115 protein-coding genes and 3 tRNA genes (1 of these 118 only partly in view) are annotated in these 115343 nt (G+C 52.9%); 99 read left to right on the plus strand and 19 right to left on the minus strand.

The window, feature by feature from the left end; genetic code table 11:
• The 6 genes from B5F80_RS00225 to B5F80_RS00250 form a co-directional block, all read left to right on the plus strand.
• On the plus strand, positions 1–1391 hold the 3' portion of the coding sequence (locus B5F80_RS00225) for a glucosyltransferase domain-containing protein (protein WP_087476801.1). 130 nt of this gene lie to the left of the window's left edge; only the last 1391 of its 1521 coding nucleotides appear in the window; its start codon lies off the left edge, out of view; it ends in the stop codon at positions 1389–1391.
• Between the two features lie 142 nt (positions 1392–1533).
• Positions 1534–2022, plus strand: coding sequence for a transcription elongation factor GreA (gene greA / locus B5F80_RS00230; RefSeq protein WP_087476802.1), 489 nt, complete (start codon positions 1534–1536; stop codon positions 2020–2022).
• A 23-nt stretch (positions 2023–2045) separates the two neighbouring features.
• The gene (gene lysS / locus B5F80_RS00235) at positions 2046–3554 is read left to right on the plus strand and encodes a lysine--tRNA ligase (RefSeq protein WP_087476803.1); all 1509 of its coding nucleotides are present in this window, start codon (positions 2046–2048) and stop codon (positions 3552–3554) included.
• Positions 3555–3623: 69 nt separating this feature from the next.
• Positions 3624–4829: a hypothetical protein gene (locus tag B5F80_RS00240; RefSeq protein WP_087476804.1), complete on the plus strand. Its 1206-nt coding sequence runs from the start codon at positions 3624–3626 to the stop codon at positions 4827–4829.
• 118 nt (positions 4830–4947) lie between these two features.
• Complete coding sequence (brxF, locus tag B5F80_RS00245; RefSeq protein WP_087476805.1) at positions 4948–5412, plus strand: BREX-3 system P-loop-containing protein BrxF; 465 nt, start codon at positions 4948–4950, stop codon at positions 5410–5412.
• A 134-nt stretch (positions 5413–5546) separates the two neighbouring features.
• Positions 5547–6377: an undecaprenyl-diphosphate phosphatase gene (locus B5F80_RS00250; protein WP_087476806.1), complete on the plus strand. Its 831-nt coding sequence runs from the start codon at positions 5547–5549 to the stop codon at positions 6375–6377.
• A 30-nt stretch (positions 6378–6407) separates the two neighbouring features.
• On the opposite strand, the gene B5F80_RS00255 is transcribed toward B5F80_RS00250, so the two are convergent.
• Together B5F80_RS00255 and B5F80_RS00260 are read right to left on the minus strand one after the other, a co-directional pair.
• Positions 6408–6875, minus strand: coding sequence for a hypothetical protein (locus tag B5F80_RS00255; RefSeq protein WP_087476807.1), 468 nt, complete (start codon positions 6873–6875; stop codon positions 6408–6410).
• Positions 6876–6899: 24 nt separating this feature from the next.
• Positions 6900–7409, minus strand: coding sequence for a hypothetical protein (locus B5F80_RS00260; protein WP_087476808.1), 510 nt, complete (start codon positions 7407–7409; stop codon positions 6900–6902).
• A gap of 139 nt (positions 7410–7548) precedes the next feature.
• Here B5F80_RS00260 and B5F80_RS00265 point away from each other — a divergent pair, with 139 nt between their 5' ends.
• The 8 genes from B5F80_RS00265 to B5F80_RS00300 all read left to right on the plus strand — a co-directional run bounded on the left by B5F80_RS00265 (position 7549) and on the right by B5F80_RS00300 (position 14877).
• Complete coding sequence (locus B5F80_RS00265) at positions 7549–8103, plus strand: DUF805 domain-containing protein (RefSeq protein ID WP_087476809.1); 555 nt, start codon at positions 7549–7551, stop codon at positions 8101–8103.
• Between the two features lie 12 nt (positions 8104–8115).
• Positions 8116–8334, plus strand: coding sequence for a FeoA family protein (locus tag B5F80_RS00270; protein WP_087476810.1), 219 nt, complete (start codon positions 8116–8118; stop codon positions 8332–8334).
• A gap of 5 nt (positions 8335–8339) precedes the next feature.
• On the plus strand, positions 8340–10442 hold the full coding sequence (gene feoB, locus B5F80_RS00275; RefSeq protein ID WP_087476811.1) for a ferrous iron transport protein B: 2103 nt from the start codon (positions 8340–8342) through the stop codon (positions 10440–10442).
• An 89-nt stretch (positions 10443–10531) separates the two neighbouring features.
• Positions 10532–11371 carry an energy-coupling factor transporter ATPase gene (locus tag B5F80_RS00280; protein WP_087476812.1) on the plus strand — a complete coding sequence of 280 codons (840 nt, stop codon included), beginning with the start codon at positions 10532–10534 and terminating at the stop codon, positions 11369–11371.
• The gene (locus tag B5F80_RS00285) at positions 11356–12225 is read left to right on the plus strand and encodes an energy-coupling factor transporter ATPase (protein WP_087476813.1); all 870 of its coding nucleotides are present in this window, start codon (positions 11356–11358) and stop codon (positions 12223–12225) included. The genes B5F80_RS00280 and B5F80_RS00285 overlap by 16 nt, the downstream gene beginning before the upstream one ends.
• The gene (locus B5F80_RS00290; protein WP_087476814.1) at positions 12215–13015 is read left to right on the plus strand and encodes an energy-coupling factor transporter transmembrane component T; all 801 of its coding nucleotides are present in this window, start codon (positions 12215–12217) and stop codon (positions 13013–13015) included. Before B5F80_RS00285 ends, B5F80_RS00290 begins: the two co-directional genes overlap by 11 nt.
• Positions 13012–13800 carry a tRNA pseudouridine(38-40) synthase TruA gene (truA, locus tag B5F80_RS00295; RefSeq protein ID WP_087476815.1) on the plus strand — a complete coding sequence of 263 codons (789 nt, stop codon included), beginning with the start codon at positions 13012–13014 and terminating at the stop codon, positions 13798–13800. The genes B5F80_RS00290 and truA overlap by 4 nt, the downstream gene beginning before the upstream one ends.
• A gap of 69 nt (positions 13801–13869) precedes the next feature.
• Positions 13870–14877: a C4-dicarboxylate ABC transporter gene (locus B5F80_RS00300; RefSeq protein WP_087476816.1), complete on the plus strand. Its 1008-nt coding sequence runs from the start codon at positions 13870–13872 to the stop codon at positions 14875–14877.
• Positions 14878–15313: 436 nt separating this feature from the next.
• Here B5F80_RS00300 and B5F80_RS00305 read toward each other — a convergent pair whose 3' ends face one another.
• Positions 15314–16126, minus strand: a complete 813-nt coding sequence (locus B5F80_RS00305; RefSeq protein WP_087476817.1) for an AraC family ligand binding domain-containing protein — start codon at positions 16124–16126, stop codon at positions 15314–15316.
• 199 nt (positions 16127–16325) lie between these two features.
• Here B5F80_RS00305 and dpaL point away from each other — a divergent pair, with 199 nt between their 5' ends.
• From dpaL to B5F80_RS00335, 6 genes are all read left to right on the plus strand, one after another.
• A complete protein-coding gene (dpaL, locus tag B5F80_RS00310; protein WP_087476818.1) occupies positions 16326–17513 on the plus strand; it encodes a diaminopropionate ammonia-lyase in 1188 nt (395 codons plus the stop codon).
• A gap of 15 nt (positions 17514–17528) precedes the next feature.
• Positions 17529–18800 carry an alanine/glycine:cation symporter family protein gene (locus tag B5F80_RS00315; RefSeq protein ID WP_204246299.1) on the plus strand — a complete coding sequence of 424 codons (1272 nt, stop codon included), beginning with the start codon at positions 17529–17531 and terminating at the stop codon, positions 18798–18800.
• Between the two features lie 138 nt (positions 18801–18938).
• Positions 18939–20093, plus strand: a complete 1155-nt coding sequence (locus tag B5F80_RS00320; protein WP_204246300.1) for a M20 aminoacylase family protein — start codon at positions 18939–18941, stop codon at positions 20091–20093.
• A 318-nt stretch (positions 20094–20411) separates the two neighbouring features.
• Positions 20412–21497, plus strand: coding sequence for an anthranilate phosphoribosyltransferase (trpD, locus tag B5F80_RS00325; RefSeq protein WP_087476820.1), 1086 nt, complete (start codon positions 20412–20414; stop codon positions 21495–21497).
• Positions 21498–21522: 25 nt separating this feature from the next.
• On the plus strand, positions 21523–22203 hold the full coding sequence (locus B5F80_RS00330; RefSeq protein WP_087476821.1) for a VTT domain-containing protein: 681 nt from the start codon (positions 21523–21525) through the stop codon (positions 22201–22203).
• A 203-nt stretch (positions 22204–22406) separates the two neighbouring features.
• On the plus strand, positions 22407–24119 hold the full coding sequence (locus B5F80_RS00335) for a cation:proton antiporter (RefSeq protein WP_158099937.1): 1713 nt from the start codon (positions 22407–22409) through the stop codon (positions 24117–24119).
• 82 nt (positions 24120–24201) lie between these two features.
• On the opposite strand, the gene B5F80_RS00340 is transcribed toward B5F80_RS00335, so the two are convergent.
• Positions 24202–25050: a hypothetical protein gene (locus B5F80_RS00340; protein ID WP_087476823.1), complete on the minus strand. Its 849-nt coding sequence runs from the start codon at positions 25048–25050 to the stop codon at positions 24202–24204.
• A gap of 107 nt (positions 25051–25157) precedes the next feature.
• Positions 25158–25706, minus strand: a complete 549-nt coding sequence (locus B5F80_RS00345) for an NADH peroxidase (protein WP_087476824.1) — start codon at positions 25704–25706, stop codon at positions 25158–25160.
• A gap of 318 nt (positions 25707–26024) precedes the next feature.
• Here B5F80_RS00345 and B5F80_RS00350 point away from each other — a divergent pair, with 318 nt between their 5' ends.
• The 13 genes from B5F80_RS00350 to B5F80_RS00410 all read left to right on the plus strand — a co-directional run bounded on the left by B5F80_RS00350 (position 26025) and on the right by B5F80_RS00410 (position 39344).
• Positions 26025–27170, plus strand: a complete 1146-nt coding sequence (locus B5F80_RS00350) for a hypothetical protein (RefSeq protein ID WP_232818803.1) — start codon at positions 26025–26027, stop codon at positions 27168–27170.
• The gene (locus B5F80_RS00355; RefSeq protein ID WP_087476825.1) at positions 27163–28686 is read left to right on the plus strand and encodes a hypothetical protein; all 1524 of its coding nucleotides are present in this window, start codon (positions 27163–27165) and stop codon (positions 28684–28686) included. The genes B5F80_RS00350 and B5F80_RS00355 overlap by 8 nt, the downstream gene beginning before the upstream one ends.
• Positions 28687–28831: 145 nt before the next feature.
• Entirely contained in the window at positions 28832–29515 is a 684-nt protein-coding gene (locus B5F80_RS00360) for a response regulator transcription factor (RefSeq protein WP_087476826.1), read from the plus strand.
• Positions 29512–31233 carry an ATP-binding protein gene (locus B5F80_RS00365; RefSeq protein ID WP_087476827.1) on the plus strand — a complete coding sequence of 574 codons (1722 nt, stop codon included), beginning with the start codon at positions 29512–29514 and terminating at the stop codon, positions 31231–31233. The genes B5F80_RS00360 and B5F80_RS00365 overlap by 4 nt, the downstream gene beginning before the upstream one ends.
• 10 nt (positions 31234–31243) lie before the next feature.
• Positions 31244–32572 carry a nickel-dependent lactate racemase gene (larA, locus tag B5F80_RS00370; RefSeq protein ID WP_087476828.1) on the plus strand — a complete coding sequence of 443 codons (1329 nt, stop codon included), beginning with the start codon at positions 31244–31246 and terminating at the stop codon, positions 32570–32572.
• 200 nt (positions 32573–32772) lie between these two features.
• Complete coding sequence (locus B5F80_RS00375; RefSeq protein ID WP_087476829.1) at positions 32773–33654, plus strand: phosphate ABC transporter substrate-binding protein; 882 nt, start codon at positions 32773–32775, stop codon at positions 33652–33654.
• Positions 33655–33672: 18 nt separating this feature from the next.
• On the plus strand, positions 33673–34593 hold the full coding sequence (pstC, locus tag B5F80_RS00380) for a phosphate ABC transporter permease subunit PstC (RefSeq protein ID WP_087476830.1): 921 nt from the start codon (positions 33673–33675) through the stop codon (positions 34591–34593).
• Between the two features lie 3 nt (positions 34594–34596).
• Complete coding sequence (gene pstA / locus B5F80_RS00385; RefSeq protein WP_087476831.1) at positions 34597–35475, plus strand: phosphate ABC transporter permease PstA; 879 nt, start codon at positions 34597–34599, stop codon at positions 35473–35475.
• Complete coding sequence (pstB, locus tag B5F80_RS00390) at positions 35475–36335, plus strand: phosphate ABC transporter ATP-binding protein PstB (RefSeq protein ID WP_087476832.1); 861 nt, start codon at positions 35475–35477, stop codon at positions 36333–36335. Before pstA ends, pstB begins: the two co-directional genes overlap by 1 nt.
• A 13-nt stretch (positions 36336–36348) precedes the next feature.
• The gene (gene phoU / locus B5F80_RS00395) at positions 36349–36996 is read left to right on the plus strand and encodes a phosphate signaling complex protein PhoU (protein ID WP_087476833.1); all 648 of its coding nucleotides are present in this window, start codon (positions 36349–36351) and stop codon (positions 36994–36996) included.
• Between the two features lie 130 nt (positions 36997–37126).
• Positions 37127–37729, plus strand: a complete 603-nt coding sequence (locus B5F80_RS00400) for a hypothetical protein (protein ID WP_087476834.1) — start codon at positions 37127–37129, stop codon at positions 37727–37729.
• Positions 37730–37773: 44 nt separating this feature from the next.
• Positions 37774–39018, plus strand: coding sequence for an HD domain-containing protein (locus B5F80_RS00405; RefSeq protein WP_087476835.1), 1245 nt, complete (start codon positions 37774–37776; stop codon positions 39016–39018).
• Between the two features lie 95 nt (positions 39019–39113).
• Positions 39114–39344, plus strand: a complete 231-nt coding sequence (locus B5F80_RS00410) for a DUF1653 domain-containing protein (RefSeq protein WP_087476836.1) — start codon at positions 39114–39116, stop codon at positions 39342–39344.
• Positions 39345–39444: 100 nt separating this feature from the next.
• On the opposite strand, the gene B5F80_RS00415 is transcribed toward B5F80_RS00410, so the two are convergent.
• Positions 39445–39651 carry a DUF1858 domain-containing protein gene (locus tag B5F80_RS00415; RefSeq protein WP_087476837.1) on the minus strand — a complete coding sequence of 69 codons (207 nt, stop codon included), beginning with the start codon at positions 39649–39651 and terminating at the stop codon, positions 39445–39447.
• Between the two features lie 553 nt (positions 39652–40204).
• Between B5F80_RS00415 and B5F80_RS00420 the strand changes: the two genes are divergently transcribed.
• Entirely contained in the window at positions 40205–41812 is a 1608-nt protein-coding gene (locus B5F80_RS00420; protein WP_087476838.1) for an L-lactate permease, read from the plus strand.
• 424 nt (positions 41813–42236) lie between these two features.
• Here the strand turns inward: B5F80_RS00420 and B5F80_RS00425 are convergent, their stop codons facing one another.
• The gene (locus B5F80_RS00425; protein ID WP_087476839.1) at positions 42237–43172 is read right to left on the minus strand and encodes a YitT family protein; all 936 of its coding nucleotides are present in this window, start codon (positions 43170–43172) and stop codon (positions 42237–42239) included.
• 201 nt (positions 43173–43373) lie between these two features.
• Between B5F80_RS00425 and ispE the strand changes: the two genes are divergently transcribed.
• From ispE to B5F80_RS00470, 10 genes are all read left to right on the plus strand, one after another.
• On the plus strand, positions 43374–44264 hold the full coding sequence (ispE, locus tag B5F80_RS00430) for a 4-(cytidine 5'-diphospho)-2-C-methyl-D-erythritol kinase (RefSeq protein WP_204246301.1): 891 nt from the start codon (positions 43374–43376) through the stop codon (positions 44262–44264).
• The gene (locus B5F80_RS00435) at positions 44242–44970 is read left to right on the plus strand and encodes a GntR family transcriptional regulator (protein ID WP_087476841.1); all 729 of its coding nucleotides are present in this window, start codon (positions 44242–44244) and stop codon (positions 44968–44970) included. Before ispE ends, B5F80_RS00435 begins: the two co-directional genes overlap by 23 nt.
• A gap of 29 nt (positions 44971–44999) precedes the next feature.
• The gene (locus B5F80_RS11320; RefSeq protein WP_204246302.1) at positions 45000–45170 is read left to right on the plus strand and encodes a hypothetical protein; all 171 of its coding nucleotides are present in this window, start codon (positions 45000–45002) and stop codon (positions 45168–45170) included.
• 41 nt (positions 45171–45211) lie between these two features.
• The gene (gene larA, locus B5F80_RS00440; protein ID WP_087476842.1) at positions 45212–46513 is read left to right on the plus strand and encodes a nickel-dependent lactate racemase; all 1302 of its coding nucleotides are present in this window, start codon (positions 45212–45214) and stop codon (positions 46511–46513) included.
• A 221-nt stretch (positions 46514–46734) separates the two neighbouring features.
• Positions 46735–48135 carry an FAD-binding oxidoreductase gene (locus B5F80_RS00445; RefSeq protein ID WP_087476843.1) on the plus strand — a complete coding sequence of 467 codons (1401 nt, stop codon included), beginning with the start codon at positions 46735–46737 and terminating at the stop codon, positions 48133–48135.
• A gap of 284 nt (positions 48136–48419) precedes the next feature.
• On the plus strand, positions 48420–50399 hold the full coding sequence (locus B5F80_RS00450; protein WP_087476844.1) for a sigma 54-interacting transcriptional regulator: 1980 nt from the start codon (positions 48420–48422) through the stop codon (positions 50397–50399).
• A 206-nt stretch (positions 50400–50605) separates the two neighbouring features.
• Positions 50606–51541, plus strand: a complete 936-nt coding sequence (locus B5F80_RS00455) for a 3-hydroxyacyl-CoA dehydrogenase family protein (RefSeq protein ID WP_087476845.1) — start codon at positions 50606–50608, stop codon at positions 51539–51541.
• Between the two features lie 27 nt (positions 51542–51568).
• Positions 51569–52417: a 3-keto-5-aminohexanoate cleavage protein gene (locus tag B5F80_RS00460; RefSeq protein WP_204246303.1), complete on the plus strand. Its 849-nt coding sequence runs from the start codon at positions 51569–51571 to the stop codon at positions 52415–52417.
• 16 nt (positions 52418–52433) lie between these two features.
• Entirely contained in the window at positions 52434–52622 is a 189-nt protein-coding gene (locus B5F80_RS00465) for an excinuclease ATPase subunit (protein WP_087476846.1), read from the plus strand.
• A 38-nt stretch (positions 52623–52660) separates the two neighbouring features.
• Positions 52661–54040, plus strand: a complete 1380-nt coding sequence (locus tag B5F80_RS00470; protein ID WP_087476847.1) for a TIGR00366 family protein — start codon at positions 52661–52663, stop codon at positions 54038–54040.
• A 260-nt stretch (positions 54041–54300) separates the two neighbouring features.
• On the opposite strand, the gene rpsD is transcribed toward B5F80_RS00470, so the two are convergent.
• The gene (rpsD, locus tag B5F80_RS00475; RefSeq protein ID WP_087476848.1) at positions 54301–54888 is read right to left on the minus strand and encodes a 30S ribosomal protein S4; all 588 of its coding nucleotides are present in this window, start codon (positions 54886–54888) and stop codon (positions 54301–54303) included.
• 402 nt (positions 54889–55290) lie between these two features.
• On the opposite strand from rpsD, the gene B5F80_RS00480 reads away from it, so the two are divergent.
• The 4 genes from B5F80_RS00480 to araA are packed head-to-tail and all read left to right on the plus strand — an operon-like array spanning position 55291 to position 60512.
• Entirely contained in the window at positions 55291–56682 is a 1392-nt protein-coding gene (locus B5F80_RS00480; protein ID WP_087476849.1) for a sugar porter family MFS transporter, read from the plus strand.
• Positions 56683–56718: 36 nt separating this feature from the next.
• Complete coding sequence (locus B5F80_RS00485; protein ID WP_087476850.1) at positions 56719–58323, plus strand: FGGY-family carbohydrate kinase; 1605 nt, start codon at positions 56719–56721, stop codon at positions 58321–58323.
• A gap of 21 nt (positions 58324–58344) precedes the next feature.
• A complete protein-coding gene (locus B5F80_RS00490; RefSeq protein WP_087476851.1) occupies positions 58345–59043 on the plus strand; it encodes an L-ribulose-5-phosphate 4-epimerase in 699 nt (232 codons plus the stop codon).
• 44 nt (positions 59044–59087) lie between these two features.
• Entirely contained in the window at positions 59088–60512 is a 1425-nt protein-coding gene (araA, locus tag B5F80_RS00495) for an L-arabinose isomerase (RefSeq protein ID WP_087476852.1), read from the plus strand.
• A gap of 66 nt (positions 60513–60578) precedes the next feature.
• On the opposite strand, the gene B5F80_RS00500 is transcribed toward araA, so the two are convergent.
• A complete protein-coding gene (locus B5F80_RS00500; RefSeq protein WP_087476853.1) occupies positions 60579–61598 on the minus strand; it encodes a LacI family DNA-binding transcriptional regulator in 1020 nt (339 codons plus the stop codon).
• Between the two features lie 125 nt (positions 61599–61723).
• Here B5F80_RS00500 and B5F80_RS00505 point away from each other — a divergent pair, with 125 nt between their 5' ends.
• A complete protein-coding gene (locus tag B5F80_RS00505; protein WP_087476854.1) occupies positions 61724–62800 on the plus strand; it encodes an aldose epimerase family protein in 1077 nt (358 codons plus the stop codon).
• A 79-nt stretch (positions 62801–62879) separates the two neighbouring features.
• On the opposite strand, the gene B5F80_RS00510 is transcribed toward B5F80_RS00505, so the two are convergent.
• The gene (locus B5F80_RS00510; RefSeq protein ID WP_087476855.1) at positions 62880–63842 is read right to left on the minus strand and encodes an exonuclease domain-containing protein; all 963 of its coding nucleotides are present in this window, start codon (positions 63840–63842) and stop codon (positions 62880–62882) included.
• Between the two features lie 2 nt (positions 63843–63844).
• Positions 63845–64324 carry a hypothetical protein gene (locus tag B5F80_RS00515; protein WP_239386273.1) on the minus strand — a complete coding sequence of 160 codons (480 nt, stop codon included), beginning with the start codon at positions 64322–64324 and terminating at the stop codon, positions 63845–63847.
• A gap of 226 nt (positions 64325–64550) precedes the next feature.
• On the opposite strand from B5F80_RS00515, the gene B5F80_RS00520 reads away from it, so the two are divergent.
• From B5F80_RS00520 to B5F80_RS00665, 30 genes are all read left to right on the plus strand, one after another.
• A complete protein-coding gene (locus B5F80_RS00520) occupies positions 64551–65039 on the plus strand; it encodes a MogA/MoaB family molybdenum cofactor biosynthesis protein (RefSeq protein WP_087476856.1) in 489 nt (162 codons plus the stop codon).
• A 60-nt stretch (positions 65040–65099) separates the two neighbouring features.
• Positions 65100–65678, plus strand: coding sequence for a bifunctional adenosylcobinamide kinase/adenosylcobinamide-phosphate guanylyltransferase (gene cobU, locus B5F80_RS00525; protein WP_087476857.1), 579 nt, complete (start codon positions 65100–65102; stop codon positions 65676–65678).
• Positions 65675–66436 (plus strand): adenosylcobinamide-GDP ribazoletransferase, encoded by a 762-nt coding sequence (gene cobS, locus B5F80_RS00530; protein ID WP_087476858.1) that lies wholly within the window; start codon positions 65675–65677, stop codon positions 66434–66436. Before cobU ends, cobS begins: the two co-directional genes overlap by 4 nt.
• Before the next feature lie 56 nt (positions 66437–66492).
• The gene (locus B5F80_RS00535; RefSeq protein WP_087476859.1) at positions 66493–67146 is read left to right on the plus strand and encodes a histidine phosphatase family protein; all 654 of its coding nucleotides are present in this window, start codon (positions 66493–66495) and stop codon (positions 67144–67146) included.
• A gap of 16 nt (positions 67147–67162) precedes the next feature.
• Positions 67163–67879: a pseudouridine synthase gene (locus tag B5F80_RS00540; protein WP_087476860.1), complete on the plus strand. Its 717-nt coding sequence runs from the start codon at positions 67163–67165 to the stop codon at positions 67877–67879.
• Positions 67880–67942: 63 nt separating this feature from the next.
• Positions 67943–69013 carry a Xaa-Pro peptidase family protein gene (locus B5F80_RS00545; RefSeq protein ID WP_087476861.1) on the plus strand — a complete coding sequence of 357 codons (1071 nt, stop codon included), beginning with the start codon at positions 67943–67945 and terminating at the stop codon, positions 69011–69013.
• Between the two features lie 12 nt (positions 69014–69025).
• Positions 69026–69583: an elongation factor P gene (gene efp, locus B5F80_RS00550; protein ID WP_087476862.1), complete on the plus strand. Its 558-nt coding sequence runs from the start codon at positions 69026–69028 to the stop codon at positions 69581–69583.
• A 68-nt stretch (positions 69584–69651) separates the two neighbouring features.
• Positions 69652–70050: an Asp23/Gls24 family envelope stress response protein gene (locus tag B5F80_RS00555; protein WP_087476986.1), complete on the plus strand. Its 399-nt coding sequence runs from the start codon at positions 69652–69654 to the stop codon at positions 70048–70050.
• The gene (locus B5F80_RS00560; protein ID WP_158099938.1) at positions 70037–70363 is read left to right on the plus strand and encodes an Asp23/Gls24 family envelope stress response protein; all 327 of its coding nucleotides are present in this window, start codon (positions 70037–70039) and stop codon (positions 70361–70363) included. The genes B5F80_RS00555 and B5F80_RS00560 overlap by 14 nt, the downstream gene beginning before the upstream one ends.
• A 1-nt stretch (position 70364) precedes the next feature.
• Positions 70365–70814: a transcription antitermination factor NusB gene (gene nusB, locus B5F80_RS00565; protein ID WP_087476864.1), complete on the plus strand. Its 450-nt coding sequence runs from the start codon at positions 70365–70367 to the stop codon at positions 70812–70814.
• The gene (locus B5F80_RS00570) at positions 70814–71761 is read left to right on the plus strand and encodes a peptidase (RefSeq protein WP_087476865.1); all 948 of its coding nucleotides are present in this window, start codon (positions 70814–70816) and stop codon (positions 71759–71761) included. The genes nusB and B5F80_RS00570 overlap by 1 nt, the downstream gene beginning before the upstream one ends.
• The gene (gene xseA / locus B5F80_RS00575; protein WP_087476866.1) at positions 71758–72969 is read left to right on the plus strand and encodes an exodeoxyribonuclease VII large subunit; all 1212 of its coding nucleotides are present in this window, start codon (positions 71758–71760) and stop codon (positions 72967–72969) included. Before B5F80_RS00570 ends, xseA begins: the two co-directional genes overlap by 4 nt.
• On the plus strand, positions 72950–73213 hold the full coding sequence (gene xseB, locus B5F80_RS00580) for an exodeoxyribonuclease VII small subunit (protein ID WP_087476867.1): 264 nt from the start codon (positions 72950–72952) through the stop codon (positions 73211–73213). The genes xseA and xseB overlap by 20 nt, the downstream gene beginning before the upstream one ends.
• Positions 73210–74094 (plus strand): polyprenyl synthetase family protein, encoded by an 885-nt coding sequence (locus B5F80_RS00585; protein ID WP_087476868.1) that lies wholly within the window; start codon positions 73210–73212, stop codon positions 74092–74094. Before xseB ends, B5F80_RS00585 begins: the two co-directional genes overlap by 4 nt.
• Before the next feature lie 12 nt (positions 74095–74106).
• Positions 74107–74910, plus strand: coding sequence for a TlyA family RNA methyltransferase (locus B5F80_RS00590; RefSeq protein ID WP_087476869.1), 804 nt, complete (start codon positions 74107–74109; stop codon positions 74908–74910).
• Between the two features lie 10 nt (positions 74911–74920).
• Positions 74921–75793, plus strand: a complete 873-nt coding sequence (locus tag B5F80_RS00595; protein ID WP_087476870.1) for an NAD(+)/NADH kinase — start codon at positions 74921–74923, stop codon at positions 75791–75793.
• The gene (locus B5F80_RS00600; protein ID WP_087476871.1) at positions 75794–76369 is read left to right on the plus strand and encodes a class I SAM-dependent methyltransferase; all 576 of its coding nucleotides are present in this window, start codon (positions 75794–75796) and stop codon (positions 76367–76369) included.
• Positions 76370–76375: 6 nt separating this feature from the next.
• A complete protein-coding gene (gene argR, locus B5F80_RS00605; protein ID WP_087476872.1) occupies positions 76376–76831 on the plus strand; it encodes an arginine repressor in 456 nt (151 codons plus the stop codon).
• A gap of 7 nt (positions 76832–76838) precedes the next feature.
• A complete protein-coding gene (recN, locus tag B5F80_RS00610; RefSeq protein WP_087476873.1) occupies positions 76839–78524 on the plus strand; it encodes a DNA repair protein RecN in 1686 nt (561 codons plus the stop codon).
• 82 nt (positions 78525–78606) lie between these two features.
• Positions 78607–79404: a 4-hydroxy-tetrahydrodipicolinate reductase gene (gene dapB / locus B5F80_RS00615; RefSeq protein ID WP_087476874.1), complete on the plus strand. Its 798-nt coding sequence runs from the start codon at positions 78607–78609 to the stop codon at positions 79402–79404.
• Positions 79405–79432: 28 nt separating this feature from the next.
• On the plus strand, positions 79433–80470 hold the full coding sequence (locus tag B5F80_RS00620) for an aspartate-semialdehyde dehydrogenase (RefSeq protein ID WP_087476875.1): 1038 nt from the start codon (positions 79433–79435) through the stop codon (positions 80468–80470).
• Positions 80471–80486: 16 nt separating this feature from the next.
• Complete coding sequence (dapA, locus tag B5F80_RS00625; protein ID WP_087476876.1) at positions 80487–81371, plus strand: 4-hydroxy-tetrahydrodipicolinate synthase; 885 nt, start codon at positions 80487–80489, stop codon at positions 81369–81371.
• Between the two features lie 119 nt (positions 81372–81490).
• Positions 81491–81567 (plus strand) — tRNA-Arg (locus tag B5F80_RS00630).
• A 187-nt stretch (positions 81568–81754) separates the two neighbouring features.
• Complete coding sequence (locus B5F80_RS00635; protein ID WP_087476877.1) at positions 81755–82468, plus strand: class I SAM-dependent methyltransferase; 714 nt, start codon at positions 81755–81757, stop codon at positions 82466–82468.
• Between the two features lie 12 nt (positions 82469–82480).
• Positions 82481–83263 carry a class I SAM-dependent methyltransferase gene (locus B5F80_RS00640; RefSeq protein WP_087476878.1) on the plus strand — a complete coding sequence of 261 codons (783 nt, stop codon included), beginning with the start codon at positions 82481–82483 and terminating at the stop codon, positions 83261–83263.
• A gap of 2 nt (positions 83264–83265) precedes the next feature.
• Positions 83266–84204: an ABC transporter permease gene (locus tag B5F80_RS00645; protein ID WP_204246304.1), complete on the plus strand. Its 939-nt coding sequence runs from the start codon at positions 83266–83268 to the stop codon at positions 84202–84204.
• Positions 84204–85043: a nickel transporter permease gene (gene nikC / locus B5F80_RS00650; RefSeq protein WP_087476880.1), complete on the plus strand. Its 840-nt coding sequence runs from the start codon at positions 84204–84206 to the stop codon at positions 85041–85043. The genes B5F80_RS00645 and nikC overlap by 1 nt, the downstream gene beginning before the upstream one ends.
• 17 nt (positions 85044–85060) lie before the next feature.
• Positions 85061–86614 carry an ABC transporter substrate-binding protein gene (locus B5F80_RS00655; protein WP_087476881.1) on the plus strand — a complete coding sequence of 518 codons (1554 nt, stop codon included), beginning with the start codon at positions 85061–85063 and terminating at the stop codon, positions 86612–86614.
• A 5-nt stretch (positions 86615–86619) separates the two neighbouring features.
• Positions 86620–87417, plus strand: coding sequence for an ABC transporter ATP-binding protein (locus tag B5F80_RS00660; protein ID WP_204246305.1), 798 nt, complete (start codon positions 86620–86622; stop codon positions 87415–87417).
• Complete coding sequence (locus B5F80_RS00665; RefSeq protein WP_087476883.1) at positions 87414–88172, plus strand: dipeptide/oligopeptide/nickel ABC transporter ATP-binding protein; 759 nt, start codon at positions 87414–87416, stop codon at positions 88170–88172. Before B5F80_RS00660 ends, B5F80_RS00665 begins: the two co-directional genes overlap by 4 nt.
• A gap of 63 nt (positions 88173–88235) precedes the next feature.
• Here the strand turns inward: B5F80_RS00665 and B5F80_RS00670 are convergent, their stop codons facing one another.
• Both B5F80_RS00670 and B5F80_RS00675 read right to left on the minus strand, forming a co-directional pair.
• Positions 88236–88766 carry a hypothetical protein gene (locus tag B5F80_RS00670; protein WP_087476884.1) on the minus strand — a complete coding sequence of 177 codons (531 nt, stop codon included), beginning with the start codon at positions 88764–88766 and terminating at the stop codon, positions 88236–88238.
• A gap of 23 nt (positions 88767–88789) precedes the next feature.
• Positions 88790–90049, minus strand: coding sequence for a DEAD/DEAH box helicase (locus tag B5F80_RS00675; protein WP_087476885.1), 1260 nt, complete (start codon positions 90047–90049; stop codon positions 88790–88792).
• A gap of 182 nt (positions 90050–90231) precedes the next feature.
• On the opposite strand from B5F80_RS00675, the gene B5F80_RS00680 reads away from it, so the two are divergent.
• Both B5F80_RS00680 and B5F80_RS00685 read left to right on the plus strand, forming a co-directional pair.
• Positions 90232–90663, plus strand: a complete 432-nt coding sequence (locus B5F80_RS00680; protein ID WP_087476886.1) for a hypothetical protein — start codon at positions 90232–90234, stop codon at positions 90661–90663.
• The gene (locus B5F80_RS00685; protein WP_087476887.1) at positions 90660–91520 is read left to right on the plus strand and encodes a hypothetical protein; all 861 of its coding nucleotides are present in this window, start codon (positions 90660–90662) and stop codon (positions 91518–91520) included. Before B5F80_RS00680 ends, B5F80_RS00685 begins: the two co-directional genes overlap by 4 nt.
• A 54-nt stretch (positions 91521–91574) precedes the next feature.
• Here the strand turns inward: B5F80_RS00685 and potE are convergent, their stop codons facing one another.
• Both potE and B5F80_RS00695 read right to left on the minus strand, forming a co-directional pair.
• Complete coding sequence (gene potE, locus B5F80_RS00690; RefSeq protein WP_087476888.1) at positions 91575–92903, minus strand: putrescine-ornithine antiporter; 1329 nt, start codon at positions 92901–92903, stop codon at positions 91575–91577.
• Positions 92904–93153: 250 nt separating this feature from the next.
• A complete protein-coding gene (locus tag B5F80_RS00695; RefSeq protein WP_087476889.1) occupies positions 93154–94335 on the minus strand; it encodes an acetyl-CoA C-acetyltransferase in 1182 nt (393 codons plus the stop codon).
• A 631-nt stretch (positions 94336–94966) separates the two neighbouring features.
• On the opposite strand from B5F80_RS00695, the gene B5F80_RS00700 reads away from it, so the two are divergent.
• The 8 genes from B5F80_RS00700 to B5F80_RS00735 all read left to right on the plus strand — a co-directional run bounded on the left by B5F80_RS00700 (position 94967) and on the right by B5F80_RS00735 (position 102950).
• Positions 94967–95551, plus strand: a complete 585-nt coding sequence (locus B5F80_RS00700; RefSeq protein ID WP_087476890.1) for a MaoC family dehydratase — start codon at positions 94967–94969, stop codon at positions 95549–95551.
• Positions 95529–96077, plus strand: a complete 549-nt coding sequence (locus B5F80_RS00705) for a biotin transporter BioY (protein ID WP_239386274.1) — start codon at positions 95529–95531, stop codon at positions 96075–96077. Before B5F80_RS00700 ends, B5F80_RS00705 begins: the two co-directional genes overlap by 23 nt.
• A complete protein-coding gene (locus B5F80_RS00710) occupies positions 96074–97210 on the plus strand; it encodes a thiolase family protein (RefSeq protein ID WP_087476892.1) in 1137 nt (378 codons plus the stop codon). The genes B5F80_RS00705 and B5F80_RS00710 overlap by 4 nt, the downstream gene beginning before the upstream one ends.
• Before the next feature lie 3 nt (positions 97211–97213).
• Positions 97214–98461: an AMP-binding protein gene (locus B5F80_RS00715; RefSeq protein ID WP_087476893.1), complete on the plus strand. Its 1248-nt coding sequence runs from the start codon at positions 97214–97216 to the stop codon at positions 98459–98461.
• A gap of 71 nt (positions 98462–98532) precedes the next feature.
• Complete coding sequence (deoD, locus tag B5F80_RS00720; RefSeq protein ID WP_087476894.1) at positions 98533–99240, plus strand: purine-nucleoside phosphorylase; 708 nt, start codon at positions 98533–98535, stop codon at positions 99238–99240.
• 12 nt (positions 99241–99252) lie between these two features.
• On the plus strand, positions 99253–100083 hold the full coding sequence (locus tag B5F80_RS00725) for an amidohydrolase family protein (RefSeq protein WP_087476895.1): 831 nt from the start codon (positions 99253–99255) through the stop codon (positions 100081–100083).
• Between the two features lie 148 nt (positions 100084–100231).
• On the plus strand, positions 100232–101548 hold the full coding sequence (locus B5F80_RS00730) for an MATE family efflux transporter (protein ID WP_239386278.1): 1317 nt from the start codon (positions 100232–100234) through the stop codon (positions 101546–101548).
• Positions 101549–101600: 52 nt separating this feature from the next.
• Positions 101601–102950 (plus strand): MATE family efflux transporter, encoded by a 1350-nt coding sequence (locus B5F80_RS00735; protein WP_087476897.1) that lies wholly within the window; start codon positions 101601–101603, stop codon positions 102948–102950.
• A gap of 83 nt (positions 102951–103033) precedes the next feature.
• Here the strand turns inward: B5F80_RS00735 and B5F80_RS00740 are convergent, their stop codons facing one another.
• Entirely contained in the window at positions 103034–104215 is a 1182-nt protein-coding gene (locus B5F80_RS00740) for an MFS transporter (protein WP_087476898.1), read from the minus strand.
• Positions 104216–104423: 208 nt separating this feature from the next.
• On the opposite strand from B5F80_RS00740, the gene B5F80_RS00745 reads away from it, so the two are divergent.
• The 10 genes from B5F80_RS00745 (at position 104424) to B5F80_RS00790 (ending at position 112632) form a co-directional block, all read left to right on the plus strand.
• A complete protein-coding gene (locus B5F80_RS00745; RefSeq protein WP_087476899.1) occupies positions 104424–105611 on the plus strand; it encodes a pyridoxal phosphate-dependent aminotransferase in 1188 nt (395 codons plus the stop codon).
• A gap of 147 nt (positions 105612–105758) precedes the next feature.
• Positions 105759–105835 (plus strand) — tRNA-Ile (locus B5F80_RS00750).
• A 44-nt stretch (positions 105836–105879) separates the two neighbouring features.
• Positions 105880–105956: transfer RNA gene (locus B5F80_RS00755), tRNA-Ile, on the plus strand.
• 99 nt (positions 105957–106055) lie between these two features.
• A complete protein-coding gene (locus B5F80_RS00760; RefSeq protein WP_087476900.1) occupies positions 106056–106985 on the plus strand; it encodes an MBL fold metallo-hydrolase in 930 nt (309 codons plus the stop codon).
• Positions 106982–108094 (plus strand): trypsin-like peptidase domain-containing protein, encoded by a 1113-nt coding sequence (locus B5F80_RS00765; RefSeq protein ID WP_087476901.1) that lies wholly within the window; start codon positions 106982–106984, stop codon positions 108092–108094. The genes B5F80_RS00760 and B5F80_RS00765 overlap by 4 nt, the downstream gene beginning before the upstream one ends.
• Complete coding sequence (rlmH, locus tag B5F80_RS00770) at positions 108094–108573, plus strand: 23S rRNA (pseudouridine(1915)-N(3))-methyltransferase RlmH (protein WP_087476902.1); 480 nt, start codon at positions 108094–108096, stop codon at positions 108571–108573. Before B5F80_RS00765 ends, rlmH begins: the two co-directional genes overlap by 1 nt.
• 149 nt (positions 108574–108722) lie before the next feature.
• Positions 108723–109205, plus strand: coding sequence for a CBS domain-containing protein (locus B5F80_RS00775; protein WP_087476903.1), 483 nt, complete (start codon positions 108723–108725; stop codon positions 109203–109205).
• A 180-nt stretch (positions 109206–109385) separates the two neighbouring features.
• On the plus strand, positions 109386–110921 hold the full coding sequence (guaA, locus tag B5F80_RS00780; protein WP_087476904.1) for a glutamine-hydrolyzing GMP synthase: 1536 nt from the start codon (positions 109386–109388) through the stop codon (positions 110919–110921).
• Between the two features lie 420 nt (positions 110922–111341).
• The gene (locus B5F80_RS00785; RefSeq protein ID WP_204246307.1) at positions 111342–112016 is read left to right on the plus strand and encodes a Fic family protein; all 675 of its coding nucleotides are present in this window, start codon (positions 111342–111344) and stop codon (positions 112014–112016) included.
• Positions 112017–112080: 64 nt separating this feature from the next.
• A complete protein-coding gene (locus tag B5F80_RS00790) occupies positions 112081–112632 on the plus strand; it encodes an RNA 2'-phosphotransferase (protein WP_087476906.1) in 552 nt (183 codons plus the stop codon).
• Between the two features lie 71 nt (positions 112633–112703).
• On the opposite strand, the gene B5F80_RS00795 is transcribed toward B5F80_RS00790, so the two are convergent.
• The 3 genes from B5F80_RS00795 to B5F80_RS00805 form a co-directional block, all read right to left on the minus strand.
• On the minus strand, positions 112704–113273 hold the full coding sequence (locus tag B5F80_RS00795) for an NAD(P)H-dependent oxidoreductase (protein ID WP_087476907.1): 570 nt from the start codon (positions 113271–113273) through the stop codon (positions 112704–112706).
• Between the two features lie 97 nt (positions 113274–113370).
• Positions 113371–113913 carry a hypothetical protein gene (locus B5F80_RS00800; protein WP_087476908.1) on the minus strand — a complete coding sequence of 181 codons (543 nt, stop codon included), beginning with the start codon at positions 113911–113913 and terminating at the stop codon, positions 113371–113373.
• 162 nt (positions 113914–114075) lie between these two features.
• A complete protein-coding gene (locus B5F80_RS00805) occupies positions 114076–114855 on the minus strand; it encodes a basic amino acid ABC transporter substrate-binding protein (RefSeq protein WP_087476987.1) in 780 nt (259 codons plus the stop codon).
• Positions 114856–115343 lie beyond the last annotated feature (488 nt).

Raw genomic sequence — 115343 nt, forward strand, 5'->3', positions numbered from 1 at the left:
TATATTATATTGACGATTTAGGGAGAGCGCTTAGCGGATTTGCATGGACAAGTAATGGGCGGCCATTTGCTGGATTTATTATGTCTTTAATAGAATTTGGTAAACCTCTTGCAGATGTTTCTCCGCTGACACAATTTTTATCAGTTCTTGTGTTGGCATATGTATTGGTTTTATGGTCTAGAAAATATATACCAAAAGAAAATTTATATGTAACTGTATGTTGTTTATTTTTGTGCATTGCAAATCCCTTTTTTCTAGAGAACTTATCTTATAAATTTGATTCATTGCCTATGACATTGGCGGTAAGTCTTTGTTTGTTTGCCTTTTCTTTACCAGCTTCTTTAAGCAGAAAAAAAGAAGCTGTATGTGTTGGTATTGCTGTTATTCTTACATTATCGCTTTATCAGGCAGCATTAGGAATGTATTTATGTTTTATTGCTATAGAAAGTATGGCAGGACTAGTAGCCAAAAAAGATTTAAAATATTTAACCCAAAAAGTATTATTTCGCGGAGCTGTAATTGGATGTGCTAGCGTTTTATATAAAATAACTATTGCGCAGAGATTTGTTGGTAAGGATGGGTATAACGCTGTTCACTCACAAATGATTTTGCCCGTAAATTATGAAAGCATACAGACTATCATTCATAATTGTTTATCTTTCTTTGATTTAATTAAAGAATATGTTTATTCTATACCAGTTGGGGGCAAAGTAATAATTTTGCTAGCTTGTATTTGGGCATTAGTTCTTATATTGGCTTCATATGTGAAATGCTATAGGAGTCATAAAATTGGGAGTACTTTTTTTTGGCTTTCATCAATTTGTATTATTATTATTTTTGGTAGCTTTTTACCTTTGTTATTGTTGAAGGTTCCGGTTATAGCTCCGAGAACATTGATATCGGCTTGTAGTATTACACTGTGGATCGGCTTATTAATAACATACCTTTCTCATAAGAAAAAGATTGTTACGTTATTGTTTGTTCCCATGATTTTGTTTGCATTTTCTTATTCTTATGTATATGGGAACGTTTTGAACAAACAGAGTGAAGGCAATATTTTTATTGCCAAATTAATTAATGTGGATTTAAATCAATTAAATTATAGTGGAAATATAAAAACAGTAACAATTATAGGCAATGCTCCTGAAACTAAAGAATACCAATTTGAAAGTAAGAAGTATCCTTTGATGAAGCGATTAGTTCCTATATATATGCGAGGGGGGTGGTTCTGGGGATATAAACTTCTGGATAATTACTCTTTTAATAAATATAATTGGGAGGAAGAAAAAAAGATTGATAAGTCTTTCATAGAAAAACAAAAAGCAGTGAGAGAAAATAGCATTTATGAAATTTATATTGATGGAGAGCGAGCGATTATATCGTTTCGATAACACTAGACAAAAGTTCTTTTTCATTGACATACATAACAGATACGCATATAATTAAAGTTATCGTAAAATAGAAAGGTGGAAATAGTGCCAAGGTGTCTTGACACTATTTCTATTTGCCGTCATAGGGAAAAGGAGTACTAATATGACAAATGAAACGCTGATTACGCAAGAAGGTCTGGAACAATTAAAGGAAGAATTAAACGAGCTGAAATCAGTTCGCCGCATTAAAGTTTCCAAACGTATTCAGGAAGCAATCGCTTTGGGCGACTTGAGCGAAAACTCTGAATATGATGACGCTAAAAATGAACAGGCTTTTGTCGAAGGCCGCATTTCCGAACTGGAAAATAAAATCCGTACGGCAAAAATCATTCAGGAATCTGACGACAGCAGCGCGAAGGTGCGCCTGGGCTCTAAAGTGATTCTGGAAGACGTAGAAACGGGCGACCGTTTTGAATATACCGTCGTCGGCACGGCGGAAGCCGATCCGTTCAACAATAGAATTTCCAATGAATCTCCCGTAGGCAAGGCGATTTTGGGACAGCCGATCAACGAAGCGAATCCCGTCGTCGTCACGGTCAAAGCGCCGGCAGGCGAATTGAAATACCGGATTTTGCCGTTTACGGCGGAATAAAAAAGCCTATAGGAGGAATTGTCATGTCCGATGAAATGCAGAAAGAAAATCTTGTCATAGAAGAAGAAAAATTAAACGACCAAATGAAGGTGCGCCGCGAAAAGATGCAGAGCTTTATCGACGCCGGCGTCTATCCCTTCGGTCAAAAATTTGACTGGGATCACCATGCCCAGGAATTGAAGGACCAGGCAGAAGCCCTGGAAAAAGATGAAACGGTCGTCCGCATTGCCGGCCGCCTCATGGCGATCCGCCGTCACGGCAAGACGGCGTTCTGCGTCCTTCGCGATATCAGCGGCGAAATCCAGCTGTATTTCCGCAAGGATATTTTGGGTGAAGAATCGTATACCTTGTTCAAGCTGCTGGATATCGGCGATATCGTCGGCGTCGAAGGGGTTGTTTTCACGACTCACACGGGCGAAACGACGGTCCGCGTTGAAAAATGGACGCTGCTGTCCAAGTCTCTCCGTCCGCTGCCGGAAAAATTCCACGGCCTGACGGATAAGGAAACGCGCTATCGCCAGCGGTATTTGGATCTCATCGTCAATCCGGAAGTAAAAGACACGTTCATTAAACGATCCCAGATTATCAAGGGCATTCGCCAGTATTTGGACGAACGGGGATTCCTGGAAGTAGAAACGCCGATGCTGCACACGATTGCCGGCGGCGCGGCTGCCCGTCCCTTCAAGACCCACCACAACGCCCTCGACATGGATATTTACCTGCGCATTGCGCCGGAACTGCACTTGAAGCGCCTGCTCGTCGGCGGTTTGGAACGGGTATATGAAATGAACCGCTGCTTCCGCAACGAAGGCATCGACACGCGCCACAACCCGGAATTTACGACGGTAGAATTGTACCAGGCTTACGGCGATTTGGAAGACGTCATCAAGATTACGGAAGAAATGGTATCACAGCTGGCTATGAAGCTGTACGGTACGATGAAGATTACCTATATCGACAAGGAAATCGACTTGACGCCGCCCTGGGACAGAATGACCATGATCGAAGCCGTTAAAAAATACACCGGCGAAGACTTCACGGACGTCAAGACTGTAGAAGAAGCGCGGGCTATTGCCGACAAGCTGCACGTCGAATACGGCGAATACGACGGCATCGGCAAGATTATCAACGGCTGCTTTGAAGATTACGTAGAAGAAAACCTGATTCAGCCGACGATCATTACGAACCATCCGCTGGAAATTTCGCCGCTAAGCAAGCAGGATCCGGATAACCCCTTGCTGACCTATCGCTTCGAAGGCTTTATTTACGGCCGCGAACTGGCCAACGGCTTCGGCGAATTGAACGATCCTATCGATCAGCGCAACCGCTTTGTCGAACAGATGAAGGAACGCGAACGGGGCGATGACGAAGCTCATCAGATGGATGAAGACTACTGCCGCGCTCTGGAATACGGCCTGCCGCCGACAGGCGGCCTGGGTATCGGCATCGACCGCTTGGTCATGTTCCTTACCAACAGCGCGTCCATTCGCGACGTATTGTTGTTCCCGCTTAGCCGTCCGGAACAGAAATAATTAGGAAACACCCTTTGAACCATCGTGTCGAAGGGTGTTTTTTGCAAACGCCCCATGAGGAGGAAGACGATGAACGGAAAAAAGAAGGTTATACTCGCTGTTTTTTGCCTGCTGTGCGCTTCCTGTCTGCCTGTCGGGGCCGCCTCTGCCGACGGCAGTCCCGCCCAGTCTGAACCTGCCCTTACGGCAGTCCAGAGTCGTGCCGGCGCTGCAGAGCAGACTACGGCGGCAGGGGAAGGCGAAGAGGCTGATAAAAAAGACAAAAAGAAACCGATTTCCAACGGCAAGATATTGACCAAGGACGAAATCGGGGCGATGGATATTGCCGTTCCCAGCGTCCTGCACGCCGGCGATTTTCACGTCGGCGGCATACACTGCGGCGACAGCCTGCGCAAGGTCCGGAGCCTGTACGGCAGCCCGACGAAGTATGCCCGCAGCGCCCATTATACGACGATGCAGTATGACGGCAAGGATATTGCCATGCGGGTTCGCAGCCGCAACGACACGGCCGATATCCTGAAGGAAACGGGAGAAGAACGGGAAGGCGTCCGCATCGGCGTCGAGTCGGTGTTCCTGACCAGCGGGAAAGACGCCGTCTTCGGACGGGGCCTGCGCCTGAAAATGCCTGCCGAGGTACTGGTTCGCCAGATGGGGATTCCTTCCAATGTCTTGCGCGACGCCGACGCCAATATTTATTACTTTGTGTATGAAAATCCCGCCAGGGACGGAGCCATGATTTTTGCCGTCGCCAATCGGAAAATCGAGCGGGTGGCCCTCATGCCGCCGCGTCCGCCCTACAGCCGCGGCGAAGCCCTGCCGGCCCAGAATAAATGGTCGGAACGGGATTTTACGCTCATGGGATTCAGCCTGAACCAGCCCTTCCAGGCCAATAAGTACAACATGTGGAATAACCTGGTCAAACGGGACAGCAACAATTTCTGGCTCTACGGCGATTACGGCGTCGAAGTAGACCGCCGGAACATGGTGCAGAAGGTCTTTCTGCTGACTAACAACGCCTATACGAGCCGCGGCGCGACGCTGGGCTATCATATTTCGACGGTATTGTCCCTGTACGGACGGCCCGACCGGGTCGAAGTTGGGCCGGAAGCGGAGAAATCCGTCGACGCCTATTACTACGACAGCCCTTTCCAGAAGGGCGTTTCCCTGGTCTTCGTCGTCAACCACGCCAGCCGCTATGTGGAAGATGTGCTGCTGATCAGCGCGCCTATTCAGAATCTGCAGGATCCCATGGCCCGTTACGGCCTGCAGTCCTGACGGCGGCGCGGGACGATTCTTCAAGTATATACAAATAAAATAGCAAAAATGCTTTACTTATATGACTGACATCCAGTATAATAAATATAACTAATACTAGCAGATGAAGGTGATTTTCATGGTTACAGATGCAGATGTTTTAAAACGGTGGAAGTACATTGCTCAGGAAGATGAAAAGCTGCTTATCCTTATCGGCGGTCCCGGCTCTGGCAAGAGCAAGCTCATCCGTGAACTGACGTTCCAGGATGGCTGGAAGATTTGCGAAGCCCGCGAGCTCTTCGACGACGAATTCTTGGAAATTCCTCGGGCCGACCGTCCGGAAAAAGCTATTTCCCTCATTTCGACGGCGATTCACCGCCTCAACGCCCGCGTTGTCATGATCGATAACGTCGAATTCCTGTTCGCCCCGATTTTGAACCTCAATCCAGTTCAGATGCTGAAGGATTTGAGCAAGGAATGCCCGATTATCGTCAGCTGGCGCGGCAGCTTGGAAGGCAATACGTTGTATTTCGAACACAACGGCGATCCCAAGTATGCTAAATTTACAATCGAAGATCCGAAACATGTAATGTCCCTCGACTGATTTCCCCGTACGTGCGTAAAACGCCGCAGAGCCTGTTGATTCTGCGGCGTTTTATTTTGCTCTTTTTTTCTCCTGTACGTCATGGTATAATGACAAAAGCGTTTGTTTGATTTCAATAAAAGGAGCAGATAACGATGGGTGACTATATGATTGCCGTCATCTTGGGGATCGTCGAAGGGGTAACGGAATACCTGCCTATTTCTTCGACGGGCCACATGATTCTCGTCGGCGACTGGCTGGGATTTACGGGGCCGAGGGCCAGCGTATTTGAAGTATTTATTCAGCTCGGCGCTATTTTGTCGGTTCTGGTGATTTATAAAGAAAAATTTATCCGCATGCTGCGGCAGTACCGCTGCTGGGATATGCTGCGCCCGCAGAATTGGCGGCGCAACGATACGGGGCTGACGCTGGCTCACGTGGGAGCGGGCATCGTGCCGGTCATGATCATCGGCTACTTTGCCCATGGAGTGATCAAAACGTATCTCTTTTCCGTCGGCACCGTCATTATCGGCCTGGTTATCGGCGGCGTGTTCATGCTGCTGGCCGAACGGGCGAAGATACGCGTGTTGTGCGACGATGTGGAAAAGATGACCATCTTGCAGGCATTTTTAGTCGGCGCCTTTCAGATGTTCGCCTTGTGGCCCGGCTTTTCCCGCTCCGGCTCGACCATTGCCGGCGGCTTATTTCTGGGGCTGAGCCGGAAGGCAGCAGCAGATTTTTCCTTTATCATTGCCGTGCCGGTCATGATCATCGCCTGCTTTTACGATTTGCTGAAGAGCTGGTCCGTATTGGACAGCGGCGATTTGGTCATGATTGCCATCGGCTTTGTGACGGCCTTTATCGTAGCGTATATTTCCGTATTGTGGTTCCTGAAATTTCTCAATAAATCGACCCTTACGTCCTTTGCCTGCTACCGGTTTTTAGTCGCCGTCGTATCGTTTGTGTATTTCTTCATCTTGAAATAGAAAAAGCGCCGCAAGGCGCTTTTTTTGCAGTTATGCCTGCGGCGATGAAAGGACGGCGAAGCTGCGGGAAATATCGGCGATAAAGGGCTGCGGATCCGTTCCTTCCGGCAGGTCGCGGAGGATGCTTTCCAATATGTTTGGGAAAAAGAGGTTGACGCCCTGCATGTATACGTAATAATAATACTGCAGTCCGTCGTCGCCTTTTAAAATCATCGGCGCCAGCTCGTCGTTTACGGTGAAGGCTAGGTCGTAAAAATCGAGCAGCTCTTGCTTGAAGCGGTCTAAATGGAGCTCGTTTTTCCCGTAGTCCTCCAGAAGATGGGAGCCCATATCGGCCAGAGCCTTCGGAAGGCCCGCCGCTTTTTCCGGCATTTCCGCGCCGTTGTCTTCCAGGACGTGATGGAGCGTATGAAGGGCGCCGACAAGGGATTCACAGAAAAAATTAAAGGTCAGCAAACCGTCCGAACCGGTCAAGCCGGTAAAGGTATATGTTGTCATGATAGATGTTTCCTCCTGGGCAGGTTAATTTAAACGGCTTCCGTGGATGTCCAAAGGAGCGAGTCCGGAGAAGTCTCGTTGTATTTGCTCTATAAATTGCTGTAGTTTTTGACTTTCCGGCAGGTCCATGAGCAGGCTTTGCAGCATGACCGGCAGGAAGTGCTTGAGGCCTTGGACGAATACTTGGCTGTAATAGACGGCTTCGAGGGGCGCGTCGGACAGATCGTCTTCCAGGTCGCTGCAAAGAGAAAAGGCCAGGTCGTAGAAGGCCAGTATGTTTTCTCTGAACCGGCCTAATTGCAGGCAGTCTGCATGATAGTCGTCCCGCAGGTCGGCGCTGATATCTTCCAGCATGTCGAACAGCTCGTCTGCGTCGTCGGCGGGAATGCAGAGATGGTTTTCCTCCATGACGTCCAGGTAATCAGACAGGGTATCGGCCAACGATTTGCTGAAGAATTCGAAGGTCCACAAGGCTTCGTCGCTCAGCATTCCGCTGAATGTATATTTGTCTTTATGGTATACTCCTTTTTTCATGAAGCTCCTCCTTTTTCATTGTATCGGTGCAAGTGTATTATACCATAATTTGCAGAAAATGAATTGAGTCGAGGCCAAGAATATGATACCATTGGTACGTAGTAAAAAATGGAAAAAGGTCTTATCGGAGGGAATACCTATGGCAAAGCATAAAAAGATACAATTAAAGAAGCGCTCCGGCCCGGCAGCCCGCATCCACCGCGGCTTGTCCATGCCCGTCGGCCCGGGCAGCGACAGCAGTACGCTGAGCTTCCGCAGCTTGGCGGAGCTGAAGGCGAAGTATTTCGTCTTCACAGGCCGCCTGCCGCGCCGTTCCTTTATCATGAGGACGCTGGTCCTCATGTTTGCCCAGCTCATGTTTTCGGCTATTTTATACAGCCGCTTCGCCGAAGCCGTGCTGATCAACCGCATGGATTACGCTGCGGTGTTCGGCATCATCTTCGTGCTGCTTTCTATACCGGTCATCTGGTCGCAGCTGTCCTTAGGTGTTCGCCGCTGTCACGATATGAACAAGCAGGGAGCCTTGTTTATCATTCCCTTTGCCTGTTATCTGGCCAGCTATGTCCTGCCGATTGCCGGTATGGATACGGCGGCGACGGCGGCCCAGTCGATCATGGCCGTATCCTATTTGGGCTTTTTTACCGTGAAGGGGACGTCCGGCGACAACGCCTACGGACCGGAACGGGCTCGTTAGGGGGATGAGACAATGACTTTGGATCATGGAATCGCAGGCGATACGTATATCGTGGAAGCCCTGCATCTGCCGCAGAACATGGAACGGCGCCTTCAGGCGCTGGGAATGATCAAGGGAACGAAGGTGTCGGTTCTCAACAATAAAAACGCCGGCACGATGATCATCCAGATGCGCAGTACGCGCCTGGCCCTCGGCAAGGGGATTTCATCACATATTGAAGTAAGGAGTTGAATCGTATGAAAGCGGAAGTGCAAGGACAAACGGATCCGCTTCGTACCGTGAGCAGTATGGAACAGAAACCGTCAGAAATGACCGTCGCCTTTATCGGCAATCCGAATTGCGGAAAGACGACGTTGTTTAACGCCTATACGGGAGCTAATTTGAAAGTGGCGAACTGGCCTGGCGTTACTGTAGAAAAAGTAGAGGGGGCCATCGATTCCCACGGCGTCCATATCCATCTGGTCGACTTGCCGGGGACGTACAGCCTGACGTCTTATACGATGGAAGAGCAGGTTTCCCGTAATTTTATTTTAAGCGACCAGGTCGACGTCATCGTCGACGTCGTAGACGCGTCGGCGCTGGAGCGGAATCTGTATCTGACGCTGCAGCTTCTGGAGTTAGGCAAGCCCGTCGTCGTCGCCCTGAACATGATGGATATCGTAGAAAAGCGGGGAATGGAAATCGACCTGCACCGCCTGCCGGAAATGCTGGGCGTACCGGTCATCCCCGTGTCGGCCCTGAAGCGGCGAGGCCTGAGCGTGCTGCTGCACGCAGCGGTCCACCATCGCGGCCATGTGCGGCCGGACAGGCTGATCCACAACCATTCCGATGAGACGAAGCACCGCCACAACCATCACGACGAATTTGCCATGGTGTACAGCGACGCCCTGGAGGACAAAATCGACGCGGTGCGAAGCATGCTGCACGAACGGTATCCTGATATTTATAACCATCGCTGGCATGCCTTGAAGCTGCTGGAAATGGACCCGGAAGTGACGAAGAATTTTCCCGTCGATGATCCGGCCCATGTCATAGACCGCAGCTATGAAACGGACATCATCAACGAAAAATATAATTTTATAGAGGAAATCATACAGGAAGTCGTCGTCAACCGGGCGGCCCGGGCGGCGGCGACGGACTATGCCGACAAGATACTGACGAGCAACTGGCTCAGTATCCCCGTGTTCCTCTGCATCATGGCCGTCGTCTTCTTCCTGACCTTCTTCATTGGCGATATGCTGAAGGAGTATTTTGAAGAAGCGATAGACTTCTTGTCGCAGGGCGCAGGGGCTATTCTGGCCGCGGCCGGAGCGGGCGACATGGTCGTCTCCCTGGTGTGCGACGGCATCATTGCCGGCGTCGGCGGCATCTTGACGTTTTTGCCGAATATTTGTATTTTGTTCTTTGCCCTGGCCCTGTTGGAAGACAGCGGCTACATGTCCCGCGTAGCCTATATTATGAACGATATTATGAATAAGATGGGATTGTCGGGGCGGGCCTTTATTCCGATGATACTGGGCTTTGGCTGCAGCGTGCCGGCTATTATGGCTTCAAGGGCTCTGGAAAATAAGGAGGACCGGTATCGGACGATGCTGGTTACGCCGTTCATGTCATGCAGTGCCAGACTGCCTATCTACATTTTATTTTCCGGCATGTTTTTTCCGAACCATGCCATGCTGGCGGCCTACTCCATGTACATCATCGGCATCGTCGTCGCCCTGGTATCGCTGCTGGCGATCAATGTGATGCGCAAAGACACGTCGGACAACGCGCTGCTCATCGAGCTGCCCGAATACAAGCGGCCCAGCAGCCGGACTGTGGCAATTTACGTATGGGAGAAGGTAAAGGATTACCTCAGCCGCGCCGGCACGATTATCTTCGCCGCGTCTATTATCATGTGGTTTATTTTGAACTTTGGCCCAAGCGGATACGGCGATATGGCCAACAGCTTCGGCGCTTTGATCGGCCGGGGCCTGACGCCCTTTTTCGCTCCGATCGGGCTGGGATATTGGCAGATTACGGTGGCTCTCATCGCCGGAATTTCGGCGAAGGAAGTCGTCGTATCGAGCTTCGCCGTATTATTTGACGGCCTGAATATCAACTCGACGGCCGCCCTGGCCGCCTTGGCGGCGACGCTGGGACAGAGCGGGTTTACAGCCCTCAACGGCTACTGCATGATGCTGTTTTCCCTGCTGTACGTTCCCTGCGCGGCTACGATTGCCACGATACATGCGGAATCGAAGAGCTGGAAATGGACGGCTTTTTCCGTGGCCTTTCAGATTTTTGTCGCCTGGATTATTACCTTCGCCGTATATCAGGTTGGCAGCCTGGTCGGTTAGGTTTACCTTTTGCCGTGTGTTGCAGTTTTACAATTCTGGCGAAACACTGTATAATATTCGGGAATATATTTTTATTGAGGAGATAGGTCATGAGCATACCTATGATAAAGCTGGACCATATGAGCCATGCGTATCAAGATGAAGAAGGCAAGACGGTCTACGCCGTAAAAGATATATCCTTGACGATCGAACCGGGAGAATTTGTCGCCGTCATCGGCACGAACGGCTCAGGCAAGTCGACGCTGGCGAAGCACTTCAACGTGCTGCTGACGCCGACGGACGGCGCGTGCGAAGTATGCGGGCTGCGGACGGACGACCCCGACAATGTGTGGGATATACGGCAGGAGGTAGGCATGGTTTTCCAAAATCCGGACAACCAGATCGTTGCCGCCGTCGTAGAAGAGGACGTAGCCTTTGGACCGGAAAATCTGGGCGTGCCGTCAGAGGAAATCAAGCAGCGCGTCAGCGATGCCCTGAAACGGGTCAATATGACGATTTACGCTAAACACGGCCCCCATCTTTTGAGCGGCGGGCAGAAGCAGCGCATAGCCATTGCCGGTATTTTGGCGATGCAGTCCCACTGCATCGTGCTGGACGAACCGACGGCGATGCTGGACCCCGTCGGCCGGCGCGAAGTCATGGAGACGATCCGCCAGCTCAACGCCGAAGGCATTACGGTCATTATTATTACGCACTTCATGGAAGAGGCGGTGCAGGCCGACCGGGTCGTCATCGTCAATCAGGGCGAGGTCAAAATGGACGGCGCGCCGCGCAGCGTTTTCAGCCACGTCGACGAGCTGAAAGCCATGGGTCTCGACGTTCCCGTAGCGGCCGAAATCGCCGCGCGTCTGCGGGAAAAAGGAATTGACCTGCCCGGTGATATTATTACCAAAGAAGAACTAGGAGAAGCGTTATGTCGATTAAGTTAGATCAGGTGACCTATACCTACGGCGTAGGCTCGCCTTTTGAACGGACGGCGCTACATGAAACGTCCGTAGAAATTCACGAAGGCGAATTCGTCGGCATCATCGGCCATACGGGGTCGGGCAAGTCGACCTTCGTCCAGCTGCTGAACGGGCTGATTCATCCGACGAGGGGCGTCGTGACTGTAGACGGTACGGATATTTCGAAAAAGACGAAGGAAGTCATGGCTATCCGCCATAAAGTAGGCATGGTGTTTCAGTATCCGGAATATCAGTTGTTTGAAGAAACGATTGCCAAGGACATCGCCTTCGGGCCGCGGAATTTTGGCCTGAGCGAAGACGAAATCGAAGAGCGGGTACGGGAAGCGATGGAATTCGTCGGCCTCGATTACGACACCTATGCCGACCGCTCTCCCTTCCGGCTGAGCGGGGGACAAATGCGGCGCGTCGCCATTGCCGGCGTTATCGCCATCCATCCGAAGTACCTCATTCTCGACGAACCGTCCGCCGGGCTGGACCCTGTCGGCCGCCGGGAAATCTTTTCTGAAATACAGCGCTGGCACAAGAAAAAAAATATTACTGTCATTTTAGTATCTCATAATATGGAAGATATTTCCCAGATGGCAACGCGGCTGCTCGTCTTGTCGCACGGCAATATCGTCCTCGACGGCGAACCTCTCGATATCTTTTCCCATCGGCAGCAGACCCTTCATGATGCCGGCGTGTCCGTGCCGCCCGTTACGGAAGTACTGCAGTATTTGCAGTCCAAAGGCTTCGATATCAGCGACAGGGTTCACAGCGTCGACGAAGGAGTCGCCGCCGTATACGACTGCATAAGGAGGATGAACCATGCTCACTGATATTACGCTGGGTCAGTATTTTCCCGGCACGTCCTTCCTGCATAAGCTGGACCCGCGGGCTAAAATCCTGGGGACCCTCATTTTTATCGTCGCCATCTTTTTTGCCGACTCCCTGGCGTCGTACGGCGTCGTGACGGCCTTTGTCGTATTGAACTTCGCCATATCCCGCCTGCCGATTAAATTGATCGCCAAGTCGCTGAAGCCGCTGTGGATTATCATCCTCTTTACCATGAGCATCCACGTCTTTTCCACTCCGGGGGAAGTGCTCTGGCAGTACGGCATTCTTCATATTACGCGGGAAGGCGTGTATCAGGGCTGCCTGATGACGGCCCGCCTCGTCTACTTAATCGTCTTTTCTTCCCTTCTTACGTATACGACGTCGCCTATCGTCCTGACTGACGGCATCGAGCATTTGCTGAACCCTTTCAAGCGCGTCGGCGTGCCGGCCCATGAGCTGGCCATGATGATGACCATTGCCCTGCGCTTCATTCCGACGCTGCTGGAAGAAACGGACCGCATCATGAAAGCCCAGACGGCCCGCGGCGCCAATTTTACCAGCGGCAGCCTGTGGCAGCGGGGGAAGAACATGATACCCCTGCTGGTGCCGCTGTTCGTCAGCGCCTTTCGCCGCGCCGAAGATCTGGCGACAGCGATGGAAGCGCGCTGCTATCGCGGCGGCGAAGGGCGGACGCGGATGAACGAGCTGGCCTATACGTACCGCGACGCCGTGGCGATGGCGGCCGTCCTCGTCGTCACCTTCGTATTGGCTGCGATGCGGTGGCTCCTATGAAAAAAAATATTCGCCTGATTATCGCATACGACGGCACGGATTTTCATGGATTTCAGCGACAAACCAACGCCGCGTCCATACAATTATGCGTCGAGCAGGCCTTGTCGGCAATTTTCCAGTCGCCCATTACGATTTACGGCGCAGCCCGTACCGATGCCGGCGTCCATGCCCGCGGGCAGGTCGTCAACTTTTACGGCGAAGGGACGATTCCGACCGAGAAGATTCCCTATGCCATGAAAGGGTATTTGCCCCGGGAAATCGCCGTGCTGTCGGCAGAGGAAATGCCCGATGCCTTCAGCGTACGTCACGACAATAAGGGAAAGCATTACTGCTATTCTATCGTGAACCGCCTCATGCACGACCCCTTTCAGCTGCGGTACTCCTGGTTTATCCGCAAACCCCTGGATCGGCAGGCGATGAAGGCCGGCGCAGAGATCTTGTTGGGAACCCATGATTTTTCTGCCTTTGAAGGGCAGAATACGACGCCGATGAATCCCGTTAAAACGATGTACGCCATCGACCTGGAAGAGCAGGGGCATTTGCTGCGCATCCACGTCGTAGGCGACGGATTTTTGTATCATATGGTGCGAAACATCGCCGGCGGCCTCGTCGATTTAGGCCTCCACCGGCTGACGCCTGACGAGTTCCGGCGCATCCTGGAAGGAAAGGACCGGACGAAGCTGGGCGCGACGGCTCCGGCTCAAGGCCTTTGCCTAGAAGAGGTGTTTTACAGCGAGGAACGGCTGCAGTCCGTGCTGACACAGTTAAAAGCGCAGCGTATATAACCTATGTCCGCAATTAACAGTCGGACATAGGTTTTCAACATATAACAGAGAGGAGAGAGGCTGGCGGATATGGCACAGCATATTGAAATCATTGAACCCGACGCGCGGGGACGGATTCGCAAGATAGGCTTTGTTCACTTCATGTCTATTTCTACCTTTGCCGCGTCAATGGGGTACTGCGGCATGTGCTTCGGTTGGCGCATGGCTCATCAGCTGTGGGGCGCGCCGGCCTGGATCGGAGAATTTTTCGGCGCCTGCGCCTTGGTGCTCTACGTGCTGATTTTCATCCGATATTTTCATAAGCTGCGCGTCGATGCGGCGGCAGTCCGGGCGGAATGGAACAGCCCGACGAGGGTAAATTTTTTTGGCACGTTCAACGTTTCAACTGTATTGCTGGCGGCTGTGCTGGCACCGTATCATCATGGACTTGCCAGCTTTTTTTGGTATGCCGGATTGTTCATCATCATGGTGTTCAGCTGGATTTTGCTGAAACACTGGCTGTATGACCGTCAGAGTGTCGATTCGGTTACGCCGGCGTGGCTTTTGGCCGTGCTGGGGCCGATTACGATTCCCATTGCCGGCAACATCCTGCAGAATCCGGGCTATCATGATATTTCTGTATTCTGCGTGGCTATAGGCTTAGTGACAGGAATTCCCGTTATCGCTCTTTTATTTGCCCACAGCGTGTTTGGCAAGACATTGTCTGATGCGGCCCAGCCGAGCCTTATGATACTCATGGCACCCTTTGGCATGGGGTATATTACCTATTCCCAGACTTTTAGCCCTGATAATTTTACTGCTTTGTTCATTAATGCGGGCATTTTCATTTTTTTCCCTGTAGCGGCTAAGGTGCTGCACGTCATGCGGACATCACCCTTTCGCATGGGATGGTGGGCCAGCAGCTTCCCTACGATGGCCTTCGCTAACGGCCTTCTTCACTACAGCGTAGACCATCCGGCTTTATGGACGCAAGCATTGGCAATCTTTCTACTGCTGTTTGGTACAACGTTGATATTATATTTGTCTTTTAAAACGCTGTGGGCGGCAATTCATAAGACCTTGTGGAAATTATATTAACAAATAGATATAGCGTATAAACTCGGCAGGAGCAGCGGTTTCCTGCCGAGTTTTTTGTAGGCTCTTCCGGTTAAATTTGCAACTTCGACTTACTAGGGGGGAATCTGCATATAAAAAATAGCCAACTATGGATAGATATCCAGTGTTGACTATTATTTGCACATATGTGAAAGACAACGAATGGCTATATATCAAACAATAGGTGCAGCAGTGTGAAAGGCTGGTCGATCAGAGCTTCAGAAAGAAATTGAAGTCTTCCTATTTAAGGGATAAAATTAAAATACCCACTCAAAATTTAACTTAAAATAAATTTTATCATATTTTTAAAATTTTTCTTCCCTATCTGGTTTTAAGGCATATTTATTCCTATATTTTAAAGGAGAAAATCCATAGCTTTCCCGAAATTTTTGAATAAAATAGCTGAGCTGATTATAGCCTACAGTTTCGCTGTTTCGCTGATTTCGGAAATCGGTTTATCCGTATGGAGAATCATGTCTTTTGCGATATAAAGGCGATATTTGTTTAAAAATTTAACTGGAGACATATGAGTGTATTTTTTGAATAACAGGGAAATCCGGCTATTATTTGTCATAATTTGCGCCGCTATCTGCTGTAATGTCAACGGCTCCGCGTAATGTTCATATATATAATTTAATGCGTTATGAAACATTTCTATTTCTTCGTAGTTTGGCGGAGAGTCTTTGGGATTATGATCTCTGAGAACATTTTCGAAGATTTGCGAAAGAAAATTCATAATCAAAAAATAGCTGGAAGGCGATTTTGTCCAGTCCAAGAAACGCTTTAAGGTATCTGACTGGTAAGGTTTTAACGGCAGCAGAATATAGGAAAATCCCTTACTCTCTAGAAAGGGCACAATGTAATGTTTTAAAATCATTGGATGAAAGACCTCCAGGCTAAAATTGATGCAGAGGGTTTTCGCATCCTGCCGTATGGTTTTTGAGCTGTGCATAAGCTGGCTATTGACTAATAAAAGTTTGTCGTCAGAAAGATGGAAGCTGTCTCCATTCACGCAGTATTCCAATGTTCCTTCATATACCCATGTTATTTGAAGCTGGTCGTGCCAATGAAAAGGAATATGGTCGCCTTTGGTGTGAATATAAGTTTGCGTATACATGGAAATATGAAATTCATCAGAAAAGAACTGCAGTTGTTCTTTTAGGTCTTTCTTGTTCATCAAAATTACGCCGTCGATATTTCCGCTGCTGGATTTTGGTAAAGATTCATTCATTATTTTTCACCTGCATTCTGGGTTAAAAAATGATCCATGTTACTGAAAGTATAGCATAATTTTAGTAATAGCAAGGTGAAAAACATAAAAATGTGATAAAAACAAATTAAAATCTGATAGAATTATTTGGAATGTATATGATACACTTATGTCATAACAAAAGGGAAAAATATTACAGAATAACAGGAGGTATATTACTATGAGTGTACGAATGATCCCTTTTTCTTCCGATAAAAAGGCAGGAATATGCGACGCCTTATTTTCGGTACAAGAAGCAGAAAAAGCAGTTGCCTTTCACAGGAGTTTACACGGGTATGAAGCTACTCCTTTGAGGCATTTGAAAAATCTATCCAAAGTATTGAATATATCAGGACTATATGTCAAGGATGAAAGCAGGCGCTTTGGTCTCAATGCTTTCAAAGGCCTGGGAGGGAGTTATGCCTTGGCTAAAGTAATGGCAGAAAAGACGGGAATGGGGCTAGAAGATGTTTCAAAGGTGCCGGCAGGTACGTTTACGTTTGTAACTGCGACGGATGGAAATCATGGAAGAGGCGTTGCTTGGGCTGCAAAAAATCTGTCTCAGAAAGCAGTTGTATATATGCCGAAAGGTTCTGCTAGAGAACGATTGGAGAACATACGCAGGCAAGGAGCGGAAGCGGAGATTACAGATTTAAATTATGATAACACAGTACGTTTTGCAAGCGAGCAGGCACAAAAGAATGGGTGGATACTTGTGCAGGATACCGCGTGGGAAGGCTATGAAAAAATTCCTACTTGGATTATGCAGGGATACATGACGATGGCTTGGGAAGCTGTTCAGCAGATGGGCGACAACATACCGACGCATATTTTTCTCCAAGCTGGCGTAGGTGCGATGGCGGGCGCAGTAACTGGATTTTTTAGCAATTATTATGGAGAAAAGGCCCCAAAAATTATCATTGTAGAACCGGATAAAGCAAATTGTTTATTCAAAACTGCCAATGCGAACGACGGAACACTCCATAAAGTGGATGGAGATCTGGATTCTATTATGGCTGGCCTCTGTTGTGGCGAAGTTTGTACGGTGGGTTGGGAAATACTGAAGCATCGTGTAGATTATTTCTTCTCTTGCCCTGACTACGTAGCCGCTGACGGCATGAGAGTTTTGGGGAATCCTTTAGCAGGAGATGAAAGAATTATTTCAGGAGAAAGCGGAGCGGTTACATCCGGACTTGTATATAATCTGATGAATGATCCAAAACTCGAAAGCTTCCGGAAAGAATTGGGGCTGGGACAGGATTCCGTCGTGCTGTGCCTCTGCACGGAAGGAGATACCGATAAGGAAAACTATCGGCATATTGTATGGGACGGATGGTATCGTAACGAAAATACAGAACGTAATGTGTAGAAAGGAGGACGCGCCATGTCGTTTATAATTGCATTTAACAATTTTATGTGGGGCGGAGTGCTGGCAGTGATTCTGCTCGGTACAGGTTTGTTGTATACGATCACGTTAAAGGTACCGCAGATTCGGTGCGCAAAGCATATTGCAGCTTCGCTGAAAAGTACGTTGCGGTCTGACGACGGATCTGTTTCTGGTTTTGCCGCCCTCTGCGGCGCAGTCGGCGGCCAGGTAGGAACAGGGAGCCTTGTCGGCGTAGCCAGCGCTTTGGTAGCCGGCGGCCCGGGAGCATTATTCTGGATGTGGATTACGGCAGTCTTTGGCATGGTTTTAAGCTTTAGTGAAGCAACCTTAGGGCAACTGTTCCATGAAAAAGATAAGAACGGCAACTTCTACGGCGGTGCGCCCTACTACATGACCAAAGGCTTAGGGTGCAGGCCACTCGCAATAGCTTACGCGCTTACAACGGTGTTTGCAATCGGTATCTGCATTGCTATGCTCCAAAATAATTCCATCGCAGCTTCCGTGATAGGGGTAGCAGATATTCCTGCGTGGCTTCCCGGCATTATCGTGACGGCTGTGGCGGCTGTCATTATATTAGGCGGGGTAAAGAGAATTACGGATGCCGCTTCGCTAATCGTTCCCTTTATGGCGGTAGGGTATCTGGCAATTACAGTGATTATTGTCGTTACACATATTACCGAAGTACCGGCGATGTTTGAAACTATTTTGCAATCGGCGTTTTCAATGGAAGCAGCAGGCGGCGGGGCCGTTGGATATACTATTAAGGAAGCTGTGAGAAACGGCGTTGCCAGAGGGCTGTTCTCTAACGACGCAGGTAACGGCGCCGCCGCGTTTATGCATGCCTCCGCCAAGGTACTGCATCCGGCGAACCAAGGATTTTCCGCCATGTTTGGTACCTTCTTGACGACGATTGTAATCTGTACATGTACTGGGTTTGCCATTCTTCTGACAGGGGGACTGGGCACAGGGCAGGACGGCGTGAATCTGGTACAGCTCGCATTTGCTGATATACTTGGAGCCTTTGGAAGCTATTTCGTCGTATTAGTTACATTCTTGTTCTGTTTTACTACGTTGCTTGCAGATTTGTTTTACGGGGAAGTGGGCATCCGTTATCTGTTTAAAGGAAAAGGGGATTCCGTTAACGGTGTGGTAAGAGGATACCAGGTGCTTGCCCTAATTTTGGTAATGGTAGGAGCTGTTCTTCCGTTAACGACTCTTTGGAACCTCGTTGATTTCAGCGTAGCGTTTTTGGTATTTTTCAACGTATAACACGTTATTAAGAATGAGAAAATATGTCCAGTACGTATTAAAAGACTATACGATGCAGGTTGCAAAGGGAAAACAGCCCGTATGGGACTATGCAGTTGATATTAAAGAACGATGCAGATAAGAAGGGAGCGTTTTAAGGTGAATGAATTAAAAGTACAGTTAATTGAATGGAGACATTATCTTCATGCGCATCCTGAATGTGCCTTTGAAGAAGCTGGTACAGCGGCGTTTGTTGCTGAAACGTTGCGGAGTATGGGAATTGAAGTCGAAACCGGGATAGGAAAAACTGGGGTAGTAGGGACGCTGAAAGTAGGAAACGGGGAACGTGTTGTTGGGCTGCGGGCCGATATGGACTGCATCTGCCTGCAAGAGACATCGAATCTTCCATATGCATCGCAGACGCCGAATCGAATGCATGCTTGCGGCCATGACGGCCATACGGCTACCCTTCTTGGGGCGGCTAAGATTCTTTCCGAGCGCAAAGATTTTTCCGGAACCGTGCGCTTTGTATTCCAACCGGCGGAAGAACCTGGCCGGGGATCAAGAGCGATGATTGAAGACGGCCTTTTTGAAAGATTTCCTATGGACGAAATGTATGGCCTCCACAACATGCCTCAATATCCGGCTGGGACAATAGCCGTGCGAGAAGGCGGCATCCAGGCTAGCGAGGATAATTTTATCATTACGCTCAAAGGAAAAGGCGGTCACGCATCTGCTCCGGAAATCGTAAAGGATCCATTGGTAACTGCCGCAGAAATTATCTGCGCTTTACAGACGATTGTATCTAGAAATGTAACACCTACAGAGACGTCTGTTATATCTTGTACGGAAATAGAGTCGGACGGAGCGCATAACGCTATACCATCTAATGTTATTATCCGCGGAGATACAAGAAGTTTTACACCGGAGATGTCGCAGCTTATTGAAAAACGCATGGAAGCTATTTGTAAACATATCTGTGAAATGAATGGTTTAGAGTGTGAATTTACCTATACCCATGAGTTTGCACCCACATTCAACTGGAAAGATAATGTTCAATATGTAGTAAAGGCGGCTAAAGCTGTAGTCGGAGAAGAACATGTAATAGAAAATTGTCCCCCGACAATGGGCTCCGAGGATTTTGGGCACTTTATACAGAATGTGCCGGGCTGCTTTGTATTTTTGGGAAGCAAAAGAGATGGAGAAGAGGCGATTCCACTTCACAATTCTTGTTTTGATTATAATGATGATATTTTGGTAACAGGGGCAGAGTTTTTTGCAGAACTTGTGAGAGAAAGGCTGGTAAAAGTATAAATAAAAGGGGATAAAACCGTAAAATTTAATATAAATTACTTACCAGAATGCGTTTAAATATACGCTCCTGTTATTTGCTCAATTATATTGCAAGGGCTGCCGTGCGAAGAAAAAAAGTTTTCATGCGGCAGCTCTATTTGTGTTCGCAGGAAAGATAATAATGATTCGACGTTAGATTGGTACAAGATGTATAAAAGTCAGAAATATTTAAAGTATATCGGCCTTTTATCTTATTTTATATGTATTATAGATATAATATGGTATAATATATAATATGAAGAGGAACTCCTTTAGGTTTGTATACAGGGGGTGTCGGATATGTTGACGAACGTATTGAAGAAGATTACGAAACGGCAGCCTTTGACAGCGCGGGAATGCATGTACGTCATGGACAGCATGATGAACGGGACGATTTCTGACGTACAGGTCGGCGCTGTCCTGGCTGCGCTGGCGACAAAGGGCGCGTCGGAGGCGGAATTGACGGCTTTTGCCGAGGCGATGCGGGCTCACAGCCTGCGGGTGGAATGCCGGCCCGATTTATTTGATATCGTCGGCACCGGCGGCGATCGGGCCAAAACGTTCAACATATCGACGACTTCCGCTATCGTCGTCGCTGCCGGCGGCGTCTGGGTGGCAAAGCACGGCAACCGGGCGAAGAAGTCCCGGAGCGGCTCGGCCGATATGCTGGAAGCCTTGGGAGTCAATATTTTTCTCAGCCCGGCCAGCTGTCTGGAAATGCTGAAGCAGATTGGGATTTGTTATTTTTATACGCGGTATTATTACTATATGATGAAGCGCATCGACAAGGTACGGGAGCAGCTCGGCGTCCCGACTATTTTTGACGTGCTGCGGCCCCTCATTAATCCGGCCCGGGCCAGCCGCGAGATTTTGGGTGTCAATACGCCGGACCTGGTAGAGCCGATGGCCCGCGTATTGTCGCGATTGGGCGTGGAACACGGCATGGTCGTCTACGGGCGGGACGGGTCTGATGAGATTTCCGCTGCCGGCCGCACGCTGATTTGCGAATTTTCCGGCCAGGACTTCCGCACCTATGAAATTTGGCCGGAACAATTTGCCTTGCCGTCGTGCGAACGGTACGAGCTGCGCGGCGGGACGCCAAAGGAAAACGCGGCGATTGCCCGGCGTGTCCTGCGGGGCGAAAAGGGCGCCTGCCGGACGGCGGTTCTCCTCAATGCCGGCGCGGGGCTGTACGTAGGCGGCAGCGCCTTGACCTTGGAAGCCGGCGTGAAGCGGGCGGCTCAGCTCATCGACAGCGGACTGGCGATGGAAAAATTGGAAGATTTTATCATGATGAGTCAAAATATGGGAAAAGTGGAAAAAGTCAAGATTACATCGTGCCAAGATGACGAAGATTATGATATAATAAAAGGTACGCTGATTTAAATTTTTATATGAGGATAATATTTGTATGACAGATAAAGCATTAGGATGGACTCTCCGCATCGGCGGGGTGGCAGGAGTCATCCTCATTTTATGGCTTATCCAGGTGATGCTGCCGGACTTTTATTCCACGATGTGGTGGCTGATGATACGCGGCGATCTGGATGGCCTGACGGATTATATCGCGTCGTTTGGCTACGCGGCTATCGGCGTAAGCGTGTTTATGATTGCTTTCGTCAACGCCATCGGTATTCCCTCTATCCCCTTTTTGACGGTCAACGGCATCATATTTGGTCTGGTTCCGGGGATTTTGATTTCCTGGGTCGGAGAAGTCATCGGCATCGAAATCAGCTTTCGCCTGACGAGGACGCTGCTGCGCAATCAGGCTAAAAAGGTCATTTGCCGGAGCAATATGCTGGAAAAGCTCGATTCCTACAGCTGTATCCGGACGATTATGGTCGGCCGGGCGATTCCCTATTCGCCTAATGTGGTCGTCACGGCCTTCAGCGCCTTGAGCCATATTTCGTACAGGGATCACTTTATCGCCAATGCCCTCGGCAAAATTCCTGCCGTCGTCGTAGAGGTATGGCTGGGCCATGATTTGCTGCGCATACAGGAGCATTGGGGTCGTCTGCTGATTCTTCTCGTAGCCGTAGCGGCCGTATATGGGTTTATCTGGTGGCAGAAAAAGCATCGCCGCAGCAGGTGAGTCCGGAACGTAAGTGAAAAATGAATATGTGATGAAATCGAAAACGGTATGCAGTACGTCGGTGCATACCGTTTTCTGCATATCTGGCTAAATCAGCATATTGTCTTATCAATAGCGCATAGCAAAGGCGTGTACACGGAGCCTTCTTTTTAGTATAATGAGAACAAAGAATCATTATTTATAATTAAAAAGAGGTGATGTCAGTGCATGCATATCATTTGCTGGAAATTTTAGCCATCGGATTTGGATTGGCTTTGCTTTTTGGATATATAGCACGAAGAATCGGGTTGTCGCCTATCGTAGGCTATTTAGCGGCGGGCTTTTTGATCGGCCCGAACATGCCGGGATTTGTCGCCGACCAGGATCTTACCAATAATTTAGCCGAAGTCGGTATTATTTTGCTTATGTTCGGCGTGGGACTGCATTTCCATATGGACGATTTGCTGAAGGTGAAAGGAGTGGCCATTCCCGGCGCGATTCTGCAAAGTCTGTCGGCTACCCTGTGCGGCATCGCGGCGGCCATGGCCTTAGGCTACTCCTTTGTGGAAGGATTGTTTCTCGGCCTCGGGTTATCCGTAGCCAGTACGGTCGTCTTGCTGCGCGTTCTGACTGACAGCGGCAAGCTGCCGACGATACACGGTACCGTTGCCGTCGGATGGCTGGTCGTAGAAGATATTTTTACCGTGCTCATGCTGGTGCTGCTGCCGGCAGTCGGCCCGTCGCTGGCGTCGGGCGCAGGCATTTCCCTGACGATGCTGATATGGGCAGTCGCCCTGGCCGTTATCAAACTGGCAATGCTGTGGGGCTTGGTCATCGTCATCGGCGGACGCTGTATGCCGTGGATGCTGAAACAGGTGGTGCAGACTCGTTCGCAGGAGTTGTTTACCCTGACGGTACTGGCCGTAGCCTTTCTCACGGCCGTAGGCGCAGCCTATATTTTTAACGCTTCCTTTGCCTTGGGGGCCTTTTTGGGAGGCATGGTCGTCGGAAAGAGCCATGTGAGCCATCAGGCCGGCGCGGAGCTGATTCCCTTGCGCGACGCTTTTGCCATTTTGTTTTTCCTTTCTGTCGGCATGTTGTTCGATCCGCAGTTTCTTATCGAACGGCCTGTCGTCGTTATCGTTTCCTTGCTCATCGTCGTCCTGATCAAGCCGTTGGTGACCGTCATAGTCGTTGCCGTCTTGGGCTACTCTCCGACGACTGCCTTTACCGTCGCGGCCAGCCTGGCTCAGGTCGGTGAATTTTCTTTCATCTTGGCTCAGACGGGGTATTCGCTGCAGCTGATTTCCCGGGATATTTTCAGCGTCCTCATCGTCTGCGCCATGATTTCTATCGCCGCCAATCCATTTTTTATGGGCCGCATGACCGAGGCCGAGGCATGGGCCAGGAAGCAGCCGAAGCTTTGGCGCTGGCTTACGTTCCGCATGGAATCCAAAGCGGCTTCGCTGGGCAGCGTATATGCAGAACGAGTTCGCAGCGAAAAGACGGAACGGCCCAGGGCGATTATCGCCGGATATGGTCCTACGGGGCGGCGGGCGGCGGCTTTGTTGGAGCGGCGCGGCATGGAGCCCGTCGTCGTCGATATGAATCTTAAAACCGTTTCCCTGCTGAATGAACAGGGCAAGCTGGCTATGTACGGCGACGTGTCGCGGGAAGAGGTCTTGAAGGCCGCCGGCGCGGAGCAGGCCGACTGCTTTATCATCACGATTCCCGACGTAGCAGGGGCTGCGGCAGCGGCTATGGCGGCGCGAAACTGCAGCGCGACCATAAAAATCTTTGCCCGTTCGCGCTTTTTAAACGACGAGGCCTTGCTGAAGCAGGCCGGTGCCGACAGCATTTTATTTGAGGAAGATGCCGTGGCTCATGAATTGTCCCATACGATTGAATTGTATTTGAATAATAGAAAAGCGAAATAAAGACCGTTGCACTGGCAGCAAAACAGCGCGCAGGAGAAGGGGAATCCTGCGCGCTGTTTCATACGGTATGTGCGGTTATGGCCTATTCTTTTAAATCTTTTTTCAAATTTTTGTAGAATCTGTCGACGATGCGCTTATACACGCCGTATAGATCCTGCGATGAGCCGCGTGTGCGGTTATCTTCGCTCATCGACACGGCTTTTCCCGTTTTTACGTCGTATACGATAAATTGAACGCCTACCGTTGCCAGGGGGACGTAGGTGTTCGGCACGTATACGGGATAACTGATGCGGCGGGAAAACCAGTGGGGCCGTCCTCGCCTGTCGTAGGCCACGTCGCGGATCATATACGATTCCCATTCCATATGGGCGGGTATCAATCCTGTTCCGACATAATAGGTCGTGACGGTTGCCTTGACGTAGAGGTCGGAATCGGCAGCTTCCAGCGGGATGGCGTCTGTTGGAGCCTGGGGCGGCTCTGCAGGCTCGGCTGCAATTGGCGCGGGAGCTGGCGGCGTCGGTTCGGTTTCAGATACTGCGGCAGGAGGCGAATCGGGAAGACCAGCTGCCGAATCGCTGGAGGAAACATGGTGCAGCTCGGCAGAACTGGCTTCTGTCTGCTTCGGCAGTTCTGCTGGTTCCGGCGGCGCTGCCAGGGGAGACGGCGGCACGGGCGGCGGAAGGGTCGGCATGACCACGGTCCAATCGTCCAGCTCTTTTGCTTGTTCGAAGAAATACTCCTTGAGCCGGCGGGCTTTCATCGTGCTGGAAATGGCGTCCGGCGGCGTTTGCAGTTCGTCGATGTAGATGCGGCGCACGTTGTGAAATTCATAGGCTGCATCGCTCCAATGTTCGTAATCTTCGGCCTGAACGGGGACGCACAGCAGGGCTAAGGCAATGGGGATGCATAGCGATGAGAGTAGTCGTTTCATGAAAACCGCCTCCTTCAGATAGATTTCGTTACAAATATTATACTATGAACCTATATAAAAAACGACCTGCATCAATTGATGCAGGTCGTCCAATTGCAAGGGAAATCTTATTTTGCAAAGTAACGGGCAAGCAAGCCGTCGAATACGCGGCCATGGCGAGCTTCGTCTTTTGCCATTTCATGAACCGTGTCATGGATAGCGTCGAGGTTGAGCTGTTTTGCCAACGTAGCCAATTCTTTTTTGCCAGCGCAAGCGCCCTGTTCTGCGGCAGCGCGGAGTTCGAGGTTGGTCTTCGTATCGTCTGTTACGACTTCGCCAAGGAGTTCGGCAAATTTAGCTGCGTGTTCAGCTTCTTCAAATGCAATGCGTTTGTAAGCTTCGGCAACTTCCGGATAGCCCTGACGGTCAGCAACGCGGCTCATAGCGAGGTACATACCGACTTCGGAGCATTCGCCCGTGAAGTTGAGCTGCAAGCCTTCGATGATTCTTTCGTCTACGCCTTTAGCGACGCCGACTCTATGTTCGTCAGCGTATTCTTTTACGCCGGCAACCATTTCCGTGAATTTTTCTTTCGGAGCGCCGCACTGAGGACATTTTTCCGGAGCTTCCATACCTTCATATACATAACCGCAGATACCGCAAACAAATTTTTTCATGTTCATAACCTCCTGAAAATAGAATGAATTTAATATTAAATTGAAATTGAATATTAAATGCTATTAACAAATAAGGGTTATTTGTTATGCTGTTATTATAACAGACGGCAGAAGTAAAAGCAAGGTCTATTTTGTATATTTTTTGTTAATTTTTTATGAGAGAGGGAGAATGAGCTTGCGCAGATAAGGGCAAATTGTTGCTTTTTAAGCCTTATTTTTATATAATGATATATAAGTATTCTTATGTATCATATGCCGGGAAGGCTTTTCTACGAACAGTCATTATATGCGGCTGGGTACGACAAGGAGGAATGAAGCATGTGGAAGAAAAAAGTTTCCTGCCTGCTGGCGGTCATGGCTTTATGCGGCGCTATGACGGCCGGCGCAGCTGATTATACAATTTTGGAAAAAGCGGATAAAGTGGAAACGACTGTGTACGGCACGACGCAGACGGGCTCGCTCAACGAACGCGTGGCGGCTCTGGATAAGCTGCTGAACGGACAGTCCACCGTGTCGGGCAGCCTGCAGGAGAAAACCAATGCTTTGTATAAAGACGTATATGGAAATTCCGGATCGGACCTGTCGTTAGTAGCGGCAGTCAATCTCATGCAGTGGCAGTATTCCGGTCAGGTAACGGAGGAACCGATTTTGGTCCGTGTTGACGCCTTGGAAGAAGGCATCGACGGCAAGGTGATTACGGGCGCGTTGAAAGGCCGCGTACTGTCCCTGCGCCAGGCCCTGCTGGGAGATACGAAATACGTATCGCAGTCGGTTACGATTCCTGCCGGAACGATTGTCAAAATGAAAAATTTAGAAGCCTTGAACTCCAAAACGGCTCAGGAAGGCGATACGGTGCATTTCGCCGTTAGTGAAGACGTCGTCGTAGGCGATGTCGTCGCCATTCCCCGCGGCATGGAAGCCGAAGGGACGATTACCAATGCCAGAAAATCGGGCATGTTTGGCAAAGACGGAAAGATCGAAATTACGTATCATACCGTGCGGGCCGCTGACAACACGCCGGTTCCGCTGATTATCGGCGAAAAGACAAAAGAAGAATATAAACGGACGGCCGGAGCCGTCGGCGCGTCGGCTGCTGGAGCCATTATCCTGGGACCGGTCGGCCTGGTAGGCGGCTTATTCGTTCATGGCAATGACGTAGATATTCCCGTCGGTACGGAAATGCTTGCAGAAGCGAAGGATAATACCGAAGTGATGGGATTTAGAGCAGTAGGTACTCCCGATGACATGCGGACTGCCGATATGGCTGCCAGCGGCGTCGTCGTGCCGGCATATCCTGACGCAGAAACGACGGAGCCGACCCATGAAACGGGATATTACGGCGACGTGACGCCGGTAGAATTAGGCGGCGACAGCGAAGCAGAGGATCAAAACGACGAATCTGAAGAAGTCGTAGTAACGATTACTCCTTCAGACGAACAGGTGACAGGTGACGTACATGAATAAAACGTGGACAGCCTCTATTTTGGCTGCGCTTCTTCCGTTTTCCATATGGGCGGCAGACGGGAGCGGCGATGTTTCTAAGACCGGGCAGGAAACGATGGCAGAAGTGGCCCGCATTGACGGACAGGACGGCGCAGGGGAGATCGTTCCCATTGATCTCGACGCGGCGTCGGAAGCGTATGATATCGTATTGCCGCAGCAGCCTGTCCATATGACGGCTGATTCCCTGGTTGTACGCAGTGCAGATGGGTATATTCAGGGCCGCGGCAACGTCGACTTGCAGCAGGGAATGGACGAGCTGCATACCAGCTATATTGAAGGCAGTACGAATAATCAGTTGTACCATACGCCGGGACCAGCCGTATACCTTACCAGTGAGAATGCCCTTTCCGGGACAGGCATCATTTATAACAGCAAAGACGGCGATGCCAGCATGGATACGATTGAAGGCTTTATCGGGCCGGGCACGTATATCCGCGGTACGGGGGCGGAAATGGTCGACGGCGTCGGCTACGTCAAGCACGGCTTGATTACGACGCCTCACGCCGTGGCTAAGACGCCGGACTACTATATTACCGGCGATGATATCCGCATTTATCCCGGAGAAAAATTTACGGCTGAAAATACAAAGCTATGGTTTAAGCACGTCTGCTTGCTGACATACGGACACTATGAAGGACGGTTAGACGAAGAAGATAACCGAAATTCGTGGTTGTTTACGCTATTGCCGCGGCCGACATATAATAGCGACGATGGATTCGGCGTGCGGGGTCATGCGAATATCCCCTTGAACCAAAGCGGCGATTTAGCTTTTAATATGCGCTATGCTTTGACTTCTAAGAATGGGTTTAAACCTACGGCTAAAGTTGAAAAATATACGAAGTTTGGTACCTTTGCCTTTGGCTACGGTTCGGAAGAAAGCAGCGATAACGACGATAATATCTGGGCGACGAAGTGGCCTGAATTGGAATACTTTATGCCCCGCCTTTACTTAGGCGATACAGGTATTTATATCGATGGATCTGCCAGCTGGGGCCGCTGGTCGGAAGACGGGCAGGAAACAGGCTCCCACCGGGGCTTCCGCGCGGAGATTACCCATCGTCCCCTTCCGTTGTGGAAACGGGCCAATATTCGGTTCTTTTCGGGATACCGCAGGGACTGGTATTCTGTAAAGGATGCGGAACGCCGCGATCCGTACTGGGGCGTCGTGCTCAGCCAGAGCATCAACGACCGCTTGTGGACCAGCTTTTGGTATAAAAAGCACAACGTCAGCGGATTTACGCCGTATCGGTTTGATACGATAGACGATCCGCGGCAGAAAGGGTTTTCTGTCGGATATATTTTGACGCCTCGCGATACGATTATTTTCTCCTTAGCGAAGAATTTAGACAGCGGAGATATTTCGGACCGCAACTATACCTGGGTGCGGGATCTCCATTCTTTTACAGCGATTATTACGTATAAAGAAGTTGAGGATGAATGGGATCTTGAAGTTATACCCAAGGATTTCAGATTCTAGCAGATGTATAAACTGCGGCGGACAGAGCGTGACGCCGCAGTTCTTTTTTACCTATATTTTACAGAAAAACTATGAGGAAAACGATGCTTTGCATGTATAATATAAAGAATAGAATACCATTATATGCAGATTAGGATGTGAGAACATGGCGTTGATTTATTGTGTCGAAGATGATGAAAATATACGTGAACTCGTAGGGTACGCCTTGCGCAGCCAGGATTTTGAAGTAGAAACCTTTGCCGACGGCAAGGAATTCTGGAAGGCTGTGCAGCAGCGCGTACCGGCTCTGGTGCTGCTGGACATCATGCTTCCCGGAGAAAGCGGCACGGAAATATTGGATAAAATTCGAAAAGACACGCAGCTCCGATCTCTTCCGGTCATCATGCTGACGGCAAAGACCAGCGAATACGACATCGTCCGCGGGCTGGACGGCGGCGCCGACGATTACGTCTGCAAGCCCTTCGGCATCGTCGAGCTGATATCCCGCATACGGTCCGTCCTGCGCCGCAGCAAGCCGCAGCGACGGGAAAGCAACATGTATTCTTTCGGTCCCGTATCCCTCGACGGCGAAAAACACGTCGTCACTGTCAACGGCGAGCCATGCCATTTGACGGTCAAGGAATTCGAACTGCTGCGGTATCTTTTGGTCAATATAGACATCGTGCTGAAACGCGAACAAATTATGGAAGCCGTATGGGGATTTACGTATGAAGGCGAAAGCCGCACTATCGACATGCATATCAAGAGCTTGCGGCAAAAACTGGGCGACGGAGGGCACATTATCCGCACTGTACGCGGCGTCGGGTATGTGATTGGCGGAAACGTATGAGAAAGAAAATATACGTCAGCCTTCTTGCCATGGGGTTCGCCTGCATGGCCATTACCGTCCTGATTTCAGGATGGTTCTTTTGGCAGGCTGTGCAGCGCCAGGCTGCGGAAGAAATGCACGTCGTCATGAACGTCATTTCGAATACGATTCAAAAGAACGACGACATGGAAGCTTACCTGCAGGGAATTGCCGATGGATGCGAAGGCAGCCTGCGCATTACGTGGATCAATCCGGACGGAACTATTCGCTTTGAATCGAAGTATGACAAGTGGCAGATGGAAAATCATCTCGACCGGCCGGAAGTACAGGAGGCGCTGAACGAGGCCTACGGTACGGCTGTCCGCAAGTCCCATACCTTGTCGCGGGACTTATATTATATGGCGGAACAAATGCCGGACGGGACGATCCTGCGCCTCAGCATGGAACGGGAATCTATTTATTCCCATTTCTTGTCGCTGCTGCCGGTTGTGGCTCTGCTGCTCCTTTGCGCGGCCGTAGCCTGCATCAAGGCTTCCCGCATGCTGACGGCCAGCCTTTTGAATCCGCTGCGCCGCACCGTATTGCTCATGCGGCAAATTGGAGATCCCAACGGCATTTCCGTTCCCGCTTCGTACCATGTCGATGCTGAGCTGCGGCCGCTGGTAGATAAAATTATCGACCAGAGCCAGGCCCTGAACCAACTGATTCACAGCTTGGAACAGCAGCGCAACATCGTGCGTCTCATGATGGAAAATTTGCAGGAAGGCGTTATCTTGACAGACGATACGTACCGCATCCTGGGAATGAACCGCTGCGCCGGCGATATCCTGCAGAAAAAGGACGTTTCGTCCTTAGTCGGACAGCCGCTGGAGCCGTTTTTTGCAGAGGCGCCGTGGGATGAAATACACGGACATACCAATCTTCCCGACGTATTGGAGCGGAAAATCAGCAGAGACGCGTCGCTGTATTTATTGACGGTACAGTCGGTGTACCAGGATGAAGAATTTTACGGCGTGCTGTTTATCATTGATGATATTACCGAGCAGGAGCATCGGGAACAGCTGCGCCGCGAATTTACGTCCAACGTGTCCCATGAGCTCAAAACGCCGCTGACCTCTATCAGCGGGTTTGCCGAAGTGCTGTCGGCAGGCTTGTTTAAAAGCGACGCCGACGTCGTCCATTTCGGCTCGCTTATCCGCAAGGAGGCGAAGCGGCTGTTGGCCATGATTGAAGAAATCATGCACCTGACCCGCATCGAGGAAAATCGGGAAAAGGTTCATCGCGAACCGGTGTGCCTGCCGGAAATTATAAGGGATATCGTCGAATTTATGGAACCGATGCTGGTGGAAAAGAAAGTGACCGTTCACTGTACGCTGGAGCAGGCGACGGTACTGGGGGATAAGGGACTGCTGCGGGAAATGGCTATGAATCTCATCGACAATGCGGTCAAGTACAATCTTCCCGGCGGCCATGTATACGTGTCGGTGCGGAAGCGCGGAGACCATATCGACTTTGCCGTTAAGGATACGGGGATCGGCATTCCCGAAGACAAGCAGAAGCGCGTGTTCGAGCGCTTTTACCGGGCTGACACGAGCCGTTCCCGGAAGATAAGCGGCAGCGGACTGGGCCTGTCTATTGTCAAGCATATTGCTGAATACCATAACGGCACGATTACGCTCCGCAGCAAGGAAAATCACGGGACTGAAATCATCATTCATTTGCCGTCAGGCAATTCATAAGGAGAAATACATGAAACAATATACGTTTCCATATGGACGTGGAGTTCAAACCGTCGTATTGCCGGAAGACCATGTAGCGTACGAGCTGAAGGGAACTGGGGCGGCGCCTGTAGCGGACGTGACAAAGGCAGTGCAGAAGGCGCTGCGCAGGGTATATCCGAAGGACGCACTATCAGAACGCGTCGCGCCGTATGAAAAGGTCATCATCGTCGTCAGCGACGGAACGAGGATGGTATATACGCCGCAGATGCTGGACGCCGTCATCGGCGAGCTCCATACCATCGGCGTGGCGGATGAACAGATTACGCTGCTCGTCGCCTTAGGGACGCACCGGCCGGCGACAAAGCGGGAGCTGACGGAAATATGCGGCTCTTGGGCAAACAGACTGCGCGTCGTGCAGCATGACTGCCGGGACAAAACGCAGCTGGCTTATGTCGGAACGACGCCGGAGGGGAATGCCGTATATCTGAATCGGCTGGCTGTAGAAGCCGATAAGGTCATCCTTACGGGGGGCATTTCGTTTCACGACATGGCCGGCTTCAGCGGCGGGCGAAAGGCCGTTCTGCCTGGCTTGGCTGGATACGATACGATTATGCGGAACCACGCCCTGGCCTTGAACGCGGAAGATATAGGCGGGCGGAACCGATGCTGCGACGCGGCACGGCTGGAAGGCAATCCTATGCACGAAGACATGGTGGAAGGGACGTTGTTTATTGAGCCTGATTTTATGGTCAATACGGTGCTGGGTGCTGACGGCGCAGTCATCGACGTCGTGGCAGGCCATTGGCTGACGGACTGGCAGGATGGATGCCGGCTGTTGCTGGCCGCCGACAGCGTTGCAATTCCTCAAAAGGCGGACGTGACGATTGCTTCGGCCGGAGGATATCCGAAGGATATCAATTTCTATCAGGCCACGAAGGCCCATATGAACGCCGTCTTTGCGACGAAGCCGGGAGGCATTATGATTTTAGTCATGGAATGCCCCGACATAAGCGAACCGCCGGAATTTGCCAAAGCTTTTGGCCGGCGTGATACATCTGCAGCTGAGCAGGATCTGCGGCAGCACTTCACCATTGGCGCCTTTTCCGCCTATAAGACGCAGGAAATCATCGAGTCCATGCGGGCAGTGTTCGTCGTCACGGAGAGAAAAAACTTTGACATCATGAAACAAAGCGGCCAAATTCCCGTCGAATCGCTGGAAGAAGCCTGGCAGGCGGCAAACGCCATATTGGCGGAAGATGGAAAAGAGGACTACACCATAGCCCTCATGCCCTATGCCGCGTCGACGCTGCCAGTAATAAAGAAGACTAGAGAAGAAATAGAATACGATATTGAATGAAAGAGCGCCCTTTCGGGCGCTTTTTTACTGGCCAGAATTCTCTATTAGGTTGCCTGTTTTGCAAAAGATGTCTGCTTTTGTAAATTTTACAAAACTTTACATTGTCTACATTGTAACCTTACATACCTTTGTTAGGATAAGTACGTATCAAGCAAGAAGCACTCATAAACTTGTACTTGACAAAAGGAGAGGATCTTAATATGAAATTGAGAAAGTTAGTTCTTGCTGCATTAGCGGCAATGATGGTTGTCAGCGCAGCCGGCTGCGGCGGCGAACAGAAGAGCGAAAGCAGCTCGAATACGGCGGCTGTATCGGGCAGCATTACTGGTTCTGGTTCTTCTGCCTTGCTTCCTTTGGTAAAAGATGCTGCGGAAAAATTCAAAGCAAACAATAAAGACGTAACGATTACGCTGAATGCCGGCGGTTCCGGCACGGGTCTGAAACAGGTTTCCGACGGCTCCGTAGACATGGGCAACTCCGACGTACCGGCTGAAACGAAGCTCGACAAAGCGAAAGCTGAAAAGCTCGTAGACCATAAAGTATGCGTTATGACTGTCGCGACTATCGTCAACAAAGATGTAGGAGTTAAGAACCTGACTCGTCAGCAGCTTCAGGATATCTTCACGGCTAAAGTTACAAACTGGAAAGATGTCGGCGGCCCGGACAAACCGATCGTCCTCGTAACTCGTCCGAAAACTTCCGGTACGCGAGCTCTCTTTAAACAGTACGCGATCAACGGTGCAGAAGAAGCAGACAACAAATCTCTCGAAACGGATAACTCCGGTATTCTTATCCAGAGCGTAGCGCAGAACCCCGGTGCTATTGGCTACGTAGCTCTTCCTTACCTCATTAACGACAAGAGCGTAGATGTTCTGTCCATCGACGGCGTAGAACCGACGCTGGAAAATACATACAGCGGTAAATATGCCGTATGGGGCTACGAACACATCTACACGAGCAAAGAACCGAAAGCTGCCGTAAAAGCCTTCCTTGAATATGTCATGGGCGACGAATACGGCAAGCGCATTGAAGAACTTGGCTACGGCGTAAGCTCCAAGATGCAGACGAAAGAAGTTCACTAATCACACGGAGGGAATGTAATGAATGCAATCGAAGCGGCGGTCTCCAGAGCCCACCGAAGCGAGAAAGCAGCCCGGACCTTCATTACAATATGCGGCATCGGTATGGCACTGGTGCCGTTTCTCATTGGGGCCTTTCTCTTCATAAAAGGTACGGATACCTTTTTCCTGTTTGGCCATGGCGTCGGCGAGTTTTTATTCTCCGGCGAATGGAATCCGAGCGATACGGCAGAAGGCGGCGGCCAGGTCGGCGCGGCCAAGTTCCTGGCCGGCTCTCTCGTGACCTGCTTGTTGGCGCTGATTATTACGCTGCCCTTGAGTATTTCGTCGGCTATCTTCATGACGGAAATCGCGTCTCCGCGGACGCGCCGCCTGATTCAGCCGGCTATCGAATTGTTTACGGGGATTCCTTCCGTTGTCTATGGCTTCGTAGGCATGACGGTATTGATTCCCTTCCTGCGCAGTATTTTCCCCATGCCCTTCGGGTTTTCCGTATTGGCGGCGGGCATCGTGCTGGCTATCATGATTTTCCCGACGATTACGACCATGGCGGCCGACGCCATGGCGGCGGTGCCGAAGGCCTGGCGCGAAGCGTCGTACGGTCTCGGCGCTACGCGGTGGGAAACCATCGCTCACGTCGTGCTTCCTGCGGCTAAGGGCGGCATTTTTACCGGTATCATCCTCGGCCTGGCCCGCGCCCTCGGCGAAGCCCTGGCGGTAGCCATGGTTATCGGCCAGATGAAGGTCTTCCCGACGTCGCTGTTCCTGCCGGCCAGCACCTTGACGACGGCCATTTCCGCCGACATGGGCGGGGCGATGGAAGGCGGCGAATACAGCGCGGCCTTGTGGACGATGGCCCTCATCCTGTTCCTCTTGTCCTTCCTGTTCATTTTCCTGATTCATCAGCTCAATGCAGCTTCCAGCTTAAAAGGAGGCAAATAATATATGATTAGCGTACAGTCCAAAAAGAGAATGGACAACATCATGACCAGCCTGTTTCTGTGCGGCGCCGGCTTCGCCGTCGTACTGCTCGTGGCTTTCGTCGGCTTTGTTATCGTCGAGGGCTTCAGCGGCATGACGCCGGAAATGCTGTCCTTTACGGGAAGCGGCATGGGCAACATGTTCTTTAATACATTATATCTGGTATTCCTGGCGCTGATTGCCAGTACCATTACGGGTATTCCCGCTGGGATTTACCTGGCTGAATATGCAAAAAAAGGCCGCATTACCCACTGGGTTCGAATGGCTGTTGAAACCTTAGCTTCGCTGCCATCTATTGTCGTCGGCTTGTTCGGTTATCTAGTATTTATCGTTATGACTGGTTCGCAGTGGAATCTATTCGCCGGCTCTCTGGCCGTATCGATCTTGACGCTGCCTCTGGTCACGTCTGTAACGGAAGACGCACTGCGCAATCTTCCTGACAGCTATCGTCAGGGCAGTCTCGGCTTAGGCGCATCCCACTGGCAGACGATCTGGCGCGTACTGCTGCCGGCTTGTTTTCCCCGCATCATGACTGGTCTTATCATGGCCGCCGGCCGCGGATTCGGCGAAGCCGCCGCGCTGATGTTTACTGCCGGTATGTCGACGGATATTAACTGGTCCAACTGGGACATTACGTCTACGTCTTGTCCGCTGAATCCCTTCCGCCCCGGTGAAACCCTGGCTCTGCATATCTGGGCTCTTCGGACGGAAGCGCTGCATGCCGACGCTGCGCAGCAGGCTGCTACGTCTTCGGCTATCTTGATGATTCTCGTCGTATCGTTCAGCTTGGCTGCGCGGTATATGAGTTGGCGTATTGATAAGAAAATGGGAGGAAATAAATAATGGCAGAATTGACGACAACCTTATCCGGTTACGGCGCGGCGCAGCAGAAAGAAGCTTCGCAGGATGCTGCAGCTACTCGTGAGTTGGAAAAAGAAAGCGCGAAATTGACGGAAGCAACCTTTGACGTAACGGGACTGGATTTATTCTATGACCAGACGCAGGCGCTGAAGGATATTTCCATGAAGATAAATAAAAACGAAATTACGGCCTTCATCGGGCCGTCGGGCTGCGGAAAATCGACGTTCCTCAAGACGCTGAACCGCATGAACGACTGGGTAGAAGGCTGCCGCATTACGGGCAAGGTCCTCTTTGAAGGCAAGGATATTTTCAAGGAAGTCGATCCCCTGGCCCTGCGGTACCGCGTAGGCATGGTATTCCAGCAGCCGACGCCGTTCCCGAAGAGCGTCTTTGAAAACGTCGCCTATGGGCCGCGTATCCAAGGCATTTCCAATAAAAAAGAATTGGAAGAAATCGTTGAAAAAAGCCTGCGCGCCGCTGCTTGCTGGGACGAAATGAAGGACCGTCTCCATAAGAGCGCCTTAGGCTTGTCCGGCGGCCAGCAGCAGCGTCTGTGCATCGCCCGTACCCTGGCAGCCAATCCGTCGGTTATCCTCATGGACGAACCGACGTCGGCCCTGGACCCGATTTCTACGCAGAAGATCGAAGACCTGGCGCTGGAATTGAAGGAAAAATATACCATCGTCATCGTAACGCACAGCATGCAGCAGGCCCGCCGTATTTCCGACAAGACGGCCTTCTTCCTCCTGGGCGAATTGATCGAATACAACAACACGGTCGACATGTTTACCAATCCGTCGAATCCGAAAACAGAAGAATACATCACGGGCCGCTTCGGCTAATAGGGGGTTAAGCATGTTACAAACATATGAAAATTCTATGAAGGAGCTGAACCAAGAGCTGTCTGCTCTGGGACTCAGCATCGAGGCCGCCATCGATAAGACCTGGAAGGTCTTGGAAACCTTTGATGTCGAATTGGCCGACGAAGTGTATAACGGCGATACGGAAATCGACGAAAAGGTACGGGAATGCATGCGCATGGACTTGACCATTAGCATGACCCAGAGTCCTGTAGCCGCCGATTGGCGCAGTCTCATGGCCACGCTGAAGATTTTGTCCGACTTGGAACGCATTGCCGACCACTGCGCAGATATTTGCCGGTACGTCCATTTGCTGGCCGATACGGGCCATCCCATCGCGCCGCCGCCGGGACTGCGGGAAATGTACGGCGTCATGTCGTCCATGGTCAGCGACGTCCTCGATTTCTACAAGGGCAAGGACAGCGCTCAGGCCGAGCTGATGAAGGATAAGGACGACGTCGTCGACGTAGCCTTTACCCATCTGATGGAAGAAATTTCCGAACAGATGAACAAGGATTCCCAGAATTCCAAGCAGTACGTCACCTACGTGCTGATCGTCAAATATATTGAACGCATGGCCGACCATGCCAACAATATTGCCAACTGGGTTATTTACCGAGAAAAGAACGAAATCAATATTTAATCCATGTGCCCTTTCACCTGCCCGCACGTACGCGCGGCAGGTGATTTTTCATATGGGGCGAGCTCGACAGACGGGGAGAAGCATACTATAATAAACACCATAAGCGGTAATATAGGAGGAATTTATCAGCATGGGATTTTTTGACGCTTTGGTAAAATCAGATATAAACAGGACGCGCAGCGAAAAGATGTACGACGACGCGCTGAAATTGTTTAACTCGGCGCAGCTGCAGAACGAAACGCTGCCGCCGGCATTAAAAGCAGAAGTAGAAGGAGGAGAAGACTGCGACGTCCTTTCCCAGGGCAGCGGCCGGTTTGGCCACGATATGGGCAATCCCATACCCGTCAACGGCCCCTTCGGCGAAATGACCTACTTGTCGCGCCTCCGCCTGCGCAGCACTGGCTCGATGGTGTTTTTTCACAAGGTTGAAACGATCGGCCGCGTCGACAAATTTGAGCTGGTCAACGTCAGCGGAAAGGTCGTTGACTACTTGTATCTGGACATGTATCATCCCCGGGCGTCGCGGCGCTATCCCGAAGGCTACACCCTGGAAAAAGAAGCCGTCTTTCCCCGCGGCGTCACGACGACTGTTCCCGATTTTCCCGCCGGCCTGTACAAGCTGATTAAAAAGGAGGCCAAGCAGCGCCTGGGCGTGGACGTAGCCGAAAAGGAAAGCGACCGCATCGATGTTGAACAGGCCCAGGCTTCTATCCGGGAATTGCGGAAGCTATAAAGCTTTCTGGAATCCGGCTGCAGCTTCAAGAAAGGAGTGAAACGATGGAACAGGCCTTTGCTTCTGTACGCATGGACGAGCATCATCCGAACTGGCAGATTGCCATCAGCCGCAAAGGCAGCCTGTATCGGCGCGAAGGAGATTTCCGCACGGAATTTGGCCGCGATTATACGCGTATTCTTCATTCGACGGCCTACAGCCGCCTCAAGCACAAGACCCAGGTGTTTTTTACGACGAAAAACGACCATATCTGCACGCGCATCGAGCACGTCAATCACGTCGCGTCCGTAAGCGGTACCATCGGCCGGTATTTGGGGCTGAATACGGAGCTCATCAGCGCCATTGCCAACGGCCACGACCTGGGCCACGCGCCTTTCGGCCATTTGGGAGAACGGGTATTGAGCCGCATCAGCCAGGCCGAGCTGGGAGAGACGTTTTGGCACGAACGGCAGGGCCTCCGCGTCGTCGACGATATGGAAACGCTGCTGGACCCAGCCGGGAAAATGAAAAACATGATGCTGACCTACGCTGTCCGCGACGGCATTATCAATCACTGCGGCGAAGTGCGGCAGACGGTGCTGCGCCCTCGGGAACATGTCGTCCCTCTGGAGTCGATTACCCGTCCTAACGAATATGAGCCCTATACCTGGGAAGGATGCGTCGTCAAAATTGCTGATAAAATCGCCTATCTGGGCAGAGATATTGAAGACGCCGTGCGCCTGCGCATCCTGACGGAAGACGGCAAGCCCCTGGCCGAGCTGAAGCAGCGGCTGAACGAGCAGCTTCACGCCCATCTCCAATCCCTGACCAATACGTCGATCATGTATCCCCTGATTACGGATATCTGCCGGGAAAGCACGCCGGAGAAGGGCCTGGTACTTTCAGAGTCCCATCTGAAGCTCATGGACGACGTCATGAAATTCAACTACGAGTACATCTACCGCAGCAAGCGGCTGGAAGTATATCATGCCTACGCTAGGCTGATTCTGGAATCGATTTACGGCATTTTGAAGGCCTGCTATGCCGGCGGTGATACGCTGCGGGAGCTGGAACGGCTGCGGCAGGACTATCCCACCTTGGGAAAACACTTTTTAGAACGCATGAAGAAGTATTCCGATATTGGACGGGCTGTAGCCAGCCGGGATAAATACGGCAACGCCTTTGGCAACGCCGTGATATACCGCATCGCCGACGATGAAAAAGACTACCGGCTGGCCTGCATCGATTATATCGCCGGCATGACCGATACCTACGCAGAAAAAATTTTCGACGAGCTTACGACATTTTAATGGAAATATGGTATAATGATACGGCAGATTTAGAAAATATGCCGGACATGAGATTCGGCAGGAACATCAGATATGCGCAGGAGGGGTTCAGACTCATGAGAGATTTACCGCAGGCCCATGAAATATGGCGTCATTTTAAAAATAATATGTACGAAATCATTACGATTGCAGAGCATACGGAAACAGGTGAAAAGTTCGTCATCTATAAAGCGCTGCAGGATACGATGAAGACCTACGCCCGCCCGCTGAAGGATTTCATGAGCGAAGTGGATAAGGCGAAGTATCCGAAGGCAGATCAGGATTTTCGCTTTGTCAAAGTAAAATAAAACGGCGTCTATACCGCCGTTCCGCATGAAATAAGCCGCAGGACAACGCTTCGACGCGCTGCCTGCGGCCTATTTTTTACTGTGTATGATGTGAAAGATATTAGCCCTTCGCTGCGATGCATTCGTTGAGATCGGCGATGAGAGCGTCTACGTCGATGCCGTGGGCGCCGGCGCCTTGGCCGATCGTTTCAAAGTGGGCGGCCATGCAGCCGACGCAGCCCAGACCGTATTGCTGGAATACTTCGAGAATCTGGGGGTATTTCTGAACCGCTTCGATGATGCCTGTATCTTTTGTAATTTCTGCCATGATACATCCTCCTTGGTATAGTCGTTTCCGTATGTTTTGAAAGAACTTCCGGATTGCATCCTATTATACCATACTTTTTCAGTTTTGTATTGCCTGTTTGCAGGAATTTCTGGGATAGAGAGAAATTGGCCGAAGTGACAAAGAGCATTAGTCAAGGACATATGTAAAAAAAGCATAATTAAAATGATACTGCTAAATAATAACAAATAGAAAAGTGGAATAAATTGGTATGCTTATATCGAATTAGAGATAACTAAAAGAGGAAGAAATAGTTCGCTTTGCGAAAAGATTGAGAAAATAATAAGATATGAAATAAAAAAGTTAAAAATATTAAGATGATATGGATAAATAGATGAGTGAAAGGAATAGTAAATTTTTTTGCTTGCAATAATTAAATAGTATGTTGCATTATTCAATACATGCATTATAATAATAACAAAGGTTATTCTTTAAAATACTAAAAGGAAAGGAGCGAAGAGTAATATTGTATGCTGAATGCTGTTGGAGTATGCGGCATTCGTAATGTTTTCTGTTTTTATGTATGAAAGGGTGAATTTGGATTATGATGGTATTTTTGGCAGTACTGCCGCTGTTATGGCTTATCGTTGCCTTGTCCATTTTAAAAGTACCGGCATGGAAAGCCTGCGGGGTTGCAGCAATTATTTCATTCATCGTCGCCGTCGTGCCCTTCGGTAAGGAAGCTGGCATCATGGCAACAGGCGCGCTGGAAGGCGTTGCCTTGGCTATCTGGCCTATTTTGTTAGTTATTACGTCGGCTATTTTCACGTATAACCTCGTCGTCCGCACCGGCGCTATGGAAACGATTAAGACGATGCTGACGTCTGTAAGCTCGGATATGCGTATCCTGTCCCTCCTCTTGGCTTGGGGCTTCGGCGCCTTCATGGAAGGCATGGCTGGTTTCGGTACGGCCGTTGCAATTCCGGCGGCTATGATGGTCGGCCTCGGCTTTCATCCGCTGAAATCTATCCTGGCCTGCCTGGTTGCGAACTCCGTTCCGACGACCTTCGGCTCTATCGCTATTCCGACGACGACCTTGGCGACGTTGACGCATCTTGATTCCGTCGGCCTGGGCCAGTTCATTGCAATTCAGCTCTTTATTCTTAATACATTAAGCCCGTTCTTCGTAGTTATGATCATGGGCGGCGGCCCGAAAGCCCTGAAAGGCGTATTCCTGCCGACCCTAATTTCCGGCTTGGCCCTGTCCGTTCCGGAATTGCTCATCAACATGGCTATGGGTCCTGAACTGTCCGTTATCGTTCCGTCGGCTATTATCATGGGCTCCATCGTCGTCTGCGCGAAGATCTTCAAGACCGACGATCCGGAATACCGCGTCGAAGCTGAAGTTCGTCAGATTTCTTCCAGCGAAGGTATCAGCGCGACCATGCCGTTTATCTTGATCTTCGTGTTGTTAATCATTACGTCTAAGTTCTTCCCGTTCATCAACGGCCCGCTCAGCGCATTTAAGACGTCTGTTCAGATTTATGCTGGTCCCGGTGCTTCTCCGTATACCTTTGTATGGGTTGCTACGCCTGGCATCATGATCTTCCTTTCGGCATTCCTCGGCGGTGCTTATCAGAAAGCAAGCTTTGGCAAAATGCTCGGCGTTTTGGGCGATACGTTCAAGGGCTTGAAATTTACATACGTTACGATTATCTGCGTTGTTATGACTGCTAAATTGATGACGTACAGCGGCATGACGGCAGCTATTGCCGGCGCATTGGTTGCTGCCACGGGTTCTATGTATCCGGCATTTGCTCCGCTCGTCGGTGCTCTCGGTGCCTTCATCACCGGTTCCGGTACGAACGCTAACGTTCTCTTCGGGCCTTTGCAGACGGCAGCTGCCGCACAGATGGTTCCCGGCGATACCGGCTTGGCTATGTGGCTCGCAGCTACGAACTCCGCAGGCGCAGGCATCGGCAAGATGTTCTCCCCGCAGAGTATCGCTATCGGCATCGGCGCTGTTGCTCCGGCCTTGGAAGCTTATATTTCTGAAAAGAAAGTGGAAAGCGGCGAAGCGGACAGCCTGCGTCAGAGCATTCAGGCCAACGTCATTATGCAGAGCATTGCGAAGTACTTCGTTATCTATATCGTAGTCGCTGGCCTCTGCGCTTACTTTGGCTTGAGCATGTTCGTTCACTAAGCATATACTTGAAATTAAAACAGGAATCTGCCTCGGCAGGTTCCTGTTTTTTTGATATCCGCTGCCTGTTTCTATTCCTCCTTATAATGAAGCTCGCTGCTTGCAGTTCCTGGAAGGCGAGAAACATATAATTGGCCAATGCTTTGTCTGTTGAAGACTGGCTGTTTAATTATTTTATGTGCTGCCGCTGCGGGGCGGCGGCGATGTCATAGGTTGTGCGTGTCATTGCGAGGATACGCCAAGACAAGGCTTTGAGGCGGCGCAGCGGCTGCCTTTTCCGTGATTTGCTGTCAAAATAACTTTGCAGAGGCAGGAGCTGTGTCCTGCCTTAGGTATGGGCTTTTCTTTTGCTGCCCGACAGGCGCGGCGAGGGATAAAAAATCGCTGCCTGCCGTAACGGACAGCAGACAGCGCATGTACCGGATTAATATTCCGGCGGCATATTTTTCTTGGTTCGCGGCATTTTCAAGGCGTCGCCCGGCGAATCGTGGTATTTTACGGACGGTCCTGTAAAGCCCCGGCCGACGACTTCCGAAGCGTCGCTGATGATCATGAAGGCTCCCGGGTCGATTTTGTTGACCAGTTCTTTGATCTTAGCGATTTCCGTCAGCTTGATGACGGCGTAGATAATGCGTTTATCCTGCATGGTATAGGCTCCCTGGCCGTACAGGTATGTCGCGCCGTGGCCGATATAGCGCATGAGCAGGTTGGCGATTTCTTCTGCATGATTGGAAATGATAAAGACCGATTTCCGCTGCTTCAGGCCGATGACGACCTTGTTGGTAATGAAGGCCGTAATATAGGTGCTGACGAAGGTGAGAACGGCCATTTCCAGGGAAAACATATAGGCGGCGGCGACGAGGATGAGCGAATTGATGACCATGACGACGTTGCCCATTTCCAGGGAATAGTATTTCTTTACGATGGCTCCGACGACGTCCAGGCCGCCGCTGTTGCCGTTGTATTTGTATAAAATGCCGAACCCCAGTCCTGATACCAGGCCGCCGGTGATGCTGGAAATCATCGGATCCTTGACGATATCCCACGTCGAAAGGAAGGCCGTTGCGTCGGCCAGTACGGAGAAGATGGCCGTGCCGACGATACTGAGGATAGTATACTGCCGCCCCATGAATTTGTAGCAGGCGATCATAATCGGTATGTTGAGGGCGAAAATACCTACGCCGACAGGCAGGCCTACGGCGAAGTAAAACATGATGGCTACGCCGCCGATGCCGCTGCTGAGCAGGTGATGGGGGATGAAAAATGCATTCATGCCGACGGTTACGATGAGACAGCCGATGAAGGAGGCAATGTAGGGAATTGCCAATTGTTTCAGCGATGTGTCCTGTGTTGTTTTCATGTTCTTTGCTCCTGTAAAAATGCGGAAAGAATTGTAAAATAAAGAAAAAAACGGTATAATTAAAAGTAACGCCGCTGCATCAGTATGTACAGTGGCAATGGATAACAAGGGCCGTTTGCCGTTGTTGTCTCACATTATAACATAGGAATTTTTTAATTCAATACGGATTGCACATTTTGCATTCGAAATGGAGAGCTGGGAATGATAGAAGAGATAGGCTGCGGAAAAATTAATTTGGCCCTGGCGATTACAGGCCGGCGGGACGACGGATACCACGATATCGACACGATATTTCAATCTATCGGCTTGCACGACGTAATCCGCTTGGAAGAGGCAGATGAATTTTTGCTGACCTGTTCGAATCCGGCGCTGGCCTGCGACGAGACAAATTTAGCGTATAAAGCTTACACGGCGCTGCTTCCGTACCGCTGCGGCCCGAAAGGCGTTCGCATTCACATTGAAAAGAACATTCCCGTCGCGGCGGGGCTGGCCGGCGGCAGCACGGACTGCGCGGCCGTGCTGCGAGGGCTCAATCGCTTGTGGCGGCTGGGCCTGACGACGGCGGAGCTGTGCCGCATCGGCGCGTCTATCGGCGCCGACGTCCCCTTTTGCGTCTGCGGCGGGACGATGCGGGGCCGGGGTATTGGCGAGGTATTGACGCCGCTGCCGCCGCTGCCTGCGCGGCCTGTCCTCATCGTGCATCCGCCGGTGCCGGTCTATACGGGGAAGGCCTACTCCTTATTCGACACGATGCCCCGTTTGCAGGGCGTAGCCGTAGACGAGGCGGCGAAGGCCGTAGAAGCCGCCGATTTTGAAGGGCTGGAAGCCCATATGGGCAACACCTTTGAAGAACTGGTCATTTCCGACGTGCCGATGATAGACACGTGCCGTGCTATGCTGCGCCGTCAGGGCCTGCGGCCTCTCATGGCCGGCAGCGGGCCCACCGTATTTGCCCTGGTGCCGCCGTCGGCATCGGCCGGCGACATATACCAGGCCGTTGCGGCAGAGGCGAAAGACCGGGGAATCGATGTATATATAAGTTCGTTAGTGGAAGGAAATGGCGAGCCATATGAAGAAAACGACGGGATATAAATTAGAGCCCATTCAGTTAGACGTATATAGACCGTTGCGCGATGTCGTCAGCGACGTGCTGCGCCAGGCCATTAAGGACGGCGTGCTGAAGCCCGGCGAGCGGCTGATGGAAATCCGCCTGGCCGAGGAGCTGGGCGTGAGCAGGACGCCGATTCGCGAGGCCATCCGGAAATTGGAGCAAGAAGGGTTTGTCGTCATGGTGCCCCGGCGCGGCACCTATGTGGCCGATATTTCGCTGAAGGATATTTCCCAGGTTTTTGAAATCCGCGGCGCCTTGGAAGAGCTAGCTGCGGGGCTGGCTGCCGAGCGCATTACGCCGGACGAGCTGGAGCGGCTGGAGAGGATATTGGTGGAAATCAACGAATATATGGCTCACGACGACTTTGATAAGATCGTCGACGCCGACGTCCGCTTTCATGACGTCCTGTATCAGGCCAGCCGGAATCAGCGTCTCGTCGACATCCTGCATAATCTGAGAGAGCAGATGCTCCGCTTCCGCTCCATATCCATGCATTATCCAGGCCGCCTGGCAGCTACGTGGGAAGAACACCGGCAAATGGTGGAAAACATAGCCAACCATAACAGCGCCATGGCCCGCAAGGTAGCAAAAAAGCATATGGAAAATTCGGAAAAGACCCTTCTCAAGGGCATCAGCCAGGACGAAGAGTCGGCTCGTCAGATTCATGAATTGTTTCCCCATTCGTAACGGCCGCGGCCGGTAAAGAGGGCGATCGTATGCTGCATTCGTTTGTGCATTTTGTCAGCTTGGTCAGAAATAAAGAGAAAAATATGGACGAGTACGAACATTTTTTGTGCGTGCTGACCATCGTCTTATTCATACTGCTTCTGGTGCGCTCCTTAGTCGCGTTATACATGGGACGATGGAATTTATTTACAGATATATGAGGAAAGCTAGTTAATTATTGTTATATAAGGGGGATATGTGCATGAAAACTTTTTCGCTTCCCTGCGGCAAAGGGACACAAACCGTTTCGTTGGAAGAAAGCCATATGTTATACGACCTGCACGGCAACGACGTAGCTGTCGCCGCCGATGAACAGGCCGCAGTACGCCAGGCCCTGCGCCAGCCTGTAGGCAGCGCGCCCCTGCGCGACGTCATCCAGGCCGGCGATACCGTGGCCATCATCGTCAGCGATATTACCCGCCTGGTCCATACGGATATCATGCTGCCGGTTATCGTAGAGGAATTGAACTCCATCGGCGTGAAGGACGAGCAGATCACCGTCATTACGGCCCAGGGCACCCATCGGGCCCATACGCCGGAAGAAGACGCCATCGTCTGCGGCCAGGAGATGGCGAAGCGCCTGCGCATCGTCAACCACGACTGCCGCAACGACGAGGCTTTGACCTGCATCGGCACGACGACCTATGGAAACGACGTATATATCAACGCCGAAGCGGTTAAGGCTGATAAGGTCATTTTGACCGGCTCCGTGTCTTTCCATCCCATGGCTGGATTCGGCGGCGGGCGAAAGGCCGTGCTGCCCGGCATTGCCGGATACGACACGATTATGCGCAATCACGCCATGGCCTTGACAGAAGACGTCGGCGGCGGCTGCAATCCCTTATGCGAAACGAGCCTGCTGGAACACAACCCCCTTCATGACGACATGCGTCAGGCGGCGGAAATGCTGAACCCGGCCTACCTGGTCAATACGGTGTTTACGGCCGACGGCGAGTTATACGAAGTCGTAGGCGGCCACTGGTACGAAGCGTGGAAAAAGGGATGCGACGATTTACTGCGCATTGCCAGCGTTCCGATTCAGGAGCTGTCGGACGTCACTATCGGTTCGGCCGGCGGATATCCTAAGGACATGAACCTGTATCAAAGCATGAAGGCCCATATGAACTCCGTCTTTGCGACGAAGCCCGGCGGCATTATGATTTTCACCTTAGATTGCCCGGACATTAAGGAACCGGCTATTTTTACCAATTGGTTTTTCCGCAGCAACATGGAAGAGTTTGAACGGGATTTGCGCGCTGATTTCTCGATTCCCGCCTTCGTGGCCTTTAAATCGCGCTGCATCATCAATTCCATGAAGCAGGTATATGTCGTTACCCGGCCGGAAAACTTTGATATTATCCGCCAGAGCGGCCAGATTCCGGCGGCGACGCTGGAAGAAGCCTGGACTATGGCGCAGGAAGAATTGAAGCGGGAAGGAAAGGACGACTATACGGTGACCGTTATGGGACACGCCTCGGCTACCTTCCCGGTACTGCAGAAATAAGACAGACGGGCTGACCCGAAGCGAACTGCTTCGGGTTATACGTTTTACTCATGATTTATGCATAAAAATCATGGTTAGGAATGATAAAACTGTATAGTCTTTTTCTGGGCAAGGCAAGACAAATGAAATGGCCTGTATTATAATAAGCGTATTCAACTGATTTGTTGCAGCTGCAGAAACGGAAGTTGCAGTATATCGTAAAAAAGGGGATGCAGTTAGTTATGAAACAATATAATCCGGTTACAGAAGAAGTCGTCAAGGCTCTTCAAGACGTCGTCGGGGAAAAATACGTCAAAACGGCGCCCGACGTATTAGATGTGTATAAATCTGACGAAAGCCTGGCGCCGTCGTATTGGCGCACGCCGGAAGTCGTCGTGCTGCCGGCCAATACGGAAGAAGTGGCCGAAATCGTCAAGATCGCCAACAAGTACAACGTTCCCGTTACGCCGCGAAGCGCCGGCACCAGCGTCAGCTGCGGCGCCGTGCCGGTATATCACGGCATCGTCCTGCTGATGGAACGGATGAACCGCATTTTGGAAGTCAATGAAGAAGGCATGTACATGGTTGTCGAAGCAGGCGTGCGTACGATTGACATTCAGAATTTGGCTAAGTCCAAAGGCCTGCTGTACGCCGGCGACCCGTGCAGCTCCGACAGCTGCCTCATCGGCGGCAACCTGGCTACCAACGCCGGCGGCAACAAAGCTGTGCGCTACGGCACGACCCGTCATCAGGTATACGCTATTGAAGTCGTCCTGCCGAACGGCAAGATTGCCAACCTCGGCGCGCCTTTGAAGAAATGCTCGACAGGCTTCTGCCTCGACCAGCTGGTCATCGGCTCGGAAGGCACGCTGGGCATTATTACGAAGGCGACGCTGAAGCTCGTCCCCCTGTGCCCGTACCGCCTCGACGTATTGGCCGTCTTTACCGATTTGGGCAAAGCTACGGCCCTGGTGCCGAACTTGATTAAGGCCGGACTCAATCCGACGTCCGTCGAATTTATGGACAACAACTTCGTCCGCAGCGCCAGCGATTACAGCGACCTGCGCCTGCCTCATTATGAAGACGGTTACTACGATATCATTTCGATCGAAACGTTCAATGAAGACGAATTGGACGACAAGATGGAAAAATTGGCGGCCATTTGCGAAGCCTGCGGCGCAACGGACGTCGTAGAAGCCGACGACAGAGTGTGGACAGTCCGCCGCAACTGCCTGGAAAGCACCCGCGTGTTCTCCAAGGTCGCCACGTCGGAAGATTTGGTCGTACCGGTCACGAAGATTGCCGACTGCATCCAGTCCTTAGTCGAAGAAAGCAAGAAATACGACTTCCGCGTATTCTGCCTGGCTCACGCCGGCGACGGCAACCTCCATTTCCAAATCCTGAAATGCGATATGAGCGATGAAGAATGGGAAAAACAGCTGGAAGAATTCCGCGACGTCGCCTATAAATACGTATACGGCTTAGGCGGCCGCTTGTCCGGCGAACACGGCATCGGCTTTAAGCGCCTCGACTACATGGAAAAATACACCGACCCGGTAGAGCTGGAACTCATGAAGTCCATTAAACGGGCTATCGACCCCAACTGGATTTTAAACCCCGGCAAGGTCATCAGCGCCGACTAATGTTCTGGAATAGATAAGCAACTGCGCAGCGCCCCGATAGGAAATCGTGAAGACATGATTTCCTATCGGGGCGTTTTTTGTCATGTGAAAGGTCCTTTCATGAAATTGGACATATATTTGACGGCATGAAGGGCAAAAATGCAGTCAATGGCCGAAAGGAATGGTATAATAGTATATATGTGAGATAACGGTAATTTGTCGGATAGAGGAGCGTGACGATACAGTTGACAAAACTAGATATAAAAAATCTATTTAACCCGTAGCATATCCTCCATGTCGGCAACATGCGGGCGAAATTTTTTGCCAGCGGCAGCTTTGACGGCATTACAGACGTGCGGGAGGAAATTTTACATGGCTGGAAGGTATCCTACGACAGGGGATACCGCACGCCGGATTTCAAAAAGCCCGTCGTGACGGACCTGTACCTGCGCACGCAGAAGGAGGAAGAGCTGCTGGCTATTGCCGTGCCGTATATGGAGCGTCTGTATACGTTTTTGCAGAACGACACCTTTTGGATTACCCTATTGGATCGTGACGGCGTCATCTTAAAGCTGGTCGGGTCGGATACGATGCTGAAGGAGCTGGCGGCGACAGGCCTGATCGAAGGATCCAACCGGGGAAGCGACGCGCCCTACGGCGGGCTGTTTCACCTGGTCTTTACCTATAAAAAGCCCTTTATCCTGGTATCGACAGAGCATGCCTCGTCTATCGACGACAACCTGGCCGGCGGCGCCTGCCCTATCGTCGACCCAGAGACGAAGGAGATTTTAGGCTTTATCGCCGTATCGGGCCATTGGTGGTATTCCCATCTGCATACGCTGGGATTGGCCGTCATCGCGGCGGAAGCCATTTCCAAGCAGTATGCATTGGAAAAAGCGACGAAGCGCTTGTACGCTATGAGTCAATCCTTGAAAAAAGTAAACTCCCGGCTATATACGACGCTGGACAGCATTAAGACGGGCATCATTTACTGCAATGAAGAGGGAACCGTCAAGGTCATCAATGAAGGCGCTGTGAAATTGCTGGGAATTAAGAAGGACTTGAAGGATGTGCCGGGGACGAACGTCTGCCCGTATTTTGACTCGAAGCTGTCTATGGATAAAATCGCCGCCAATACGAAGAACGGCGAAACGTACTGCTACGAGCTGGTCAGCTCGGGTTGCCCCGATTTTGTCTACAAACGGAACTACCTGCTGTACTGCTATATCCGCCGCATCAATATCGGCGAAAAAGAGCAGGAATATATTATTACCCTGTCGAAGCAGACCGAAGCCCATCTGAATGCGACCAAGATGATCTATGCCGAGCCGACGTTCAGCTTCGACGACATTATCGGCTCGTCCGACGCGATTCGCCAGGTGAAAACCATCGCCGAACTAGGGGCGGCCCATAATCCGTCGATTTTAATTACCGGCGAGAGCGGAACGGGGAAGGAATTGTTCGCCCAGTCCATTCACAACGCCAGCAGCCGGCGGAATGGCCCCTTTGTGGCGATTAACTGCGGCGCCATCCCGCGGACCCTCATAGAAAGCGAGCTCTTCGGTTATGAAAAGGGCGCCTTTACCGGCGCCGATAAGAAGGGGCATCCGGGCAAGTTTGAGCTGGCGAATGGCGGCACCTTGTTTTTAGACGAAATCGGCGACATGCCCTACGACGTCCAGGTGACGCTGCTGCGCGTGCTGCAGACGCAGACGGTGACGCGCATCGGCGGCACGAAGCCCATACAGATCGACGTCCGCATCGTGTCGGCTACGAACAAGGATCTGCGCAAGTGCATTGAAAACCATACCTTCCGCGAAGATTTGTATTACCGCCTCAACGTGTTTACCATTCCCTTGCCGCCGCTGCGGGAACGGGGCCGGGACATAGAGGAAATTGCCCGGTATTTCTTGACAGTCTATAATAAAATTTACAATAAGCACGTCGCCGACATATCGGAAGACGTCCTTCGGGCCTTTCACGCTTACCGGTGGCCCGGCAATATCCGGGAACTGGAAAACGTGATGGAACGAGCCGTTATCTTGTGTAAACGGGACTATGTCACGCTGATAGATATTCCCGACGCCATTGGGCGGAGGGCTGATAAGGCTGCGCCGCCGCTGGCCGTAGGCTGGCCCCTGCGGCATGAAAGAGAACAGATCGAATCGGCCTTAAAGGAGCATAAGGGAAATATGTCCCATGCGGCGAAGGAGTTGGGCATGAGCCGGCCGACATTGTATAAGCGTGTCAAGGAATACGGTATAGACAAACGAAAATTTGAGTGACGAAATGAAAAGCCAGTACCTGCGGCTTACTGCCGGTACTGGTTTTTGCTTGTGTAAAAAAGTGTAAAATGCATTTACAGTGTAAACGGAGTGTAAAGGCATTTTACACTGTAACGGTGGAAAAATGCCTGTTTTACGCTCTTTTATATATGGCATGAAAATTTCATATATATTTTCAAATCGAAATTCAAGGAGGCAATACGCATATGGAAGTAAAACAGATTTTAGTGTACGGCGCCGGCTTGATGGGCCGGGGCATCGCCCAGGTATTTTCCCGCAATCCGGAATATTCCATCGTTTTATATGATATCGCCGACAACGATGTTCTCGGCCAGGTCCGCAAGGAAATGATGTCCTTTGTCGATCAGGGCATCGTCGATGCCGACACGGCAGAACAGCAGCTGAGCCGCATCAGCTTTACGACGGGTTTGAGCCCTGAATTGTGCCAGAAGACGGATTTAGTCGTCGAAGCCGTATTTGAAAACATGGAATTGAAGCAGTCGGTCTTCGAAAAGCTGGAAATCATGTGCCGTCCCGACACGATTTTCTGCACCAATACGTCCGTCATGAGCCCGACGGAAATCAGCGCCCGCGTCAAGCACAAAGAACGCTTCGTCGGCACCCATTTCTGGAATCCGGCGACGCTGATTCCCCTGGTAGAAGTCGTCAAAGCCAACGGCTCGTCTGACGAAGTAGCCCAGCAGGTATACGACATTTTGGAAAAAGTAGGCAAAAAGCCGGTTATCTGCCAGCGCGACGTACCGGGCTTCATTGCCAACCGCATGCAGCACGCCCTGTGGAGAGAAGCGATTTATATCGTCGAACAGGGGATTGCCGACGCCGAAACGGTCGATAAAGCCGTTAAATACAGCTTCGGCCTCCGCCTGCCCCAGCTGCCGCCGTTGGTTAACTCCGATTTGGTCGGCACGGACTTGACCTACAACATTCACGAATACATCTTGAAATATCTGTGCAGTGACACGACGCCGTCGCCCCTGCTGGTCAAGATGAAGGAAGAAAACAAGATGGGCTTCAAGAGCGGCGAAGGCTTCTTCAAGTGGGACGACGAATCCATCGCAGCAGAACGCAAGGGGCTGAACGACTATTTAATTCACATGCTTTATAAAAAAGATAAAGAATAAGAGCGTATTTTAAGGAGGAAACATATCATGAGCAATTTGAAAAACAAAGTTATCATCACTGCAGCTGTAACGGGCGCATGGCCGAAAAAAGAAAACAATCCGAACGTTCCCCTGACGCCGCAGGAAATTGCTGACGACGTCTATCAGTGCTGGCAGGCCGGCGCTGCCGTCGCTCACCTTCACATGCGCGACGATGAAGGCAACGGTACCATGAGTGCCGATAAATTCCGTGAAACGGTACAGACGATCAAGACTAAATATCCTGACTGCGACATCGTCCTGAATCTTACGACATCAGGCGACCTTCACGCGACGGAAGAAACGCGCCAGTTCCATTTGAAGGAATTAAAACCGGAAATGGCGTCGTACGACTGCGGCTCCATGAACTGGATGAACAGCGGCTTGTTCCTCAATCCGCCGAAATTCCTGGAAGACCTGGGCCAGCTCATGCAGGAACTGAACATCAAGCCGGAAATCGAAGCCTTCGACCCGGGCATGATCGCCAACGCCGCCTATTACCTCAAAAAAGGCGTATTGAAAGCGCCGCTCCATTTCCAGATGTGCATGGGCTGCGCCAACGGCATCCCCGGCTCGGTTAAGAATCTCGTCTTCATGAAGGAAACGATGGATACCCTGTGCCCGGGCTCTACCTGGTCGGCCTTCGGCGTAGGCCACAGCGCCATGGAAATCATGTACGCGACCATCGCCTTGGGCGGCCATCTCCGCGTCGGCATGGAAGACAACGTCATGTACGCCAAGGGCGTGCTGGCTGAAAGCAACCGCCAGTTCGTAGAAAGGGCTCGCCGCTGCGTAGAAGAATACGGTAAGGAAGTCGCAACGCCGGCAGAAGCGCGCGAAATCCTGGGTCTGAAATAATAGGAGTGTGACAGGTATGACATGGGGACCTTGTTTTATGTATTATCGTTGTCCGCAATGCGGCAAGAAATTTAAATACGCTATCGATTTGATTCCGGAATTCGGCGACGCCTTCGGGACCTGCCCTGACTGCCATGCCGGCGGCGTCCTGGAGGGAGAAGGGGCTCGGACGAAAGATGACGGGGCGTATGAAGAAGTAGAATGAGGTTCCCGCCATACCGGATTATATAAAGGAGGCTTATTATGGCGCAAGCAAATTCGCAAAACGCACAGAAGAAGACGATTACTGATAAGTTTATAGAATTCAGCTTAAACTATATTCCTGACTCCATGGTATTTGTATTGGGGCTGACCGTATTCGTCTTCGTACTGGCACTGATTTTTACGGACTCGACGCCGTGGGGATTGGTTGAAGATTATGCAAAAGGATTCTGGGAATTATTAAGCTTTTCCATGCAGATGTGCTTGATGATGATCAGCGGCTTCGTTATTGCTAATGCAAAGCCAATCCGCAGAGGCATCGTCCGCTTGATTGACTGGCCGAAGACGCGCGGTGGCACCATCGCCTTGTTCGCCCTGATTACCGGCGTTATTTCCTGGCTCCACTGGGGCGTCGGCCTCATGGCTACGATTATCATGGGCAAGGAAATCGCTATCCGCAAACGAGGCCAGGGCTTCCATTATGCTTTTATCGTCGCCATGGCCTATACGAGCATGAATATCATGGCCAACGGCATCTCCCAGGCCGCGCCGCTGCTGTCGGCGACGCCGGGCAACTTTATGGAAAAGATCATGGGCGGCATTGTGCCGATCAGCCAGACGTCCCTGTCCCCGTACATGATGACCTTCCTCGTATTGGAATTACTGGCTTTGCCTGTCGTATATTACCTGCTCATGCCTAAGAAGGAAAAGGCCGTAGAAATCAGCGACGAACTGTACAAGGAATTTACGGCAGAACCGGAAAAAGTCGATGCGTCGAAGAAATTGACGCCGGCTGAACGGTGGGAACGGTCCCGCGTGTTGAACACCCTCATTGCTTTGTTGATTCTCATCTGGTTCGGCGACCACGTCATTACAGAAGGCGTCAGCAAGATCAACCTGAACACGATCAACTTCGCCCTCTTTGGCTTGGGCTTATTATTCCACGATTCGCCGCACAGCTATATTGAATCGGTAAAAGAAGGGGCGACGACTGTATACGGCGTCATCATCCAGTTCCCTTTATACGCCGGTATTTTCGGCCTGATTACCTTCTCCGGCCTGGCCGACGAAATTACGGAGCTGTTCATCTCCATCGCAACGCCGGGAACCTATCCGTGGATCGTATTCATTTACACCGGCATCATGGACTTCTTCGTCCCGTCGGCAGGGTCTAAATTCGTCATCGAAGCGCCGTACTTGGTTCCGGCGGCTCAGCACCTGGGCGTTCCCGTTTCGCAGGTTATCAACGCCTACGGCACGGGCGCGCAGATGGCCAACCTGATTCAGCCCTTCTGGGCCATCGCCTACCTGGCGGCCTTCCGCCTTCGCTTCCAGGAAATCCTGCCGTTTACGTTCATGCTCTGGCTGTTCGTATTCATTGCCGGCAGCCTGTGGTTCCTCATTTTCCCCTTTGGATGGTAATGTAATTTAGCTGCTAACTCAATTTACTATACTCTTATCTCAATATGAAACATGCAAAAGACCTGCCGTGAGGCGAAACTCTCGTCTCCGGCAGGTCTTTTGCATTGCAGGCGAAATCCTATGGCTATCAAGGGCGGGGCAAAAACGAGGCAAAAAATGTATTTCATTTGCTTTTAGAAGACTTGATGAGCAATAAAAAAACAAGGAAGCCTGCATATAACAGGGTTCCTTGTTTTGGTTTTGTGCTATTGTGCTCGGTATTACTTGGAGTACAATTCGACGATGAGCGTTTCGTTGATTTCTACAGGAATTTCGGAGCGTTCAGGCATACGTGTCAGCGTGCCTTCGAAGCCGTCGAAGTTCTTTTCGATGTAGGGAACATCGAAGGTTTTCAATTCCTGGAAGGATTTTTTGTACATTTCGTTAGCGCGGGAAGCTTCCTTCAGCGTGATAACGGAACCTACTTTTACGTGTGCCGACGGAATGTCGCAACGTTTGCCGTTTACCAAGATGTGGCCGTGGTTGACCATCTGGCGGGCCTGACGAATGGAGTTTGCAAAACCGATACGGTATACCAGGTTATCCAAACGGCATTCCAACAATTTCAGCATGTTTTCGCCAGTAACGCCTTCCATCTTCTTGGCTTTATCATAATACCGGACAAACTGGCGTTCGAGCAAATTGTAGTATGCGCGAAGCTTCTGTTTTTCCAGTAACTGTGTGCCGTATTCAGACATCTTTTTCTGACGCTGTTCTTTCTTCACACGTTTTAATGCCTTAGGATGTCCGTACACATTGAGTCCGAACCGGCGACATTGCTTAAAACGTGCTTCTCTCCTCGTTGCCATTTTCTACATCACCTCATATAAAAATTTAATAAAACATAACAATAGAAATTCTATCACGGTTGCAGGGCTTTGTCAACGGATAGGCAGGGAAAAGTGCCGGCGTTTTGGGCGCAGAGCCTGAACAATACATTTTTTTGCCGACGCCGCGTAAAGAATGCGTAAACTGCAAGTCGTGAAAGACGGCGTAAAATAGGGGGATTCCTCCTACTGGTTATGGTTAACAATGCGCTGTCCTGTGCGATTGGCGCCGTCTTATGAGAAAATGTGCTCGTGAACACTATTGACAAAAGGTTTACAAAGGGATAGGATATACATAACAAAACTGTGTTCGAACACAATTTATAAAAAGTAAGAAAAAACCATATTTTAATTGTACGTATTGCTGAGTGGAGGAATGAAGAAATGAACACGAGCACAGCGGAAAAAGATAATAAAAAGATATCCAGCTCTTTTATTTACTTTTTCGGCTCTTTTGGCGGTATTTTGTTTGGGTACGACATCGGCGTTATGACCGGGGCGCTGCCCTTCCTGCAGGACGACTGGGGGCTGCACGGCAATGCCAGCATCATCGGCTGGATTACGTCGGCCGTCATGTTCGGCGCTATTTTCGGCGGCGCGCTGGCAGGCCAGCTGTCCGATAAATTGGGCCGCCGCAAGATGATTTTGATTTCTGCGCTGATTTTCGTCGTCGGCTCTGTCTTGTCGGGGATTGCTCCGGACAACGGCCAATATTACCTGATCGGCGTTCGTATTTTACTTGGCTTGGCCGTTGGCGCCGCGTCGGCTCTCGTGCCGGCTTATATGTCGGAAATGGCTCCGGCTCATCTGCGGGGCCGCTTGTCCGGCATCAACCAGACGATGATCGTATCGGGCATGCTGCTATCGTACATCGTCGACTATTTGCTGAAGGATTTGCCTGAAATGTACGCTTGGCGCTTAATGCTCGGCTTAGCTGCCGTTCCGGCTATTATCCTGTTCTTCGGCGTCCTTCGTCTTCCCGAATCGCCGCGTTTTCTCGTCCGTCATAACTTATTGGATGCAGCCCGCCGTACGCTGAGCTATATCCGTCCCAGCGACGAAGTAGAACCGGAATTGAAACAAATTCAGGAAACCGTCGCCGCCGAAGCCCATGCTGCGCAAAACAGCTCCTGGGGAATGTTGTTCAGCGGCAAATACCAGTACTTGGTCGTCGCCGGCATCGGCGTCGCCGCGTTCCAGCAATTCCAAGGGGCCAATGCGATTTTCTATTACATTCCCCTGATCGTCGAAACAGCGACGGGACATGCCGCCAGCTCGCAGCTCATGTGGCCGATTATTCAGGGCGTTCTCCTCGTTTTGGGATCCCTCGTCTTCCTGGTCATTGCCGATAAGTTCAACCGCCGCACGCTGCTGAAAGTCGGCGGCACGATTATGGGCCTGTCCTTTATCCTGCCGGCTATCATCAACAGCATCATGCCGGACACGAACCCGATGATGATCGTATTCTTCCTGTGCATTTACGTTGCCTTTTATTCCTTTACATGGGCCCCGCTGACCTGGGTTATCGTCGGCGAAATCTTCCCGCTGGCTATCCGCGGCCGGGCGTCCGGCATGGCTTCGTCCTTTAACTGGATCGGCTCCTTCCTGGTCGGCTTGCTGTTCCCCATCATGACGGCTTCGATGCCGCAGGAAATCGTCTTCGCTATCTTCGGCGTCATCTGCATGCTCGGCGTATGCTTCGTGACGAAATGCGTTCCCGAAACGCGCGGCCATACGCTGGAAGAAATCGAAGCCCAGGGAACGAAGAGAAGATAATTAGTGTATTCCTTTACGGGAGAAAGGATTTGTCTCATGGATTTATTAAAGGTTGCAGCGAACATTAAAACCGGCGAAACGGCCTTAGGAATTGAACTCGGCTCGACCCGCATCAAGGCGGTTCTCGTCAATTACGACTGCCAGACCATCGCTTCGGGCAGCTACGGCTGGGAAAACGCCCTGCGCGACGGCGTGTGGACCTATTCGCTGGATGAAGTATGGAAGGGGATTCAGGCCTGCTATGCCCAGCTGGCCGCCGACGTGCAGAGCCGCTACCACGTGCCGCTGACGCGCATCGGTTCTATCGGCGTCAGCGCCATGATGCACGGCTACCTGGCCTTTGATTCGCAAGGCGAACTGCTCGTTCCCTTCCGTACGTGGAGAAATAATATTACCAGCCAGGCTGCCAAGGCGCTGACGGATGCCTTCCATTTCAATATTCCCCAGCGCTGGAGCATCGCCCATCTGTATCAGGCTATTTTAAATGGAGAAGACCATGTGCCGCAGATTTCCTTCCTGACGACCTTGGCCGGATACGTCCACTGGATGCTGTGCGGCGAAAAAGTCTTGGGCATCGGCGACGCGTCGGGCATGTTCCCCGTCGATGAAAGGACAGGCACGTACGACGCGAAGATGCTGTCCCTGTTCGACGAATTGGAAGCGGTAAAGCCCTATTCGTGGAAGCTTGCCGACCTCCTGCCGAAGGTACTGCGGGCCGGGGAAGGGGCCGGTACCTTGACGGAAGAAGGGGCGCGCCTCCTCGATCCGGCAGGCCGTCTGGAACAGGGCAGCCATATGGCTCCGCCTGAAGGAGACGCCGGTACGGGCATGGTCAGCACGAACAGCGTCCGCAAACGGACCGGCAACATTTCTGTCGGCACGTCGGCCTTTTCCATGAACGTATTGGACCGGCCGCTGCAGGGCGTCCATGAAGATATTGACGTCGTCACGACGCCTGACGGGGCTCCTGTCGCCATGGTACATACGAATAACTGCTCGTCGGACATCAACGCCTGGGTGGACCTGTTCGGCCAGTTTGCCGCGGCGACGGGCCTGGCGATCGGGCCGGACAAGCTGTATGAAACGCTGTTCAACCTGGCCGGCACGGCCGACAAGGATGCAGGCGGACTGGTCAACTACAGCTACTTGTCAGGCGAAAACGTAACGCGCATCGACAACGGCCGGCCGCTGTTCGTCCGTACGCCGCACAGCCGCTTTACCCTGCCGAACTTCATGCTGGCCCAGCTGTACGCAGCCTTTGCGCCGCTGAAAATAGGCATGGACATCCTGGTTCAGGAAGAAGGCATTGAAACGGACGTCATGATCGCCCAGGGCGGCCTGTTTAAGACACCGGTCATCGGGCAGCAGGTATTGGCCGACGCCCTCAACATGCCGATTACCATTATGGATACGGCAGGCGAAGGCGGTCCGTGGGGCATGGCCGTATTGGCCGTATACATGGAAGTCCGTCAGGATGGCGAAACGCTGGCCGACTTCCTCGATGAACGGGTATTCCGCCATCCGAAGAGCGTCACCTTGACGCCGAATGCCGAAGGCGTAGAAGGCTGCAATGCCTTTATTGAAAACTATAAGCGGGCCTTGGCTGTTGAAGCAGAAGCGGGCCGCACGTTGGCAGATTAACCCTGCCGGGAGGGATATCATATGTTAGAAGAATTGAAGCAGCAGGTCTATGAAGCGAATATGCGCCTGCCGAAATTGGAGCTCGTCACCTTTACGTGGGGCAACGTGTCGGGAATCGACCGGGAAAAGGGCCTGTTCGTCATCAAGCCGTCGGGCGTAGAATATGAAAAATTATCGCCTGCCGATATGGTCGTCGTAGATTTGGACGGCAAGGTCGTCGAAGGAGACTTAAATCCGTCGAGCGATACGATGACTCACGCCGTATTGTACAAGGCCTTTCCGAATATCGGCGGCATCGTCCATGCCCATTCTCCCTGGGCCGTATCCTTCGCCCAGGCCGGCGTAGACCTTGAAGCTATGGGCACGACTCATGCTGATACGTTTTACGGCGACGTGCCCGTGACCGACGCGCTGACGAAGGAAGAAATCGAAAGCGCTTATGAAGAAAATACGGGCAAGGTCATCGTCCGCACCTTTGCCGAACGGGGCATCGACCCCGACGCCGTTCCGGCCGTACTGGTAAAACAGCACGGGCCCTTTACGTGGGGACCGACGGCGGCGAAGGCCGTAGAGACGGCCAAGATTCTGGAAGTCGTCGCTGAAATGAACTACCACGCGCTCCAGCTCACGCGCGCCGACATCCGCGTGCCCCAGTACCTGCTGGATAAGCATTACTACCGCAAGCACGGGGCCAACGCCTATTACGGACAGAAAAAATAAAGAGTATCTATTATCAGTATTTCATATATAAGGAGGAACCATCGATGTTACAAGTAAAAGATTATGAATTTTGGTTTGTTGCCGGCAGCCAGTATTTGTATGGCGAAGAACAGCTCCGCAACGTAGACCGCGATACGGAAGATATGGTCAACAAGCTCAATGCCAGCGGCAAGCTGCCCTATAAGGTCGTATACAAAGGCGTCATGACGACGGCCGACGGCATTACGCAGTTCATGAAGGACGTAAACTACAACGACAACGTAGCCGGCGTCATCACCTGGATGCATACGTTCTCGCCGGCGAAAAACTGGATTCGCGGCACCATGCTCCTGCAGAAACCGCTCCTCCATCTGGCAACGCAGTATTTGAACAACATTCCCTACGATACGATTGACTTCGATTACATGAACCTCAACCAGAGCGCTCATGGCGACCGCGAATACGGCTACATCAACGCCCGCCTGAATTTGAAGAACAAAGTCGTATACGGCTACTGGGAAGACGAAGACGTACAGGATGAAATCGCCAAATGGCAGGACGTTGCTGTTGCGTACAACGAAAGCTTCAACATCAAGGTATGCCGCTTCGGCGATACGATGCGCGACGTAGCCGTTACGGAAGGCGACAAGGTAGAAGCGCAGATTCGCCTGGGCTGGACTGTCGACTACTGGCCTGTCGGCGACCTCGTGCCGATTATTAACAGCGTCAGCGATGAAGACGTACAGGCCGTATACGATCAGCTGAAGGAAGAATACACAATGGTCGCAGGCGATAACACGCCGGAAAAATTTGAACACAACGTTCGCGTGCAAATCAAAGAATATCTGGGTATCAAGCGCTTCCTGGATAAGGGCGGCTATACGGCGTTCTGCACGAACTTCCAGGATCTCTGCGGTATGGAACAGCTCCCGGGCCTGGCTGCGCAGCTGCTCATGAAGGAAGGCTACGGCTTCGCCGCTGAAGGCGACTGGAAGACGGCCGCACTGACGCGTCTGATGAAGATTATGGCTCACAACGACCGCACTGTATTCATGGAAGACTATACGCTGGACCTGCGCAAAGGCCACGAAGCAATTTTGGGCGCACACATGCTGGAAGTCGATCCAACCATTGCCAGCGATAAACCGCGCATCGAAGTTCATCCCCTGGATATCGGCGATAAAGAAGACCCGGCCCGACTCGTCTTCACCGGCTCGGAAGGCGACGCTGTCAACCTGACGGTAGCCGATTTCCGCGGCGGCTTCCGTCTCATCAGCTACCCCGTAACGTGCCGCAAGCCCGAAGCGGAAACGCCCCACCTTCCCGTGGCAAAACAGCTCTGGACGCCGAAGGTCGGCTTGAAGAAAGGCGCTACGGCTTGGATTCACGCCGGCGGCGGCCACCATACCGTATTGAGCTTCCGCCTGACGGAAGAACAAATCCACGACCTGGCCGTCATGTTCGACTTGGACTTAGTGGAAATCTGCTAATCGTCAGCTTATAGTGTTACATCAATAAAAAAGAGAGGCTCGCGAAAGCCTCTCTTTTTTATAAGATTACATGTTTTCTGCAATGCGTATTTCGTTGTTCATGATATACCTTTCCCGGTCGGGAACGATGCCGTTGACCAGGTAATCGAAGACGAGCTGCATCGCCTTTTGGCCCTGCTGGTGGGGGTGCTGGTAGATGGCGGCCTTGATGTCGCCGGCCTTCATCATTTCCCGCGTCGTCGGGATGGTGTCGAAGACGAGGATGAGCAGGTCGTCCTTGCGGGGGCTGGCCAGGGCTGCCCGGCAGGTGCCGTAGGAGCCGCCGGAGGACAAGATGAGGAGGACATTGATGTCCGGATGCTGGTGCAGCAGGTTTTTCGTCGCGTCGTACGATGAAATATCGTCGTCGTTGTCTTCGATGAGGGCCGTAATTTCATACTGGGGATCGCCGCCCAGTATTTCCTTGAGGCCCTGCAGGCGGTGGCGGTGGCCTAAGATCTTCAGCGAGCCCAGGACGACGCCGATGTGGCAGGGGCCGGGGGAAAACATCTTCAGCAGCGCGCCGATGGTGCGGCCGCCGTTTACGTAGTCGCTGCCTACATAGTAGTGGGTGCTGGCCTGCTCGATGTCGTTATTGATCGTGACGACGAAGATGCCGGCGGCGATGAGCTCGTTCAGCTTGGCCGCTATTTTCGGATCGTTGATGGGATTGATGATGAGGGCGTTGATCTGCCCCTTGATCTGATCGAGGATATGGCACTGTTCTTCTACGTCGTAACCCCGTACGGTGTGCCAGACCGTGCGCATGCCGTAGGACTCGTATTTCCGGGCCGCCTTTTCCAGGGCGTCGATGATGTCGTCGAAGAAGCGGATGCTCTTGGAGGGCAGGACGACGGCGACGACGGGATTGCTCTTCTGCGCCGCCAGGGCCTTGCCGGCCGGGTTAGGCCTGTAGTGGAGCTTCTTGGCCATTTCTAGGATTAATTCGCGCTTTTCCGGCTTGACGTTGCCGCGGTTGTTTAAGACGCGGTCTACGGTGCCGCGGGATACGCCGCAGAGATCGGCGATTTGTTTTATCGTTACCATATATTTCCCTCCTGGGAATTACGAATGATGTAAATATATAATGTACACTAATTTTGTTTTCCCTATTTTAACACAAGGTGTGCGCGTGAACAAGTGCGCAAAAAGTCAAAAGAGGAGTGAATGCCATGAGTGTTATTTCTAAAAAAGATTTCGGCTGCCTGGCCGACGGCCGGCCCGTCTTTCTCTATACCTTGACCAACGCTAACGGCACGGCCCTGTCCATCTGCACGTACGGCGGCCATGTCCAGGCTCTGCGGACGAAGGACGCCGACGGGGCTGAGGTCGACGTCGTCCTGGGCTATGACGACGTCGAAACCTATGTGAGCGAAGACAAATATATCGGAGCTCTCATCGGCCGCTGCGGCAACCGCATTGCCCGGGGCCGTCTGCACATCGGCGGCAAAGACTATCAGCTGGAGTGCAACAACGGACGCAATCACCTGCACGGCGGCACTCTGACCGGCTTCAATAAAAAGCTCTGGCAAGCCGAAGAAACGGCAGAAGGGCTGAAACTGACCTATACGAGCCCTGACGGAGAAGGGAATTATCCCGGCGCCCTTCAGGTCGCCGTCTGGTATGATTTGACGGACGACGACGCTGTTACCATCCGCTACGAAGCAGTCAGCGACGCCGATACGGTGTGCAACCTGACGAACCACACCTATTTCAACCTGGACGGCTGCGGCAGCGGTTCCGTCCTCGACCAGGAAATCCAGCTGTTCAGCGATTTCTTCACGGAAAGCGATGCCGAATCCCTGCCGAACGGCAATATCGTCGCCGTCGCGGGCACGCCGATGGATTTGCGGGAGCTGACGCCGATTGGCCGCCATATCGACGACGACTACGTCCAGCTCCGCCAGGCCCGCGGCTACGACCATAACTGGATCGTCCGCCGCGATGAATCCCAGGCCGTGCCTACGGCCTACGGCACGGTATATCCCATGGCCTATGCCGTCGGCAATCGGACAGGCATTACGCTGACGGCCTATACGAGCCAGCCTGGCGTGCAGTTTTATACGGGCAATTACCTCGACGGCACGCCCTTGGGGAAGGGCGGCGCAGTCTTTGACCGCCGCAGCGGCTTCTGCCTGGAAGCGCAGTATTATCCCAATGCGCTGGAGCATCCGGAATTTCCCCAGCCCATTTTGAGAAAAGGCGATGTGTGGAAGGCCCTGACGATATACAAATTGGGACGAAAATAAAGACATACAAAAAAGATGAGACTGCGCTGCAGGCAGTCTCATCTTTTTTATATGTCAGTATATACGTGTGCGTTGGTTGTCAGGGCAGCGATTCGGAGAAGTCGAGGCCGGCGTCTGTCGCGTAATACGTCCCTTCCTTGTCTCCGTGCTCGATGTATTTTTTATCCAGCAAGGTCTGAATGACGTCCATGTCGGCCGGGTTCGGGGCGAAGATTTCTTCGGCCGTGCATTCTTCCCGTTCGACGGCGGCGACGACGGCGGCGAGCCGTTCGTCCTGCGTCGGCATGCCGTAGGCGAAATGGATGTTCGGCAAATACAGGGGATAGTCCTGCTTGGCCTTGATAAGGAACTGGCCGGCGGCCATGGCGGCGCTGAGGGCGTTTTGTTCGTTCATTTCAATGTTCATTTCCTCGCTGATCGCTGTCAGCTTATTAGACGGGAAATGGTATAATGTCTTGGCTACTTCCATCGTGTCGATAAAGCGCAGGCACGGCGCGTCGATGCCGTATATTTTCAGCGCATGAGCGATGCAGCCCATGACGAAGGGAGCGTTGTGGGCGACAAGGGTGCGGCCGACGAAGTAGTCTTTCATGCCGGCTTCCCAGTATTCGCCGAATTCGTCGGCTTTGCGGAGAACATCCCAGGCCAGTTCGGGATATTTTTTATTGGTAATGTTGTTTTCCGGCGGGCGGACGTAAAAGTAGTGGGTGTTTTTCAGCTGGCCCTTTTCAAACTCGGCGAAGCCGATGAGGCAGACTGAGTAGGGCTGCTCGTTGGCCAGGACCAGGGACAGGGCCGTAAACTGCTGAGGATAGCGGCGAAGGGCGTCCGAGGCGTCGATGGGATAGGCGTAGTAGCCCTTCTGCGGCTGGACGTCGTATTGGTGCAGGTTTTCTACCTGTACGTGCTGTTTCGTTTCCAGGTCCTTTTGCCGGGCCGCTTTTTTGCGCTTTTTGCGAAACGACGAAAGCAGGGAGTAGAGGACGGCGGCGATGAAGAGAATCGTGAGCAAGGTGCCGCCGGTGTGAAGCAGTGAATCCATGGCTATTCATTCCTTTGCGTTGAAGATGGGGACTGTTTAGTAAAGGTGTGATAAAATGTCATGCTGTAGCAGGTAAAGAAGGCGTTGTCGGCAGCCTTGCCGTTTACGGAGTAGCGGTCGCAGGCATTTACGGCCGGGTTGGGGAGCATGATCTGTCTGGTAGGAATTCCCTTGTCGTCGTACAGCAGTGTCGACAGGGTCTGTGTTTTGACGGTCTGGGCTTTAAAGTTGTAGAAAAACTTGTTTTCATATCCTGAAGCGACGTTCGTCGTATAATCGTACGTCACGACGGTGGCCTTGATGATATAATACGGCGGGTCATAGCGGATAGACTGGATGGAGTTCATGTCGACGTAGGATTCCGTCGTGTCGTCGTGGCCTACCTGGATATAGCGGGGATTGTCGTCGAAAAACATGGCCGCCGCCAGGGCTGTGCCGGCCATGAGAAAGACGGCCAATAACGCGGTTATTTTCTTTAGCAAACGAAACGCTCCTTTCCATAACAAGGTACCCTTTTATTATACGAAAAAGGAAAAAATTTACAACAGGCGGAGAGGCAGAATAGGCAGGAAGACGTAAATTTTTTAAAAATCCCCGGTAGGAATTTGTCTTCTGAAGGTCGAATTAATACTATAGTAAGAGCATGTCGATTTGTTTTCGTTCGTGGTAAGGTCTGATTGGCATGTATAACTGTAAGGAGGGATTACGTTGGGAAAGAAAATTGAAGAACGTCCTTTGCGTGCGGCTATTTTGACTATCAGTAATAGCCGGACTTTTTCGGATGATACAAACGGCCTGATGATTCAGTCGGCTCTGACAAACCGGGGGCATCAGGTCGTCGATTACGCTATCGTAAAAGATAATAAAGAGGATATTACCCGTCACATCCACGAATGGGTGTGCAGCGTCGACGTCGTCATTACGAGCGGCGGCACGGGCATCGCCAAGCGGGACGTGACGCTGGAGGCGATAGAGCCTCTCTTTGAAAAGAAAATTCCCGGATTTTCCGAAATGCTTACGTATTTCGCCTATCGCCGCGTCTGCGGCGTGCAGGCCATGGCCTACCGCTCGACGGCCGGCCTGGTTCATCAGTGCATGGTATTTTGCCTGCCTGGCCTGCCCAGCTTGATTAAAGTAGGCATGGAAAAGATCATCCTGCCGGAACTGTTCCACTTATATACGGAAATTAAAAAGTAAGAGCCTTAGTATGGAAGGGCGTGTCTGCGGCACGCCCGATTTTTATGAGGGGAGGCAGCTATGAAATCGAAGCTGATTGTCGTGACAGGCGGCGCGCGCAGCGGCAAGAGTCTGTTTGCCGAAGAATATCTGACGTCCTGTTCCGGCCGCAAATCTTATGTCGCGACGGCCCAGATATTAGATGAAGAAATGAAGGAGCGAGTTGCCGAGCACCGCCGCCGTCGTCCGGAAGACTGGCAGACGCTGGAGATATCCTCCGGCCTGAGCGCGGCGTTTCCTGCCGTATTGGAGCAGGCCGACGCCGTCCTCGTCGACTGCCTGACGCTGTATCTTTCTAATTATCTGTTTGCTCATGAAACGGCCGGGGACGAAGAGATACTGCAGGGGGCGCTGCAGGAGATGGAGAATATCGTCGGGGCCGTCCGGCAGACGGAGGATAAGACGGTGATTTTCGTGACCAACGAGCTGGGATGCGGCATCGTGCCGATGAGCCACATAAGCCGCCTGTACCGGGACGTCGTCGGCAAGGTCAATCAATACGCCGCCGGTCAGGCCGACGAGGTGTACTGGACCGTCTGCGGCATTCCCGTAGAGATTACGCGGCTGAGAGCGTCCATTCCGCCGGGAGGCTGCCGATGAAATCCTTTTTTATTGCCCTGCAGTTTTTATCGCGCATCCACGTCGTGACCCAGACTGTCTGGACGGAGGCGGACTTTGGCCGTTCGGTCATATTTTTCCCCCTCGTAGGGACCGTTATCGGTGCAGTCCTTTGCTTGGCCTATGTCGGCATATCCCTGTGGTTTTCCCAGCCTTATATGGCTGTTCTCCTGGTACTGTGCTGGCTGTTGGTCACGGGAGGCCTTCATGCCGACGGCCTCATGGATACGGCTGACGGGTTGTTTTCCGGGCGGAGCCGCGAGCGCATGCTGGAAATACTCAAGGACAGCTGCGTCGGATCGAACGGCGTCGTCGCCTTTGTTTCCTGCATGGCCCTGAAGGTCTGCTTTCTGGCGAATCTGCCGCAGCAGTCGGTCTGCGCCGCGCTGCTGGCCGTGCCGACGGCGGCCCGTTTCGGCGTGCTCATCGGGATTTTTCAATTTCCCTATGCCCGCCAGCAGGGATTGGGACAGGCCTTCGTCCAATATGCGCCCCGCCGCGCCCTGGTTAAAGCCTTCCTGTGTGCCTTGCTGCCGCTGGCAGTCGCCGGCTGGGGCTATTTCCTGCTGTTAGGTGCGGCGATGCTGATTTCGCTGGGATTGAATACGTATATCGCCCGGCGGCTGGGCGGCGTGACGGGCGATACGTACGGCGCCGTCATCGAATTAAGCGAAATGCTGCTGCTGGGTCTGGCCTTTCTTGCATCCGGAGCTGTTCAGACGGCGTGTATTTGGATATAATGGAAAGGGACGGCCTCAGGCTGTCGCCAAGGACATGAAACGGTAGGAGGAACATCATGATAAAGTTATATGTAGTGCGCCACGGCGAAACGGACGGCAATGTGCAGCAGTGGTATCAGGGTTCTACGGACGTGCCGCTCAACGCCCGCGGCATCGAGCAGGCGCAGTGCCTGAGCCGCTTTTTGAAGGACGTCCCCTTCAGCGGCATATACAGCAGCACGCTGCAGCGGGCCCGCCGAACGGCGGAAATCGTCGCCGAACCTCACGGCCTGCCCGTGTATTCCTACGACGAGCTGAAGGAAATTGATTTCGGCGTATGGGAAGGCCATACGTACAAGGAAATTACCCAGATGTGGCCCGGCGAAATCGAGGCCTTTTACGACTCCAACGGCACGCTGCGGGCGCGGGGCGGCGAATCGTTCTGTGAAGTAGAGCGGCGGATTACGGCCAAGACGAAGGAGCTGCTGAGCCGCCATAAGGACGGCGACACAGTGCTCATCGCGTCGCACGGCGCGTCTATCCGCTGCCTGATTTTCGGCCTGCTGGGCTTGGAAATGAGCCGCATCTGGTGTTTCCAGCAGTACAATACGGCCTTTAATATCATTGAATACCACGGCGACAAGAACGTCATGACTCTCATGAACTGCACGCAGCATCTGGAAGGCATGGCGGGCTATCAGGCCCAGTGGGCCAGCATGCCCAGCTTGTGAGCGGAAAGGACGGCATATGGCAAAATCAATGCGTCTTGATAAGCTCTTGGGCCACTGCGGCTGGGGAACGCGCCGCCAGCTGAAAGAGCTGTGCAAGGGCGGGCACGTCTTCGTCAACGGCCAGTGCTGCCGCGACAGCTCGGTGAAGGTCGATCCCGAAGAAGACCAGATTTCCGTAGCCGGAACGCCCGTCGTATACGAAGCGTTCTATTATCTGATGATGAACAAGCCTGCCGGCGTCTTGTCGGCTACGGAGGACCGCTGCAGCCGCACGGTTCTCGATTTGCTGCCTCAGCAATACCAGGGGGCCGGCTTATTTCCCGTCGGACGTCTGGACAAGGATACGACGGGGCTGCTGCTGTTGACGAACGACGGCGTGTGGGCTCATCGCATTACAGCGCCGAAAAAGCATATCAATAAGGTATATATCGCTGAAGTCGACGGCTCTATTCCTGACGATATAGACGACGTCTTTCAAGGCGGCATCGTGCTGGCCGACGGGCTGCAGTGCCTGCCGGCGCGGGCGAGAAAAATAGAGGAGCAGACCGTCGAGGTGACGGTTCAGGAAGGGAAATTCCATCAGGTAAAGCGCATGTGCGCCGCCGTCGGCCTCAGCGTCCGCGCGTTGCGCCGCCATACTATCGGCGGGCTGCGCCTCGACGAAACGCTGCGTCCCGGCGAATTTCGTCCCCTGAAGGAAGAGGAAAGAGAATTCCCCTTTATGAATAAATAACCTGTTCAAATGGCCTGTAATATGGTATCATAAAATGTAATCCAAATACGGTGGGGGATGATTGTGATGGAAGAACGGATTTCTCGCCTGCGGCAGTTTCTGCATGAACATACTGCCGACGGTATAATCATATTGCAGCCGGAAAACCTTCGGTACTTCAGCGGCTTTACGGGCGGCGAAGGCGCGCTGGTCGTCAGCTTGTCCGACGCCGTGCTGTGGACCGACTCCCGATACACGGAGCAGGCGGCGCTGCAGTCCGGCCAATGGTATGCCGTGAAAAATCACGAGGGAAAGCTGGCCGGTTCCATCTGCGATTCCCTGAACGGTATGGGCGTACAAGCCGTTCTGTATGAACGGGACTTCTTGACCCATTCGCTTTACGAAGCCATTTCATCGGGCTTGGAAGAATGCTGTTTCTCGGCTCAGGATTTATCACAGCTGCGGGCGGTAAAGGAGCCCTATGAGCTGACGGCGACGCGCCGGGCCAGCGAGATTGCCGATCAGGCCTTTGCCCAGCTGCTGCCCTATATCCGTCCCGGCGTGACGGAACGGGAATTGGCGGCGCGGCTGGAAAGCGCTATGCTTCTTCTCGGCTCGGAAGAACGATCCTTCGCGACCATCGTGGCTTCAGGCCGCCGGTCGGCTATGCCCCACGGCACGGCGAGCGGCAAGGTCGTTGAAGCCGGCGATTTCGTTACCTTTGACTTTGGAGCCGTATGGGAAGGCTATCATTCCGACATGACCCGCACCGTCGTCGTCGGCAAGGCATCGCCGGAGCAGAAGGCGTTTTATCAAACCGTATTGGAAGGCCAATTGTTGGGATTAGGCGCTGTCCGGGCGGGAGCGTCCTGCCGCGACATCGACGCGGCTGTCCGCCAGTATTTTTCCGAACGGGGCGCAGACCAATACTTCACCCATGCCTTGGGCCATGGGACGGGGCTGGAGATCCACGAACAGCCCGTGCTTTCGCCGCGTGCGGCCGGCACGCTGCAGGAGAATATGATAGTCACGGTTGAACCGGGACTGTACATAGAAGGCAAATACGGCGTCCGCATAGAGGATTCCGTTGCCGTTACAGCTGATGGCTGTGAAATACTAACTAAGACATCAAAAGAATTGATGGAGCTGTTATAGGAGGAGTAAACTATGATTACAAGTAATGATTTCAGACCAGGCGTAACGATTGAAATTGACGGCCAGGTATGGCAGGTCGTCGAATTCCAGCATGTAAAACCCGGTAAGGGCGCAGCCTTTGTCCGCGCTAAGATTAAAAACCTCGAAACGGGCGCCGTTATCGAACGTACATGGAACGCCGGCGAAAAAGTCCAGGACGGCCGCGTAGACCGCCGCCAGATGCAGTACCTCTATGAAAACGACGGCATGTACTGCTTCATGGACAACGAAACGTACGAACAGATCGAACTGAACAAGGACAACCTCGGCAATGCCGTAAACTTCCTGAAAGAAGACATGACGGTTACGGTTATGCAGTTTAAAGGCAAGGTAATCGGCATCGACTTGCCGGCAGCCGTCGAACTCAAGGTCGTTGAAACCGATCCGGGCGTCCGCGGCGATACGGCTACGGGCGGCAGCAAACCGGCTAAATTGGAAACAGGATATGTCGTTAAAGTGCCTCTCTTCATCAACGAAGGCGAAGTTCTCCAGATCGATACGAGAACGGGCGACTATATCGGCAGAGCATAAGCATACGGACACTGGAAAAGCGATGAGTTTCTCATCGCTTTTTGTGAATTTTATCAATGGTGGTCATCATGGAAACAACGGAAACGAATGCGTTAGGAAGCATACATATTTCACAGCGGGCGATTTCCGTACTGGCGTCCCAGACGGCGGCCGCCGTCGGCGGCGTGGCTTCACTGGGTGCGTCTATAGCGGAAACGGCGGCCCGGAAAATCGGGCGGACCAGCCTGGCCCAGGGCGTAGACGCGGTCATCGACGGCCGTGATGTCGAGCTGACGGTGCGCCTTGTCGTCCAGTATGGGCATCGGATTCCCGATATTGCCCTGGCGGTGCAGAAGAAGGTCAAGGACGCCGTAGAGGCCTCGGCCGGATGCAGCGTGACGGCCGTCCATGTCGTCGTTCAGGATATTGCGTTTTCCGACGGCGAGGGAGACGGGGCGGAAAGGAGCGGCAGTCATGACGGAGCATAGCGATAGTTTTGCCTATACGATCAGCGAAAGCGCGCTGGCTAAGATTGCGGCGACGGCGGCCTTGGGTACCAAAGGCGTGGCCGGAAAAAAAGGCCGCGGCATCGTCGTCAAATATCTGGACGGCATCGTCGCGGCAGACGTGCACATTCAGGCCTATTACGGCGTACAGCTGCGGACGCTGGCCCTGACAGTGCAGCAGAACGTCGCCAAGGCCCTTACGGTGATGGCCGATCCTAAACACTTAGAGGTCCACGTCACGATTGAAGACGTAGTCATGAGCCCCCATGAGGGCCAAAACAATACAGGAGGTTAGCGTGAGCAGACATAAAGCGCGCCAGCAGGCGCTGGAACTTTTGTTTTCCCGCGAATTCCACGGCGAAAACGACATACAATATAAAGAAAAAGAGATTTTTGAAGAAGACGGCGCGGCGCCTGACGATGCAGCCGATAGCGCGGCGGAACTTAGCGACGGCGGCGACGAAGGGGCCTATTGCGACTATCTCGTGCAGACGGTTACGGCTCACAAGGAAGAGCTGGACGGCGTCATTCAGTCTTTTGCCAAAGGCTGGAACGTCTCCCGCATGAATCATACCGATAAAAACATCATGCGGCTGGCCTTGTGCGAGCTCGTATACCCTAAGGAGGAAACGGCTCCGTCCATCGTGCTGAACGAGGCGATCTTGCTGGCCAAGGAATACAGCGGCGAAAAAGCGGCTAAATTCATCAACGGCATTTTGGGCGCCTATGTGAGGTCCCGGTCGTAATGGACGCGTTTTTGGGCATCGACACGAGCTGCTATACGACGTCGTTGTGCGTAGTCGACTCGCATTTCGACGTCGTTGCCGACGAACGGATTATTTTGACCGTGCCCCAGGGCGGGCGCGGCTTATCCCAGTCGAACATGGTATATCAGCATATGCGGAACCTGCCCGTGCTGTTCGAACGGCTTGCGCCGCAGCTGGAGTCCTGCGTGATTCGCGCTGTCGGCGTCACGGATAAGCCGCGGCGGCGTGAAGATTCATATATGCCGGCCTTTTTAGCTGGATTGGGCTACGGCCGTTCTCTGGCTGCCGTTCTCCGCGTCCCGCTGTATACCGTCAGCCATCAGGAAAACCACTTGCTGGCGGCGCTGCGCGCGACTGGCTCCATAGGGCAGGAGGCCTTTTACGGCCTTCATCTGTCCGGCGGCACGACGGATTTGCTCAAAGCCGTTCCCGATGCAATGGGACTCGATATCGAACGGGTCGGCGGTACGAGCGACATCAGCGCCGGTCAGTTCATCGACCGCATCGGCGTCGCCCTGGGCCTGCCCTTCCCAGCTGGCGTTCATGTGGATAAAATGGCTCAGACTGCGGCAGTTCCGGCTAAGCCGTCGCACGTGTGGTGCCGGCAGGGAGAAATCAGTTTTTCCGGCCCGGAATCGCAGGGGCAGCGGCGCATTGCCAGGCGCAGCGGCACGGCTGCCGAAATATGCAGTTGGACGCTGGCTACGGTCTGGGACGGCCTGCGCCGCATGCTGGACGACAAGGAGGACATGCAGTCTCTCGTCGCCGTAGGCGGCGTCATGTCGAACGCCTATTTGCAGGGCGAATTGGCGGCTTACTGCCGCCGCCGTCATGTCAGGCTGCTGCTGGCTCCGGCCGGCTTTAGCGCGGACAACGGTTCCGGCGCGGCCTTTTGGGCTGCCTGGCAGGAAAGGAAGAGCAAATGAAGTATGCCTCAGTGACAGACGTCGTCCGGCGTATCAAGGACGATATACAAAAAGACTTTCGCCTCCAAAGCGTAGCGATGGAAGGGAATATCATCGGCCTGAAGCGGGCGTCCAACGGCCATTACTACATGAATCTCCACGACGACGCCTGCTCGATCAGGGCCATCTTATTCCGCAATCGTGCCGGGAGGATGATGGACGGCATCCGCGAAGGCGATCATGTCGTCGTCATCGGCTCGGTCAACGTATACGAAAAAGGCGGCGCGTTGTCGTTTATCATCGAGCGCCTCTTTTCGCAGGGCATAGGCTCGCTGCAGGCCGAATACGAACGGATAAAGAATGAACTGGAGCGGGACGGGTATTTCGACGCCGCCCACAAACAGGCGATTCCCCGCTTTCCCTGGACTGTAGGCGTGCTGACGTCGCGTACGGGCGCCGTGCTTCACGATATCCGCAAGATAGCCGCCGAACGCAATCCCTACGTGGATATCCGCCTGTTTCCCATTCCCGTGCAGGGCGCAGGAGCTGAAGAAAAAATTGCGGCCGCCGTGGCAAAAGCCGGAACGCGCAGGGATTTGGATGTCCTCATTCTGGCGCGCGGCGGCGGTTCCATGGAAGATCTGTGGTGCTTCAACAGTCCCGCCGTCGTCAAGGCTATTTACGGCTCGGCGGTGCCGGTCATTACGGCTATTGGCCATGAGACAGATACGACGCTGGCTGATTACGCGGCGGACCTCCGGGCGGCGACGCCGACTCATGCGGCCGAACTGGCCTTTCCCGACGTAGAGGAAATCGAGCTGGACTTGGCGGCTATGAGCCGTCAGGCCTGGGACATGCTGATGGACGCGATTGAAGGACGGCGCCGCAATACGGCCAACCTGGCCGCCCGCATGCAGCCGAGGCGGTACGGCGCCTTTTTGACGGAAAAACGAGACCGCATCCGCCAGATAGTACAGACGGGGAGCCGCCGTCTTGACGTGATTTTAGCTGAAAAAGGCGGGCGCATGGCCGGTCTGCAGGCTGCGCTGCAGGCCCTGAACCCGGCGGCTCTCGTGCGCCGCGGATACGGGCAGCTGGAGCAGAAGGGACGCATCGTCGCGGATATCCGCCGGCTGGACAAAGACTGTCCGCTGCGGATACAGCTGGTAGACGGCGCAATTACGACGGAAATCAAAGAGGTAGACATATATGGCAAGAACGACGGATAAACTAAAGAATTTTGAAGCGAACTATGAAAAGCTGGAAGAAGTGGTCAAGGCCCTGGATTCGCCGGACTTGACGCTCAAGGAATCGCTGGACTTATATGAAAAGGCCATCAAACTTTCCGAAGCTTGCGAAAGCGCGCTGGAATATGCCAAACAGCGGGCCCAGGCTCTGGCAGAGATTCACGAACGGGCCGAAGAGGACGATTCGTCAGACCAAACCTTGGAAGAAGGGACGTTAGGCTTATGAATTTTGCAGACTATATGAAGGAACAGAAGGGCCGCATAGACAGCCGGCTGGAAACGCTGCTCCAGACGGACGTGCCGCAGTTTGCCCAGCTGTATAAGGCGATGAATTACAGCCTGCTGGCCGGCGGAAAGCGCATCCGGCCGATATTGCTTCTGGCTACGCTGGAAGCCTTGGGCAAGGATTCGGAACCGTATATAGATCTGGCCTGCGCTTTGGAATGCGTTCATTCCTATTCGCTCATCCACGACGACTTGCCGGCCATGGACGACGACGACCTGCGGCGTGGCAAGCCGACGAATCACGTCGTGTTCGGCGAAGGCACGGCGATTTTAGCCGGCGACGGCCTGCTTACCTATGCCTTCGAGCTCATGGCGGCGCAGACCCATATCGACGCGGCTAAATTGGCGCGGTGCATCGCCATCTTTGCCCATGCGGCCGGACCGGCCGGCATGGTAGGCGGCCAGGCCTTTGATCTGGCGTCGGAAGGCAATACGTCCATCGGCCGCGAAGGCTTAGAGCTTCTCCACTATTCTAAAACCGGCATCATTTTTAAAGCGGCGATTGAATTGGCAGCTGTACTGGGCGATGCCGGCGAAGCGCAGAAAAAAGCTCTGGATACATACGCCTTTTACATGGGCCTGACCTTCCAGATTACCGACGACATTCTCGATGTCGTTGGCGACGAAGCTTCGCTGGGGAAACCTGTCGGCAGCGATGCAAAAAACGACAAGGCTACGTATGTTACGATTTTTTCATTAGACGAAGCGCGGCGCATGGCAGAGGAAGCGGCGGAAAAAGCGACGGCCGCCGTAGAACCGCTGGGGCCGAAGGCCTGGTTCCTGCGGGACCTCGTGTCGTATATGCTCGTCCGTACGAAGTAAGGAGAGGAAAGTATGCAGCAAAAAGAACGGCTCGACGTGCTGCTCGTCGAACGAGGGCTGGCGGAAAGCCGGGAAAAGGCGAAGGCGGCTATTATGGCAGGCCTCGTATTCGTTAAAAATCAGCGCGTCGACAAGGCGGGAACGAAGATTTCCGTCGACGCCGAAATAGCGGTGAAGGGCAATCCTATTCCCTACGTCGGCAGAGGCGGATTGAAGCTGGAAAAAGCGATGGAAACCTTTCCTATCGACCTGACGGGCGTGACGATGATGGATATCGGCGCGTCGACTGGCGGGTTTACGGACTGCGCCCTGCAGAACGGGGCGGCCAAGGTATTCGCCGTCGACGTGGGGTACGGCCAGCTGGCCTGGAAACTGCGCACGGACGAACGGGTCGTCAATATGGAGCGGACCAATATACGCAACGTCACGGTAGAAGACATCGGCGAGCCCGTTGATTTTATTTCCATCGACGTGTCGTTTATTTCCCTGCTCAAGATCATGTCGGCCGTCGCGCCGCTGCTGGCTGACGGAGGCTCTATGGTCACGCTGATCAAGCCCCAATTTGAAGCGGGGCGCGAGCATGTCGGCAAGGGCGGCATCGTCCGGGACAGCGGCGTGCACCGCGACGTCATCCGCCGCGTGACCGACGGCATTGCAGCCTGCGGCATATCGCCCCTGGCCCTGACCTTTTCGCCAATCAAAGGGGCCGACGGCAATATCGAGTATTTGCTGTACAGCAAAAAAGAAGGGGCCGTCCGCAATGAAATAAGCGACGACATGATCGAAGACATCGTAACCCGTTCTCATGAAATGTAGGTGATAGCGTATGCGCATTGGCATATTTCCCAATCTGGTAAAACGAGAGAGCGCCGATATCGTCCGGCAGATCATAGCGATTTGCGAGGACCAGGGCGTCGAATACTACTTGCCGGCCTATGTCGGCGAAAGCCGGCAGGCGCTGTACCGCCATATCGGCGCGTCTCATTTGCGGCCGCAGAAAAAAATATACGAATCCATCGACGTGGCTATGGTGCTCGGCGGCGACGGCACGATTCTGAAAATGTCGAAGCAGTTTGCCGAGGCCGGCGTGCCGATTTGCGGCGTCAACCTGGGCTCCCTGGGCTTTTTGTACGAAGTGGAGACAAGTACCTTGGAGCAGCGGATTGCAGACCTCATCGCCGGCCGGTATTTCATGGAGGAGCGCATGATGCTTCAGGCTGATTTGTGCTACGAAGACGGCACATGTCAGCATCTGCCGCCGGCGCTGAACGATATTGTCATCGGCCACGGCAACGTAGGCAAGCTGATCCGCGTCGACATGAGCATTAACGGGCAGTTTATCCAGCAGTTTCCCGGCGACGGCCTCGTCGTGTCGACGGCGACGGGCAGCACGGGCTATACCTTTTCCAGCGGCGGCCCCATCGTCTCCCCCCAGGTCAAGTGCATCATGGTGACGCCCATCTGCCCGCACCTGCTGCTGAAAGTGCCGCTGGTGCTAAGCGACAGGGACGAGCTCAGCTTTACCGTCGACAACAGCCGCAACAGCGTCCGCATTTCCGTCGACGGCATGATGGACCAGGAGCTGCTGCGCTCCGCTGTGCTTCACGTCAAAAAATCCGATGACGTGCTGAACATCGTGCGGTTTAACCAAAGCTATTTTTACGGCAATTTGTTTAAAAAGATGATGGGAAATGAGTAAATGAAAGTATATCCGTTTAAAAATGTCGTAGCTATGTCCCACATGCTGCTGCAGCCCTACGTGTCGGAGGCGCAGGTCCTCGTCGATATGACCTGCGGCAACGGGCACGACACGGCTTTTTTGGCCTCTTTGATGAAGGACGACGCCGTCTTGTATGCCTTTGATATCCAGGACTGCGCTGTCGCCAGGACGAAAGAGCGGCTGGACAGCCTGGGCTTGTCCCATAAGACCGTCGTATATCGTCAGGGGTCTCACGACGACTTGGTCGGGCACATTGCCGAGCCCATTGATATCGCCGTGTTTAACCTGGGATATTTGCCTTCGGGGGACCATGGGATTCATACGAAAAGTGAACCGACGATAAAAGCTATAAAAATATGCTTGCATAAAATTGCGATAAATGGGATAATTATGATAGCGGCCTATCCCGGCACCGAGGCCGGGGCTCAGGAGGAAAAGGCTCTTCGCCGTTTTCTCCAATCCGTGCCGCAGCGGGAATTTGACGTGTCCCTGTGGCAGCCAATCAACCAAATACATTGTCCGCCTGTTTTATATATTGTACAGAAAAGAGGGTAAGCTAACATGAAACGATTTCGCTATACGAAGATAAAGGAAATAGTGCAGTCCCGTCCGATTGAAACGCAGGAAGAGCTGGCAAAAGCCCTGCAGGAAGAAGGGATTGAGGTCACGCAGGCGACGGTGTCGCGCGATATTAAAGAACTCATGCTCATCAAGGTTCCGACCAGTGACGGCCATTATCGGTACGCCCTGTCGCCGGAACAGAACATGCTCATGTCCAAAAACCGCATGGCCCGCCTGTTCCAGGATTCTATCGTCCGCGTCGACTCGGCCTTTAACCAAATCGTCGTGCATACGCTGCCGGGCTCGGCCAGCATGGTAGCTTCGGCTATCGACCACGCGAAATGGGAAAGCATTATCGGGACCTTAGCCGGCGACGATACGATTCTCATTATTACGAACAACGCGGAAACGGTGCCGCAGCTGGTAAAATTAATCGTGTCGTTGATGAAAGAATGAGGCGCTTATGCTGCAATCGCTGCACATACATAATTTTGCGTTAATAGAAGATCTGCAGCTTTCTTTCGGCGAAGGCATTACGATTTTTACCGGTGAAACCGGCGCCGGCAAGTCTATTCTTCTCGATGCAATCGGCATGTTGGCGGGAAAACGCGCTTCAGCATCGTTCGTGCGGCAGGGCACGGACGCCTTTCGTGTTGAAGGCGCGTTCTTTTTTTCTGTTATAGGCGAACATTTGGCCCGTTTGCTGGAAGAAAACCACATCGAATGCGACGACGGGCAGCTTGTCATCTGCCGGCAGTTTTACCGCAGCGGCAGGGGCACAACGCTGGTGAACGGCACGCTGGTGCCGACTGCCGTCGTCAAGCGCATTGGCGAATACCTTCTCGACATACACGGCCAGTTCGACAACCGCCTCATCTTTGACCCGGCCTACCACGTCGGCATACTGGATTCGCTGACGCCGGAGCTGCAGCAGGAGCGGCGGCGGTATGACGAAATGTACGGCGCGTGGTGTTCCCTGTGCCAGCAGGCGCGCAAGCTGCAGCACGACGAAGGCGAAAAGGCGCGCATGACCAGTATCCTCGATTTCCAAATCAAGGAAATCGAGAGCGCCCAGCTGCAAATCGGCGAAGACGACGAGCTGGAAAAGAAGGTGCGCGCCGCCTCTCATGCCGAGCATATTAAAGACAATCTAAAGGAAGCCGTATTTTGCCTGGAAGGGGGCGAACGGCAGAAGGGCATCGTCGAACAGCTGGAGACGATACATCGCTGCCTGGAAAAGGCCTCCGCCTACGATGCGGCCTTTGCCGACTTAGCGTCTAAGGTGGAAACGCTGTCCTACGAGGTGGAAGACGTGCACGACGGCCTGATGCGGTATGCCGATTCCTTTGAGTTTGACGAACGGGCTCTTGACGCCATGCAGTCCCGCCTGGCGGCGATCGACAAGCTCAAGCGGAAATACGGCCTTACGATTGAAGAAATACTGGCCTTTTTGGCCAAAGCCAAGGGCGAGTACGAACGGCTCGACCAATCGGAAAGCTTGCTGGCAGAGCTTCAAGCCGACATCAAGCGGCAGGAACAGGGCCTGCGCCGCCAGGCCGAACGGCTGCTTTCGCTGCGGCGGGAAGCGGACGCCTCGTTCCGTCAGGCCATGGAGGAGACCCTGCATCAATTAGGCATGCCGAACAGCCGCATCGCCTTTCACATCGAGCCTATGGAAAAAATCCTTCCTTACGGGGCGGCTTCCATCGAATTGTATTTCTCCGCCAATGCGGGCGAAGCCATGCAGCCTCTGGCGAAAATCGCCTCAGGCGGCGAAATTTCCCGTATTGCCCTGGCGCTGAAATCGAGCGCAGCCTCGGCCGGCGGGCAGACGATGATCTTCGACGAAATCGACGTCGGCATCAGCGGGCAGACGGGCTTGAAGGTAGCCGAGCACATCCGGCGGCTGGGACGGGACAATCAGGTCTTGTGCATCACCCACCTGCCCCAGACGGCGGCCATCGCCGATCACCATTACTTCATCTATAAGAGGGAAGCCGATGGCCGGACCGTTTCGCAAGTTCGCCCGTTGTCGGCAGAAGACCACGTCTTGGAAATCGCCCGCATGTTTGCCGGCGACGACGCGACGGAGGCCAGCATCGAGGCGGCCAAGCAAATCGTGCGTCAAGTGCGGGACGACAAGATTTAAAGTGATTCTATTGACGAATTTGCATAATAGGTATATATTAATGGTAATCTTTAATTAAGTAAAATTAGGATGGTGAACAAACATGATTCGCGTATTGGTAAACGGCGCGGACGGCCGCATGGGAAGCCAGGTCGTCAAAGCCGTATATGAAGATAAGGATTTAGAATTTGTCGGCGGCGTCAGCGTGACGAATATCGGCAAAGACGCCGGCGAACTGGCCGGCGTCGGCGCGCTGGGAATCGCTATCCGCGAAGGCTTAGGCCAGGCTCTGGATGACATCAAGCCCGACGTCGTCGTAGATTTTACGACACCTAAGGTTATCTTTGAAAACGCCAAGACCTGCATTGAACACGGCGTCAACATGGTCGTCGGCACGACGGGCCTGACGGCGGAACAGCGCGGCGAATTGGCCGCCTTGGCAGAACAGCGCAAGACGAGCATTTTCATTGCGCCGAACTTTTCTATCGGCGCCGTTTTGATGATGAAGCTGTCGGAAGAAGTGGCTCCTTATTTGCCGGATGTAGAAATCATCGAACTTCACCATAATAATAAGCTGGACGCTCCGTCTGGCACGGCCATCATGACGGCTAATAAAATCGACGCGGCCCGCAAGGCTGCCAATGCCCAGCAGGCTCCGGATAAGACGCATGAAAGCCTGGACGGCGCCCGCGGCGCGAAAGTGGACGACATTCCCATTCACAGCGTCCGCCTTCCCGGTTACGTAGCCCATCAGCAGGTACTGTTCGGCGGCTACGGCGAGCTGCTGACGCTCCGTCACGATTCTATCGACCGCAAATCGTTCATGCCCGGAGTCATTTTGGCTGTGAAGAAAGTAAGCTCTCGACCGGGCCTGACCTTTGGCTTGGAAAATTATTTATAAGACGTAAGATGTTGGAGGGGTTTTTAGTATGGCAAAAGAACCGGTAGTAGCGATTTTAGGCGCCACAGGTGCAGTTGGACAAGAATTTATCCGCCTGATTGAAGAACGAAAATTTCCGTACAGCAAGCTGAAGCTGCTGGCGTCGGCCCGTTCGGCAGGCAAGACGATGACCGTCAACGGTCAGGAATATACGATAGAAGAAGCGAAGCCCGAATCTTTCGACGGCGTAGATATCGGCTTGTTTGCCGGCGGTTCTATCAGCAAGACCCTGGGGCCTGAAGCTGCTAAACGGGGCTGCATCGTCATCGATAATTCCAGCACGTTCCGCATGGACCCGGACGTGCCCCTCGTCGTTCCCGAAGTCAATCCGGAAGACATCGCCTGGCATAAGGGCATCATCGCCAATCCGAACTGCTCGACGATCATCATGCTTATGGCCTTGAAGCCGATTCACGACTTGTCGCCGATTAAAAAAATTATCGTCAGCACCTATCAGGCCGTGTCCGGCGCCGGCAAAGAAGGTATCGACGAGCTGCAGGAAGAAACGCAGGCCTATCTCAAGGGCGAAGACATGAACCCGCAGATCCTGCCGAGCAAGAGCCTGCCGAAGCACTATCCCATCGCCTTTAACTTGATTCCGCAGATTGATAAATTCATGGAAAACGATTATACGAAGGAAGAAATGAAGATGGTCAACGAAACCCATAAGATGCTTCACGACGATACTATCGCCATTACGGCGACGACCGTCCGCGTTCCAGTCTTCCGCAGCCATGCCGAATCCATTTACGTAGAAACGCAGGATGAATTGACTGTCGACGCGATCCGCAAGGCCATCGACGCCTTCCCGGGCGCGCAGGTAGAGGATAACCCGGCCGAAATGGAATATCCCATGCCCATGTATACGTCGGAACAATACGACTGCTACGTAGGCCGCATCCGCAAGGACCTGTACAATCCCAAAGCCGTCAACTTGTGGGTATCGGGCGACCAAATCCGCAAGGGCGCCGCACTGAACGCCCTGCAGATCGCCGAATATATGCTGGCTCATGATATGGTAAAGTAGAGAGGAGCGAATTGGTATGTTAACATTTGGCAACGTTATCACGGCTATGATTACGCCGTTTCATGAAGACGGGTCCGTCAATTACGAAGGCGCCGTCAAATTAGCGCAGTATTACTGCGAAAACGGCTCCGACGGCATTCTCGTAGCCGGTACGACCGGCGAAGGCGCTACGATGACGGAAGAGGAAAAATTAAAGCTCTTTACGGACATCTCCGCCGCCGTAGGCGATAAAGTGATGGTCATGGCCAACGTAGGCACGAACAATACGGCGCAGACGATCGAATTCATGAAAAAAGCGGAAAAGACGGGAGTAGACTGCTTCCTGGCCATCGTTCCTTACTACAACAAGCCGAATCAGGACGGCTGTTACGCCCACTTTGCAGCCCTTGCTAAGGCGACGGATATGCCGATTCTGATTTACAACGTGCCGGGCCGTACAGGCGGCAAGATTGAAGCGGCTACGGTCGTCAAGCTGGCCCATGATTTCAAGAATATCGTCGGCATCAAGGAAGCCAGCGGTGATTTGAACGCTGCCACGATGATTGCCCGCGACACGGACGACGACTTCTACGTATACAGCGGCGAAGATAACCTGACCCTGCCGATTTTGTCCGTCGGCGGCTGCGGCGTTATCAGCGTTGCGTCCCATATCATCGGCAAGGAGATGAACGAAATGGTCCAGGCCTATAAAGACGGCGACATCAAAAAGGCTATGGAACTGCATCAGAAATACTTGCCGGTTATGACGGGCATCTTCTGCACCGTAAACCCGACGCCGATCAAGGCCTGCTGCAACATGCTCGGCCTGCCGGCCGGCGCGTTCCGCCTGCCTATGGTAGACGCCAGCCCGAAGGTAAAAGAATTCCTGACGCAGATGATGAAAGACGCCGGCGTCATGTAACTGTACATCAACACGACGAAGCAAGTGGGGAGAGAGCGGCGCTCTTTCCCCATTTTATATGAAAAAACGTATTGACAAATAAAGAAAAATTTACTATACTATATGAGTCGTTAAGATATGACTCGGTAGCTCAGCTGGATAGAGTGACTGACTACGAATCAGTAGGTCTAGGGTTCGAATCCCTACCGGGTCACCAAGTAAAAACAGCCCATGCATTTTGCATGGGCTGTTTTTTTGTACGCAGTATAAATGATGCGCATATAGCTATGAAGGATTGTATGGACTGCGCAGTAATTTTTATCCCCATAGGGGGCTTAAAAGGCCATATATATTTTTGTATAATAAAATTGCTTTACATTGCGAAATATAGAAAGGCTAAGAAGATGGAAAACATTAAACGTGAAATGATAGCGTACTGGTCGCAGCGGGTCGACGAGTTTTCGGCGCAGCGGTGCCGGGAGTTTCAAAGCCCGAAGCGGCAGTTGTGGATAGAGGAATTTCAGCGGTATTTTTCGATGGACGCGCCGCTGCGTATTTTAGACGTCGGCACGGGAACGGGATTTTTTGCCAATATCCTGGCCCTGGAGGGGCACGACGTCGTCGGCATCGATTTGACGGAGCACATGATTGTCGAAGCGAAGCGGAAAGCGGAGCTATACCATGTGCCGTCGGCGTTTTACGTCATGGATGCGGAACGGCCCGAGTTTCCCGACGCTTCTTTCGACGTCGTCATATCGCGCAATCTGACCTGGGCTCTTCCCAATTTAGGCAAGGCCTATAAGGCGTGGCGGCGCGTGCTGAAGGATGGCGGCCTGCTGCTGAATTTTGATGCCGATTATTGTCATGAAAAGGCGGATATGCCGCTGCCGGCTGCCCATGCGCACCAACAGATTGCGCCGTCGCTGCTGGCTGAATACGAACGGATGAAGACGGTACTTCGCCGGCCGGAGCTGCGCCCGCAGCGGGATTGCGAGCTATTGGCCGAGGCGGGATTCCGCGATGTCCGCATGGATCTGTCTGTTTGGAAGCGCATATATCGTGACGTAGACGAGTTTTATAATCCTACGCCTATATTCTGTATTGCGGCGTATGCTTGACGAGGGATGACTATGGCGGCTTATGAAAGCTATGAACAAGAGAATATGGCCTATTGGACGAACCGCGCGCCGGGATATTCGGCGGTCCATCAAAGCGAGCTGGGTTCAAGCCAGCGGGACGTCTGGAGACGGACGCTGCTGCGGCACATAGAGGCGGTTTTCAGTAAGGAGAACGCCTCTTCCATCCGCGTGCTGGACGTCGGCACGGGGCCGGGATTTTTCGCCATTTTACTGGCTGAACGGGGTTATGAGGTGACGGCCGTCGATTATACGGCGTCTATGCTGGAAGAAGCGAAAGGCAATGCCGGACGGCTCGGCCGGTCCATACGGTTTTGCCGTATGAACGCGGAGCAGCTGGCCTTTGCCGACGGGTATTTCGACGTCGTCGTCACGCGGAACCTGACCTGGAATCTTCCGCACCCTGACAAGGCTTACGGCGAGTGGCGGCGCGTCCTGAAGCCGGGCGGCCTGCTGCTGAACTTCGATGCCAACTGGTATCGGTATTTATACGATGAGGAAGCGCGGCAAGGATATCTGGAAGACAGAGAGCGCATCCGCCGGAGCGGCGTCGCCGACGAGACCGACGGGACGGATATACCGGCTATGGAAGCGATTGCCGGCAAAGCGCCTCTGTCGGGGCGCGTGCGCCCGCAGTGGGATTTAGACCTCCTGCGGCGCTTAGGGATGGACGCCGTCGCCGACGAGGAAATATGGAAGACAGTGTGGACGCGGGAAGAACGCATCAATAACGGCTCGACGCCTATGTTTATGATAAAGGCTGTGAAGCGGTTATGACGATGTATGTGATAAAACGGCTTCTGCAGCTGATTCCGATTTTGTTGGGAATTACCTTTCTGTCTTTTGCTATGATGCATATTGCCGGCAGCGATGCAGTCGTTCAAAAATATGACCGGGCCGGCATCGCTGTCGCCGCCGAGGTCGTCGCGGCCGAACGGGCGCAGTTGGGCTTGGACCGGCCGTTTCTGGCGCAATATCTCGTCTGGCTGGGAAATCTGCTGCATGGCAATATGGGCGTCAGCTTCATGACGGGGCGCGACGTTTTTGCTACCTTCATGGATAAGCTGCCGGCGACGCTGCTTCTTACGGCGTCGTCCGTCCTGCTGACGGTCGCCGTTTCGGTTCCGCTGGGCATTGCGGCAGCAGTCCGGCGCAACTCGCCTGCAGATTACGTCATCCGCTTTTTCAGTTTTTGCGGCAACAGCATGCCTAATTTTTTTCTGGCCTTGGTGCTGCTGTATCTGTTTGCCGTCCAGATTCCCCTGTTCCCAGTCCTTTCCTCGGGGGAAGGCTTGGAGCATCTGGCGCTGCCGACGGCGACACTGGCTATTGCGATGTCCGCCAAGTATTTGCGGCAAGTGCGGGCGGCTGTGCTGGAAGAAATGGGCAAGGACTATGTGCTGGGTACGAAATCGAGAGGCATTCCCTTTTCCTGGACGCTGCGGCGCAGTATCCTGCGGGCTTCCTTCGGCACAATCCTGACGCTGCTGGCTCTTTCCATCGGCAGCCTGCTGGGCGGGACGGCCATTGTAGAATCTATTTTCATGTGGGACGGCGTGGGAAAGCTAGCCGTCGACGCGATTCACGGCCGGGATTATCCTATGATTCAGGCCTATGTCGTATGGATGGCCTTCATATACGTCGTCGTCAACTTGCTGACTGATATCGTCTATCGGATAGCGGACCCGCAGATTGGCTGGAAAGAGGGGCGGCGCTGATGTTACCGGAAGCTCTTAGTTCTTGTAAGGCGCTGAAGCGGCGCCTTATCTTGTTTTCTCTCTGCGCCGCCGCATTGCTGTGCGTCGCGGCCTTCGGCGCGTATCTGTGCCCTTACGACCCGTATGCCCAGCAGTATGACGCGGCTCTTCAGGCTCCGGGCTGGGAGCACTGGCTGGGAACGGACCGCTACGGCCGCGACATGCTGTCCCGGATTCTCGCCGGCGCGCAGCTCAGCATTTTTTCGGCCTTAGCCCTCGTCGCTGCGATAGCTTGCATCGGCACGGGCGTTGGACTGCTGTGCGGATATTACGGCGGAAAGGCGGACGCTTTGTTCATGCGCCTGGCCGACGTTTGCCTGGCCTTTCCCAGCTTGATTTTTGCCATGGCTATAGCAGCCGTGTTACACGGCGGGATTCACAATGCCGTCGTCGCCTTAGGAGCCGTCAGTTGGCCTAAGTACGCCCGCTTGGTCCGAAGCCGGACCTTGGCATTGAAAGAGCAGAAGTTCATTTTAGCGGCTCAGATGGCCGGTTCTCTGCCGCGGCAGATCCTGATCCGCCATATATTGCCGAACTGCCTGGGAACGATCGTCGTGACGGCGGCTTTGGACATCGGTACGATGATGATGGAGCTGGCGGCCCTGTCCTTTTTGGGATTAGGCGCCAAGCCGCCGGCCGCTGAATGGGGCAGCATGATGAGCACGGGACGAAGCATGCTGCAGACCTATCCCTGGGTCGTCCTGTCTCCCGGAGCGGCTATTTTTCTTTCCGTAGCTATATTGAATCTATGGGGCGATGCGCTGCGCGATTATATAGACCCGAAAGAGCGGGGACGGTAATGGGGAGGTTTGCGAGGATGAATAAAAAACGGTTTATAGCGTGGATTGCGGTGGCGCTCCTGCTGCTGACGGCGGCCGGCTGCGGTGGTACGGAAGAGGTGAACCGTTCCGCCGGCGGAAAAACCTTTGTCATGGGCGATACGACCTTTAACCCTGAAAACAACGAGCCCGACATCAATCCGCACAACGACAACAGCGGCTGGGCCTGTATCCGCTACGGCGTAGGGGAGACGCTGTTCCGATACTCCGATACGATGGAAATTGAGCCGTGGCTGGCGGAAAGCTATGAGCCTGTCGACGAGGTGACGTGGCGGATTGTCCTGCGCAGGAATGTGAACTTTACCAGCGGACGGCCTGTAGACGCCCAGGCCGTCAAGGAATGTCTGGAGCATTTGATCGCCGTCCATAAGCGGGCGGCCGGCGATTTGCATATCGCTTCGATGGAAGCGGACGGACAGGTGCTGACGATTCGGACGACGGTTCCCGTGCCGGCCCTGCCCAATTATCTGTCCGACCCATACGGTTGCATCATCGACATGCAGGCCGGCATTACCCGCGACGGCATGGTGACGGCGACGGGGCCGTATAAGGCCGTGTCCCTCGTGTCCGGAGACCGCGTCGACCTCGTAAAAAATGACGCCTATTGGAACGGCGAGCCCAAGCTGGATTCGATTACGATACGGACTATTTCCGACGGCGATACGCTGACTATGGCCCTGCAGTCCGGTGAAATCGACGCGGCCTACGGCATGCCCTATGCCAGCTATCCCCTGTTTCAAAACGACGAGTACACGATCAGCAGCGCGGCTACAAGCCGCACCTTCTTTGTCTGGATGAATTTCGACAGTCCTCTGATGCAGGATGAAGCCGTCCGCAAAGCGATTTCCATGGCCATTGACAAGCAGGGCTTTGTCGACGCCTTGCTCCATGGAAACGGCTACCCTGCCGCCGGTCCCTTTCCCGATACGTTTGCCTTCGGCGGCGATGCGGCGAAGGCCGAGCCCTATGACTTAGAAGGGGCCCGGCGCGTATTGGACGACGCCGGCTGGAAGGATGAAGACGGCGACGGCGTTCGGGAAAAGGACGGGCGCAGGCTGGCCCTCCGCTGGCTTACCTATCCGAGCCGTCAGGAACTGCCGTTGCTGGCCGAATCGGCTCAGGCGACGCTGAAGCAGATTGGCGTCGCTGTGGATATACAGTGTACGGCTGACCACAACCGCGTGAAAAAGGACCGCTCCGCCTGGGACGTCTATGCCAGCGCGATGGTGACGGCTCCGTCGGGAGACCCGCAGTATTTCTTCACCTACTGCTGCCTCGACGGGTCGGACAGCAATACGGGCCGGTATCACAGCGATGCCCTGGAAGAATTAGCCCGGAAGATGGAAGGGACCTTTGACCCCGATGAACGGGGCGCGCTGGCCGTGCAGATGGCGCAGACTATCCTGGACGACCACGCCTATGTATTTTGCTCCCATTTGAAGATGAGCATGATCGCCAGGAAGGGCGTCGTCGGCCTTGCGGCTCATCCCTGCGATTTTTATGAAATTACGGCGGATTTAGATAAGACGTGAGGATAATGGACATGAAAGAGGCGGTCATCGCCTATGACAACGTAGACATCTGCTATGACGGGCGGACAGTCGTGCGGCAGGCGACGTTTTCGCTGCAGCCGGGAGAGATATTGGGGATTGTCGGCGAGTCCGGAAGCGGCAAGAGCACCCTCCTGCAAAGCGCTATGAATCTCTTAGGCCCGGGAGGCGCCGTGACGCAGGGACATATTTGGTTTCAAGGACAGGATATACTGGCGTTATCGGACGAAGGGATGCGGCGTCTTTGCGGTGCACAGATGGCCATGGTCTTTCAGGATGCCGCGGCGTCGCTGTGTCCGGTGCGGACCATAGGCAGTCAAATCTGCGAGGCTGCGGCGGCCCATTTGGATATGGGGAAGGAAGAGGTCCGGCGGCAGACTTTGGAGCTTTTCGCGCGCTTGGGATTTTCAGACGGCCGGCGCGTATGGGAAAGCTATCCTTTTGAGCTGTCAGGAGGCATGAATCAGCGCGCGGCCTTAGTCTTGGTCATGCTGCTGAAGCCGGCCCTGCTGCTGGCCGACGAGCCGACGAGCGCTCTCGACGTCTGCGCGCAGAAGCAGGTACTGGATGAGCTGCTGTATCTGCGGGACCAGTACGGTACGGCGATTATGCTGGTCACGCACGACATGGGCGTCGTGTCCCGTGTAGCCGATTACGTACTGGTCGTAAAGGAAGGTCAGATGATAGAATACGGACCGGCGAAAGACGTGCTGGCCTCGCCGGCCCAGGCGTATACGAAGGAGCTGCTGGCTGCCGTGCCGAAGCTGCGGAGGGACAGACGATGACTGTTTTGGAACTGCAAGAAGTGACGAAAGTATTTCCAGGAAGAAAGGGCGCTCAGGTCAGGGCGCTGGATAGGGTTAGTTTTTGCATAGAAGAAGGCGAAAGCGTCGGCCTGATCGGCCCGTCCGGGTCGGGAAAGAGCACCGTCGCCAATGCGGTATGCCGCTTTATCGACGTGACGTCAGGACGTATTTTGCTGAGAGGCTGCGATATTACAGAGGCCAGGGGAAAGGCCCTGCGGCAGGCGTATAAAGAGGTGCAAATGGTATTTCAGTCGCCTCGGTCGTCCTTTGACCCGCGGCGGACACTGGGAGACGGCGTCGGAGAATGTCTTAAGAACGGCGGCATCGGCAAAGACGAACGGCGGGAACGGGTGAGAGCGCTGCTGGAACGATGCGGATTGCCTGCTGCCGCCGCCGATTGGTATCCTCATGAGGTCAGCGGCGGCCAATGCCAGCGGGCGGCCATCGCCCGCGCCTTGGCGGCACAGCCGCGGCTGCTTGTTTGCGACGAAGCGACGAGCGCCTTGGACGTCATGGCCCAACGGCAGATTCTCAAACTGCTGCTGGGGCTAAAGGCCGAGGGGCGTCTCCAGCTCCTGTTTATTACGCACAATTTGGCTGTAGCGCAGCAGTGCTGCGACCGGCTTGTCGTCATGGACAAGGGCCGGATTGTAGAAGAAGGAAGGACGGACGACGTCGTTTGCCGTCCCCAAAGCGAATACACGAGGCGCCTTATCGAGGCCGTCCTATACTGACGAAAAAGGGCTCCTCCATAGCCTGCATGGGACTAGGGAGGAGCCTTTTTCGTATGATTGTATTTATTTTTTCAAATTAGGCGTGCAGTCGACGATGATACTGTCATATTCTTCGCCGTTCTTATTTTTCATGACCGTATAGGTTCCCTTCGTGTCGGGAATCGCTTTTTCCAGCATATGGCTGTGCCATTTTTCTACAGTCATGGTCATGCCGCCCGTTTGCTGGCTGTTTTCAGACTGCTTCTTGCCGTCGCGGGGAAGAAGCGTATCCGTTGCCGGTTCTTTGCCGTCTTTAGCCGGCAAGGTAATCGTAACGGCCCGGTCCTTTTCAAACACGACTTCGTAGAGGCCGCCCTTGTATACTTTCAGCGTGTCGCCTTGCGCATAGGGATGGCCGAATTCGGCTTCCCAATCCTGGGCCGTATCGCCGAGGCCGGCAACTTCGCCGATCGTGGCCTTTTCAGCTTTTCCCTTGTCGACTTGCTGTTCCTGCGTGGTCTTGGCCTTATTGGCGTCCTGCGTGTCTGTCTGGGAGCAGCCGGCGCTGACGAACAGCGTCAGAATGGCCAGGACGACGGCTAATTGTTTTTTCATATTCAGTACCTCCTTGCTGTATATTACCGCCGGCGGCGGTTGTCCCCGCCCTTATGAAGCGTTTTGTGGCGCTTGCTTTTCGTAGGCTGGTACGTGCTGGCCGGCAGCTTGTCCTTGTATACCTTTTTCTTTTTGGGAGGCCGCGCGCTGGCCTTGACTTTGATTTTGCCGCTCGTCGTATATTTGGTAATCGTAGCGTGAATGCTGTGTTCGATGCGGCGGACCCAGTCTTCGTCGGCGCCGGTGGCGAACATGACGGACAATCCTTCGTTGCCGGCCCGGCCTGTCCGGCCGATGCGGTGGATATAATAATCTACGTCACGGGGGACGTCGTAATTGAATACGTGCGTAATGCCTTCGATGTCGATGCCGCGTGCGGCGATATCCGTCGCCACGAGAATCTGCGTCTTAGCCCGGGCGAAGTCGCGCAGCACCTGGGTACGGCGGCCTTGGGACATGTCGCCGTGAAGCTCGCCGATGTTGAAGCCGGCGGCGATGAGCTGACCGGCCAGCTGGGCCGTCCGCTCTTTAGTGTTGCAGAATACGACGGCCAGGTAGGGATTCATCTCCTGCAGCATCTGGCACAGCATGGGGAATTTTTTATCCTCGCTGGTCATGTAGATGCGCTGTTCAATTTGCTCCAGGGCGATGGTTTCGCCTTCCAATACGCGGAGCGACAGGGGATTCTGCATGTGTTTTTTTGCCAGGCCTCTGATTTTGTCCGGTATGGTGGCGGAGAAAAACAGGAGCTGACGGCGCTTGGGCGTCATGCTGATGAGGATGTCGACGTCTTCTAAAAATCCCGACTGCAGCATTTGGTCCGCTTCGTCGACGACGACCCGGCCGACGCCGCTTAAATCGAGGGAATTGCGGCGGCAGTGGTCCAGGAGGCGGCCCGGCGTGCCGATGATGACGTGGGGATGGCGGTGCAGCTTCTGCAGCTGGTTTTCAATCGTCTTGCCGCCGATGAGGCTGAGGACGTCGACACCTAGGGCCGGAGCCAAGGCGTCGGCTACTTCGGCAATCTGCCGGGCCAGCTCGCGCGTCGGCGCGATGATAAGCACTTGCTCCATGTGGACGTTTGGCTTGACCTGCTGCAGCGACGGCAGGAGGAAAGCGTAGGTTTTTCCCGTGCCGGTCTGAGCCTGGGCCAGTATATCGCGCCCTTTAAATACAGGCGGAATGGCCTGTTCCTGTATGGCCGTAGCCTCGCGGATGCCCTGCTTGCGCAGCAGTTCGCAAAGCTCCGACGTAATGCCTAGGGATTGGAATGTTTTGGACATGATTGTGTAAATACCTTTCTATGTAAATATTTGCGTAATTATTATCTATTGTACACAAGAGCCGTCTTTTTCGCAATAGAAGATTGCACCGGCCGGCTATAACGACTACCCATGTATGCCCTGTATGTGGTATACTTAATTATTAAGCAAGAGAGTTCCTGTAATGGAGGTACAGAAAAGAAATGAGTGGCTGTTGCGATGTAATTCGTCAGTGCGTGTTCATGTGTTTTTTTATTATCCCGATTCCCATCGGGGCGTATACGATACATAACGGCTCCAGCGCCGTCGTGGCCCTGGTGAGCTATACGGTCTTGTCCTTCCTGGTTCCCTGGGCCTATTTAGGCAGCGCCGAAGCGCGGTTTGGCCCGGAACAGCGGAAGATAAGCCGGGCTGCCTTTGTCGTCATGTGGCTGGCCGTCGCCGCGGCCTTTGTCGTCTTCAGCGCCTGCATGGGCGATATCTGGAAATCGTCGTCCTTTTGGGAATGGCCGACTGTTGGACGGGATATCGTATTCATTGTCGGCATGTACGGCAAGGTATGCGTCACGCTGCTGCTGGCCTATGGCCTGGCCTGCCTGACCGGGTCGGATACGGCGAAGGGAGGGAGCCTATGAGAGCATCTGTGACAGATTGCGTGCGGGCAGTTCTGCGGCTGGCTCTTTGGACAGTCCCCATTCCCTTCGGCGCCTTTGCGTCCGATAAGGGCCTGTTCGTATCCCTGTCGGTCCTGGTGTTCATTTTGGCTTCGCTGAGCCTGCCAATTACGGTGCGCCGCCGGCAGATGAAAGGGACGGGAACGTCGCAATATGCGTCCGTAGGCGCAATACTATACGGCGGCATCGTCGCCCTGTGCGTTGCCGTCGCCATTCTCAACGGCCTCATGGCCTATCCGTTTTGGCAGGAATACGCCTTGCGGGTCGCCTCCTTTTTCGTATGGATGATGGGGACCCTGACGCTGCAGTCTCTGGCTGCCTGGGGCGTGAATTGGTGGCTGAAGCGCCGCCGGGCCTACTGGTTTTCCGAATTTCTGGATACGATTTTATATAGCCTGCCTCTGCCTTGCGCCGTCATGGGCATGCTTCTGTTTCCGGATGTCGGCGACGGCGAAGTAACGACCAGCCTGGTCGTCGGCGTGATGGGCATCATGGGCTTTGGATTTATCGCTATGGGCATATGCGTCATCGCCGTGTTCGCCTTTTATTTTTTCCCGTCAAAGGGCCTGCCGGGGAAGGAGCGGATTATCCAGTGCCTGCGCATCGTCGTGATGACGGCTGTCTGGCTGGTGGCGAATTCGATTATCTTTGACAGCCGCCTGCAAATTTTCAGCTCCCTTATTTTCCAATGCATGCCTGTCGTGCAAAATAATTTTCTTGTATTCATTACGCCGTTTGTCGTAGAAAGCTGTTTGGTCATTGCCTCTGTCGCCGTTGGAAACGTGTTTGTCATGGCTATGTATAAATTCATAAAATAATTACGACCGATATAAAAAGAGCCGATCCGCGAGGACCGGCTCTTTTGCACGTGTTTATTTATTTTGCAGCGGCAAGGGCTGTTTCAGGATATTGAAACGGACCATGTAAATCATCCAGCCGATGAAGGCTGCCAGGCAGCCGCTGAAGAAGGTTACGGCGTCTGTCGTCGTCAGGGCGTAAATGCAGTAAATAATAGATACGCCGGACAGGAAAATAGACGTATTTCTGTTGCAGACGGCATTGGAAATCTGTTCTTTTTCCAAGATAGATTTCAATGCGAAAGCGCAGAAGATGTAAGGAATAACGTTTGTCACGACGGCCAGGTTTGCCAGGAGCTCGAACTGTTTGGCCAGCGTCGGGCTGATGGTCATCAGGGCCAGGCAGCTTTGCATAGCCAGGATGAGGATCATGCCTTTGACCGGAACGTCGGCGTTGGTGACCTTGGCGAATACCTTCGGGAACAAGCCCCGCTGGGCGCTGGTCTTAAAGACGCGGGCCAGGGTAAACTGCCACGACAGGAGCGAGCCGGCGCAGGAGAAGACCATCAGGCCCATGACGACCTTGCCGGCCGTAGAGCCGAGCATGTACGAAAAGGCCAGGCCGAAGGGGGCGCTGGAGCTCAGGATTTCCGCATTGGGAACGATGCCGGCAATGACGTTCGTCGAGGCGACATAGATAAACGCTACGCCCAAGGTGCTGACGAAGGTTGCGATGGGAACGGAACGCTGCGGATTTTCTACGGCGTCCATGTTGACGGCAGCCGATTCCAGACCCAGGAAAGACCAGAGGGTCAGGGCAATGGAATTGCCGACGGCGTCGATGAACCCGACGTCGTTCGGATTCCACGAAGAAATCCACGTAGACGGTTCAAACCAGTACCAACCGATGAGCGAGATGCCCAGGACGGGAATAATCGCGCCCCAGATCGTTATCGTGCTGAGCTTGCCCGAATAGCGGGAGCCGCTGAAATTTAACGCGGCCGCGATCCAGAGCAAGGCGATTGTATATAAACATGTTTGCAGCGGCGTAAAGGAGGTTCCTAAGAACCCGGCGCCATATCCTACGGCAGAAATGGCGATAGCCACGTTTGCAATGACGATGGAAACTGCATAGGCATAATTTGCCATAAAATGTCCTATTCGCCCGAAGGCGTATTCGGAATAACCGCCCATTCCGCCAGGCTTCGTAGTAAACATGCCGCATCGGGCGAAAGTCATAGCCAGGGCGAGCGAGCCGAGAGCCGTAATTAACCACGAAATAATGGAAATCGTACCGACTTCAGCAAGTTTGGTCGGCAGCATGATGATGCCTGCCCCCAACATATTGGCTGCAGTGACGAAGGTCAGCTGAACCAAAGACATTTTACGACGTGTAGTTTTCATTATCAGTCCTTCTTTCATTGTAAAATTTTAGTATGAACAACTATTTATTTTGGCTAGTTCATTCTATCATTTTTGTGAAGAAAATAAAATAGTTTTTGAAAAATAATTATATGAAAATAGTACGTATAGAGAACGTTATATACCGTAAAGATATAGTAAAAAACTTTCCCATTTTTTACATTGTCAGAAGTGCAAAAAAACGCATGGACAAAGATGCCCATGCGTTTAGTTACGAAAATATCAATTGAAATTAGTCGATGTTTTCTACGATGCAAGCCGTGCCCTGGCCGCCGCCGATGCAGAGGGTAGCCAAGCCGTATTTGCCGCCGACTTCTTTCAAGCCGTAGAGCAGCGTAACGAGGATACGAGCGCCGGAAGCTCCGATCGGATGGCCGAGAGCGATAGCGCCGCCGTGGATGTTGACTTTGCTCATGTCGAGGCCGAGTTCGCGAACAACGTATACGGACTGTGCTGCGAACGCTTCGTTAGCTTCTACGAGGGAGAGATCGTCAGCTGTGAGGCCGGCTTTTTCCAAAGCTTTGCGGGAAGAAGGAACAGGTCCGATACCCATGATGGAAGGATCAACGCCTGCGGAAGCGTAGCTTACGACTTTAGCCATCGGTTTGAGGCCGAGTTCAGCAGCTTTTTCAGCAGACATTACGACGAATGCAGCTGCGCCGTCGTTGATGCCGGATGCGTTGCCAGCCGTTACGGTGCCGCCTTTTTTGAAGGCCGGTTTTAATTTAGCGAGGCTTTCAACCGTCGTGCCTTCACGCGGGAATTCGTCTGTATCGAAAACAGTGTCGCCTTTTTTGCCATGGATGACGACAGGAACGATCTGATCCTTGAATGCGCCGCTCTTAATAGCTTCGCAAGCTTTCTGCTGGGAACGAGCGCCCAAAGCGTCCTGATCTTCACGGGAAACGCCGAACTGTTCAGCTACGTTTTCAGCCGTGATGCCCATGTGGTAATCGTTGAAAGCGTCCCACAAGCCGTCTTTAATCATCGTGTCGACCAATACGCCGTTGCCCATACGGTAGCCATAACGAGCTTTAGGAATAGCGTACGGAGCTGCGGACATGTTTTCCATACCGCCTGCTACGATAACGTCGGCGTCGCCGGCTTTAATCATCTGAGCGGCGAGGGATACGCAGCGGAGACCGGAACCGCAGACTTTGTTGATCGTCATAGCCGGCGTTTCAACGGGGAGACCTGCTTTGATCATAGCCTGACGAGCAGGGTTCTGGCCCTGAGCAGCCTGGAGAACGTTGCCCATAACGACTTCGTCAACGATAGCTTTGTCGATGCCTGCGCGTTTGATGGCTTCTTCGATAACGATAGCGCCCAAATCTGCTGCAGGAACGTCTTTCAGGGAACCGCCAAATTTACCAATAGCTGTACGGCAAGCACTTACGATTACTACTTCTTTCACAGAAAATCACTCCTTATGGTTTGAATGTAATAGTATGTCCGGATAAGACATACATGTTGCAAATGTATCATCAGTATGAATGATATATTGTTATTATAATCATAACAAACTTTTCAACATAAATGCAAGAGGGTATACAAAGTTATTACAAAAAATAATACCTTATACATATATTTTTGTTTGCTATGATTCATAATCGAAAAATAATTAATGATGACCTGAAACACTGCTGCGGCTGATATGGCGTCACAGCCTATAGCAAATTTTGGAACATCATCGGTATAACGGGAAAGATGAGTTCTAAATTTCACAATCTCGTTATACATATAGTACATTTTTTCACAAATAAATGCAAGAGGAAAAAAGCGTTTGCTTATATTAAATACTCATATTTGAATATGATACAGCTAAAAAACGCATAATACATGAATAAACTGAAGAAATATATTTATTATAATGTTTTAATTATAGATAAGGTAATAAGAGCATATTGCTCAAAGCGTATAGTTTGTTATGTGAAATAAATAACGATAGTTCAATTTATTGTTAACTTAAAATAATTTATATAGTTGACACTGATAAATGAAATTGCTATAATCCCATACATATTGAACAGAAAGAAGGGATGCTGATGATGCAGCTGATTCAGCAGCTGGCTGCCTGTAAAAGCTATGATTTTTCCGGCTGGTTCCTGGCAGAAGCCTCGCTGTGCCTGGAAGGAAAGGCCCATTCGTTTTCATTGGAGATCTGCCGAAAGACGGAGCGGCGGGCCGTGCTGCAAGTGCTGGGATGGGATGAAGGCGGCAGGTGCCGTCAGTCGCTGACGGTATTGCTGGTCAAGCCTCTCAGCCTTTCCCGGGAGATTATATCGGCCGAGGCCGAGGGTGCTCCTGATGGCGAAGTCCTGTGGCGTCATGTTTTTTCTGATGAGGAAATACAGGATTACCTGGCCGTCAGCGGCGATGCCAACGAAATACATCGGGGAAAGAGGGCCGTCGTCCCCGGATTGTGCTTTCTGGAACGGCTGCTGTCGTCGCTGGATGAAGACGGCCTTCGCTGGCGCTGCAAATTCCGAAAGCCCGTATATGCCGGCGAAGAGCTCTGCCTCGTGGAGACGGCTGCCGGTATAGAAGGCTATGTCGGCGGCCGCCTGGTAAATACGATAGAACGATTACCCTATAAGGAGCGTGTACATGATGAAATCAACAACATATGATGCCGGAACGCTGACGCGGCTGGCCCTGCTCATCGCCATGAACTGCGTATCAGCGTATATGATTATTCCTCTGCCCTTTTCTATGTCGCCTATATCGCTGCAGACGCTGGTCGTCAATTTGGTGGCCTATCTGCTGCCGCCGAAGCAGGCCTGTGCCGCGATGCTGGCGTACGTCTGCATCGGCCTTATCGGCATCCCCGTGTTTACGGGCGGCGCGTCCGGCCCGGGAAAAATGTTCGGCCCTACAGGCGGGTATATTTGGGGGTATGTCGTCGCCGTGATGCTCATTGCCTGGCTGAAGGGGAAGGAGTACAATTTCAAGCGCTTCGCCCTTGTCGGCGTCTGCATCGGCCTGCCGGTCATCGACGTGCTGGGATGCATCCAGCTGAAGCTCATCACTGGCATGACATGGGAGGCGGCCGTGCTCAGCGGCGTGCTTCCCTTTATCCCCCTGGATATCGTCAAGTGCCTGGGGGCGGCGGCTTTGGCCCGGCCCTTGTATAAGATCCTGGGGGCGATGCGATGAACGACGTGTATATTGCCGGCGGCCTGCGCAGCTACATCGGCGTGTATAACGGCATGTACCGCCATGTGCCGGCAGAGAAGCTGGGCGCAGCCGTTTTGCAGGAAGTGATCCGTGCATACGGGCTGGTCCGCATCGACGAAATCATCGGCGGCAACAGCGTAGGCTGCGGCGGCAACATTACCCGGCTGGCCGCGCTGGAAGCGGGATTGGATGTATCCGTACCGGCCGTGACCGTCGACATGCAGTGCTGCAGCGGCCTGGAAAGCGTTGCCATCGCGGCGGCAAAGGTGGCTTCGGGACAGGCGGAATGTATTCTGGCCGGCGGCTTTGACAGCGCGTCTACCCAGCCGCGGCGAAGCTGTCATCCCAATCATCCGGCCTACCGCGGCGATGAGAACTGGTATATGACGGCTCAATTCAGCCCGCAGGTATGGAGTGAAGACTGTATGCTCCGCTGCGCCGAGTACACGGCGGAACAATTCCATATTACGCGGGAGATGCTGGATGCCTGGGTCCTTCGCAGCCATGCTCTGGCCGGAGAGGCCGTGCGGGAAGGCGTGTTTCAGCTGTGCATTGCCCCTGTATGGGGCGGCGCGCGGGATGAAGGCATTCGCCCTGCCATGCGTCCGCAGCTGCTGCGGCGCTTGAAGCCGGTATTGCCCGATGGAACAGTGATTACAGCGGCCAATGCCTGCCTCACCAACGACGGTGCAGCCTTTGTGATCGTGTGTTCTCCTGCGTACGCCCGCCGGTATGGACTGCAGCCAGCCGTTAAAATACGCGGCGTCGTTTCCTGCGGCACAGACCCGCTGCTGAGTCCCGTCGGAGCGGTGCAGGCCGCAGAAGCCGTGCTGACACGATGCGGTTTGCACGGCGAAGACATAGATATTTTTGAAATCAATGAGGCCTTCGCCCTGATCAGCGAATTATTTGCCCGCCAGTTTCCACGCTGCGTGGCGGCTTACAATCCCTTCGGCGGAGCCTTGGCATACGGCCATCCTTATGGGGCGACCGGTGCCGTGCTGCTTCTGCACGCTATCGAAGGGCTGCGGGCCCGGGACGGCGCGCTGGGCTGCTGCAGTATTGCCGGCGCCGGCGGCCTGGGCAAGGCTATGATTATAGAAAGAGTGTAGACTATGGATTACTTATCACTTATTAAAGAACAGGACGCTGAAAAAACGGCCCTCGTTACGGAAACCTGCCGGTATACCTACGGCCAGCTGGCGCGCCGGGCTCAGGCGCTGCGGGATGCCGTCGGCGGAGAACGTGCCTGCCGGTGGATTTATGCCGATACGATTGCCGAACAACTGATTCAGTTTTTGGCTTATGCCGGCACAAACTGGGTACCGGTCATCGCTCCGCAGACAAGATATGGCCGGCATGATTGTTCGCAAGTCCCGCCGGAAGCGGCCTGTATGGGCGTGATGACATCCGGTTCGTCAGGCCGGCCGAAGCTGTGGTGGCGGACCTATGACAGCTGGGCATCCTTTTTTCCCGCGCAGAACGGCGTATTCGGCGTCGATGAAACTACGGTCATGCTTTGCCAGGGGAGCCTGGCCTTTACGGGAAACTTAAACATGTATCTCGGCGTATTTTCCGCCGGAGGCACTGTCATAGGAGCCGACGGCTTCCATCCTAAGCAGTGGCTGACGATGATAGAAACGTACCGGGTCAACGCGCTGTATATGATTCCGGCGAAGCTGTTTCTCTTGATGAAGCAGATGAAAGCCTCCGGCTGTGCTGCCGATACGGTGACGCACATGATCAGCGGTTCCCAGGCCTTGGGAAAACGGCAGGCTGGTCAGCTGAAGCAAGTCTTTCCTAGAGCGGAGATTGTCTTGTACTACGGTTCCAGCGAATTGAACTATATCACTTACATCAGGGATGAGGACATGACCGATGACGACACCCTCGTAGGCCGGCCCTTCGCAGGGGTTCATGTCGCCGTGCAGGAGGATACGCAGGAAATTACCGTCTCCACGGCAGGCCATGTGCTGGGCTTATCCATGCCCTACGCGACCCATGACCGGGGATATATTGACGACGGCGGCCTGCTCCATTACCTTGGCCGCAGCGACGATATCTGCCGGGTTAATGGCGTCAGCATATCGGCCTATAAAGTGGAAAGGGCGCTGCGGGAATGCATTCCCGACGCAGAGGGGGCCGTCGTCGTCCTGCGCCGGCCTCACAGAGACGAGCTCATCGCTTATATTTCTTCATCCGATGTATGGAAACAGGATAAAATGCGCTGCATAGCGGCGCTGCGTCGACGGCTGCTGCCTCAGGAGGTTCCGGACCGTTTTATTGAAACAGCGCATTTGCCTAAAAATGAAAGCGGAAAAATTGATAAAGGACGTCTATTATCTATGACGAGCTCTTTGTAATTGTGATATAATAGAGACGATATTCGATTATAGACTAACAGCGATAGGGCTGTACAGAGGAGGTCCTTGTTATGAGTTTGCACATTGAAGCCAAGACAGGCGATATTGCCGAGAATATCCTGCTTCCCGGCGACCCGCTGCGGGCTCAGTATATAGCGGAGCATTTTTTAGACGGCGCCGTCTGCTACAACCGGGTCCGCAATATGCTTGGATATACGGGAACCTATAAAGGGCACGCCGTTTCCGTCCAGGGCACGGGGATGGGGATTCCTTCTATTTCCATATACGCGACGGAGCTCATGCGTGATTACGGCGTCAAAAAGCTGATCCGCGTCGGTACCTGCGGCGCGATGCGCGAGGATATCCGGCTGCGCGACGTCGTCATCGCCCAGGGGGCTACGACGGATTCGTCTATTATACGCAACATCTTCGGCCCGTCCATCAATTACGCGCCTCTGGCAGATTTCGAGCTGCTCCGGAAGGCCTACGACGCGGCGGCGCGGCAGAACATCCCCGTCCGCGTCGGCAATATCGTCTCAGTAGACCGGTTTTATGATGATGAAATCGATAATGACAAATTGACGGCGTACGGCATCATGGCTGTGGAAATGGAAACGGCAGGGCTATACGTGCTGGCGGCGAAATACGGCGTTCAGGTCTTGGGCTTGTTTACCGTAAGCGATCATTTGCTGACCAAGGAAGCCTGCACGGCAGAAGAACGGCAGACGTCCTTTGACGACATGATCCGCATTGCTCTGGAAACGATCACAGCCGAGTAGGGAGCGCAGACGATGAAGGGCAATACATTGAAAATTATCGATAGTCATTTCCATTTCCGCGATTTCAAGGGATTTAACGAGCTGGCCCTGGCGGCAGGCCACGTCAACTCAGCCGAGCACCTGCGGCAGGCCTATGCCCAATATCATTACGTTCACGGCGTAGTCATGGGCAACGGGACGCTGGACCCGGAGGGGCACGTCTATCCCGAATTCATGAGCTACTGCATCGGCCTGGACAGCAGCGGCTGCAACGATCATATCGAGGAATCCCTCCCGTTGCTTGAGGAAAACCTGAAGCGGAAGCAGTGCTGCGGCATCAAGCTCTACCCGGGGTATAACCACGTCTATATTTATGATTCCGTATACGACCCCGTATACGAGCTGGCGAAGAGATACGACAAGCCCGTAGCTGTTCACACGGGCCTTACGGCGACGGCCAACGCCCTGCTCAAATACAGCCATCCCCTGACGCTCGACGAAGCGGCCGTCAAGCACCCGGACGTGCAGTTCGTCATGTGCCATATCGGCAACCCATTCCTGCAGGACGCCATCGCCGTGCTGGAAAAGAACCGCAACGTCGCCGTCGACTTGTCGGGGCTGCTTGAAGGAAAGATTCATGACATGAACGGCTTTTTGAAGGCCAAGGAAGGATATATTTCGATGCTGCGCGACTGGCTGTGCTATTTGAACCGCTACGACAGCGTTATGTTCGGCACGGACTGGCCGTTGGCCAATTTAGGCGATTACGTCGCCTTTGTCAAAGCCTTTATTCCCGAGCAGTACTGGCAGGCCGTCTTTTTCGACAACGCCAACCGCTTGTACCGCCTGGGGCTGGAAGCGTAAATCATTTATTAACCGCATAAGAACGACCGGCAGACAGAAAATGCAACGTCTGCCGGTCATTTTTGTATTGACGAGAGTATACTTTAATGTGCATAATTAAGTTGATATGGAACAAATCAAACAAGAAAAACGAACAAGAAAAGTGAATATGCTGGAAGGCTCGCTGTGGGATAAAATCCTCATCGTAGCCTTGCCCTTCGCCTTTACGGGTATTATGCAGCAGCTGTTTAACGCCGCCGACATCGCCATGCTCGGCCAGTTTGTCGGAAAGGAGGCTATGGCGGCCGTCGGCAGCAACAGCCCGATTATCGCCATGGTGCTGAGTTTGTTTATCGGCGTGTCCCTGGGGGCAAACGTCGTCATCGCCCGGTTTATCGGCAAGAAAAATATCCACGGCGTCCATGCTGCTGTCCACACGGCCATACTCGTCGCCCTGGGAAGCGGCGTAGTCATGACGATTCTGGGGGAAATCGCGGCGGCTCCCCTGCTGCGGGCCTTGTCGGTGCCCGATGAAATTTTCGACATGTCCGTGCTGTACCTGCGGATTTTTCTCTTAGGCATGCCGGTCATCCTGCTGTATAACTTCGAATCGTCGATTTTCCGCAGCCAGGGAGATACGCGGACGCCCTTGTACTGCCTGATCGTTTCCGGCGTAGTTAAATTCTTTTTGAATCTCTTTTTTATCCTCGTCCTCGACATGTCTGTCGAAGGCGTGGCCATCGGCACAGTCGTTGCCAGTACGATCAGCTCGGGACTGCTCTTTTATTTCCTGTGCCGCAGCACGACGGATATCCGCGTCCATCTGCAGGATTTCCACGTAGATAAGCGGATACTCATGCCCATGCTGCGCATTGGCCTGCCGGCAGGCGTGCAGGGCATGGTCTTCGCCTTGTCGAATCTGTGCATCCAATCGGCGATCAACGGCCTGGGTCCCGACGTCATGGCCGCCTCGGCGGCGGCGTTCAACGTAGAAATTTTTATCTTTTTCATCGTCAACGCCTTCGGACAGGTTTGCACGACCTTTGTCAGCCAGAATTACGGCGCCCGCAAGCTGGATCGGTGCAAGCAGGTGCTGAAATGGTGTCTTGTACAGGATATTATCATCGGTGTAGCCTGCGGCGCTTTCGTGTACGCCTTCGGTATACCGATTTTAAGTATTTTCAACAGCGACGCCGCCGTCATTGCCTACGGCATGATACGGGTGACCTACGTCGGCTGCCTGGAGGTCATCGAGTCGCTTATCGACGTATTTTCCGGGGCCATGCGCGGCTACGGCAGCTCGCTCATACCGGCTCTCATCACGCTGTTCGGCATCTGCGGCACCCGCATTGCCTGGGTATACACGGTCTTTTCCTGGGAGCCTGATTTTGAAATGCTGATGATGGTCTTTCCTATCAGCTGGGGCGTCTCGGCAGTCATTCTTATCGCAGCGTATCAATGGTTCGTCAAGCATCTGCGGGCATAGCGGTGTGCTGCGGAGGGCTCTGTTTCATCCGTAAGGTCAGGTGTGCGGCAATATGAATAGAAAGAACAATACGAGAAGCGTCAACATGCTCGAAGGCTCGCTGTGGGATAAGATCCTCGTCGTGGCCTTGCCTTTCGCCTTTACGGGCATCATGCAGCAGCTGTTCAACGCCGCCGACATCGCCATGCTCGGCCAGTTTGTCGGCAAGGAGGCCATGGCGGCCGTCGGCAGCAACAGCCCAATCATCGGCATGGTGCTGAGCCTGTTTATCGGCATATCGCTGGGAGCGAACGTCATCATCGCCCGCTTTATCGGCAAGAAGAATATCCACGGCGTCCACGCCGCCGTCCATACGGCTATCCTCGTCGCCCTGGGATGCGGCGTCGCCATGGCCATCGCAGGCGAGCTCCTGGTCGAGCCGCTGCTGCGCCTCTTATCGGTGCCGGAAGAAATTTTCGATCTGGCCGTCTTGTATCTGCGCGTTTTTTGGCTGGCCATGCCGTTTATCCTGCTGTATAATTTCGAATCGTCGATTTTCCGCAGCCAGGGCGATACGCGCACGCCCCTGTATTGCCTGATTGCGTCGGGTATTACTAAATTTTTCCTGAATTTATTCTTTATCCTCGTCCTGGATATGTCTGTTGAAGGCGTGGCAATCGGCACGATCATCGCGACGGCCCTGAGCTCGGCCATGCTGTTTTATTTCCTGTGCCGCAGCCAGACGGAAATCCGCGTCCGCTTGACGGAGTTTCATGTGGATAAACGGATTCTCCTTCCTATGCTGCGCATCGGCCTGCCTGCAGGGATGCAGGGCATGGTCTTCGCCTTGTCCAACCTGTGCATCCAGTCGGCTATCAATGAATTGGGGCCCGACGTCATGGCGGCGTCGGCGGCGGCCTTCAACCTGGAAATCTTTACCTTCTTCCTGATCAACGCCTTCGGACAGGTCTGCACGACCTTCGTCAGCCAGAATTACGGGGCCCGGAACATAAGACGGTGCAAACAGGCGATGAAGTGGTGCCTGTTTCAGGACCTGCTGCTGACGGCCTGTATTTGCGCCCTGCTGATCCTGTTCGGCGTGCCTTTGCTGCATATTTTCAGCGACGACAGTACGGTCGTCGCCTTGGGCTTTATCCGCCTGAAATACGTGGCCGGCCTGGAATTTATCAACGCCGTCATCGAAGTGTTGTCCGGAGCGATGCGCGGCTACGGCAGCTCGCTCATACCGGCGCTGATTACCCTCTTCGGCATCTGCGGCACCCGCGTGACCTGGGTGTATACCGTCTTTGCCTGGGAACCTGATTTTGCGACGCTCATGATGGTATTTCCCGTCAGCTGGGCCGTCACGGCGGCGATTCTCTGCGTAGCCTATGCATGGTTCATTAAGCAGCTGAAAGCCTGACAGCTTGTCGTCTGCGTATTCAAAAAGCCCCTTAGCGCGTGGATAGCGTCGAGGGGCTTTGCTGTATCTGGCATCGGTTTTCCTTACTTCATGCCGTTTTGCTTCCATTGCTCCGGCGTGGGAACGAGGAAAGTGAAGATCGCGCCGATGAGTGCGCAGACCCATAATACCTGCAGGGCCGAGGTCAGGCCCCACGTGTCGGCTCCCCAGCCGACGAGGGGAGAGAAGAGGCCGCCCATTGTCGTGCTCAGGCCCAGGGTGACGCCGGAGGCGAAGCCGACATTTTTGCCCAAGAAGGTTTGCCCCAAAATGACGATAGGGCTGTACGGGGCGAAGAGGGAGAAGGCCACGGGGATGAGGAGCAGCGTCGACAGCCATAAATCGGTGCTGTTGACGAAGAAGAACATGGCCGGCACCATGATGAGGAAGGAGCCCCGCATGATGCGGATAAAGCCGAAGCGGTCGGCCAGAATGCCGCCGATAAAGGTGATGACTACGCCCATGAAAAATAGTATGGACAAGGCGAAGCTGCCTTGGGACGGCGAAGCCTGCAGGACGTGAATCCAATAGATAGGGATAAAGGTATTGCAGAGGGTAAAGCCGATGGAACGGACGAAGATGACGACGGTAAGCTTGCTGAACGAGCGCCAGTCGTTGTGCTTTTCTTCGTTCGGATGGGCTTTTGTTTCGGCGATGTCTGCGTCGCTTACCTGATGGAGCACCTTCGGCATGAAATGATAAATCAGCGCAGCGATGATGAAGTTGATAAGGCCGAAAATGACCAATCCATAAATGTGGAAGGTATAGGCGCAGAAGCCGGCAACGATGGGGCCGACGGCAAAGCCGGCGTTGCCGCCGACGGAAAAGCTTCCCATAGCCTGGCCTTTTAAGGGGCCGGAAATCTTATTGACCATGCGCGCCGCTTCGGGATGGTAAATAGAAGAGCCGAAGCCGCAGAACATGGAGCAGAGGAAGATGAGCCAGTAATTGTCCGTAATTCCCAGCAGGGTAATGCAGATGCCGCAGAGGACCGGCCCGAGAGGGACGAACCAGGGCTTGGATATCTTGTCGGAATAATAGCCGAAAATGGGCTGGGAAATAGAGGATAACAGCATGTTTGCGAAGATGAGCGTCGCCGCGTCCTGATAGCTGAGATTATACGTTGCGATAAAATACGGCAGCAGGGCGGGGATGGCGCCTTGCGACCAGTCTACGGAAAAATGACCCATCGTAAATAAGTACACGTAAGGGTTCAATTTCTTCATATAAAGACCTCCTGATGATAATATGTTGGAACATCTTATTATGCCACAAGACGCAGGCCTTTTCAAATCACAGAGAAGAAAATTTTCGCGTTTTTTGGAAATAGTTTATGGACTTTCGCCTTATACGCCTAACTTTTTACGATACATTGCCATATGTGCTCACAAGTTGTGGTATAATAAAACCATTACGAAAAAGGGGTTGATTATTATGCCATCAAAAGAAATGTACGCCTTGGGCTCGCAGGCTTCGGTCATCCGCGACTTGTTTGCCTACGGGCAGGAACAGGCGGCCATCGTCGGCAAGGAAAACGTCTTTGATTTCAGCATTGGAAATCCGACCGTGCCGGCTCCGGCGTGCGTCAAGGAAGCGATTGAAGAAATCGTCGCGACTCGACAGTCCGTCGACGTGCACGGCTATACGGCGGCTGCTGGCGATTTGGCGGTACGCCGCGGCCTGGCCGACTACATGAATCAAACCTACGACGCCGGCGTTTCGGCCGATAATTTTTATATGACCTGCGGCGCGGCGGCATCCCTGACGGTTACGCTGAAAGCCCTCGTCGAAAGCCCTGAAGACGAAGTGATCGTCGTGGCTCCGTTTTTCCCGGAATATACCGTCTTCATTCGTAACGCCGGAGCGAAAGAGGTCGTGCTGCCCCCTGACACGGAGCATTTCCAGATTTCCCTGGAAGCAATGGAACAGGCCATTACGCCCCACACGCGGGCGATTATCGTCAATTCTCCGAACAATCCGGCCGGCACGGTGTATTCGGCCGACACGTATGCGAAGCTGGCAGCCTTGCTGACGAAAAAATCGGCTGACATAGGTCATCCTATTTATTTGATTTCCGACGAACCGTACCGCGAAATCATTTACGACGGCCTGCCGATTTTGTACGTGCCGAAATTCTACGCCAATACGATCGTCTGCTATTCCTACAGCAAGTCCTTGTCGCTGCCGGGCGAACGCATCGGCTACATCCTCGTGCCGGACTGCGCTGCCGATGCCAAGGCCGTGTATACGGCGGTGTGCGGTGCCGGCCGGGCGATGGGCTTCGTCTGCGCGCCTCATCTGTTTCAGGATGTCGTGCTGAAATGCCTGGGCAAGCTGTCGGATATGAATATATACGACGAAAACCGCAAGCTGCTGTATAATGGGCTGAAAGAGATGGGCTACGAATGCGTCTATCCCAGCGGCGCCTTTTACTTGTTTGTCAAATCGCCGGAGCCTGATGCCAACGCCTTTTCCGAAAAGGCCAAGAAGCTCAACCTGCTCATCGTACCGGCTGACAGTTTCGGCTGCCCCGGTTACGTCCGCATTTCCTACTGCGTAGACCCGGATATGATCCGGCGCTCCTTCGCAGCCTTCAAGACCTTGATAGAAAGCTATGCATAAGACGCGACGTTAATTTGTTTTCCCCCGCGCCTGCAAAACGTGCCGGCGAGGGGGAAATCCATAAGGAAACAGAAATTTTCAAAGAATTTGCGGAAAAATCTTGACACTTCGGTGAAATGTGGTATACTAAGCAAGTCACAAAGATATGGGCCTATAGCTCAGCTGGTTAGAGCGCACGCCTGATAAGCGTGAGGTCGGTGGTTCAAGTCCACCTAGGCCCACCATTATCTTGACATTTGACAACTGTATGGTATACTAAATACGTCATGGGCCTATAGCTCAGCTGGTTAGAGCGCACGCCTGATAAGCGTGAGGTCGGTGGTTCAAGTCCACCTAGGCCCACCAAATAAGCCATCGTTAAGGAGAAATTCCGATACGATGGTTTTTTTTTGCCAAACCTATGCTATAATAGCACGAAGAGAAGGACTACAAGGGGGGAAATCTATGACGGAAAGCGAGCTTCGCTTGGAACAGCTGGCCGCGTCGATTGGGCGGGCCAGGCAGCGGGCCGGATGCGCCGTCCTGCCGGAGGGCGGGCAGCGGGAGGATATTCCGGTCATGGGCGGTGAAGCGCGCCACAGAGACTGCTTAGTCAGCATGCTGGCCAGCGGGAGCAAGGGAAACGCCGCATTTATCCGCTGCGGCCGCACGAAAATACTCATCGATGCCGGCATCAGCTGCCGCCGTATCGAAAATGGATTAAAAGCGTACGGATGCTCCCTGTCTGAACTGGACGCCGTCTTTATCACCCACGAGCATGCCGACCATGTAAACGGTCTGGCGACGCTGCTGAAAAAGACGGATATCCCCGTATATACGACGCGGGAAACGTGGAGCTGCCTGGGCAGAAAAGCCGGCGAATATGCCGGCCGGTTTGTCCGCCTGCCTCGCCGCGTGGGCCTGAAAGAAATACAAATCGTGCCGTTTTTGATTTCCCACGACGCAGCCCGCCCCGTAGGCTATACGATTTATCACGGCGACAGCAAGATTACCCTGGCTACGGACTTGGGATATATCAGCCATGACGTGGAGCTGGCGGCGGCCTATTCGGACATCTTGATTTTAGAAGCCAATCACGATGAGGAAATGCTGAAAAACGGGCCTTATCCGTATGCCCTGCAGAACCGCATATTGAGCCGGTGGGGCCATCTGTCCAACCGCGACGCGGCGGAATTTCTGGCCCGCATCCCCTCGAAAGGGCTGATGAAGGTACTGCTGGCGCATCGCAGTGAAAAAAATAATACGCCCGCCCTGTCCCTGCACACGGTACGGACCGTGCTCAGCCGGGGCGGCCGCGTCGTCGGACAGGATATATTGCTGCGCCTGGCCTGTCAAAACGGCCATGTCCGCTTTCAAGAAGGAGGTAATGCCTGATGCAGCGTAAACACATGCTAACCGCCGCCGTAGGGATCATACTGATTGCCGTCGGTGTCGCCGGCGGATTTAAAATTCACGACGTTTTCTTCGCCCCCAACCGCACGTACCAGGGAACGATAGAGCAGCTGGCCGAGCCGGCCCCGTCCGGCGATATTTCCGATGCCCGCAATACGGCCGTCGTACGGGCAGCGAAAAAGGTGTCGCCCGCTGTCGTCGGCATTACGACGAAGGTCTATGACCGCGATATTTTCAACCGCCGCGTCCTGGTCGGCGAAGGCGTCGGCTCCGGCATTATTTTTGATAAAGCCGGCTATATCGCTACGAATCAGCACGTCGTAGGCAACAGCAAGACCGTCATCGTATCGCTGGCCGACGGGCAGAGCACGGAGGGCACGGTCGTCGGCCGCGATGAAAAGACCGATTTGGCCGTCGTCAAGATCAATGTGGATAACCTGCCCGTCGCAGAATTCGGCGACAGCGATGCCCTGCAGGTCGGCGAGCCGGCCATCGCCATCGGCAATCCCTTGGGACTGGAATTTCAGGGCACCGTTACGGCCGGCGTCATCAGCTCGATGAATCGGACCCTGGGTGCTGAAGGGCAAAGCATGAAGCTGATTCAGACCGACGCGGCCATTAACCCGGGCAATTCGGGCGGCGCGCTGGTCGACGCCGACGGCAAGGTCATCGGCATCAACAGCGCGAAGATTTCCAAGGAAGGCGTAGAAGGCCTGGGCTTTGCCATTCCCATCAATGCGGCCCGGCCGATCCTCGACGCGCTGATTAAAAACGGCAAGGTCGTCCGGCCCTATCTCGGCTTGTACGGGCTGGATCAGCAGATGGCAGCCCGCTTCGGCATGAAAATTGACGTAGAAGGGATTTTCGTCTATAAAGTAGTGCCCGGTGGCCCGCTGGATCAGGCCGACATCAGCCGCGGCGATATCATCCTGTCGATTAATGGCACAAGAGTCAAAGATTTTACAGTGCTGCAGAATGTGCTGGACAGCTGCCAGGTCGGCGAGTCTGTTTCCATTACCTACATGCGCGGCCAATCGGAACAGACGGCGACGGTCGTCTTGCAGGCAAGTCCGGGGAATGAAGAAGGCTAATGAAATATCACATTATTACTATTGGAAAAATAAAAGAGAAGTACCTGACGGCGGGCATCGATGAATTTCTCAAGCGGCTGCGGCCGTACGGGCAGGTGGAAATTACGGCGCTGCCGGAAGAAAAGATGCCCGATAATCCCTCGGAAGCCCAAAAGCGGCAGGTATTGGAGAAGGAAGGGGAAAAAATGCTGCGCCACGTCCGCCAGGGATCGTACGTATTCGTGCTGGACGTGCAGGGGACGCTGATTTCGTCGGAAGACATGGCGGAGAAATTCTCCGAAATAGCCCTCCACGGATGCAGCGAGCTGACCTTCATCATCGGCGGCCCCTTCGGCTTGTCCGACGGCGTGCGCCGCCGCGCCGACAGCCGCATATCCTTCGGGCGCATTACGCTGACCCACCAGATGATCCGCATGATCTTGCTGGAGCAAATTTATCGGGCTGTCAAAATTCAGCGCCATGAGCCCTATCATTGGTAAAGGCGAGTAAAAAATTTCCTTGTCAAGCAGGAATTTCCCTTGCGTATGTGTAATACTTATTATATACGATATATCATATAGCATTTATACATACTCGATTTGTAAGCTAGGATATGGTTTGCATTACATCGGAAAAAGGGGTTGAGCTTATGGAAGAACGTACTGCGTCTGATATCATGGAAAAGAATTTTGTGACGGCAAGTCCGTCTACGTCCGTCTTCAGTTTGGTTCACATGTTTGTAAAAAATAAGGTGGCGGCGATTCCTATCGTAGACGAAGAAGAGCAGCTTATCGGCATCATTACCGACGCAGATTTGCTGTACAAAAAAATCAAGCCTCACGTTCCTCACTATGTCAACTTACTGGGAGCCAGCATTTATTACAACGGCATCAGCGAGTACGACAAGGGCTTTAAAAAGCTGATGGCCTGCACGGCAAAGGAAATGATGACCAAGAACGTCATCATCGCGGCTCCCGACGCCGATGTAGAACAGCTGGCCGGCGTCATGGTAGCGGAACATTTGAAGGTTATTCCCATCGTAGACGGCCGCCGCGTCGTGGGAATTGTTACGCGGTATAATATTTTGGACGAATTGTACAAGGAATACGGTACGTCGGAAGAAAATAAGTAACGACGGAGATGCATGTAAAGCAGGTTAGCAGACAAGAGAGGCTCTGCCAACCTGCTTTTTTTGACGTATCTTCTCTGGTTGCCTCTTTTTCTGCGCGTCCATTCATGATATAATAACAGAATCATAAAACCATGACTGCACTGCAGCTTGGGAGATTTTATCGTAAATGAGGAGGAAGAAATGGATAACAAAGAACTCGTTATTGTTGTCGATTTTGGCGGTCAGTATAATCAGCTTATTGCGCGCCGTGTCCGTGAAAACCACGTGTACTGCGAAGTATACCCGTATCAGAAGGCCCTGGCAAAAATAAAGGAAATGCAGCCTCAGGGCATTATCTTTACAGGCGGCCCGGCCAGCGTGTATGAGGACAATGCGCCGAAGATTGAAGAAGAAGTATTTCACCTGGGAATCCCTGTCCTCGGCCTGTGCTACGGCATGCAGTTCATGGCTCAGACCTTGGGCGGCAAGGTGCAGTCTGCGGAAATGCGCGAATTCGGCAAGACGCCGGTTACCGTCAACACGTCTTCCCCGTTGTTTAAAGGCCTGCAGGAAAAGGAAATCGTATGGATGAGCCATACGGACTATGTATCGGACATTCCCGAAGGCTTTGAAATCGTCGCCTATACGGATAACTGCCCCGTAGCGGCTATGCAGAATCCGGCGAAAAAGCTCTACGCCATGCAGTACCATCCGGAAGTGCTCCATTCGGAACACGGCAAGGAAATGCTTCACAATTTCCTCTTTGAAGTCTGCGGCTGCACCGGTACCTGGACAATGGCCAACTATGCCAAGACGGCTATCGAAACGATCAAGCAGACCGTCGGCGACGGCAAGGTCGTACTGGCTCTGTCGGGCGGCGTAGACAGCTCCGTTGCGGCGGCCCTTATTTCGAAAGCTGTAGGCAGCCAGCTGACCTGCATCTTCGTCGACCACGGCCTCATGCGCAAAAACGAAGGCGACGAAGTCGAAGCGGCTTTCCAAGGCTCGGGCATGAATTTTATCCGCGTCGACGCGTCGGAACGCTTCCTGTCGAAGCTGGCCGGCGTCAGCGAACCGGAACGGAAACGCAAGATTATCGGCGAAGAATTTATCCGCGTATTTGAAGACGAAGGCCGTAAAATCGGAGCCGTTGATTTCCTGGCGCAGGGCACGATCTACCCCGACGTCATCGAATCGGGCGCCGGCGACGCCGCTGTCATCAAGAGCCACCACAACGTAGGCGGCCTGCCGGCAGTTGTCGATTTCAAAGGCCTTATCGAACCGCTGCGCAACCTCTTTAAGGACGAAGTCCGCGAACTGGGCGAAGAACTGGGCCTTCCCGATTACCTCGTATGGCGTCAGCCCTTCCCGGGACCGGGCCTGGCTATCCGCGTCATGGGCGAAATCACGAAGGAAAAACTCGCTATCCTCCGCGATGCCGATGCGATCTTCCGCGAAGAAATTGCTAACGCCGGACTGCAGCGCTCCATTAACCAGTACTTTGCTGTCCTCACGAGCAACCGCACTGTCGGCGTTATGGGCGACTTCCGCACTTATGACTATACCTTAGCCCTCCGCGGCGTCACGACGACGGATTTCATGACTGCCGACTGGGCCAGAATCCCCTACGACGTCCTGGATAAAATCTCCAGCCGCATCGTAAACGAAGTAGACCACATCAACCGCATCGTGTACGATATTACGAGCAAACCGCCCGCGACGATTGAGTGGGAATAATGCGATAATAGATATACAGCCAGCAGACCGTGTATTTGCGCGGTTTGCTGTTTTTTTGTTTTTGCATATATCAGTTGGCTCATGTCTATGTATGTATCATGCATCGGCAATTTTACGAATAATTAAATTTATTAGAATTATTGATATATTGCCGATATTGGCATATAATTGTGGTACGTTGCATGTAGTAGGGAGGATTGGGCTATGGAATATATGTCGGTAAAAGAAACGGTAGCACGCTGGGGAATATCAGAGCGGTCTGTTCGAAATTACTGCGCTGCCGGCCGCGTGAGGGGCGCTTTTTTGACGGGGAAAACTTGGAATATTCCCATATCGGCAGAAAAACCGAAACGGAAGAAGCGTGCAGATAGTTATCCGAAATCGCTGCTGCAAATATTGCGGCGTGAGAAGGAAAGCCAGATGCCGGGCGGCATATATCATAAGCTGCAAATTGATATGACCTATAATTCGAACCACATAGAAGGCAGCCGGATGACTCATGAACAGACGAGATATATTTTTGAAACGAAAACTATTGGCCCTGCCGGACAGGCCATACGCGTAGATGACATCGTTGAAACGGTTAACCACTTCCGCTGTATAGATATGGTTATAGACCATGCCTCATTAGGTTTATCCGAGCGGTTTATTAAAGTCTTGCACAGGACGCTGAAGACGGGAACGACTGATGCCAGCAAAGACTGGTTTGCCGTAGGGGAATACAAAAAATTTCCTAATGAAGTCGGCGGAAATCCTACGGCAGCGCCTCAGGAGGTGGAGGGCGAGATTAAGAAGTTGCTGCATACGTATGGCGCGTCAAAAGCCAAAGATTTAGACGATATACTGGAATTTCACGTCCGTTTTGAACGCATCCACCCATTTCAAGACGGCAACGGGCGAGTTGGCCGCCTGCTGATGTTAAGCGAATGCTTGAGGAATCATATTGTGCCGTTTATTATTACAGAAGAATTAAAGTTGTTTTATTATCGAGGGCTGCAGGAATGGGATCATGAGAAAGGCTTTTTGCGGGATACGTGTCTGACGGCGCAGGATTATTTCAAAAAGGTAATGGAATATTTTAAAATACCCTATTGATCTGAGAATCAGCATAGCTTACGAGTATTTTGATTTATGGTATGTATATTGAAACGAGGACGGTATGAAACGTAATACAAGTAAATTCATCGCTTTAATTTTACGGCACAAGCCGGAAGTCATCGGTATTTCTCTGGACGATCATGGATGGGCTGAGGTCGATGCATTGGTTGCCGGTATTGCGGAGCGGCAGCCTTTTACGAGGGAAATGCTGGAGGATATCGTGCGGACTGATAGTAAAGGGAGATATTCTTTTAATGAAGACAAGACGCAGATTCGGGCGAACCAGGGCCATTCTGTTTCCGTCGACGTGGAATTGGAGCGGAAGCGGCCGCCCAGCGTATTGTGGCATGGGACGGGCGAGAAATACGCGGCGGCTATCGATGTACAGGGGTTGATTTCCAAGTCGCGTCTATACGTGCATTTATCCGCTGATTATGAAACGGCTGTCGCCGTAGGCCGCAGGCATGGTCGGCCTGTCGTATATCAAATCGATACGAACGCTATGGCGGCGGATGGCTATATATTTTACCTATCGGTCAACGGCGTATGGCTGACGAAGGTCGTTCCTGCAAAATACATAAAGCGCGTGCCGGATGGTAAAATAATTAAATAGCGATAGAAAAAATCTCCTCATGAAGCTGGCTGGCAGTTCATGAGGAGATTTTCGTATTGAGATACAGCGTGTTAAATGGGACTGTTTTTTATGTTTGCAATAGCCTGCTCCATAATTCCTGGCACGTCGGCGCCGACGATGTCCAGATTTTCCGCCGTAAAGCAGAGGACTTGCGGAATGCCGTAGTAGAGCGTGGCCAAGGCTTTTACGTAGTCGTAGCCCAGGTTGTATGGCCCGATGGGGCCGCCGGCTGTCGTCACGTAGAGAATGCGGCCGGCCCGGCACAAGCCGACGGGGATTCCTTCTGGCGAATACGTGAAAGTGACGCCTAATACGGTAATCTGCTCAAAGTATACGCGCAGGATAGAAGGAAAGGCCAGGTCCCAATAGGGGGCGGCAATGACGATGTCGTCTGCTGCGGCAAACTGGCGGGCGTAGTCGAACATTGGCGACGACATAGCATGAGAGGCGATAAGGGCGTCTCTTTTTTTCAGCTGTTCCCAGTCAAGAGGGCGAAGGGGTTCTTGATACAGAGTGATTTCCGTTACCGTCCCGGATACTTTTTTCAGCACTTCTTGCGCCAATGCAAGGGTACGGGATTGGGGGCGGGGGCAGGCATTGATGAATAAAGTGTTTTTCATGAGATATCTCTCCTGTTCGTAAGATTACCTAAGATTACCTTTACTATAGGATATGCTGCAGGCTGTGTATATGCCGGGGTATGCAAAACGCAGTGCGTCAGACCGAATCGGGAAACAGGCTGGCAATCAGTTCTTCGATTCGCTGGGCGTCCCTGGCTTTTTCTGCGTTCTTTTGCTGTTTGAGCAGGGCGCGTCGTTTATGGCGGCGCATATTCCGGTCTGGTCTTTCCATACGGCGCTTCGTGTAGGTCAGGAACTCCTGCATGACCGGCGGCAGCTGCTCGAAGGGGATTTCCTTTCTCGCCGTGCACAACTCGTGCAGATATACGTAGCCCAGGGCGTAGCAAATGGATTCGACGTAGAAATCTTGAATATGATAGCGGGCGTACTGTTCATAGATCGCTGCCTTGGGCCGAGCCGGTATGTCCTGCGTATTTTTGTGATACAAGAGAATCGTGTCGTCCAGGGCAGATTGATGGAGAGCCCACGATTCCGCGGCAGTCTTTATGATGATAAATCCCAGCTTGCAGCGGCACGTCACGCCCGTTTGCCGGCAAAAGAGGTCGATGTTGTCTTTTTCATGCTGAAAGAGAGCTGCTAACGATTCGGGATAGGATGCGTAAGTGGATCTGTACTGCATGGCCCTCGTTCCTCCCTATGGCATATTTTGGATTGGATATATTCTGATTTCATCGTACCAGCCAGAGAAGAAAATAGCAAGGCCGGACCGGTTGTTTTTGAAAGCTAAAAGCCCGTACGTCGAGGAAGAAAACTCTTGACGTACGGGCTTCTGCATGTCGGGTTACTGTAATTCTTCGGGCGTCGGTTCTACGCCGAACCATTTTTGATACAGCTTCGTATAGGTGCCGTCTTTTTTCATCGCTTGCAGCGCGGCGTTGATTTCTTTCAGTTCTTTTTCATTGCCTTTGTTGATTGCCATAGCGGAGCCGGCTAATTTCTTCGGTTCGCCGACGACTTTGAGATCGGAGAGGCCGCCTTTGGAAATATAGTACAAGGCTACGGCTTTATCGAGGGCCGCCGCTTCGCTGGCTCCTACCTGCAATTCCTGCAGGCATTGGTAGTTGGCGTCAAACTGTTTCAATACGGCCCCTTGCTTTTCGGCGAAGTCCGCCGGTTTGGAGCCTGCCTGGACGGCGACGGTTTTGCCGGTAATGGCGTCCCAGCCGCGGATGTCGGCATTGTCCTTACGGACGACGATGACGGAGCCGCCGATATAATAGGGATCTGTAAAGTCGACCTGCTTTTTGCGCTCTTCCGTTGCGGACATGGCCGAAGCGATGAGGTCGATTTGGCCGCTCTTCAGGGCCGGAATCAGGGCGTCGAAGCCCATGGTCTTGATTTCGACTTTGCGGCCGAGCTTTTCGCCGATGGCGTTGGCCAAGTCGATATCAAATCCGACGTAGGTGTCGTTTTCCGTCATTTCGAAGGGCGGAAAGGAAGGTTCCGTGCCGACGATCAGCGGCTTGTCAGAATGCGTTGCCGTTTCGCTGCCTCCGCAGCCGGTAAGGGCCGCCGCCGTTGTCGTGACCAGTAGCGCCGCAGTAATCCACTTTTTGTTTATCAACATAGTTCATACACCCCTTTTTTAGAACATGAAATAATTATACACTTATTTTGAAAAAATACAATAGCCTGCGGCAGCTGTTTTGCCGTGCAGCCCTTATTTTTCAACGTAATGGGATGGCGCCCTTAAGAATCTGGTTTTATCGGCTCGCCGTTTCATAATAAGCTATTTCCAGAACGTAATGTATATGAAGATTTTTTGAATATTTTATCTCTGCCATAGGGCTGCATTGAAGAGTCATCCAGCAACATATAGCCTATCAATATGATAATAATTTTCTAAAAACGGCAACATAGAGGCACTATGTTGATGAAAATAATGGAATATAATGAAAATACATGGGAGCATAAGTATGTGTACGAATATGACATATATCCCGTAGGCACATTTATGTGTATTTTTACAAGAGACACAAAATTGAGAGAAAGTGTAAAAACTTTTAAATTTTAAACGGCATATACCTTAAAATAACGAATGAAGGCCTT

Source organism: Megasphaera sp. An286 (assembly GCF_002163455.1).
Lineage (GTDB): Bacteria > Bacillota > Negativicutes > Veillonellales > Megasphaeraceae > Megasphaera > Megasphaera stantonii.

What these genes read in the sequence shown, in the direction of transcription:
- greA (WP_087476802.1), top strand. Translation starts at nt 1,534, where the DNA reads ATGACAAATGAAACGCTGATTACGCAAGAAGGTCTGGAACAATTAAAG.
- lysS (WP_087476803.1), top strand. Translation starts at nt 2,046, where the DNA reads ATGTCCGATGAAATGCAGAAAGAAAATCTTGTCATAGAAGAAGAAAAA.
- B5F80_RS00240 (WP_087476804.1), top strand. Translation starts at nt 3,624, where the DNA reads ATGAACGGAAAAAAGAAGGTTATACTCGCTGTTTTTTGCCTGCTGTGC.
- brxF (WP_087476805.1), top strand. Translation starts at nt 4,948, where the DNA reads ATGGTTACAGATGCAGATGTTTTAAAACGGTGGAAGTACATTGCTCAG.
- B5F80_RS00250 (WP_087476806.1), top strand. Translation starts at nt 5,547, where the DNA reads ATGGGTGACTATATGATTGCCGTCATCTTGGGGATCGTCGAAGGGGTA.
- B5F80_RS00255 (WP_087476807.1), bottom strand. Translation starts at nt 6,875, where the DNA reads ATGACAACATATACCTTTACCGGCTTGACCGGTTCGGACGGTTTGCTG.
- B5F80_RS00260 (WP_087476808.1), bottom strand. Translation starts at nt 7,409, where the DNA reads ATGAAAAAAGGAGTATACCATAAAGACAAATATACATTCAGCGGAATG.
- B5F80_RS00265 (WP_087476809.1), top strand. Translation starts at nt 7,549, where the DNA reads ATGGCAAAGCATAAAAAGATACAATTAAAGAAGCGCTCCGGCCCGGCA.
- B5F80_RS00270 (WP_087476810.1), top strand. Translation starts at nt 8,116, where the DNA reads ATGACTTTGGATCATGGAATCGCAGGCGATACGTATATCGTGGAAGCC.
- feoB (WP_087476811.1), top strand. Translation starts at nt 8,340, where the DNA reads ATGAAAGCGGAAGTGCAAGGACAAACGGATCCGCTTCGTACCGTGAGC.
- B5F80_RS00280 (WP_087476812.1), top strand. Translation starts at nt 10,532, where the DNA reads ATGAGCATACCTATGATAAAGCTGGACCATATGAGCCATGCGTATCAA.
- B5F80_RS00285 (WP_087476813.1), top strand. Translation starts at nt 11,356, where the DNA reads ATGTCGATTAAGTTAGATCAGGTGACCTATACCTACGGCGTAGGCTCG.
- B5F80_RS00290 (WP_087476814.1), top strand. Translation starts at nt 12,215, where the DNA reads ATGCTCACTGATATTACGCTGGGTCAGTATTTTCCCGGCACGTCCTTC.
- truA (WP_087476815.1), top strand. Translation starts at nt 13,012, where the DNA reads ATGAAAAAAAATATTCGCCTGATTATCGCATACGACGGCACGGATTTT.
- B5F80_RS00300 (WP_087476816.1), top strand. Translation starts at nt 13,870, where the DNA reads ATGGCACAGCATATTGAAATCATTGAACCCGACGCGCGGGGACGGATT.
- B5F80_RS00305 (WP_087476817.1), bottom strand. Translation starts at nt 16,126, where the DNA reads ATGAATGAATCTTTACCAAAATCCAGCAGCGGAAATATCGACGGCGTA.
- dpaL (WP_087476818.1), top strand. Translation starts at nt 16,326, where the DNA reads ATGAGTGTACGAATGATCCCTTTTTCTTCCGATAAAAAGGCAGGAATA.
- B5F80_RS00315 (WP_204246299.1), top strand. Translation starts at nt 17,529, where the DNA reads ATGTCGTTTATAATTGCATTTAACAATTTTATGTGGGGCGGAGTGCTG.
- trpD (WP_087476820.1), top strand. Translation starts at nt 20,412, where the DNA reads ATGTTGACGAACGTATTGAAGAAGATTACGAAACGGCAGCCTTTGACA.
- B5F80_RS00330 (WP_087476821.1), top strand. Translation starts at nt 21,523, where the DNA reads ATGACAGATAAAGCATTAGGATGGACTCTCCGCATCGGCGGGGTGGCA.
- B5F80_RS00340 (WP_087476823.1), bottom strand. Translation starts at nt 25,050, where the DNA reads ATGAAACGACTACTCTCATCGCTATGCATCCCCATTGCCTTAGCCCTG.
- B5F80_RS00345 (WP_087476824.1), bottom strand. Translation starts at nt 25,706, where the DNA reads ATGAAAAAATTTGTTTGCGGTATCTGCGGTTATGTATATGAAGGTATG.
- B5F80_RS00350 (WP_232818803.1), top strand. Translation starts at nt 26,025, where the DNA reads ATGTGGAAGAAAAAAGTTTCCTGCCTGCTGGCGGTCATGGCTTTATGC.
- B5F80_RS00355 (WP_087476825.1), top strand. Translation starts at nt 27,163, where the DNA reads ATGAATAAAACGTGGACAGCCTCTATTTTGGCTGCGCTTCTTCCGTTT.
- B5F80_RS00360 (WP_087476826.1), top strand. Translation starts at nt 28,832, where the DNA reads ATGGCGTTGATTTATTGTGTCGAAGATGATGAAAATATACGTGAACTC.
- B5F80_RS00365 (WP_087476827.1), top strand. Translation starts at nt 29,512, where the DNA reads ATGAGAAAGAAAATATACGTCAGCCTTCTTGCCATGGGGTTCGCCTGC.
- larA (WP_087476828.1), top strand. Translation starts at nt 31,244, where the DNA reads ATGAAACAATATACGTTTCCATATGGACGTGGAGTTCAAACCGTCGTA.
- B5F80_RS00375 (WP_087476829.1), top strand. Translation starts at nt 32,773, where the DNA reads ATGAAATTGAGAAAGTTAGTTCTTGCTGCATTAGCGGCAATGATGGTT.
- pstC (WP_087476830.1), top strand. Translation starts at nt 33,673, where the DNA reads ATGAATGCAATCGAAGCGGCGGTCTCCAGAGCCCACCGAAGCGAGAAA.
- pstA (WP_087476831.1), top strand. Translation starts at nt 34,597, where the DNA reads ATGATTAGCGTACAGTCCAAAAAGAGAATGGACAACATCATGACCAGC.
- pstB (WP_087476832.1), top strand. Translation starts at nt 35,475, where the DNA reads ATGGCAGAATTGACGACAACCTTATCCGGTTACGGCGCGGCGCAGCAG.
- phoU (WP_087476833.1), top strand. Translation starts at nt 36,349, where the DNA reads ATGTTACAAACATATGAAAATTCTATGAAGGAGCTGAACCAAGAGCTG.
- B5F80_RS00400 (WP_087476834.1), top strand. Translation starts at nt 37,127, where the DNA reads ATGGGATTTTTTGACGCTTTGGTAAAATCAGATATAAACAGGACGCGC.
- B5F80_RS00405 (WP_087476835.1), top strand. Translation starts at nt 37,774, where the DNA reads ATGGAACAGGCCTTTGCTTCTGTACGCATGGACGAGCATCATCCGAAC.
- B5F80_RS00410 (WP_087476836.1), top strand. Translation starts at nt 39,114, where the DNA reads ATGAGAGATTTACCGCAGGCCCATGAAATATGGCGTCATTTTAAAAAT.
- B5F80_RS00415 (WP_087476837.1), bottom strand. Translation starts at nt 39,651, where the DNA reads ATGGCAGAAATTACAAAAGATACAGGCATCATCGAAGCGGTTCAGAAA.
- B5F80_RS00425 (WP_087476839.1), bottom strand. Translation starts at nt 43,172, where the DNA reads ATGAAAACAACACAGGACACATCGCTGAAACAATTGGCAATTCCCTAC.
- ispE (WP_204246301.1), top strand. Translation starts at nt 43,374, where the DNA reads ATGATAGAAGAGATAGGCTGCGGAAAAATTAATTTGGCCCTGGCGATT.
- B5F80_RS00435 (WP_087476841.1), top strand. Translation starts at nt 44,242, where the DNA reads ATGAAGAAAACGACGGGATATAAATTAGAGCCCATTCAGTTAGACGTA.
- B5F80_RS11320 (WP_204246302.1), top strand. Translation starts at nt 45,000, where the DNA reads ATGCTGCATTCGTTTGTGCATTTTGTCAGCTTGGTCAGAAATAAAGAG.
- larA (WP_087476842.1), top strand. Translation starts at nt 45,212, where the DNA reads ATGAAAACTTTTTCGCTTCCCTGCGGCAAAGGGACACAAACCGTTTCG.
- B5F80_RS00445 (WP_087476843.1), top strand. Translation starts at nt 46,735, where the DNA reads ATGAAACAATATAATCCGGTTACAGAAGAAGTCGTCAAGGCTCTTCAA.
- B5F80_RS00450 (WP_087476844.1), top strand. Translation starts at nt 48,420, where the DNA reads ATGCGGGCGAAATTTTTTGCCAGCGGCAGCTTTGACGGCATTACAGAC.
- B5F80_RS00455 (WP_087476845.1), top strand. Translation starts at nt 50,606, where the DNA reads ATGGAAGTAAAACAGATTTTAGTGTACGGCGCCGGCTTGATGGGCCGG.
- B5F80_RS00460 (WP_204246303.1), top strand. Translation starts at nt 51,569, where the DNA reads ATGAGCAATTTGAAAAACAAAGTTATCATCACTGCAGCTGTAACGGGC.
- B5F80_RS00465 (WP_087476846.1), top strand. Translation starts at nt 52,434, where the DNA reads ATGACATGGGGACCTTGTTTTATGTATTATCGTTGTCCGCAATGCGGC.
- B5F80_RS00470 (WP_087476847.1), top strand. Translation starts at nt 52,661, where the DNA reads ATGGCGCAAGCAAATTCGCAAAACGCACAGAAGAAGACGATTACTGAT.
- rpsD (WP_087476848.1), bottom strand. Translation starts at nt 54,888, where the DNA reads ATGGCAACGAGGAGAGAAGCACGTTTTAAGCAATGTCGCCGGTTCGGA.
- B5F80_RS00480 (WP_087476849.1), top strand. Translation starts at nt 55,291, where the DNA reads ATGAACACGAGCACAGCGGAAAAAGATAATAAAAAGATATCCAGCTCT.
- B5F80_RS00485 (WP_087476850.1), top strand. Translation starts at nt 56,719, where the DNA reads ATGGATTTATTAAAGGTTGCAGCGAACATTAAAACCGGCGAAACGGCC.
- B5F80_RS00490 (WP_087476851.1), top strand. Translation starts at nt 58,345, where the DNA reads ATGTTAGAAGAATTGAAGCAGCAGGTCTATGAAGCGAATATGCGCCTG.
- araA (WP_087476852.1), top strand. Translation starts at nt 59,088, where the DNA reads ATGTTACAAGTAAAAGATTATGAATTTTGGTTTGTTGCCGGCAGCCAG.
- B5F80_RS00500 (WP_087476853.1), bottom strand. Translation starts at nt 61,598, where the DNA reads ATGGTAACGATAAAACAAATCGCCGATCTCTGCGGCGTATCCCGCGGC.
- B5F80_RS00505 (WP_087476854.1), top strand. Translation starts at nt 61,724, where the DNA reads ATGAGTGTTATTTCTAAAAAAGATTTCGGCTGCCTGGCCGACGGCCGG.
- B5F80_RS00510 (WP_087476855.1), bottom strand. Translation starts at nt 63,842, where the DNA reads ATGGATTCACTGCTTCACACCGGCGGCACCTTGCTCACGATTCTCTTC.
- cobU (WP_087476857.1), top strand. Translation starts at nt 65,100, where the DNA reads ATGAAATCGAAGCTGATTGTCGTGACAGGCGGCGCGCGCAGCGGCAAG.
- cobS (WP_087476858.1), top strand. Translation starts at nt 65,675, where the DNA reads ATGAAATCCTTTTTTATTGCCCTGCAGTTTTTATCGCGCATCCACGTC.
- B5F80_RS00535 (WP_087476859.1), top strand. Translation starts at nt 66,493, where the DNA reads ATGATAAAGTTATATGTAGTGCGCCACGGCGAAACGGACGGCAATGTG.
- B5F80_RS00540 (WP_087476860.1), top strand. Translation starts at nt 67,163, where the DNA reads ATGGCAAAATCAATGCGTCTTGATAAGCTCTTGGGCCACTGCGGCTGG.
- efp (WP_087476862.1), top strand. Translation starts at nt 69,026, where the DNA reads ATGATTACAAGTAATGATTTCAGACCAGGCGTAACGATTGAAATTGAC.
- B5F80_RS00555 (WP_087476986.1), top strand. Translation starts at nt 69,652, where the DNA reads ATGGAAACAACGGAAACGAATGCGTTAGGAAGCATACATATTTCACAG.
- B5F80_RS00560 (WP_158099938.1), top strand. Translation starts at nt 70,037, where the DNA reads ATGACGGAGCATAGCGATAGTTTTGCCTATACGATCAGCGAAAGCGCG.
- B5F80_RS00570 (WP_087476865.1), top strand. Translation starts at nt 70,814, where the DNA reads ATGGACGCGTTTTTGGGCATCGACACGAGCTGCTATACGACGTCGTTG.
- xseA (WP_087476866.1), top strand. Translation starts at nt 71,758, where the DNA reads ATGAAGTATGCCTCAGTGACAGACGTCGTCCGGCGTATCAAGGACGAT.
- xseB (WP_087476867.1), top strand. Translation starts at nt 72,950, where the DNA reads ATGGCAAGAACGACGGATAAACTAAAGAATTTTGAAGCGAACTATGAA.
- B5F80_RS00585 (WP_087476868.1), top strand. Translation starts at nt 73,210, where the DNA reads ATGAATTTTGCAGACTATATGAAGGAACAGAAGGGCCGCATAGACAGC.
- B5F80_RS00590 (WP_087476869.1), top strand. Translation starts at nt 74,107, where the DNA reads ATGCAGCAAAAAGAACGGCTCGACGTGCTGCTCGTCGAACGAGGGCTG.
- B5F80_RS00595 (WP_087476870.1), top strand. Translation starts at nt 74,921, where the DNA reads ATGCGCATTGGCATATTTCCCAATCTGGTAAAACGAGAGAGCGCCGAT.
- B5F80_RS00600 (WP_087476871.1), top strand. Translation starts at nt 75,794, where the DNA reads ATGAAAGTATATCCGTTTAAAAATGTCGTAGCTATGTCCCACATGCTG.
- argR (WP_087476872.1), top strand. Translation starts at nt 76,376, where the DNA reads ATGAAACGATTTCGCTATACGAAGATAAAGGAAATAGTGCAGTCCCGT.
- recN (WP_087476873.1), top strand. Translation starts at nt 76,839, where the DNA reads ATGCTGCAATCGCTGCACATACATAATTTTGCGTTAATAGAAGATCTG.
- dapB (WP_087476874.1), top strand. Translation starts at nt 78,607, where the DNA reads ATGATTCGCGTATTGGTAAACGGCGCGGACGGCCGCATGGGAAGCCAG.
- B5F80_RS00620 (WP_087476875.1), top strand. Translation starts at nt 79,433, where the DNA reads ATGGCAAAAGAACCGGTAGTAGCGATTTTAGGCGCCACAGGTGCAGTT.
- dapA (WP_087476876.1), top strand. Translation starts at nt 80,487, where the DNA reads ATGTTAACATTTGGCAACGTTATCACGGCTATGATTACGCCGTTTCAT.
- B5F80_RS00635 (WP_087476877.1), top strand. Translation starts at nt 81,755, where the DNA reads ATGGAAAACATTAAACGTGAAATGATAGCGTACTGGTCGCAGCGGGTC.
- B5F80_RS00640 (WP_087476878.1), top strand. Translation starts at nt 82,481, where the DNA reads ATGGCGGCTTATGAAAGCTATGAACAAGAGAATATGGCCTATTGGACG.
- B5F80_RS00645 (WP_204246304.1), top strand. Translation starts at nt 83,266, where the DNA reads ATGTATGTGATAAAACGGCTTCTGCAGCTGATTCCGATTTTGTTGGGA.
- nikC (WP_087476880.1), top strand. Translation starts at nt 84,204, where the DNA reads ATGTTACCGGAAGCTCTTAGTTCTTGTAAGGCGCTGAAGCGGCGCCTT.
- B5F80_RS00655 (WP_087476881.1), top strand. Translation starts at nt 85,061, where the DNA reads ATGAATAAAAAACGGTTTATAGCGTGGATTGCGGTGGCGCTCCTGCTG.
- B5F80_RS00660 (WP_204246305.1), top strand. Translation starts at nt 86,620, where the DNA reads ATGGACATGAAAGAGGCGGTCATCGCCTATGACAACGTAGACATCTGC.
- B5F80_RS00665 (WP_087476883.1), top strand. Translation starts at nt 87,414, where the DNA reads ATGACTGTTTTGGAACTGCAAGAAGTGACGAAAGTATTTCCAGGAAGA.
- B5F80_RS00670 (WP_087476884.1), bottom strand. Translation starts at nt 88,766, where the DNA reads ATGAAAAAACAATTAGCCGTCGTCCTGGCCATTCTGACGCTGTTCGTC.
- B5F80_RS00675 (WP_087476885.1), bottom strand. Translation starts at nt 90,049, where the DNA reads ATGTCCAAAACATTCCAATCCCTAGGCATTACGTCGGAGCTTTGCGAA.
- B5F80_RS00680 (WP_087476886.1), top strand. Translation starts at nt 90,232, where the DNA reads ATGAGTGGCTGTTGCGATGTAATTCGTCAGTGCGTGTTCATGTGTTTT.
- B5F80_RS00685 (WP_087476887.1), top strand. Translation starts at nt 90,660, where the DNA reads ATGAGAGCATCTGTGACAGATTGCGTGCGGGCAGTTCTGCGGCTGGCT.
- potE (WP_087476888.1), bottom strand. Translation starts at nt 92,903, where the DNA reads ATGAAAACTACACGTCGTAAAATGTCTTTGGTTCAGCTGACCTTCGTC.
- B5F80_RS00700 (WP_087476890.1), top strand. Translation starts at nt 94,967, where the DNA reads ATGATGCAGCTGATTCAGCAGCTGGCTGCCTGTAAAAGCTATGATTTT.
- B5F80_RS00705 (WP_239386274.1), top strand. Translation starts at nt 95,529, where the DNA reads ATGATGAAATCAACAACATATGATGCCGGAACGCTGACGCGGCTGGCC.
- B5F80_RS00710 (WP_087476892.1), top strand. Translation starts at nt 96,074, where the DNA reads ATGAACGACGTGTATATTGCCGGCGGCCTGCGCAGCTACATCGGCGTG.
- B5F80_RS00715 (WP_087476893.1), top strand. Translation starts at nt 97,214, where the DNA reads ATGGATTACTTATCACTTATTAAAGAACAGGACGCTGAAAAAACGGCC.
- deoD (WP_087476894.1), top strand. Translation starts at nt 98,533, where the DNA reads ATGAGTTTGCACATTGAAGCCAAGACAGGCGATATTGCCGAGAATATC.
- B5F80_RS00725 (WP_087476895.1), top strand. Translation starts at nt 99,253, where the DNA reads ATGAAGGGCAATACATTGAAAATTATCGATAGTCATTTCCATTTCCGC.
- B5F80_RS00730 (WP_239386278.1), top strand. Translation starts at nt 100,232, where the DNA reads ATGCTGGAAGGCTCGCTGTGGGATAAAATCCTCATCGTAGCCTTGCCC.
- B5F80_RS00735 (WP_087476897.1), top strand. Translation starts at nt 101,601, where the DNA reads ATGAATAGAAAGAACAATACGAGAAGCGTCAACATGCTCGAAGGCTCG.
- B5F80_RS00740 (WP_087476898.1), bottom strand. Translation starts at nt 104,215, where the DNA reads ATGAAGAAATTGAACCCTTACGTGTACTTATTTACGATGGGTCATTTT.
- B5F80_RS00745 (WP_087476899.1), top strand. Translation starts at nt 104,424, where the DNA reads ATGCCATCAAAAGAAATGTACGCCTTGGGCTCGCAGGCTTCGGTCATC.
- B5F80_RS00760 (WP_087476900.1), top strand. Translation starts at nt 106,056, where the DNA reads ATGACGGAAAGCGAGCTTCGCTTGGAACAGCTGGCCGCGTCGATTGGG.
- rlmH (WP_087476902.1), top strand. Translation starts at nt 108,094, where the DNA reads ATGAAATATCACATTATTACTATTGGAAAAATAAAAGAGAAGTACCTG.
- B5F80_RS00775 (WP_087476903.1), top strand. Translation starts at nt 108,723, where the DNA reads ATGGAAGAACGTACTGCGTCTGATATCATGGAAAAGAATTTTGTGACG.
- guaA (WP_087476904.1), top strand. Translation starts at nt 109,386, where the DNA reads ATGGATAACAAAGAACTCGTTATTGTTGTCGATTTTGGCGGTCAGTAT.
- B5F80_RS00785 (WP_204246307.1), top strand. Translation starts at nt 111,342, where the DNA reads ATGCCGGGCGGCATATATCATAAGCTGCAAATTGATATGACCTATAAT.
- B5F80_RS00790 (WP_087476906.1), top strand. Translation starts at nt 112,081, where the DNA reads ATGAAACGTAATACAAGTAAATTCATCGCTTTAATTTTACGGCACAAG.
- B5F80_RS00795 (WP_087476907.1), bottom strand. Translation starts at nt 113,273, where the DNA reads ATGAAAAACACTTTATTCATCAATGCCTGCCCCCGCCCCCAATCCCGT.
- B5F80_RS00800 (WP_087476908.1), bottom strand. Translation starts at nt 113,913, where the DNA reads ATGCAGTACAGATCCACTTACGCATCCTATCCCGAATCGTTAGCAGCT.